Here is an 85113-nt window from a genome sequence, read left to right as displayed (position 1 = left end):
TATTAGCTACCGTTTCCGGTAGTTGTCCCAAGCTTGAGGGCAGGTTGCCTACGTGTTACTCACCCGTCCGCCGCTAACCATCAGAGAAGCAAGCTTCTCATCAAGTCCGCTCGACTTGCATGTATTAGGCATGCCGCCAGCGTTCGTCCTGAGCCAGGATCAAACTCTCCAATAAAGTATTGAAAAGAGCGATTAGCTCATTTTGAATCTGACGAGATTAAAAATCTCAATTGTGCTTCGAAACCATACAGTCAAATGACGTGTACCGATTTCTCAGCGTCGATCTTGCAAGCAAGATCGTTACTCACTCGTTGTTCAGTTTTCAAAGATCAAACTTCGTTTGCATCCGAGTGTTGTTCTCCTCAGCAACTTTTATATCTTATCATATCCGAACCAATTTAGCAAGCACTTTTTTTAAGTTTCTTTCGAAGCTTATTTGGTTTGCTTACCGCACCGTGTTTCTCGTGTTTTCTTGGCCGGAATTAGAATATACCATGTACAGATTTTTTATGCAAGTCTTTTTTCGAAAAAGATTTTAATACTTCAAACTTATAACCGCCTTGCTACATGAATATATGATCCCCCCCTCTAGCTTCCTGCAATATCTCACATGCAGCTCATTAAAAAGAGCCACTCCCATCGGAATGACCCTACCTCTATAATAACTATTTGTTTAGTTAGCCTATAACTTCCTGAATATGAAGCTGCCGCTGCTGCATGAGATTAATTATCGTTCCTTCCACAGAAACCATTGGGCGTGTCGGGTGATCCCGATCAGAGAAAATGATCTCACCTATCTGGTTGTTGCTTAATTTAACCCGAATTCCATTATGAATTTGTGTAGAACGCTGTATAAATACATTTACGATAGCAGGATCCAATTTGCCAAATGCCTCGCTTTTGATCTGTTCGAGAACCAGATATGGAGACTTTGCCTTACGATAGATCTTCTCTAGGGTCATGGCATGAAAGATATCTGCAATTGCAACGATCTTGGCATAGATATGAATCTGGGTCCCGCTCAGCTGCAGTGGGTAACCCGAACCATCCACTTTTTCATGATGCTGCAGAGCTGCAAGTCTTGCTCCTTCATTAATGGCCTTGGCCTGTTTAAGCACCTGATAGCCATACTTGGTATGCTGCCTAATCTCCTCTTGCTCAGACGGAGTCAATGTAGATGGTTTATGGAGAATCTGCGGGTCAACCTTGCTGTTGCCGATATCATGGAATAGTCCTGCAAAAGCCACCTGCATCCAGTCCTTGGAGGGCAAATCCATCCATTGAGCCAACTGATACGAGGTCATCGCACTAAGTACAGCATGGTGATAGACATAATCATGTTCCTGCATCACGCGTGGACTGAAAGTTAGCACATTATATTGTTTAAGATATACAAATAAGGCTTCAAGCTGAGTACGAAGCTCATATACAGGCAGTTCAGCTGCCAGAGAGGACAGAAAGGCACTTTTGGTTAATCCCACCAACTTCTCATACTCTTCATGGAAGGAAGTTACTGCAGGGCCTAAGACGGCATTACTGCCTTTACCCGTTCGATCCCCTTTCTTCTCATCGCTTGATGCAGCTGCAGCCTTTGCGCCTGCCCCATTCGCTCCGACTTTTTCCTGTTCAATATCGACCTGATGAATCATAAAAGCTCGTAGGACTTCCACATCCTTCGGCAAAATGACTTTGCCTTTCTGAAATAAAACATTGCCGCGCAAAGTATGTACGTCATTCCCCAGTTTAAGGCCAGGTTTGACTTCAGACAGGGTAATTAATCCCATGTTTATTCTCCTCACTCTTCGTTCTTCTATAATGGTAAACAAGACCATAGTCCCGGTTTTCACGATATTTCCCATTATATTACTCATAAATCAGGCTGTACATCCTATATTCCTATATTTTTAGATCAGAACGATACAATCAAAAAAAGGAGCTCCCAAATGGGAACCCCTTATTTCTAAATACTCTTATATCAACCACTTCATACAATTGATAAAGCTATAAACCATTTTATGCTTCAGAATCAGAGTCGTCGCCCTCGGTTTCTACATCCGTACCTGTATCTTCACTCAGGCTTACCATTGAGCCTTCTGAACCTTCCGCATCTCCTGCTTCCAGTCCTTCCAGCAATTCTTCATCTGGTTCATCTTCATTTTTGTCAATCCGGCTGACTGTGGCTACGGCATCCTCATCACGAATATGAATCAGTTTCACACCTTGTGTGTATCGACCCATTGTGGATATGCCTTCCATACTCATGCGGATCAATGTACCACTGGACGTGATAATCATCAGATCCTCTTCCGTTTTAACCATTTTGAGACTGACTACTGCACCATTTTTCTCCGTGACGTTAATGGTCTTAATCCCTTTACCACCACGAGTCTGCATGCGGTAATCGCTGACAGGGGTACGTTTACCATAACCTTTGGCCGTAACAATCAGAACATCAAGCTCCTGATCGACAACGTCCATGCCAATGACAACATCCCCTTCATCCAGTGTGATCCCCTTCACCCCGGTTGCGCTCCGTCCCATGGAACGAACGTTGCCTTCCGAGAAGCGGATAGACATTCCGTGCGAAGTACCCATAATGATCTCTTGCTGGCCATCCGTCAGCTTAACCTCTATGAGCGCATCGTCATCACGCAAGGAGATCCCGATCAGACCGCCTTTACGAATATTGGTGTAATCCTCAAGTGGTGTCTTCTTAACAACACCCTGGCGGGTAGCGAAGAACAGATACTTGTCACTTTCGAACTCCTGCACCGGAATTACGGCGTTAACCGACTCTCCCTGCTCAATCTGAATCAGGTTGATAATCGGTGTCCCCCGGGCTGTACGTCCAAGCTCTGGAATTTCGTAAGCTTTCAGACGATACACTTTACCCTTATCGGTAAAGAACATGAGGTAGTTGTGAGAGTTGGTTACGAATAGATGCTCGACAAAGTCGGTATCCTTCGTGTCCATGCCCACAACTCCACGTCCGCCCCGCTTCTGACTGCGGTAGGTTGACACCGGCAGACGCTTCACATAGCCCGTGTGTGTAATGGTGATAATCACCTCTTCACGCGGAATCAGATCCTCATCCAGAATGCTCTCTTCCCCAATGGTGATCTCTGTGCGGCGTTCGTCGCCGAAGCGCTCACGAACTTCTTGCAGTTCTTCACTGATAATATCGAGTACCAGATGCTCGTTGGCCAGAATCTCACGGTATTCCGCAATTTTGACCATAAGTTCGTTATATTCATTCTCAATGCGTTCCCGTTCCAGACCTGTCAGGCGTTGCAAACGCATATCCAAAATCGCTTGAGCTTGATCATGACTAAGTGAGAAACGCTCAATCAAACCTTCTCTAGCTGCGTCAGTATTGCTCGAGGAACGAATCAATGCAATAATCTCATCGATATGATCCAGGGCAATACGCAACCCTTCCAGAATGTGTGCACGGGCTTCCGCTTTTTTCAGCTCGAATTGTGTACGTCTGCGAATAACTTCAATCTGATGCTGCAGGTAGTGATACAACACTTCGCGCAGGTTCAGAATTTTCGGTTCCTTATTCACAATCGCCAGCATATTGATACCAAACGTCGACTGCATTGACGTATGCTTGTACAAATTGTTCAGTACAACACCTGGGTTCACATCTCTGCGAAGCTCAATGACAATACGCATCCCGTTTCGGTCAGATTCATCCCGAAGATCTGTAATACCATCAATTTTCTTGTCGCGAACCAGTTCGGCAATTTTCTCCACCAGTCTTGCCTTGTTGACCTGGTAAGGAATCTCGGTAACAACAATACGTGCCTTGTTGTTATTTTCCTCAATATTGGTTTTGGCCCGCATCGTAACAGAACCGCGACCTGTCTGGTAAGCCTGGCGAATACCGGAGCGTCCAAGAATATAACCAGCCGTAGGGAAGTCTGGCCCATGAATGTAATCCATCAATTCCATGGAGGTAATATCCGGATTTTTGATCATGGCCTGAACGCCGTCAATCACCTCACCCAAATTATGAGGAGGGATATTCGTAGCCATACCTACTGCGATCCCGCCGACACCGTTGACAAGCAAGTTGGGGAAACGAGCTGGCAGAACTACAGGCTCGCTCTCTTCACCGTCATAGTTGGGCTGGAAATCAATCGTATCTTTGTTGATATCTCTAAGCATTTCCATAGCAATCTTGGACAAACGCGCCTCCGTGTAACGCATGGCAGCTGCCATATCGCCATCCACGGATCCAAAGTTACCATGTCCATCAACGTGCATGTAACGCAGGGAGAAATCCTGAGCCATCCGTACCATCGTTTCGTATACGGCAGAGTCACCATGTGGGTGATACTTACCGATAACTTCGCCGACGATTCTGGCTGATTTTTTATGTGGTTTATCGGGTGTCATGCCTAGCTCAGACATTGCGTATAAAATACGCCGGTGAACCGGCTTCAATCCGTCACGCACGTCAGGCAGTGCACGGCTAACAATGATGCTCATCGCATAATCCATAAACGATTCACGCATCTCAACGCCTATATCCCGATCTTTAATCTGCGAGTTCATTTCTTCCGCCATGCTGGACCTCCTTCTTGTCCTTCAACAAACAGTTCCATTCAGTCATTTAAAAATAGTGTATGTGAAAAGCCTAACAAGGCTAAAACCGCGCAAGAACGCTACTCTTTATTATATTACTTTCACAAAAGTTACACAATTAAACGTCCGCTGGGCAATAGCCTTTCTTCCGGGAACTTTAGAGAGTCTGGGGATTAGCCCTGCCTTCCTCTCCGTTTATACATACAATGCTAGAAAAGCGGCACATGTACTGCGTGTATTAAGGCTGATGCCGTTCCCGTTCTACGATCAAACTACCATTTGTGCAGCAAAACGCACAAAACGTCATATTTCTCTATTATACCACTGATATCGTCTCTTGTCCTTTGATTTCTCCGTACTGCTGCTCTCCAGAAAACTCCGAATAAAACATGAAAGGACTGGTGGCTTCTTGAGTATCCAGCGCGTCTCCAGCAAATGGACCAAAACGGTTGTGTTGCAGCGCAGCCGTACTGTGAACGAATATATACCTGTTACGAGGCAATATAATCGCCAAACCCTTGAACGGATGACCGAACTGTTCGAGCTTAATTATATTAAACCAGATCACGGAACCTACGGTAATGGGGTGATGCGAGTAAAAACAATCCACACCTTCAGTCCCCGTCCATCGTCCCATAGTTCCGATACGGAGGAGAAGAGTCCTGAGGATACAGACCATCTGCTCTCAGCTTCTTCCCTCCCCGAATCCAGTAATCAGGATATTGGAACTTCTTCAATCCGAGTTACATCATATCAGCTCCAATATGGCACCAAACAGGAGCTGTATCATTCTCTGGATGAACTGCATAAAGCCCTGGAAGGGCGTATTCAGGGACACACTTACCTTATTCAGCAAGGCATTCCTCTCCTCAAACATGAAGGACTACCGTTCGACTTAAGAGTGCTTACACAAAAGAATCTGAAGAACAATTGGGAAACGACTGGCATTCTGGGCAGAATCGCGGCACCGGGAAAAATTATAACCAATATTCATGGCGGAGGAAGGCTGGCCACATTTGAAGAGCTAGTGATGCCTCACCTCCACACATCCGGATTCCAGAAGCTTCGCAGCGAGCTATACCGGCTCGGTATTCATACCGCCGTTCAGTTGCAGAAGTCCTTTCCAAGGCTTAAAGAGATCGGCATCGATATTGCCCTGGATGAAACAGGCCGACCCTGGATTCTGGAGGTTAACACACTGCCTGGGATCTACGCCTTTGGCTTATTGCCTGACAAAGAGGCTTATCGCAAGATTAAGCGGTATGCCATTGCCTACGGCAGATTACCCTCCAAAAAAAAGAAACCAGCACGCCATGCTGCCAAATCACAAGCCTCCTCTTCCACAGCTAAAAGTAGAGCCCGCTAGAACCTATATAACTTGTCCCGTTCATCTCATGAAAGTAAAAAGGCGCCCAGCAGGCGCCTCTTCCTATATCGTCAAATATCGAGGTTTTTCACATATTTGGCATTTTCCTGAATAAAGTCACGACGAGGTTCAACGTTATCCCCCATCAGGGTATCAAACATGGCATCCGCCAGCATGGCATCACTGATGGATACTTGCAGCATTGTCCGGCTTTCAGGGTCCATTGTGGTTTCCCACAGCTGTCCGGCATTCATCTCGCCAAGACCTTTGTAACGCTGGACATTGAACTTCGCATTTTCGCCGAGACTCGCGATAATTTCATCGCGTTCCTTCTCGGAACCGGCATACCGAATAACTTTATTGCGCTCAATCTTGAACAGTGGCGGTTGGGCAATGTAAACATAGCCTGCCTCAATGATTTTGCGCATATAACGATACAAGAATGTCAACAACAGAGTCCGGATATGGGCTCCATCGACATCGGCATCGGTCATCAAAATAATTTTGTGGTAGCGCGCTTTGGAAATATCAAAGTCATCACCAATCCCTGTACCCATTGCGGTGATGATTGCTCTAATCTCCGCATTGCCCAGTATCCGGTCAAGGCGAGCTTTTTCCACGTTCAGAATTTTACCGCGCAGCGGCAAAATCGCTTGGAAATGACGGTCCCGACCCTGCTTCGCAGAACCACCGGCAGAGTCACCTTCGACGATGTACAGTTCGCTGATTGAGGCGTCCTTGGAGGAGCAGTCAGCCAATTTACCTGGCAGGGAGCTTACTTCAAGCGCACCCTTGCGGCGAGTCAATTCCCGTGCCTTACGCGCTGCTTCACGCGCACGAGCCGCTTGCAGTCCTTTTTCCAGAATGCGACGGGATACCGAAGGGTTTTCCTCCAGGAACTCCTGAAGCTTCTCAGCAAACAGGGATTCGACAATTCCGCGCACTTCGCTGTTACCCAGCTTCGTCTTGGTCTGTCCCTCAAACTGCGGCTCAGGAATCTTGACCGAGATAATGGCCGTCAAACCTTCACGCACATCATCCCCGGACAAGTTACCTGTGCTGTCCTTGATTACACCGGCTTTGCGGGCGTAGTCATTGATAATCCGGGTCAATGCACTCTTGAAGCCGGATTCATGTGTTCCGCCCTCATGCGTATTGATGTTGTTGGCAAAAGAATAAATATTCTCGGTGTAGTTATCGTTGTATTGCAGAGCAACTTCCACCTGGATATTATCTCTGGAGCCTTCAACGTAAATCGGATTTTCATGCAGTACTTCACGCTTCTGATTCAGGAAGGATACATATTCAATGATCCCGCCCTCGTACATGAAGGAGTTGGTTGCACCTGTACGCTCATCAGTCAGGGTCAGACCGATGCCCTTGTTCAGGAATGCCAGCTCGCGCACACGCGTCAGCAGCGTTTCATAATCGTATACCGTTGTCTCCGTGAAAATTTCCGGGTCCGGGTGGAACGTAACCGTTGTTCCGGTTTCATCCGTCGTTCCTAATGTTTTCAGGTCATACTGCGGAGCACCACGGCGGTATTCCTGTTGATAGACGTGTCCCTCACGTTTGACGGTTACAACCACTTTTTCAGAGAGGGCATTCACAACAGAGACACCCACCCCGTGCAAACCACCGGACACCTTGTATCCGCCGCCGCCAAATTTACCTCCTGCATGGAGCACGGTCATTACAACCTCAAGTGCAGGACGTTTCATTTTGGCATGTTCGCCGACAGGAATCCCACGTCCGTTATCGACTACCGTAACGCTGTTATCTTCGTGAATACTGATCTCAATATGGTCACAGTAACCCGCAAGCGCCTCATCGATACTGTTGTCCACTACTTCCCAGACCAGATGATGCAGTCCTTTGGCACTGGTGGAACCGATGTACATCCCCGGACGCTTCCGTACAGCTTCCAGTCCTTCAAGGACCTGAATTTCATTCGCATCATATGACGGTTGATTCATAGACATGCCTTTCACCTACTTCTATAGATTCAATATCGTAAATATGCGTTAACTAAGAATGCATGCTGAAAAAGGCCATCTGCCTTTAATTTCAACAAGCAGTTCAAAATAAAGACAAGCAGCAGAAGGCATACTTATACCCTACTTATGAAGATCTAAAGATCAGGAAAAATGTGAGCCCGCTTCTTGAGCGTGGCTGAGGAAATAGGTGAATAGTACACAATGTTCTTGGTAACGACAATAGACTTGGCTTCCTCTTCACCGATGCGTTCCACTGTTTTTTCCTGCTCGGCATGCGTGACATACTGCTTGGAGATTTTAGAGGATTTTTCAATCGATATATCAAAAATAGCGACCAATTCGGAAGAACGGATAATTTTCTCTCCGCCCAGATGAATGTACATGTCCCCTCACTCCTTAGCGTTCAACCTGTCCGGCATGAACGTGATAAATACTGGCATCTTTGAGCTTGTCAACGTTCAGGCTCTCGATTCCAGTAGCTGTAATAAAGGTTTGCACCTTGCTCTGGAACGTTTCGATCAGCTGCGTCTGACGGAAAGGATCCAGTTCAGACAATACATCGTCAAGCAGCAGGACCGGATATTCACCGATTTCCTCATGGATCAGTTCAATTTCCGCAAGTTTAAGGGACAACGCCGTTGTACGCTGCTGCCCCTGCGAACCATACGTTTGTACTTCCCGGTCGTTAATGAAAAAGGACAGGTCATCCCGGTGCGGCCCACTAAGGGTTGTGCCCCGGCGAATCTCCTGCTCTTTCATTTGTGATAATTTTATCATAAATTGGTCCATTAAAACAGCTTCATCTTCCTCAGCGGCTTCGCTGAAGGACGGAAGGTAGGCCAGACGCAGTACTTCTCCACCTCCGGTAATACCCTGATGAATCGTTTCGGCCCACTTTTGCAGTTTCTTTATGAATTGTTTCCTTTTTTTGACGATTTTAACACCGTGCTCAGCCAGCTGTTCATTCCAGATCTCAAGCATCGTCTGGGCAGATGCGTCCTTGCCCCATAACTGTTTGAGCAGATTGTTTCGCTGAACGAGCACTTTCTGGTATTGCTGAAGATGGTAAAGGTAACCTGGGGCTACCTGCCCGATCTCCATGTCAAGGAACCGGCGGCGAACCCCCGGTGTGCCTTTGACAATCTCCAGATCTTCCGGTGCAAACATGACCACATTGAGTGCACCGACAAAATCGCTTAACTTTCGCTGCTCTAACCCATTGATTTTGGCTTTCTTCCCTTGTTGCGACAAAGATAGCTCCAGATTGACGGTTCCATACTTTTTGTCGACTTCTGCCGCAAGCCTGGCACGTTCCTCACCGAAACGGATCAGCTCCTTGTCGCGGGATGTACGGTGGCTCTTGGTGAGTGCAAGCACAAAGATGGCCTCAGCAAGATTGGTCTTCCCCTGGGCATTCTGCCCGATTAGCAGGTTCACTGGACCGAAAGATTCCAGTTTCAGATGTTCATAATTGCGGAATTGCTGCAGATCAATGCTATTGACAAACACGTGGTAACCTCCCTTTTATCCCGTCCGTCAGGAGGCAGCAGGATCGAACCAGTTTATTCTGCGGCAACTTCGAACGCGCCTTCTCCGTCCACCTCAACGATATCCCCAGGGTATAACTTGCGTCCCCGGCGTTCTTCTGGCTCTTTATTCACACGTACAAGTCCTTCCTGAAGCAGGGCTTTGGCCATGCCTCCGGTTGGAATGCAATCTGCCAATTTCAAAAATTGGTCAAGCTTAATATATTCCGTACGAATCGTTACTCGGTTCACTGGAATCTTCCTTTCGTTAGTTGGTCGTCCGGTAAGGCAAGATGACGTAAAGGCTGTGACTGTCGTCCAGCGGTTTCAAGATAATCGGACTCATGACGCCGGTAAAAGCAATCATCAGCTGTTCACTTTCAACCACTTTCAGCACATCCAGCATATATTTGGAGTTGAACGAGATTTTTAGCGGATCGCCAGTAAACTCGGCAGGTTCAATTTCTTCTCTTACTTTTCCCAGCTCGGAGGAGCTTGATGAAATTTCGATCGTGCCGGAATCCATCGTTTGCATGCGAACAATGTTGGTCTTTTCTTCACGCGACAGCAAATAAGCCCGGTCAATCGACTCACTTAATTTTTTTGTATCCAAAACAAGTTCTGTTTTGTACGAAGTTGGAATAATTCTAGAAGTATCCGGATATGTTCCGTCCAAAATACGGGAATAGAACAGGACACGGTCAATTTTGAACAGGACCTGGTTGTCCGCTACAACGATATCCACAAGTGTATTTTGATCCGGCACAATTTTGCTGAGTTCGTTCAGCGTTTTACCCGAGATAACGACATTGTTGAAACGTACTCCCTCTGCATTATCCAGCATTGCTGAACGAGTAGCAAGACGGTGACGGTCGGTTGCCACAAATTTCAACTCATTATCCCCAAGGCTCCAGAGTACACCCGTCAGGATTGGAGTCGTTTCGTGGGTGGAAATGGAGAATACCGTTTGCTTAACCATGTTCTTAAGCAGATCTCCAGGAATGGAGACCGTTTGGTTTTCTTCGATGCTTGGCAATACCGGGAATTCTTCCGGATCCAGACCAACCAGTTGAATTTCGGTAGCACCTGCCGAGATGAAGGTGTTGAAATTGTCTTTGACCTCCATGTGGATTTCCTGAGACGGCAGTTTTTTGATGATTTCGACAAAGAACTTGGCTGGCAGCACAACGCTGCCGGGTTGCTCTACCTGAACTACGCTTTTATCTCCTTCTTCAAGCGGGATAAAGGATTGAATCGAGATATCCGTGTCGCTTGCTGTCAACGTAACCCCTTGATGATTCACGTCGAATTTGATCCCGCTCAAGATGGGGATGGTTGTGCGACTAGAGATCGCTTTGGATACATGCTGGATGGATTCGTTCAGATAGCTTTTCATTATGCTGATTTTCATGGTTTCACTCCTAGCGGATTTTTTGGGTGTTTGGGTATTGAAAGGTGTTAATCAAAAGGCCGGAGGCCGAGCTTCAAACGGCGTATTTGGAGATGATATCTTTTAGATCTTTTTAGTAATAATAGTAATAGGGGCACTGAATATGTGGATAAGTGGGTATAAACCCATAAAATTAAGCCTATCCACATGTGTACACGTTGTGCATAGGCTTGGGACTTGTTCAGGTTGGATTCTTTATTTTTTCGGTTAAGTTGTTGATAACTTTATAGAGCTCCTGATCGACTTTGATCGATTGGGAGATTTTTTCGTGCGCATGAATGACTGTCGTATGATCTCGTCCTCCGAATGCTTCCCCAATTTTGGGCAGGGAAAAGTCAGTCAGTTCACGTGAAAGATACATGGCAATTTGTCTTGGAAAGGCAACGGCCTTGGTCCGCTTCCGTGCTTTGAAATCTTCAAGCTTGAGGCTATAATACTCGCCGACCTTTTGTTGGATGTCTTGAATAGTGATCATTTTAGGACGGCTGGAAGGAATGATATCCTTCAATGCTTCTGCAGCCAGATGAGTGGTTACATCTTGATTCGTCAGTGAAGAGTAGGCAACTACCCGGATAAGTGCGCCTTCCAGCTCACGGATGTTGGTGTCAATCTGGTTGGCGATATACATCATGGCTTCGTTAGGAATATCCAGATTTTCTGCACGTGCCTTCTTACGCAAAATGGCGATCCGTGTCTCCAGATCCGGAGGTTGGATGTCCGTGATTAATCCCCATTCGAAGCGGGAACGAAGCCGCTCTTCCAGAGTCGGAATTTCCTTCGGTGGTCTGTCGCTGGAGATGATAATTTGTTTCCGTTCCTCATGCAGCGCATTAAACGTATGGAAAAATTCCTCTTGTGTCGATTCTTTTCCCGCCAAGAACTGAATATCATCAATAAGCAGGATATCGACATTCCGATATTTATTGCGGAAACTTTCCCCGCGGTTGTCACGGATCGAGTTAATAAATTCGTTCGTGAATTTCTCAGATGACAAATAAACAACCTTGCTCCCCGGATCATGCTCCAAAACATAATGGCCGATTGCATGCATCAAGTGGGTTTTGCCGAGTCCAACTCCTCCGTACAGAAACAGAGGATTGTATGCTTTGGCGGGCGCTTCAGCGACCGCCAGCGATGCGGCATGGGCAAAACGGTTGCCTGGTCCAATGACAAATGTATCGAACGTATATTTTGGATTCAGCATGCTGAGTACCGCTTCTTCCTGAACTACCGTAGGCGTTGGCGCCGGCAGTTGCGGGTCCGGTTCAGCAGGCTTGTTCTCTTCGATGACAAATTTCACATCGACTTGTTTGCCCAGCAGTTCATATACTGTCGAGCCAACCAATTTGGTGTAGCGGCTCTCCAGCCATTCGACGGCAAACGTAGTCGGCGCGGAAATGACAATTGAACTGTCATTCAGCTTCGTTGCTTTGGTTGCTTTGAACCAGGTATCGAAGCTGGGTTTGCTGAGCTTGTTTTGTATGATTGATAAAATTTGCTGCCATAAATCAGAAGTATGGCTGTCCACAGACTGTCACTCCTTTTACATGTTCCAAGTGTGGCTTAAGCCATGATGCAGTGTCGAAATACGAGATATATTGTTGAATTTATCCCCAAACCCCCGCAGGTCGAAAACAAAAAAAGAATGAACAACGGAAAATTGTTCACAACTTTATCCACAGGCTGTTGATAATATTATGGGTCAGATCACATATTCACATCCAAAAGTAATACAATCATAGCAAAAGAAGCCCCGCATTTCAACGTATCGCGAGATTTTATCCACAAATTCAATAACTTGTGTATAATTTTTAATCACAACACAATATATTGTTTATAAATTGTTTAATTTTCGACAGGATGAACCAAAAAGCCAAAATGTTTTATACACAGGTTATGCGTCAAATATTGCTGAATTGTGTGTAAATTGAATCGAAAATTGTGAATAACATATCTGTGGATAACCACTAATTCCAATTTGAAGCTGAGGAAGGGGATTGATTTGATCTCTTTAACCGCATTCTTGGTTGTGGTGATAAGAGGCTATTCTGGAGGAGTATAGAGATGGGAAGCAGGTAACAGCTGCATGGTCATTTTAAGAGGTAGAATGCGAGGCAATGGATGAACAAACGAAGACAGTGAAAATGGGTGTGAGCGCGGTGAATCAGGACGCTATATTTACGTAAAAAAGAGATTGCCCCCTTAAGACCAGTGTGTGGTCTAAGTGAACAATCTCTTTTTTTGTTTCTATAGAGTGAACCGTTAATCGGTGCTCAACGACAATTTGCGCTGAAATTCCGCAATGTCGGCATACTCCTCTTCGAGTTTGCGCGAGATGCGAATGAAAATGGGAAGCAGTTCCCGATAGATCGCTGCGTTTTCTCTAATAGGGGTATGTCTGTGGGTTGTACCAACCATGGAAGAGACAGCATGAAGTGACTTGATTCGACCTGTGGCGTACAGACCGAGTACAACAGCCCCCAGACAGGAGCTTTCAAAGCTCTCAGGAACAACAACCTCCTGATTGAAAATATCGGACATCATCTGCCGCCAGAGAGGGGAACGTGCGAAACCGCCAGTAGCCTGAATGGAGGTCGGTTGCCCGATCTGTTCTTCCATAGCCAGCAAGACGGTGTACAGGTTAAAAATAACCCCTTCCAGGACAGCTCGGATCATATGCTCTTTCTGATGATGGAGGGTCAACCCAAAGAAGGAACCGCGGGCATCCGGATTCCATAATGGGGCACGCTCTCCTGACAGGTAAGGGTGGAACAGCAGTCCTTCAGAGCCCGCACTAACGCGTTCAGCAATTTTGGTTAGGACATCATACGAATTGATGCCAAGCCGTTTGGCCGTTTCCACTTCAGATGCAGCGAATTCGTCACGCACCCAGCGGAACAGCATACCACCGTTATTCACAGGCCCGCCGATGACCCACAGATTCTCTGTGAGTGCATAACAGAAGGTCCGACCTTTCGGATCGGTAACCGGGCGATCAACGACAGTACGAATGGCACCGCTGGTACCAATGGTGGCTGCAACTACTCCAGGTTCGATGGCGTTTACGCCGAGATTGGATAGAACCCCGTCACTTGCCCCGATAACAAAGGGAGTAGAGGGGGAAAGACCCATTTTTTCTGCACACTCGCTGTCCATTCCTTCTATAGTATGTGTGGTTGGCACGAGCTTCGAGAGATGATCAGGTGTTATCCCTGCAACCTCTAGTGCTTCAGCATCCCAGTCCAATTGTTCCAGATTGAGCAGGCCGGTACAGGAGGCGATGGAATGATCGACTACATATTGTCCGAATAAGCGGAAGAACAAATATTCTTTAATAGAGATAAATTTGGCTGCACGCTGAAAAAGTTCAGGCTCGTCGTGACGCAGCCACATGAGTTTGGTTAGTGGAGACATGGGATGAATGGGGGTACCTGTGCGCAAATAAATGCGATGACCCTGTCCATTTTCCTGCAGTTTGGCTGACCAGGCTGCACTTCGGTTATCGGCCCAAGTGATGCAACGAGTGAGCGGTTTATGGTCTGATCCCATGGCGATTAAACTATGCATGGCGGAACTGCAGGACAAAAACATGATTTGTCCCGCAGTTACACCGCTCTGATCCATGACACCACGTACGGAGTTAATGGCAGCTTGTACAATTTCCTCCGGATCCTGCTCAGCTACATCGGGGGCAGGTGTATATAGAGGATATTCGTGAGTTGAAGTGCTGACAACCTCGCCTTGCTCCGTAAATAATACGGATTTGGTGCTGGTTGTGCCGATATCCATACCAATCATATATTTTTTCATTGGGTGTAGTCCTTCTTTCCATTGAAACGATAAAATTTTCTCTTCTCATTGATTCAATTTGTCTTATATCACAGTGCTCAGCAGCAAAATAAAGATCAATCCGACCACGGATAATAGTGTTTCCATAACGGTCCACGTCTTGAGCGTCTGGGAGACACTCATATTAAAGAATTCTTTGATCATCCAGAAACCTGCGTCATTCACATGGGACAGGACAAGTGAGCCTGCACCTGTAGCAAGCACAACCAGCTCGATATTGGCCCCTGGCGTCAGTGCCAGAACCGGAGCAACAATGCCCGCTGCCGTTGTCATTGCAACAGTTGCCGAGCCGGTGGCTACCCGAATCAGTGCAGCAACCAGCCATGCAAACAGAATGACATTGATATTGGCATGAGTAGCGACCTCTGCGATCGCATTACCGACGCCACTATTGATCAACACCTGCTTAAACGCGCCGCCCCCACCAATAATGAGAATGATGGTCGCCGTAGGCGCCAGACATTCACTGGTAAACCGGGAAATATCGTGTTTCGTGAATCCGCGTGCGAAGCCAAGTGAAAAGAGGGCGAATACCACGGATATCAACAGAGCAATGATCTCGTGCCCAATAAACTCACAGAAGACCGTGAATGCACTTGTGGCATTCGGGTCTACGATGTTGGCAATGGAGCCGATCAGCATGAGAATGACTGGCAGCAAGATCGTAAACAGGGTAATTCCGAACCCTGGAAGATTGGTACTTTTTTTCGTAGCGAATTGCTCTGCCAGCTCAGCTGGCGGTTCGGTGTGTATTCTTTTGCCGATAAACTTACCGAACAGGGGACCAGCAATAATAGCTGTTGGAATACCAACAATCAGAGAGTACAAAATGGTTTTTCCCAAATCTGCATTGAAGGCATCAATGGCGATCATAGGAGCTGGATGGGGAGGAACGAGACCATGTACAGTCGATAGGCCCGCCAAAATCGGAATCCCAATCTGCAGCAGCGACATATTGGTTTTACGTGCAACGGTGAATATGATCGGAATCAGCAGAATGACCCCAACTTCGAAGAAAACAGGAATACCGACAATAAAACCAACGATCATCATCGCCCAGTGCACGCGTTTAACACCGAAGCGATCCACGAGTGTCGTCGCAATGCGCTCGGCACCGCCTGATTCAGCCATCATTTTACCGAGCATCGTACCAAGCCCGATAACGATGGCTATCGTTCCAAGCGTACCGCCAAGTCCGCCTGTAATGGAAGTAATCACATCGGCAGGCTTCATGCCTGCAAGCAGACCAAGCATTAATGCTGATAACAAAAGGGTAATGAAGGGATTCCATTTATATTTGGAAATCAACACGATCAGAAATACGATCGCAATCAATGTCCACACCAATAATGTTGCATTATGGGACAGGCCAAAAAGAGTGCTCATGATGTATGCTCCTTTGTGTTTGAATATAAACGCTTACAAGTGAAATCGTCGTAAGGGAGGGTTACTCCCTTTAATATGCCCAAAAATTGAAACAAAATCTCATTTTGTATACTTGTCGACAAGTTGGATGGCAATCTATCCTTCTGGATATGATTGCGAGCGTTTGGCAGTATTTAAACCAACGCCATCAAAATTAAACTCCGTACATTGTTGGTCAGGAGTCAAAGCTTTCGTGCAATGTTTTACCGGAATCCTGAAAGTACGTACGTACCCCGGCCTGAATCGATGTTTTGTCACCTGACTCAAGTGCTTCGATTAACAGACGATGTTTATGAATTACAGCGCTTACTTTTGGGTCACCCTGAACAAACACCCTGCGGGTTGTAAGCAGCATGACTGTCATGACCACATAACGAATGCTTCTCCATAAATGTGAAATACGGGAGTGCTCCGCCGCTTCGATAATGGTCTCATGGAAGGTGAGATCCTGATAAGCAAATTCGACCGCATCCTGATGCCGCCCTGCCAGTTCCATTTTGTCCAGTATGTTACGAAGCTGGGTAATCAATTGCTCGGGAACAGACCCCGCAAGTCGCTGCTGAACAAAGCTCTCAATCAGAAAGCGGACATCGTACAGCTCTTCAACATCCTTGATCTTTAATCCAAGGACAACCACACCCATCCGTTCAAGCCGAATCAGTCCTTCATTCGACAGTGTTCTCAAGGCTTCACGTACAGGAGAACGACTGCTGTCAAAATCAGCGGCAATTCGATTTTCAGATAAAATCTCTCCAGGACGCAGGGTTCCGCTGATGATGCGCAGCCTTAATTCGCAGGCGATTGCTTCCCCGCGGGAAGCTCCCTGCAGCCAGGAAGAAGGAAACAACATAATGGCTAACGCTCCTATTCAAGTAATCAGTTCATGAAGGTTCATATGAATGCATACCCGATCGATATCACACTTTAATAAACCTGCATACTGATCATAGCATAACTTTTTTACAGTTTGCATTTTGCTTGAAACGGAAGCGGAAGTTTACATATTGAACCTTCCTCCGAATCATTTTTCAAAGAGCCGATCTTCTACTTTTTTGCAAGTAAAAGAGAGTGTAAGTGACTTTAGGATAGAACTGAAATGACCCATAAGTATACTTGTATACAAGATGTGATTTTTATCCTACACCTTTCTTTAATACTTGTAAACCTTCAATTAAAGCGGATACATCAAATTTTAAATTGGATTGAATGATATGAAAAAGTTTCAATACGTAGTGATTTAACGATACAGTGGAAATGGTGAAATGGATTTATTAAGGACAAGCTTATATAAATAAATATTTCGTTATCCACATGTGAATAACTTAAGTAGTGAAAAACATGAGGGAATAGAGTGATTTTTGGGGTGTGGATAACCAAAAAAATAGAGGATGGATCACGCGAAAAGCTTATTTGGGGATAACTTTTGCCGCCACAAATCCTGACTCACATAGAATAGATTCGGTGAAGAGCGAATTGAATTCTGAGGAGAGACTGGAAATGGCTTTAAAAAGAGGGAGAAGCTACGTGGGTTAGAGTTGACTTTTCCAAGTGTACGTGGTTAAATATAAAAAGGTGTTTTCTGTGAAGATGAAAATGATTCATCACATAAGTATTTCCTTGTAAGGAGGTGCAATACATTGAGACCTACATTCAAACCGAACGTAAGCAAACGTAAAAAAGTTCATGGTTTCCGGAAAAGAATGAGCACGAGCAACGGCCGTAAAGTTTTGGCTGCACGTCGCCTGAAAGGCCGTAAAGTCCTGAGTGCTTAATGCATGAGAAGACCACCGAGGTGGTCTTTTTTTTCTTAAATAGGTCATTTCAGACTGGATGCTAATACAGATCAGGTCTGAATTGGCTGCGAAAAAGTGTTCAAGCGTTCACTCATGTCTTAATGAAGCACGATGAATAAGTCACGAAATTTTTTAAAAAGTTTCCTTATATATAATGAAGTTGTCGTCAGAGCGGTTTACCGTTATTCAAGAAAGCCTATACTAAATCAGTAATGAGGCCTCCGTCAATATCGATGGTGGAGAACAGCAAGGAGAAGCGCCGTGTATAAAAGACTGCGTTTGCGAAACCGGGCGGACTTTAGCCGCGTATACCGGTATGGGAAATCTTTTGCCAATCATCAATTCGTGGTGTATGGCTGCCGCCGTAAAGATACGGAGCAATTCCGGGTTGGCGTATCATGCAGCAAGAAAATCGGAAACGCTGTCGTACGCAACCGGATGAGACGCATGATTAAGGAAATTATAAGGCACCGTGAGAAGGAGATTGTCACGCAAATGGACCTGATCTTTATCGTAAGAAAAGGTGCACTGGACATGACCTATCAGGAAATGGAGAAAAGTCTGCTGCACGTCATGCGCAAAGCGGCTCTTCTAAAGCCGAACAAACGGTAAGCTTCGGTTTATTTGTCCTCCTAATTATGGTATGATTTACGGTGGAATGGAATGGTTAAGAGAGGGGTTATGAAGTGTCGCGATTGAAGACATCAAAGGGGAAGTGGATTCTCCTCATTGCAGTCATTGCAATGGTCACCGTACTGGCCGGCTGTACTCCGCAAGGAGCCGGAGTTACGACGGAAGACCTAAGAACCAGTGACTCATTCTGGCAAAGCAATGTTGTTTACTGGTTCTCACTGGCGCTCGATACATTTGCCAACTGGTTTAACGGTGAATATGGACTAGCCGTCCTAGTGATGGTGTTGATTGTGCGGACGTTGATTTTGCCTTTGACAATGAAGCAGGTCCGCAGCTCCAAAGCCATGCAGGCAATTCAGCCGCAGTTGAAGGAGATTCAAGCCAAGTATAAAGATACACCTGAGAAAGTTCAGCAAGAAACGATGAAGTTGTTTCAGGAGAACAAAGTTAATCCGATGGCGGGTTGTCTGCCACTTCTGATTCAGATGCCGATTTACATCGCACTTTATAACTCAATTTACGGTAACTCCAGTCTGAGAACACATGACTTCCTGTGGCTTCAACTCGGAGCGCCGGATCACCTGTTTATTTTGCCTGTGCTGGCGGCCATCACAACATTCGTACAAACATGGATGATGATGCGCATGAATCCTGCACAGCAGGTTGGACCAATGCAGTTCATGCTATGGGTATATCCAATCTTGATCTTCGTCATGTCTTACCAGTTCCCTTCAGCGTTGCCGCTGTACTGGTTCTACAGTAACATTTACACGATCGTGCAAAACTATTTCCTTTACCGGAATAATGATAAAGTCGTGGCTGAGGTCAACGTGAAGCAGAATAGTTCCTCCAAAAACGGAGCTAAACGCAAAAACGGTGGCAAGGCAACTGTCTCTGGAAAAGGGTCGAAAGGGGCCAAAAAATCGAAATGACCAAAGTCATTGCGTCAGGAAAAACCGTTGAAGATGCTGTAAAACAAGGATTGGCTGAGCTTGGCGTAAGCCGGGACAAGGTCGAGATACAAGTGTTAGAGCAGCCGTCAAAAGGATTCCTGGGTTTGATCGGGGTAAAGGCGGCGAAAGTTGAAGTGAAACTACTGCCTGTACCCGAAGCTGTTCCACAGCGGGTCGAGCCAGCCGCACATGTACCTCAGGTTGAAGCTAAACTTGAGGATGTCGCAGCTAAAAATCCCTATGAGGAAGCGGCTGCTTTCCTAAAAGAAGTAGCAGCAGGTATGGGACTGGATGTTGAAGTGGACATCAAAAAACAGCGCGATGGGCATATCTTCAATATTGCCGGGGAAGACCTTGGCATGATTATTGGCAGACGTGGACAGACGCTGGATGCACTGCAATATCTGACGAACATTGTAGCTAATCGTTATTCGGAAAGTTTCGTTCGAATTGTGCTTGATGCGGAGAATTTCCGGCAACGCCGGCGGAAGACACTTGAAGATCTGGCTGAACGACTGGCTGGACAAGCGATCCGTTCCGGCAAGGAAGTTGTCCTGGAGCCGATGCCTCCACTCGAACGCAAAGTCATTCATGCGAAACTGCAAAATCACCCGCAGATTAAGACGTATAGTAAGGGCGAGGAGCCCAATCGGCGTGTGGTCATTATGACGAAATAACACGAAATTGAAGACGCAATGGCTTCCTGCCCGGTGCAGAAGCCATTGCTTTTTTCGTAAATAAGTATTTTGTTGAGATACCTAAATAGTGAAATTCATATGTCGCTCCGGAAGGACGACCATTTTAAAATAGAGCAAGGAGAGATAACGATGATCAGTGATACGATCACAGCGATATCAACGGCTGTTGGAGAAGCAGGGATCGCTGTTATCCGGGTCAGCGGCCCGGATGCAGTATCGGAGACGGAGAAGATTTTCCGCAGCAAAACCCCTATAACTCAGGCAGCGTCTCACACGGTTCACTATGGTCATATTATTGAACCGGGTAGCGGTGAGAAAATTGAGGAAGTTTTGGTTACGGTTATGCGTGCCCCCCGGTCATTTACCACAGAAGATGTGGTTGAGATCAGTGCTCATGGTGGAGTTGTCTCTGTTAAAAGAGTCATGGATCTTCTGCTTCAGCTCGATATTCGTCTAGCGGAGCCGGGCGAGTTTACCAAGCGTGCCTTTCTCAATGGACGTATCGATCTGTCACAGGCGGAAGGGGTTATGGACCTTATTCGATCCAAATCGGATAGAGCTTTCTCCGTTGCACTCAAACAAGTGGAAGGGAAACTGTCGTCCAAATTGCGGGATCTGAGACACACCTTGGTGGAGACTCTCGCACATATCGAAGTGAATATCGACTATCCCGAGCATGATGTGGAGTCATTAACTGCTGATTTTATCAAAGAAAAATCCAGTCTGGTCATGTCTGAAATCGATAAATTGCTGGTAACAGCAGAACAGGGCAAGATACTACGGGAAGGGATTACGACGGCTATTGTTGGACGACCGAACGTAGGCAAATCCTCACTGCTCAATGCACTCGCACAGGATAACCGGGCCATTGTAACGGACATTCCGGGGACGACACGTGATGTCATTGAGGAGTTTGTAACGATTAACAACATTCCGCTTAAGCTGCTGGATACAGCCGGTATTCGGGAAACGATGGACGTCGTGGAGAGAATTGGAGTAGAACGTTCCCGCTCGGCGGTTGCAGAAGCAGATCTATTGTTGATGGTGATTAATGCGGCAGAGCCACTGCACCAGGATGAGATCGAATTATTGGAACAAATCCGCGGTAGACAATCAATTATCATTATGAATAAAATGGACTTAGCTCCGCAGGTAGACCGTGAGATCCTGCTTCGCTATATTCCGGAAGAACGGCTTGTTCCCATGTCAGTGAAGGATGATCTGGGTGTCGATCGGTTGGAAGAAGCCATCTCGACCTTGTTCTTCAGCGGCAAGCTGGAATCGGCAGATTTGACCTATGTCAGCAATGTGCGTCATATTGCGTTGCTCAAAAAGGCAAAACAATCCCTTATTGACGCATATGAAGCAGCAGAACAACTGATTCCGATTGACATGATACAGATTGACGTACGTCTAGCGTGGGAGCACCTTGGCGAGATTGTGGGCGATACGGCACATGATGCGCTGATTGACCAGATTTTCTCCCAGTTCTGTCTAGGAAAGTAAAATGAACAAACATACTTCCTGTGAAAAGTAGTATGATAATGAAGTCTATCCCCAGTTGGATGGTCAACATGGCAATGACGTCTGTAGAAATAGCAGACTTGATGGCTTGATATAGATCGGAAATGACCCCGAGGAATAGAGGGGCGTATCGCTTTTAACAACAGACCGCATGCATAGAATAAAGGTGCAGCGGCATAAGGAGGTAACAGAAATGGCTTTTGATGGCGGCAGTTATGATGTAATCGTCGTTGGTGCTGGGCATGCAGGTGTAGAATCAGCACTGGCCGCAGCCCGTATGGGATCCAAAACACTGATGATTACAATTAATCTGGATATGGTGGCCTTTATGCCTTGTAACCCATCCATTGGTGGACCAGCGAAAGGACATGTCGTACGTGAGATTGATGCGCTTGGCGGAGAAATGGGACGGAACATCGACAAGACGTTTATTCAGATGAGAATGCTCAACACAGGGAAAGGTCCAGCCGTTCATGCGCTGCGTGCTCAGGCGGACAAGTTCTCTTATCAGCATACAATGAAGGAAACGATGGAAAACGAGCGTAATCTCACCATGCGTCAAGGCATGGTAGACCGCCTGATTGTTGAAGACGGACATTGTGTAGGTGTCGTGACCCAGACAGGTACAGAGTATCGTGCCAAAGCGGTTGTTCTGACTACAGGTACTTATCTGCGCGGTAAAGTGATCATGGGTGAGTTGATGTACGAAAGTGGACCAAACAATCAACAGCCTTCGCTTAAATTGTCGGAGCATTTGCGTGAGCTTGGCTTCGATCTGGTACGTTTCAAAACAGGTACACCACCTCGTGTGCATAAGGATACGATTGATTTTAGCAAAACGGAAATTCAACCGGGCGACGACGTGCCGAAATTCTTTTCCTATGAGACAGAATCTTCGGACAACGAACAGCTGCCATGCTGGTTGACATACACTTCAGTCGAGACACATCAGATCATTAATGATAACCTGCACCGCGCGCCGATGTTCTCGGGAGTCATTGAAGGCACCGGTCCACGTTACTGCCCATCCATTGAGGATAAAATCGTTCGTTTCAGCGACAAGCCGAAACATCAGATCTTCCTGGAGCCAGAAGGTAAAAATACATCCGAGTATTATGTACAAGGACTGTCTACCAGCCTGCCTGAGGATGTTCAGCTTGCCGTTCTGCGTTCGATTCCGGGAATGGAAAAAGTAGAAATGATGCGTAATGGTTATGCTATTGAATACGATGCAATGGTACCTACACAACTCTGGCCTTCGCTTGAAACGAAACGTCTGCCAGGTCTGTTCACAGCGGGCCAAATTAATGGTACCTCCGGCTATGAAGAAGCAGCAGGGCAAGGCATTATGGCGGGGATCAACGCAGCGCGCAAAGTACAAGGTAAAGAGCCTGTTATCCTCGATCGTTCCCAAGGTTATATTGGCGTGTTGATTGATGACCTGGTGACTAAAGGAACAAACGAACCTTATCGTCTGCTCACATCCCGTGCTGAATATCGTTTGCTGCTTCGTCATGATAATGCAGATATGCGTTTGACGGAAATTGGTCATGACATTGGCCTGGTATCGGAGGAGCGTTATGCGAAATTCCTCGACAAGAAGGCCAAAGTGGACGTGGAAGTTGAACGTCTGAAAGCTGCTAAGGCACGTCCCGCGGATGTAAATCCGAAGCTTGAAGAGTTTGGCTCCACACCTATTCAGGATGGAAGCACACTTCTTACCCTATTGCGTCGTCCGGAAATTACGTACGATTGGATTGAACAGGTCTCACCATCTGAGGTGGAACTGACGGCAGATATGAAGGAACAAGTGGAAATCCAAATTAAATATGCGGGTTATATTGAGAAGCAATTGATCCACGTGGAACGTTTGCAAAAGATGGAGAAGAAGAAAATTCCGGATACGATTGAATATAATGATGTTCATGGTCTGGCAATGGAAGCGAAGCAAAAGCTGTCTACCATTCGTCCAATTTCAATTGGTCAGGCTTCCCGGATCGCCGGGGTTACACCTGCCGACATTTCCATTCTGCTGGTCTACCTGGAGCATTATAACCGTGTAACCGCAGCAAGGGGACAATAATGGACGATATTCAACAGCAATTGCAGCTTAGGCTGAAAGAGCATGGCTTGGAGCTGGATGAACGCCAACTGGAACAGTTCGAGTTGTATTTTCAGGAATTGGTATCCTGGAATGAAAAGATGAACCTGACAGGGATTACGGAACGGGAGCAGGTATATACCAAGCACTTTTATGATTCGGTATCTCTGGCTTTTTATACGGATATGACGAAAGTGGAGAACCTTGCTGATATTGGCTCTGGAGCAGGCTTCCCCGGCATACCACTGAAAATTTGCTTCCCGCACATCAAGGTGACGATCATTGATTCACTCAATAAGCGTATTGGATTTCTGCAGCATGTTGTGGATACACTCGGTCTTGCGGGAGTAGAGTTGATTCATGGCCGTGCGGAGGAATTGGGACGTAAAGAAGGGTATCGGGACAGCTACGATCTGGTTACTGCGCGTGCAGTAGCGAAGCTGGCGGTACTAAATGAATTTTGTTTGCCGTTTGTTCGCAAAGGTGGGATGTTTGCCGCGATGAAGGGCGGAGACCCGCGTGAAGAAATGAAGGAAGCAGAATTCAGCTTCAATCAGCTGAGAGGACGGGTCAAAGCGGTCCATCCGTTCCAGCTGCCAGTAGAGGAGTCGGCGCGTCATATTATTTTGATTCAAAAGTTTGACAAAACGCCTCATAAATATCCCCGTAAACCGGGGACACCGCTGAAGACTCCGTTGGTTTAGTATTAGAGTGTGTGTTAGAGTCGCGTGAAGACATCATTAAATGGGTAATTCTAGGCAAAAATTATTGCAGTTAACGATGCTTAACGAAGATTTAGCGCAGAAATAGATTGAAAGGGATGTTTCACGTGAAACATCCCTTTTTTTATTTTCAGATACATAACAAAAATCAAGAAACGATTATACAACAAAAACAGAGAAAAGAATGGAGCAAATCAGAAGAAAACCGACAAGATGGGCAGAGAAAAAGCAGGAAAATTAGGAGAGTTTAAAGAATAGGTTAGAATAGGATTATGATAGAAAAGATGATAGAATAGAAGTAGCCGGTCTTGTGTATCAGAGATCATAGATTATATATAAATAGATTTTGTATGCAGCATAGACATTGGATCAGAACGTGGTGTAAAAAGGCAAAACTTATTCGAGAACGACAACATATGAGGGGTCGCATTTAGAATAAGAAGCACCTGCATTGTTGCGGGAGCTATTACGAAACTAGGTGGTAATCTACGGAATGAAAGAACAATTTTCGAAGTTGTTTGGTTTGGCGGAGCGCAATAACGGAGATGAGATAAAACAAATTCCGGTCAATGAAATAGTAAGCAGCCCGTATCAACCCCGTACTATTTTTGATGATGATAAGATTGATGAGTTGTTGCAGACGATCAAAACCCATGGAGTCATTCAGCCTATTGTTGTCCGTGTACGAAATGGATCCTATGAGATTATTGCCGGAGAGCGTCGCTGGCGTGCAGTTCGAAAACTGGGCCTGGATCATATTCCAGCCATTGTGCGTGAATTTAATGATTCACAGGCTGCCTCCATTGCATTGATTGAGAACCTCCAGCGTGAAGGGCTCACATCCATTGAAGAAGCGGTTGCTTATCAAAAATTGATTGATCTTCATCAGCTGACGCAAGAAAGCCTTGCACAGCGTTTGGGCAAAAGCCAGTCAACCATCGCCAACAAAATTCGGTTGTTACAGCTCCCGGAAGGGATTAAGACTGCATTGATGGAACGTAAAGTTTCCGAACGTCATGCTAGAGCTTTGCTATCGCTGGACTCAGAAGAACTGCAAATGAAATTACTTGGCGAAATTATTGAAAAAGAGTTGAATGTAAAACAAACCGAAGCAAGGGTTGCCTTTTACAAAGAAGCTTCCAAAATCAAAAAATCCAAACGCATCTCATTTACCAAAGATGTCAGACTGGCTCTGAACACAATTCGCCAATCGATCGATATGGTATCAGGTTCGGGTATGGATATCAAAACCAAAGAAGCAGATCACGAGGATCATTACGAGATCGTCATTCATATTCCGAAACGCAAATAGTTGAAGCTTAAGGCGGCAATGGGGCCGCTTTTTCTGTCTATAGAGCTGGTTGAAGCTTGAATTGAAGAGAGTGTTTGAAGAACGAAACGGTAGTTGTTGTTTGTGTGGACGATAGCCACCTGCTTTTAGTTAACTGTATCTCACAACCTACAAGAAAAGACTCCTATTTTATTTGAGGTGAAGTAATTGTCTAAGATTATGGCCGTAGCAAATCAAAAGGGCGGTGTGGGGAAAACGACGACATCTGTTAACTTGGGTGCAGGACTGGCTTCACTCGGGAAAAGAGTATTGCTTGTCGATATTGACCCTCAGGGGAACACGACCAGTGGAGTCGGAATCAATAAAGCAGATGTGGCCAATTGTATATATGATGTCATCATTAACGAAGTTCATCCTCAGGAAGCCATTGTGGAAACTCAAATTGAAGGTCTTCATATCATACCTGCAACGATTCAACTTGCCGGAGCCGAGATTGAGTTGGTATCTACCATATCACGGGAAGTTCGTTTGAAAAAGTCACTCGCCATGGTGAAAAAAAACTATGATTACATACTGATCGATTGCCCACCATCCCTTGGCATGTTAACGATCAATTCGTTAACCGCTTCCGATTCGGTGATCATTCCGATCCAGTGTGAGTATTACGCACTTGAAGGGCTAAGCCAGCTGCTCAACACAGTTCGTCTAGTGCAGAAACATTTGAATACCTCTTTGCAAATAGAGGGTGTGCTGCTCACCATGTTTGATGCCCGCACCAACTTGGGGATTCAGGTGATTGAAGAAGTGAAAAAATACTTCCAACAAAAAGTGTATCAAACCATTATTCCGCGTAATGTGCGACTTAGTGAAGCTCCTTCACATGGGCAGTCCATTATTACGTATGATCCCCGTTCACGAGGAGCAGAAGTGTATTTAGAGCTCGCAAAGGAAGTGATATCGTATGAGTAAGCGGCTCGGAAAAGGTCTGGATGCCCTCATTCCATCGCTTTCAATAAATGACGATGACAAGGTCGTAGAAATCCCGATTAGTCAATTGCGGGCAAATCCTTATCAGCCTCGGAAAGTATTTGATGAGGATGCTATACATGAACTGGCGGAATCCATTCGTCAACACGGTGTCATACAACCTATTATTGTACGTACCGTACTGAGAGGTTACGAGATTATTGCCGGGGAACGTCGTTTTAGAGCATCCCAGTACTGTGGTAATGCAACAGTGCCTGCAGTAGTCCGCAATTTCAGTGATCAGCAGGTAATGGAGATAGCCTTAATTGAGAACCTTCAGCGGGAGAATCTGAATGCGATGGAAGTTGCTGTCGCCTATCAGGGCCTGATGGATCAATTCTCTCTGACACAGGAAGAGTTGTCTGTCAAAGTGGGAAAATCACGTTCTCATATTGCTAACTTTCTGCGTCTACTATCGTTGCCGGATGAAGTAAAAGACCATGTTTCACGTGGAACATTATCCATGGGGCATGCGCGCGCCATTGTCGGTGTGAAAGACCAGGACATGGTGAAACAGCTGGCTAAACAAACCATTGATCAACAATGGAGTGTACGTGAACTGGAAGAAGCGGTACAGCAACTGGATCGTTCCAAATCTGGAGAAGCCAAAACCAGATCCAAACTCAAGAAAAAAGATCCGTTTATTGATACGGTGGAAGAATCATTGCGTGAACGTTTCAAAACAACAGTAAAAATCAAGCACAACAAAGATAAAGGCAAAATCGAGCTCAACTACTACAGCAAACAAGATCTGGAGCGATTGTTGGAATTACTGCAATAGACAATCGTTAGGATCAACTTACAACACGCGGGGCTTTTTCATCTGATGACATATCGCCTCTGTACGATGGAGAAACGATATGTCATTGTTTGTTTTTAGGGACAGATAGGTTTCCTCATCAAACAGGACAGAGGTGGTTGAGAGTTGAAAGAAGTGATTTATCTGGATCATGCTGCAACATCATGGCCTAAACCACCTGCTGTTGGTGAAGCAATGATGAACGCCCTCGATGTTGCCGGAGCAAACCCAGGCAGAGGCAGCCATAGAATGGCTGTTCAAGCAAGCCGTGTACTCTTTGACACGAGAAAGGTTCTATCCAGTCTTTTCGGCATAAGTAATGCCAATGATATTGCACTTGGTTCCAACACGACAGAAGCGTTGAATCTTGCAATCCAAGGCTGGCTGCGAGAAGGGGATCATGTCATTGCTACAATGGCTGAACATAACTCGGTCAGGAGGCCTGTGGAATATTTGCGAAGGGTTCGGAAGGTAGAAGTGGATTATGTACCTCTCAATGCATCAGGTTCTATAGATTTGGTTCAAATGGAACGAATGTTCCGTCCAAATACTAGACTGGTAGTCTGCACTCATAGTTCCAATCTGCTGGGCAGCATTTTACCAATTGGCGAAATATCGCTTATATGCCATAAACATCAGGCGACATTGCTTGTAGATGCCGCTCAAAGTGCTGGCATTATGCCAGTGAATGTGCAGCAATTAGGTATTGATATGTTAGCCTTTCCAGGACATAAAGGCTTGCTCGGTCCGCAGGGCACAGGGGGACTTTATATCGCTCCCGAGCTTGATGTCGAGCCGCTTCTTCATGGCGGGACAGGCAGCCAGTCTGAAGCCATTCGGCAGCCGCTTGTTCGTCCGGACCGATATGAGGCGGGGACACCGAATACCGTAGGCATGGCAGGTCTTGCAGCTGGTGTAAGGCATGTGATGGAATTGACCCCGGAATCGATCTATAAGCATGAATGGGAATTGACACAATACATGATGCACGGGTTATCATCCGTACAGGGAATTCGAATGCTGGGCCCAGGACTTGAACAACCACGTACTGGGTTGGTATCCTTTACGATAGAGGGATATGACTCTGCTCAGCTTGCTTTTCAGCTGGATCGTCATTATGGCATTGCTGTTCGCTCCGGTTTTCACTGTACACCTCTTGCTCATGAATCTGCCGGAACAACGTTGAGCGGGGCTGTCAGGGCCAGCGTGGGGTACACAACGACTAGCCAAGATATAGATACACTGATTGCAGCAGTACATGAATTGACGAAATCAAGGTGAATCAATATCATGTCTGAATTAGAGTTTAAAAATTAGAGATACATCACAAAAAAATGGAAAATTAATGATTAGTCATTAGTAATAAAGGGTTTATTTATAAGGGGAAGGTCTGACGAATCTTTAGTGGTTCGTTGGCTAAAATGAACGGATGGTTACTGAACAAACAAACAGAGGGGTAGTTGCACTACATGGCTGAATTAAACGAGCTGATTCTGGAACAGCTGCTATGGATTATTGGCGGAATGGCATTATTATTGGTGATCTTACTGATTGTGAGTATTGCCCAAGGCGCGAAGTTGAGGAAGTTCAAACGGAAATACGAAGCGATGATGGCTGGCAGCGGGGTAGAGGATCTGGAATCATTGTTGATCAATCTGAAAATTCAGATGGACAGCATCGAGGATGAGCATAAACTGCAAACCAGTCAATTACAGACAGTCATGCAAAAACTGACTCGTATCCAGGGGAAAGTTGGCGTGAAACGCTACAATGCCTATGGAGAAAGAGGCAGTGACTTAAGCTTCTCGATGGCCATGATTAATGATAATCAAGATGGTATGATCCTTACAGGGATCTACAATCGTGATGGTTCTTATGTGTATGCCAAACCTCTTAAAGGGGGAGAGTCAACGTATACACTATCCCCTGAAGAGAAAGAGGCAATTACTCTGGCACAGCAAGCAGAGTAGAGCGTGTATGCCATTCGCGAATGGCTGAGTAAAGACTGCTCGCTATAATTTCAGACATGCGCATGACAAGACTAAGCCGTGTGTTTTGCAGAACAAAGTATTCCATAAAGCCGCCGACGTTAACGATACCAGTAAGATGGATATCGCCGACCGGCGGTAATTCTTTATTTACACCCGCTCCAGGTTTGAGAGGCCCATTGACGACCTGGATACAGCCGACACTGGAAGACTGACCGAGACAAGCATCAATCCCAATGACATACGGGTTATGGTGTGTATTCTGTATCGTATTAAGGGTGTCTTGCAGGTTCATCGCATGTACAGGTTCGTCCAATGTGCCATACAGATGAAATAGAGGGCTGTCCCACTTGGCAAGTGAAGAACCGACCAGAGGACCGAGACAGTCTCCGGTGGAGCGATCTGTACCGATGCAGACAATAACAACATTTTGAAGAGAATGAGCCTTATAGAGATGGAACATTAAACGATGTATAATGGCGGAGTGTATGCCTGGATCGGTATGTGGAATTTTCAAACTGGTCATATCTTGGGATGAATAAGAACGCGAAATGGGATTCATAGGATCTATCCTTTCCCCTTGAGAATGGTAGTAACAGTATATGGAAGGATAGAAGGTTTTATACTTCGTAAGGACAAGCTTTTTCTAAAGGGATTGGATGTTGGGATTCAGACCTTGGAGGAGGCATGAAAAGCCGAAAGGAGCCGGTTATGGACGAGTGGATGGATGATTGGATGCTGATTGCCTTTGATTCTACCCAGCAGGCTTTGCGAGCGGAGATGCTGCTTGAGTTTGCCGAGATTGAAATTGATCTGTTTCCTACCCCGAAAGAGATCACGGCTGGCTGTGCTCTTTGTATACAGTTTCCCAAGGAAGATCTGGCAAGAGTGCAGCAGATCATCCGGAACGAGTTTGTGGAGATCCGGGGCCTCTATTTCAAAACGGAAGACAGCTATGATAACATACCCATGTAGAGGAGGTTGGATCGATGTTGCCATTTAGATTTTATGCTGCAGCTCCGGCTGATCCGGCGGGTGAACCTACCCCTTTAGAAGATACGGTAAAAAATGCTATCACCTGGACGGATAAGTTATGGAACTCTGTTACTGACGCGGATATGTGGCTAAACATTCTGTTCAGCTCCATTCGCATTGTTATTATTTTTATTATCACCCGTATTGTGATCAAGATCGTGTACCGCATTATCGATCGTAGCTTGGAACGGAAGCAGGAAGGTAAAGTCCGAGTGAACCCGCGCAGATTTGTGACGGTAGGTGAATTGTTGAAAAATGCGACTTCCATAACGTGTAATTTCATAATGATTCTGTTACTGTTATCTGAGATCAATATACAAGTCGGTCCACTCTTGGCCAGCGCCGGTGTTCTTGGACTTGCAATAGGTTTCGGTGCACAGGGATTGGTCAAGGATGTTATTACCGGTTTCTTCATTATATTGGAGGATCAATTCGCTGTAGGGGACGTCATTCAGACAGGTACCTATAAAGGTACGGTTGAAGTGATTGGGCTGAGAACGACCAAATTGGTGAGTTGGCAAGGTGAAGTCCATATCATCCCGAACGGTACAATAGCGAGTGTAACGAACTTTTCCATGTCTAATTCCCTTGCAGTTGTAGATATCCCGATGAAGGGAGAACAGACATTGGACGAATCTGTTCACTTGGTTAAGCAGGCTTTGGTTGGGATCGAGGAGCGTGACCTTAACATTGTGAAGGTTCCAGACGTGCTCGGCATTCAGTCCATGTCCACTTCGGAATATGTCGTTCGGATTGTCTCTGAGTGCATGCCAAATTCCAGAGCCTCTGTAGAGCGTCAGATCCAAAGTGATGTGAAGAAAACAATGGAGTATCATGAGATGGGAAAGCTCGCTGCATTGGAGCAGGCAGCGGGGCAGGAGAAGGACGAAGGGAATGGTACTGGTGGAGCGTAAAAGTTTCCAGCTTGGAGACGTTGTACAGATGAAAAAGCAGCATCCCTGTGGAAGCAATGAGATGGAGATCATTCGAATGGGCATGGACATCCGGATCAAATGCGTTGGCTGTAAACACAGTGTACTTATTCCAAGAGCTAAATTCGAAAAAAACATGAAAAAGGTACTTCGTTCGGCCGAAGATGCTGCGGAATCCTAAAGAGAAGTTTGCAGCAAACTTCGCCCAAAATAACGTTTTCATCCAAGCAAAGCGAAGGTGTTGCGTTCTGTAATTGATCATGCTATAATCAGTATTGCTGCGGAAAGGTACCCAAGAGGCCCAAGGGGGCTGACTCGAAATCAGCTAGGCGTGTCACAGCGTGCGTGGGTTCGAATCCCACCCTTTCCGCCACTTACAGCTTTGACCATGGATGAGTAATATACTCAGATACGTTGAGTTTGTATAAAGTAAATGAGACCTTCCTATATGGAAGGTTTTTTGTTTTGTTCTATAGGAAATGGTTTGTAAATTGCAAAGACAAAAACAAAGAGCCCCGAAGGGCTCCTTGTCGGCGGTACATCGGTTAGTTAGGAAACAATCGGTCGTAAGATCAGAAACCTGGCGTACTGCGATTGCAATACTCGTGCTCAGACGAAGGGCCTTACACACAACCACTTGCTTCTTAGATTACGTGATGAATCTCCAACATTACACGATCGGCTGCGTTGTCCAACGGAACCACACCTCTCTCGTGTACCGCCTGATTGTATTATGTGCATTATCACGTTTTATATACATGCATAATAAAAAAAGTTTTCTTTTAATGAACGCGAGCCTTTGTAAGTCTCTTCCACTTCCGGTTCTGGTTGCTCGTTTCAGGAAAGGACTCCCCTTTTTTAAGGGTTATTCGTCTAGGATTTTGAATTTCGGTATGGAAGCTTTTTTCTCCGACTTCCGTATACTCTCCATCATTCGGTGCTTTGTCACCTTTTTCAAACTCGGTTTGTTCACCCATGGTAAGACCTCCTTAGATATTTTCTTATTACTGCCTCCATAGTGTGCTCCATAAATGGAACGAACATGTGCCAATAAGAACAGGGAACGTTTGCTTGCATTGGAGCTTTGTTTTTGTTATATTAATATAGTTCGAGTTTGTGCTCGTTCCTTGCTCTCAACCTGGATTGAGGGCCAGAGTCCATAAGGAGGTGAAAATTATGCGCAAATATGAAGTGATGTACATTATTCGTCCTGACGTTGAGCAAGAAGTTGTTCAAGCTACAGTCGATAAATTCCAAGGCATCATCTCCAACGGCGGTGGTGAAGTTACAGCTCACGACGTTATGGGTAAACGCCGTCTTGCGTATGAGATCAAGAAATTCCGTGATGGTGTTTATGTTCTGGTACACTTCACTGCTGAACCAGCAGTAGTTACTGAGCTTGAGCGTCTGATGAAAATTTCTGACGAAGTAATTCGTTATCTCATTACAAACGACGTTAAATCTGCCTAAGACAACCCGTGATCAACGCACCAATACGCTCTGAAGGAGGGGATTACATTGTTGAACCGTGTCATTCTGATCGGCCGGTTAACCCGGGATCCTGAGTTGCGTTATACTCCAGCAGGAGTAGCAGTTACGCAATTTACTTTGGCAGTGGACAGACCGTTTACAAGCCAAGGGGGAGAGCGGGAAGCGGATTTCATTCCGGTCGTAACCTGGAGACAGCTTGCTGAGACTTGTGCAAACTATTTGCGCAAAGGACGCCTAGCTGCAGTCGAAGGACGCATTCAAGTACGGAACTACGAGAATAACGAAGGAAAACGTGTATACGTGACCGAAGTCATTGCCGATAACGTCCGTTTCTTGGAGTCAGCTAACCGTGATAACAACGGTGGCAGCGGTGGGCAACCGATGCGTGAAGAGCCTTCTTACGGAGGCGGCGGGCGCGCGAACAATAACAATAATTCGCGTAGCAACAATCAGGATCCTTTTTCCGATGACGGAAAACCGATTGATATATCGGATGATGATTTGCCATTTTAACGTGAACCAAGGCTCTTAAGAGTGATTGGTTTAACGATAGGAAAGGACTGAAAAGCATGAGCTTCAAGCAAAGAGAAGGCGGAGACAACGATAAAAGACCGGCTCGCCGTGGCGGCCGTAACAAACGTCGTAAAGTGTGCTTCTTCACAGCTAACAAAATTACTCACATCGATTATAAAGATACGGACTTGCTTCGTAAATTTATCAGCGAACGTGGAAAAATTTTGCCACGCCGTGTAACAGGTACTAGCGCTAAATATCAACGCATGCTGACGATTGCGATCAAACGCTCCCGTCAAATCGCATTGCTGCCATACACAACTGAGTAGTCTTACTCAGCTTGCATACGAAGCAGCCGGCTTATCGCCGGCTGCTTTTTTGTTTATAGAAAAATAAAGAATTAGTTACCAGATCGCTTATGTTCGAGGACAAGTTTAAACTGATGGGAGATAAGCAATTGGGGTGCACATGATTTATAATAGATTATATTATAGACATGAGCAAAGTATGATATGAATCATTTTCTATTTATAATAGTCAAACACCAGGAGTGCATATGAACAAAACCAAAAGAAAAGAGCAGCAGAAGCGAAAAAAGAGTTTGCGTTTCTGGCTTATAGCTACTCTGCTGCTTTCGATTTTATATGTGTGGCTACAACAAAAAGAAAGCACGTACGAAATCTGGCCAGATCGTATTCAAGATGTTGCACCAATTACAGGTCTTCACCCGGTAGTAGCAGAGAGCGAGGAGCTATTGGTACGTAAAGCAGCCCGACGTGGTATAGAAGTCGTCATTACCCATGGTTATCGGAGTATAGAAGAGCAGGATGAGTTATTCAACCAAGGTCGTTCTAACGCTGGAAATATAGTTACCAATGCTCGGGGCGGAGAGTCCTATCATAACTATGGATTGGCAATCGATTTTGCACTTCGTACGCCAGATGGCGATGTCGTATGGGATATGGAACGTGATGATAACGGGAATGGTCAAGCAGACTGGATAGAAGTTGTCGATATGGCCAAGGAGCTGGGTTTTACGTGGGGAGGAGACTGGGCTAACTTTCCGGATTATCCTCATTTGCAAATGGATTTTGGTTTAAGCATAAATGAACTGAAGCGTGGAAAACGTCCACCCGAATCCCCATAGTTTCTATAATTAAAATACAATAAAGTGTATAAATATTGGATAAGCCTTGCATTTTGCAGGGCTTTTTTCATTCTTTTGTAAAAAAAAATGATAAAAGATTACAATTAGTCCTTTACAGCAGCAAATAAATAAATCTATACTATAATAACTAGAATTTTAACACGGACTTAATGATTAGCATAAATCTAATCAGATAGACATAAATTTGCTTAAATGACACCTGACATAAGCGAGACAAAGGAAATGTATTATTTATCACAAACTTAACATGGTGTTTTCAAAATAACAATTATCTTACAAATTAATACATAATTGATGTAATGTTAATGTCACATTTATTGATTCCAGTTATCTTCCAATCTAAAACCTCACGTAGAGCAGATCTAAATAAGCTCGAAATCCCCTTGATACGACCTTTTAAATATAACTAATATCCAAAAATGTGTCATGAGAAACATTTATACCAAAAATCTCAAAATAATCATTGACGTCACCTAAATTTACACGTATGATTACATTAATTATTTTGCTGTATAATTCCGCTAGGAATTATCAACATTAATTGACCAATGGTCTAAACAACAATGTCGAGGCTCGTTTCTCCTAATGAATTGGTATTTTGTATACACTTTTGTTCGTTATCTTCAAGAACATGGAAATATACAGTGGATGCATTCTTATAGATATGAATACAGTCTGCGGAAATTATGGGGTTAGGGTGATTGATTTGAACACAGAGCTATTGGAAGTCAGAAATCTAACTACATCATTCAGAATTGAAGATGACTATTATGCAGCGGTAGATCACGTTAACCTGACGGTTAAGAAGAACGAAGTATTAGCAATTGTTGGAGAATCAGGATCAGGTAAAAGTGCGTTTGCATTTTCAATTATGGGTCTGCATAACAAAGCCAAAATTGATGGCCAGATTCTATACAAAGGGCAGGATATCGCGAATATCGCTCCTAACAAAATGAACAAACTCCGCGGAAAAGAGATAGGGATGATTTTTCAGGACCCCCTTTCCGCATTAAATCCTCTGATGATTATTGGTGACCAGATCGATGAGATTCTGTCACTTCATCAACCTAAGCTATCTTCAAAAGAGAAGAAAGATAAGGTCATTCATCTGCTTAACCAAGTGGGCATCCCACGTCCCGAACAACTTTACAAGCAGTATCCTCACGAACTATCTGGTGGTATGAGACAGCGGGTTGTTATAGCGATTGCAATCGCCAATAAACCGGAATTGCTGATCGCCGATGAGCCAACAACAGCACTTGACGTTACGATTCAACTGCAAATTCTTGAACTTATCCGTGAGTTGAAGAACGAAATTCATGCCGGCATCATCCTGATTACGCATGACCTGGGAGTGGTCGCCGAGATGGCGGATCGTGTTGCGGTTATGTACGCAGGTGAGATTGTTGAAATTGCTGATATCTACACGCTAATGACCAACGCGAAGCATCCATACACAAGATCTCTATTAAACTCTATTCCTACCATTACTGAAGAAAAATCGAAGCTGCATGTCATTCAAGGCATTGTACCTTCATTAAAGAATCTTCCTCGCTACGGGTGTCGATTTAAGGCCCGAATTCCATGGATTAGTGATTCGGCCCATGAAGATAACCCACAGATGCATGAAATTGCTCCAGGTCACTTTGTACGTTGTACCTGTTACCAGCACTTTCATTTCCCTGATCAAGCTGAGGAGGAATAACATAATGGCACTACTCGAAGTTGAAGGACTCAAAATACACTTTCCGATTCGCGGTGGATTGATCAAACGTGAAATTGGCAGCATCAAGGCAGTCGACAATGTAAGCTTCTCCATTGAGCAGGGTCAGACTTACGGTCTTGTTGGTGAGTCAGGCTCAGGCAAGACAACGACAGGGAGAGCTGTCATTGGCCTCAATCATGTGACAGCAGGAAGAATTCTTTTCAACGGCAAAGATCTTGCCAAAGAGCGGCGAAAAGACCGACAACTTCAGCGAGACGTGCAAATGATCTTTCAGGATCCGTACTCTTCTCTAAATCCTAAGAAGAGGGTTATCGACATTATCGCTGAACCTCTCCGCAACTATGAGCGGCTGACAGCCACAGAAGAAAAGAGACAAGTCAGGGATTTGCTTGAAAAGGTCGGACTGAGTCCGGAATCCATCTATAAGTATCCTCATGAATTTTCCGGAGGACAACGGCAGCGGATCGGAATTGCCCGGGCAATTGCATTGAAGCCGAAACTGATCATTGCAGATGAGCCGGTATCCGCACTGGATGTATCCGTACAGGCACAGGTACTTAATTTCATGCAGGAGATTCAAAAGGAGTTAAATCTGACCTATCTGTTCATCAGCCATGATCTCGGAATCATCCGTCATATGTGTGATCAGATTGGAATTATGTATAAAGGTCGCTACGTAGAGCAAGGAACGACCGATGATATTTTTGAGAATCCACAGCATATTTATACCAAGCGTCTCATAGCAGCCATTCCGGATATGGATCCAACCAAACGTGACGAGATGAATGCTTTCCGTCAGCAGGTCAAATCCGAGTACGAGAATTCATACCGAGACTTCTTTGATGAGGAAGGGCTTGCTTACTCGCTCAAATCCATTTCCGATACTCACCGAGTAGCTCTACCTCAGAAAGGTTGAAGGCCATATGTGGAATATAATACTACGAAGAATCATGATTATGATCCCTCAGATTTTTTTGCTAAGTCTTTTGGTATTCTTGATGGCCAAGGCGATGCCAGGTGACGCGCTAACCGGCTTGCTTGATCCAAGCATTGATCCTAAAGCTCTGGATGAACAGAGAGAACGACTTGGACTTAACAATCCATGGTATGTACAGTATTGGGACTGGATCAGAAATGCAGCACAAGGCGACTTCGGGCAATCTTTTCGATTCAAAATGCCAGTTATGGACTTGATTGGTCAACGAATCTCAAATACATTCTGGCTGGCTTTTGCAACACTGGTGTTCACATACTTGATCGCGATTCCACTAGGCATTATCAGTGGTCGATACAATGATACATGGTCTGACCGTTTAATTACGGGTTACACCTATCTAGGTTTTGCAGCACCTTTGTTTATTTTTGCACTCGTTATGTTATGGATTTTTGGGTTCCACTTCGGATTATTCCCGACTGGAGGTAGCGTAGCACCAGGACTTACACCGGGAACATTTAGTTACGTTGCAAGTAAGTTCTATCATTTGTTATTGCCCGCCTTATCCATGGCTTTGATTGCTACAGTATCAACTGTTCAATACCTACGTAGCGAAATTATCGATATTAAGCACAAAGAGTTTGTTCTCACTGCGCGAGCCAAGGGTGCCTCGGAATCACGAGTTTACAACAGGCATATTTTAAGAAACTCTCTACTCCCGATCGCCGCATTCTTCGGTTATGAGATTACGGGACTTATCGGAGGTACCATTATCATTGAAAGTATATTCAGTTATCCGGGCATGGGACAGCTGTTTCTTAACTCAATCTCTCTTCGGGATTTCAGTGTTGTGACTGCGCTTGTCCTGATATTTGGTATAGCTACAATTCTGGGATCGCTGTTATCTGACATTATTCTTGGATTGGTAGATCCACGTATACGGATCAAGTAAGAACTTGAAGATTTCGGGGTGAATAAGATGAGCAAGGCCAATGATGTCGTTATAACTTCACAGAAGAAGATTGATAAGAGCCCCTCTAGCTTGAGTATCTTATGGAGGGAGCTAGTCCGAGATAAAGTGGCGCTAATTTCGCTCATATTTTTGGGATTAGTTTTATTACTAGTCTATGGAACAGCTTTGGTCCTGGATCAGGACGAAATTGTTAAAGTGGATCTATTCGCCTTGTATGAGCCGCCTTCCGCACAATATTGGTTAGGAACGGACTACGGGGGGCGGGATGTATTCGGACAACTAATCATAGGTACTCGAAACTCGATATCCATTGCCATTCTTGTTACGGTAATGACAGGTTTCTTGGGAATCCTGATTGGTTTACTGTCCGGTTACTTCGGAGGAGTGATTGACAATATATTCATGCGTATTGTGGATTTCTTCATGGTTCTTCCGTTTATGATGATCGTTATCGCGTTTGTTACAGCAGTACCCAAATATAATATTACTTCGTTCTCGCTAATCATGACTGCTTTCCTATGGATGGGAATTGCCAGGTTGATTAGGTCTAAGGCATTACAGGAGCGCGAACTAGAATATGTAAAGGCGTCAAAAACGTTGGGTTCTTCCCATCTCAAAATCATGCTTTCACAGGTTCTACCTAATCTGAGTTCCATCATCATCGTAACGATGACATTGAACCTCGCTGCCAATATTGGCCTTGAATCCGGGTTGTCTTTCTTGGGATTTGGTTTCCCCGAGAGCACACCGAGTCTTGGAACACTTGTAAGTTATGCACGTAATCCGCAAACCCTGGAATCCAGATGGTGGATATGGCTACCTGCGTCAGTACTTATTCTGGTATTGATGTTGAGTATAAATAATGTCGGTCAAGCCCTGAAGCGTGCGACTGATGCAAGACAAAGAAGAGGTTAGAAAAGGGAGGAAAGGTTCATGAAAAAGAGATTTTTTTCACGGGGACTATTTTTCACGATGATGTTGGTCTTCGTGCTGGCGCTTGCGGCATGCTCGGAGAAAGAGGCAGCAACACCAACGCCTTCTACGAACACAGGGGACACTAAGACAGAGGAAAAACCCGCTAATGAAGAGGGCGTATATTCCATCGATGACTTCAACAATGTCAAAACCAATGAAGGTACTGCCATTGAAGGTGGATCCATTACATTCGGACTTGTATCAGACACTGCTTTTGAAGGCACACTGAATTACAATTTTTACTCGGGCGATCCGGACGTGCAAGTTCTTGGCTGGTTTGACGAAGGTTTGCTGACTTGGGATAAAGACTACGTATATACCAATGATGGTGCAGCAACGTATGAAACATCAGAAGATGGCAAAACGTTCACACTGACCATTCGTGATAATGTAAATTGGCACGATGGTAAGCCAGTAACAGCAGAAGATTTGCAGTTTGCTTATGAAGTAATCGGTAACAAGGACTACGATGGTCCTCGTTACGACTCCAACTTTACAAGTGTAGTAGGTATGGATGAATACCACGCTGGTAAAGCAAAAACAATCTCCGGTATTAAAGTGCTGAGCGACAAAAAAATCAGCATTACGTATAAAGAATCTACACCGTCCCTGCTGACAGGTGGCGTATGGACGTATCCGCTGGCTAAACATATCTTCGGAGATATGGATGTAGCGAAAATGTCCTCTTCCAAAGAAGTACGCGAAACTCCAATCGGTTTTGGTCCATTTAAAGTAGAAACCATCACTCCGGGTGAGTCTGTAACCTACGTGAAGAATGAAGACTACTGGCGTGGGGCTCCAAAACTGGATAAAGTGACTCTGAAAGTTATCAACCCAACAACGGTTGTTCAAGAATTGAAGTCTGGCGGGGTAGACCTCGTGGATGCATTCCCTACAGATCAATATAAAGACAATGCTGATATGTCCAACGTAGAATTCCTGGGTGCAATCGACCGTGCATACACGTACATCGGTTTCAAACTGGGTACATGGGATGAAGCAAACGGAAAAGTTGTAACCAATCCTGATGCAAAAATGGCTGACAAAAACCTGCGTAAAGCCATGTGGATGGCTGTAGACAACGACCAAGTCGGTAAACGTTTCTACAACGGTCTGCGCTGGAACGCAACAACACTGATTCCACCGTCTCACCCTGAATTCCATGATTCCAACAATCCTGGTGTAGCATATGATCCTGAAGCAGCAAAAGCATTGCTTGATGAAGCTGGCTACAAATTGGACGGAGAATTCCGTACCAATCCGGACGGATCACCACTGGAAATCAATTTCGTTTCCATGACAGGCGGCGACACAGCTGAACCACTGGCACGTTATTATGTTCAATCCTGGGCAGCAATCGGTCTGAAGGTTAACCTGGAAATGGTTGAGTTCAACAGCTTCTATGACCGCGTAGGTAACACGGGTAAAGATGATCCTAACATCGATGTGTATCAAGCAGCATGGGGCGTTGGTATTGACGTAGACCCAGCTGGCCTGTATGGTCGCGATGCATTGTATAACTTCTCCAGATTCTCAAGCGAGAAAAATGATGAGTTGCTGGCAAAAGGTGTATCCGCTGAAGCATTTGATGTAGAGAAACGTAAAGAGATCTACAATGAATGGCAGCAGTACATGGTTGATGAAGTTCCTGTATTCCCAACACTGTATCGTGCAGTTGTAGCACCAGTGAACAAACGTGTAATGAACTACGCTATTGGTGATGGAACTGGTATCTACCTGAACGATCTGGCTGTTAACGCAGATAAACCAGTAGTGGCTGAGTAATCATAAAATTCTTATTCTATCTTTAAGTGCCTTGTTCTCAAGAAAAGGATACTTTCAACTCGATTTAGCAATCATAAGGATTGGGGTCCTTTGACGAAGTTGGTTGCTAGATCGGGTGAAGTAATCCTTCTAGGTAATATAAAAATGTCCTTCAAACATGGATTCTAAACGCTCTGGCATGGGGTGATTAGAATCCATGTTTTTTTGATGACAAAAAAATAAAAAAAATTTAACTTTTTTGCAAAAAAGTGCAGACCAAATGCCTCTTTGATTCGTCTATATCTATAAGAGGTGATTTGTTGATGAGAATATGGTGGAAACGGGCAGGAATGCTGCTGGCTCTACTGGTCATTATATATATGGGTGTAAAACCGGACATGCTGATAGGCAAGCCCGGAATCAAGGCAGAATCTGCGGTGCTAATGGATTTTAGTACAGGGAAAATTTTGCTCGATTTTAATGGATCTGAGGAGTTAGCCCCTGCAGGTATCAGTAAATTGATGACAGAGCTGCTTGTTATGGAAGCCGTCATGAATGGCGAGGTTCGCTGGGATGACCCTGTCAATGTCAGTCTGTACGCCAGTTCAGTGGGCGGAACTCAACTTGCGTTGAAAGAAGGCGAAAAGTTCACTGTTCAGGAGCTATTCCAGACGATGGCGGTATACTCCGCAAATGACGCAGCAGTTGCACTTGCAGAGCATATTGGTGGGACGGAACAGTCATTTGTACAGAAGATGAATGAGAAATCATCCGAGATTGGAATGTCACCAGATACGATCTTCACCAATTCTACGGGATTAAGCGAGAATCAGCTCGGTCCCAATCGTCCTGAATTAATTCAGGGACAGACGACTATGACGGCCACCGATGCGTGCAAGCTTGCACAATATCTGATCGAGAACCACCCCGATATACTGAACGTTTCCAGCCAAACACAGGTGTCTATCCATCAAAAAGGGATCTATATGAGTAACACGAACTGGATGCTATCCTCGATTGGTGGACCATACGCGTACGATGGCAATGATGGGTTGAAGACGGGTTATGATCAAAATACAGGATACCACTTCGTAGGAACAGCAGAGCGTGATGGCAAAAGGCTAATTTCGGTCGTATTCGGGACGGAAAGTCGCGAAAGCCGTTTTAATGAAACACGCAAGTTGCTCAATTATGGCTTCTCTGGTTCAAATCAATAATTGCTGCAATATTCCCTTTACTGTTAACTTATGGATTATCATGGTAGAATGATTTACGATAATACCATATTATTCTGTAATTCACTTAAAAGGGGGATTTGATTTTGAACGTAATTAGCAAAAAGGTATACGCTCTAACGCTGACCATGGCGATGTCGATCGCTCTGATTCAGCCTGCAGTCCAGGCAGCAGAAGCAAGCAAGCTTACAGCGGCTGTTGCTGAAGCGATAACTTCGAAGGCAGCGCAGACACTACAGCAACTGGGATACATAGATGGTATAACCGATGGAATGAAGGAATCACAGACACCAATAACGCGTGCTCAGGCTGCCATCATCTTACAACGTGTACTTAAACTTGATGCACCTGCCTCTCTTACCGGCTTTGCCGATGTTCTGGCCCAAGACGAAGCCGCACCAGCAATCTATGCATTAAAGCAGAGTGGCCTCATTCAGGGACAAGCCAAGGGCTACGCTCCCGATGCACCGCTCACACGCGCACAGCTGGCATCATTATTTACCCGGGCATTTGAATTGAAGGATAACGGAATTCAGGTTGTATATAGTGATATGAAACAGATTCCGGCAGTACATGCCGAGGACGCGGTCCGTCTCAAGCAGCATTTTATTATTGAAGGCAGCGCATTTAATGCCAAAGGTACAGTAACTCATGGTGAGTTTGCTGAAGCGTTGTATCTGGCTCTTGGACTCGATGTAGCATCAGAGGGACTCACACCACTGGAGGACTTCTTCAAACAGCCTGCTCAGGCTGGATTCCAGATGTCACCGGACGGTAAACATATGGCCTACCTGGAGCCATGGAACAACCGTATGAACGTTGTGGTCAAGGAAAGTGGTGGTTCGGGCAAGCCTATACGGATCACCAACGAGACGGAACGAAGCATTGCTGCCTTTGTGTGGGCAACTGATGATAAATTGCTCTATGTGAAGGATGAGGCGGGAGACGAAAATTATCATATTTTTGTTACCGATATTGATGGCAAGAACAGTAAAGACCTTACGCCATACCCCAATACAAGAGCAATGATGGTAGATCCCCTGGAGAGTATTCCAGATGAGATTCTCGTCAGTATGAACAAACGTGATCCTCGGATCTTCGATGTATACCGCATCAACATCAAGACAGGTGAAGCTGTGCTTGCAGCAGAAAATCCAGGAAATATTACCGGCTGGCTGACTGATCACGAAGGCAAAATTCGTGTGGCTGTGTCCAGTGATGGTAATGTGTCTTCGTTAATATACCGTGATTCGGAGGATAAACCGTTCGAGCCGCTGCTGACGACAGAGCTTGGAGATACGTTTACTCCACTGATGTTCACCTATGACAACAAAAATATCTATGCGGCATCCAATTTGGATCGGGATAAAACAGCTATCGTGGAATTCAGCCCTAGTACGAAGAAAGTAATCAAAACCATTTACGAGAATAAAGATGTGGACGTAAGCAGCTTTGTACCTTCCAAAGAGAAGGGGACGATTCTTGCTGCTGTTTATGAGACAGATAAAGTAAACTACGAATTCTTTGACGATGAGTTCAAAACGTTAATGCAGGATCTTCAAGCCAAAGTTCCCGGCAAGGAAGTTAGCATTTCCAACATGAGTGAAGAAGGCCAGGTACTGTTTGTTGCCTATAGTGACAAATCGATGGGCACCTATTATTTCTATGATTCGAAAACAGGTAAACTCGATAAACTGGCTGATGCTGCACCATGGATTGATGAGAGTAAGATGTCTGACATGAAACCTGTGACCTATACGTCACGTGACGGTTTAACGCTTCATGGTTACCTGACACTGCCTAACGGGGCGAAGGCTTCCGGGTTACCACTCGTTGTTGTTCCACATGGCGGCCCATGGGCTCGAGATTCATGGGGGTTTAGTCCGGAAATCCAATTTCTTGCCAGCCGTGGCTATGCTGTACTGCAGGTGAATTTCCGCGGCTCCACGGGGTATGGCAAAGAGTTTCTGAATGCAGGCAATAAAGAGTGGGGTAAAGCGATGCAGGATGATCTCACTGACGGAGTAAACTGGCTGGTTAAAGAAGGAACAGTCGATCCTGAACGTGTAGCCATTTATGGTGGATCTTATGGTGGTTATGCCGCATTGGCGGGACTGGCGTTCACACCAGATGTATATGCTGCAGGAATCAGCTATGTGGGGCCTTCCAATTTGTTCACCTTGCTGGATTCACTTCCGCCATACTGGGAATCCGAGCGCAATATGTTCTATGAGCGCATGGGTGATCCGGTGAAAGACAAGGAGCTGCTGACTGCTGCCTCACCACTATTCCACATCGATCAGATGAAAGCCCCGTTGTTCGTCGTACAGGGTGCGAATGACCCACGGGTAAAACAGGCAGAGTCCGATCAGATCGTGGAAGCACTGCGCGAACGTGGTGTGGATGTGCCTTATATGTTAAAAGCGAACGAAGGCCATGGCTTTGCAAATGTCGAGAATCAGCTTGACTTGTATCGGGCGATTGAGAAATTCCTGAATCGTCATTTGATGCAGTAGGACTAGACAAGGCCAATCGGTTATCTAAGCAGTATATAGGTTTGTAATGCTCGGCTGTCCTCCGGTTAGACCAGACTGGGGGGCAGCTTTTATCAATTGTTTAGGCTAAAAGGGAAGGCTAGATCATATTAATGAATTGACATATGGAATGCATTTGCTTTAAAATGACCAGTGAGTCATTACAGTCCGAAGTTGTTTATATACATGTATTATCCCAACTCTACGCTGGGCAATTGTGAACGGATCGGGGAGGTAACAGAGATGCAGAAACAAATGAAATGGCCGCTCATTTTATTTGCAATTGGGGTATTTATGGCTGCGCTCGATAATGGCATTATCACGTCGTCACTGACGACCCTGAATGCTTCATTTGGGGTGTCACCGACGTGGGGAGCATGGACAATCACCCTCTATACGTTGGGCCTTGCGGTGAGTGTACCGATTGCAGGCAAGCTGTCCGACCGTTATGGACGCAAGAAGCTGTTTTTAATTGAAGTAGCATTGTTCGGAATAGGCTCCTTGCTTGTCGCACTGAGCCCATCGTTTAGCTTTTTCCTGATTGCGCGTGTCATTCAGGCGCTCGGCGGTGGCGGGATCTTTATCATTGCCAGTTCGTATGTGCTAAGCAAGTTTCCCGCCGAACGTCAGGGCACAGCCTTGGGTCTGCTCGGAGGCATGAATGGGGTTGCTGCCATTCTGGGTCCGAACATTGGTGCATTTATTTTAGATCTTACGGGAAACTGGCACTGGCTATTCCTCATTAATGTGCCGATCGCCATCCTATTATTTATTGCGGGCATTCGATTCATCCATGAAGAACAGGAGTTGAACCGTGCAGCTGTGGACTGGAGCGGTATTACCGTTCTCACCCTGGGTGTACTCAGTCTGATGTACAGCTTCAGTAATCTGGATGGTGTAGATATGCTGCAAAGTCTCGCTTCACCCATGTTTTATGGTTTCTTTCTGGCAGGTGTGATCATCCTGGTCATCTTTTACTTTTTGGAAAAAAGATTGGAAGGGTCACAGCGTGAACCTGTGGTTTCCACTCAACTTCTTGGCATTGCATCCTTTCGATGGACGCTGCTGATTGCCTTTTTCTCCGGAGCCATTCTGGCCTCGGTGATCTTCATTCCAGGATTCGTGGAGCAATACCTCGGTGTATCAAGTACAGCCTCAGGCTATTGGTTCACACCGCTTGCTCTGGCTTCAGGAATTGGTGCAGGTGGTGGTGGTTACCTGGTTGACCGCAAAGGACCCATCTGGACGTTATCCGTCGCTGGTATTCTTTCTGCTATCGGGTTCCTGCTGTTCCCGCTATGGGTAGAGCATATCTGGCAGTTTGTCATTGCGAGTATACTCGTGGGAATCGGCTTTGGCATGATGCTGGGGGCACCGGTTAACGTGCTTGTCACGGAACAGGCGGGCGAGAACAACAAAGGAATAGCGATAGCCACCAGTTCCCTATTCCGCCAAATGGCTATGGCGATTGCGCCTACCATCTTCGCAGGATTTCTCGCCCGCTCGTTCTCCAACTTGGGTTCCAATATTCAGACAGGGCTTGCCGATCAGGGGATTCAGGTACCGCCAGAAGCGCTTCAGCAGTATGCATCTGGAGCAGGCGGAGCTTCGGGAAGTGATGTCACGAGTCTGACGGAAGGAATGTCTCAAATTCCCGACCCGGGTATCCGGGATGTGCTTCTCGAGGCCGTTCATCAAACGACGGGGCAAGGCTACAACGGGCTGTTCTGGTCTGCCGTTATTTTCAGCGTGCTGACGCTGGCAGCAGCCTTGATCACTGGGCGTTTGCGTAGAAGAGAGAGAAACAAAGATTTAAATACAGTATCCACCAATTGACCCGATAAAATAGATATACGTATAATCTGAAGAGAACAGCCTGCCTTTGATCGAGCCAAAAGGAAGTGCTGTTCTTTTCAATTTAACCGTATTGTAACTTTTCGTCCTGTAGCAATGTTTAAAATAGAACGAGCATGAGCGTTGCTCCTGTCCGAGATAGAGAAAAGTTCAGAGAGCACCGTGTCATAAGCAGTTCCAGACGTTTAATGGTATGTAGTATCGAATTTCATTTTGACAGTGAAGAAGGAATCGATGAATGAAAAGCAGAACTAAAGAAAAGAAGAAGAAAAGAAGAAAAGGCATATATATAACTCTCGTGTCGCTCGTTGTTTTGTTGATTGGCGGGTATTTGTTTCGCCAGCAGCTGGCTGTAGCTGCATTTGATCTGTTCCTGGCAGGCTCCGTAGAGGGCCAGTTATCGAAGTCGTATGTTCCACAAGAGGGTAATAAAACGCCTGATCCGACCGTTTATCGCAAAGAGCCATTTTCTGTTCTGCTGCTCGGTTCAGACAAACGTGCTTACGAGAAAACACGTGGCCGCTCGGATACGGTGATTTATGCCGTCGTCAGGCCAAAGGAATCGCGCGTATTGCTCGTATCCATCCCTCGTGACACTTATGTACAGATTGTTGGACGTGATGCCGACAAGGATGGCGTAGATGATTATGACAAGCTCGCGCATGCCTACGCTTTCGGAGGGGAGAATATGTCCATCAACACGGTGGAGAAGTTCCTTGATGCGGATGTAGGCTATTATGCAACGATTAATTTTGACGGAATCAAAAAGGTCGTTGATGCACTTGGTGGTATTAAGCTGCCGATTGAAGAGGACATCGTAAACAAGGATCCCAATCATGTGCAGTTCACGATTGAAGGCGGAAAGCCGATCTATGACGGCCAGGAAGCCCTGTATTATGTAAGATACCGCGAAGACAGCGATTTTAATCGTACTAAACGGCAGCAGATTTTCCTGAACGCCATGGCGAATGAAATGCTTAGTTTGAATCAGATCACCAAGATCCCGGAATTGATTCAGATCATGGGAGAGAATTTCCAGACGGATATGCAGCCATCTTTTATTACGGATTTGGCCAAACAGGTCATGACTCAGGATAAGCCACAAATATCGAGCTTCACCATTCTCGGAGAGGGAATGCGGAAAGACGGCATCTATTACGGTCAAGCGGATGAGAAGGATGTCCAATATGCCAAAGAGCTGATTAACAACTGGATGGATCAATCGACCCCAGCCGGTGAAGTCATGATTCCCGACCGGCAAGCGATCGAATAATCAATTCCATACAGGCGCTGTATGCATGACAACAATCAGCAGTACGTTTATGAGCGGGCTGCTGTTTTTTTCATTGGAAAGGCGATTTCAACCTTTTGGAACATCTTGCGTTTTGATCCGTATAATATAAGTTGAGGCATGATTTGAACGAGAAATACACAAGGAGGATACGTAAGGGTATGAACATCGCATTTTTTTTGCTGCCTAAGCAAGAGGTTACTTGTGTAACGTCGGATTCTACTCTGCGGCAAACGTTGGAACGGATGGAATATCACCGGTTTACGGCGGTACCCATTTTGAATAAGGAAGGCAAGTATATAGGAACGGTGACCGAAGGTGATCTGCTGTGGTATATGAAGAATGCTGAGGGAAAGATCACATTTGAAAACGCTTCAAAATTTTTGCTCAAAGATGTGCCTCTTCGTCTCGACATTAAGCCTGTATCTATTGACGCCAACATGGAAGACTTAATCAATCTGGCCAAGGTCCAGAACTTTGTACCTGTAGTTGATGATATGGATCGATTTATCGGAATTGTGCGGCGCAGTCAGATCATTGAGTATTGTGAAGGTATTGTGTCCAAAGAATCCATGAAGGCCAAATAAGCCCTTTTGAAATGAAATTAAGGTTGAGTGAACGCGGATAATCAGAGCCTCTCAGTATCATGTTAAGCAAGAGGAATGCATAAGAAGAGCGGGCAGGTTCCTGCCATGGGGGATGATTTTGTGGACCCCCTTTTTATGCTATAATGGAGAATAAAGCTTTTTCGGGGAGAGTGACTTTCGCCAATATGCCTAAAGAACTGGATGTAGCCAAACGCGCTAAAGTGATTGAATGGCTGAAAACCGAAGTACTTGACCAGGTATCCCGATTGTTCAAAGCATTGTGGGAAGGCAGTACCTCCCGAATCGGGGACAGTCTCGCCAGTCTGATGATGAGTAGTTACATATTGGGCCGCAGGCTCGGTATTCCTTTCAAGGATCTGGATGCATTGTTAATTGAGAAGTTGAAAAAGCACAAATCGGAAGGTCACCAGCTTGAAGACTGGTACCAGGATATATCCGCGCTAGAAGATCATATGCGTAAGAGGTGAATTTGTTGAAATTTAGCTTTAAGTCAGCCGTCTGGAGTGCGGTTTATCTGCTCTTGCTGCTTTCGCTGTTAACTCCTTTATCGGTTCTCGCCATATTTTTCATGATGGTACCCGGCGTTATTTTGTATGCTTCCTTATCTGTAAAATCGTTTATATGGCACCTTGTTCCGGTAGCGGTCATATTAGTTGTGTTTCATCCGATTTATCTATTGCTGTTACTGCTGTTTACCCTGCCTGCAATCATTATGGGTAATGCGTATAAGAAAAGGAAATCAGCCTTGTTCGCATTATTGTCGGGTACCGGGGCCATGCTGGCAGAGTACCTGCTGCTCTTACTGATCGGAAGTGTCATCTTCCAATTCGATCTGTCGAGTTACATTGATGATGTGGTTAGACTTACGATTGAACCACTCTCGAATACATCCAACCAAATGGTCAATGGGTTTGTGTGGACGCCTGAAATGACCCAGGATGTGGCTAGGCAGACACAGCTCATGATTCCGTTTGCTTTGGTCGTGACATCGATGGTGATGTCGCTTATCACGCATGTTATTGCTCGTCCTATTTTGAATGTGATGGGTGTAACCGTATCGAAGCTGCCGCCTGCACGCGAATGGCGTATGCCCCGTGCCCTGATCTGGTATTATTTCCTGGCACTGCTCTTCGAGGTCATCTCCAGACAGAGTGACGGAACGTACTGGACCATGATTGCGATGAATTTGTCGCCCCTGATCAATCTGGGCTTCATGATTCAAGCCATCGGATTCTTCTTCTTTTTGGCACATGCGAAGAAGTGGAATCCGGTTATACCGTATTTGCTGGCGGTTGCGGTCTTCTTCATTGGGCCGCTTCGGATTATCGGGATTATCGATCTGGCGTTCCCGCTTCGCGAGGCAATATCGAGACCAAAACGATAGGGTGATCAGTCATGCCTAAATTTCTGAAGAAACGCTGGCACGGCTACTATACCGTATGGGCGTTCATACTGCTGCTTCTGCTTGTTATGTTCGTAACCATCTATAACTGGGCGCTTGGTTTGATTAGTCTGATACTGGCTTCGGCGCTGGGAATCGTCATGATAAAGGCGGAGCTGGCGTTCCGCCGTGAGCTTAACGACTACATTAACGGCCTATCCATTCGGATTAAACGAATGGAGGGGGAAGCGATCAGCATGCTCCCGTTCGGTATTGTGCTGTACAGCGAGGATCGTACGGTAGAGTGGCACAACCGCTTCGTCGGGGAGATGTTTCAGGAAAAAACAATGGTAGGCAATCCGCTGCAGAATCTTTTCCCAAAACTTCCTCAGCCCAAAGAAAAAAAGGATGGAACCAAGGAACCGGCCAAGGAACTTCATGACGAGTTCCAGTTGGATGACCGGTTTTATGGCGTTATCCATAATCCGCAGGAGCGGTATGTATATGTTTACGAGATCACGGAGCTCGCAATTCTGCGCGACAAATATGAAAATGAACGCATTGCACTGGGGATTCTGGTGCTGGATAACCTGGACGAGGCAGCACAAGGGATGGATGATCAGCAGCGGACTGCGCTTATCGCGCGTGTAACGAGCGAGATTACGTCCTGGGCGAAAAGATATGAAGTGTATTTACGCCGTCTTTCTTCGGACCGCTATCTAATGATGCTGAATCATAAGTCGCTGCAGGAGCTGGAACAGAGCCGTTTTGTCATTCTGGATGAAGTGCGGGAAATGACGGCAGATCTCAAAGTTCCGATGACGCTAAGTATTGGACTCGCATTTGGTTCGGATACCATCAGTGAGATGGGAGAGCTGGCACAGTCGAGTTTGGATATGGCGCTTGGACGTGGTGGCGATCAGGCTGCTGTGAAGTCGGGGCAGCGCCTGTCCTTCTATGGCGGGAAATCCAATGCCGTGGAGAAACGCACACGGGTTAGAGCCCGGGTTATCGCCCACGCTTTGCGTGATTTGATGCAGGAGAGCGATCGAGTGCTCATCATGGGACACAAAATGCCTGACATGGACGCAATCGGTGCCTCCATCGGGGTATGGAAGGCTGCCAGCTTATACAATGTAGAGGCACGCATTGTGCTTGATGGACCCAACCCGTCCATTGAACGAATGATGGAACAGGTGAACAAGGATGAGAAATTGTCCAAAGCCTTTGTATCACCGGAGCAGGCAACCCAGATGATGACCGAGCATACGTTGCTTGTTGTTGTGGATACCCACAAGGCTTCGATGACCATGGAGCCAAAGCTTGTGCAATCGGCGACTCGCGTTGTGGTGGTGGATCACCATCGCCGCGGGGAAGAATTTATTAACGATGCAGTATTAATTTACTTGGAGCCGTACGCTTCTTCTGCGGCAGAGCTTGTGACTGAGCTCCTGCAATATATTCATGACAAGGTACAATTTACTCCGCTTGAAGCAACGGCTTTGCTTGCCGGGATTACCGTGGATACGAAGCATTTTGCACTGCATACCGGATCCAGGACATTTGAGGCTGCAGGATTCCTGCGTCGCAGTGGTGCAGACACCATAATGATCCAGCGTCTCATGAAAGAGGATTTGTCAGAATATATTGCTAAGGCAGAAATCATAAAGCATGCTAAAATGGTATACGGGAACATTGCGCTGGCGGTCACGGACCCTGGCAGCAAGATTTCACAGATGATGATCGCCCAAGTGGCGGACACATTGCTGAACATGACTGATGTTGTCGCTTCGTTTGTTATTAGCGAGCGACCGGATGGACTGATTGGCATCAGCGCGAGATCGCTGGGGCGCATGAATGTTCAGGTCGTCATGGAACGACTGGGCGGCGGCGGACATTTAACCAATGCTGCCGTGCAGTTGGAAGGAACGCTTGGAGAGGCAGAAAAACGGCTGATGGACGTACTGGCTGAAATCGAAAAGGAAGAGGGGCTGTTCGAATGAAAGTCATTTTTATAAAAGATGTAAAAGGTCAGGGAAAAAAAGGACAAGTGAAGGAAGTATCCGAGGGATACGCACAGAATTTCCTTCTGCCACGGGGAATGGCACGTCCGGCTACGGATGGCAACATGAAGACACTGGACAACCAGAATGCAGCTGAAGAAAGACGCAAGCAGGAAGAGAAAGCAGAAGCGGAAGCACTCGGCAAAAAGCTGGAAGCAGAAGTGACTGAACTGAAAGCAAAATCCGGCGAAGGCGGCCGACTGTTCGGTGCAATCACAAGCAAACAAATCGCAGAGGCTCTGGCAGCAAAAGGGCTGAAAGTCGACAAGCGCAAAATTGAGCTGGACGAGCCTATTCGTACACTCGGTGTAACGCAAGTAACCGTCAAGGTTCACCCTGAAGTGAAGGCTACCTTGAAGGTACAGGTAACGGAGGAGTAAGATGGGCGGCGAAATGTTATTCGACCGGATTCCCCCGCAGAACCTGGAAGCCGAACAGGCGGTGCTGGGTGCAATCCTGTTGCAGGGCGAGGCCCTGATTACAGCGATGGAACGGGTGCAAACCGAGGATTTCTATGATAAGCCCCATCAATTGATCTTTGAGGCGATGATTCAGCTTGGCGAGGAAAATCAGCCGATTGACCTTGTGACATTGACTTCGCGTCTGAAGGATAAAGGCGAGCTGGAGGATATCGGCGGCGTCAGTTATTTGGCGAAGCTGGCTCATGGTGTACCGACAGCTGCCAACGTGGATTATTACGCACAGATTATTGAAGAAAAATCAATGCTGCGGCGTTTGATCCGTACAGCTACACAAATCGTCAGCGAAGGATATACCGGCGGCGAAGATGTTGCAGCGATGCTTGGTGAAGCGGAACGCCGCATTCTGGAGATTTCCAACCGACGGTCCAGTAGTGGCTTTATAGCCATTCAGGATGTATTGATGGAAGTATTCGATCGTGTAGAGACACTGCATCAGAATCGGGGCACCACAACCGGTATTCCGTCCGGGTTTATCGATCTGGACAAAATGACCGCGGGATTCCAACGGAGCGACTTGATTATTGTAGCTGCACGTCCTTCCGTAGGGAAGACGGCCTTCGCCTTGAACATCGCGCAGAACGTAGCCATTCGGGCGCAGGAGACGGTTGCGATATTCAGTCTCGAGATGTCAGCCGCACAGCTCGTTCAGCGTATGATCTGTGCCGAGGCAAACCTGGATGCGGGTGTCATGCGGATGGGTGATTTCAAAGGTGATGAAGATTGGCAGAAGCTGACGATGGGCATTGCGGCCCTGAACGAAGCGAACATTTTCATCGATGATACGCCAGGGATTACAGTAGCGGATATCCGTGCCAAATGCCGTCGTCTCAAGAAAGAAAAAGGCCTTGGCATGATACTGATTGATTACCTCCAACTGATCAGTGGTCGTGGCAAAGCAGGCGAGAACCGTCAGCAGGAAGTATCGGAAATCTCGCGTACCCTGAAACAGATTGGCCGGGAACTGGAAGTTCCGGTTATTGCCCTGTCCCAGCTGAGCCGGGGTGTAGAGCAGCGTCAGGATAAACGTCCGATGATGAGTGACTTGCGGGAATCGGGTTCGATCGAGCAAGATGCCGATATCGTAGCGTTTCTGTACCGGGATGACTACTATAACCAGGAAACCGAGAAGAAAAATATTATCGAGATTATTATCGCCAAACAGCGTAATGGTCCGGTAGGCACGGTTGAGCTGGTGTTCCTCAAAAACTTCAATAAGTTCGTTAACTATGAGAGGGCGCATAATGATGCCTTTGCTATGTAAAAGATAGATTCAATATCTTTTGTTAGATCGTAGAGAAGAATTTGCTATCATCAATAACTAGTTGATATAAACTTATAAATAGGTTGGAAATACGATATATGGAGCCTGAGCTCCAATCGTGCAATCAAACCGGGGTTAGCCGTCAAGCAAGATTTGATGGCTGCGCCGGTTTTTTGCGTCGAAATATAGGGTCAATTCCGAACATTAGAGTATGGCTATTACCAATTGTTCGCCATTTCATTTGACTTTGAAAAAGGGGACTGGTACACTAGAACTGCTGCGTTAAAGCAGCGAAAACCTTCCTTTCAATGTAACACGGGGGGAGATTTTCACTGTCCGTTAGCACGCTTCTCCGCCGGTATTTTCACTTCAAATTCCTGCCGAGATAGAGGACGGACAGACCAATACAAAGGTGCGCAAGGCACCCACGGAGGTATGTACGATGTCAACGGTAGTTGTAGTGGGAACGCAATGGGGAGACGAAGGTAAAGGTAAGATTACGGATTATTTGGCTGAAAGCGCAGACGTGGTCGCTCGTTACCAAGGTGGTAATAACGCAGGACACACGATTCTGATCGACAACAAAAAATATAAACTGACGATGATTCCATCGGGTATCTTCTACACGGATAAAGCTTGTGTAATCGGTAACGGTATGGTTATCAACCCGAAGGCACTTATTGAAGAAATTAACTATATTCATGATAATGATTTTACAACGAAAAACCTGTCCATCAGTGAACGTGCACATATCATCCTGCCATACCACATGGTTTTGGATGCACTGGAAGAAGAGAGCAAAGGTCCAAACAAAATCGGTACAACCGGCAAAGGGATTGGCCCGGCTTACATGGACAAATCGGCTCGGACAGGCATTCGGATGGTTGACCTGCTTGATGCGGAAGAGTTCGAACTGAAACTGCGCCATCTGGTAAAAGAAAAGAACCGCATTATCGAGCAAGTCTATGGCGGTGAGCCTGTAGATGTAGAGGAAATTCTGAAAGATTACCTGGGATATGCGGAAATTCTGCGTCCTTACGTGCGTGATACTTCGGTTGTGCTCAACGACTACATTGATGAGGACAAAAAAGTATTGTTTGAGGGTGCACAAGGTGTGATGTTGGACCTTGACCAAGGAACGTATCCATATGTTACTTCATCCAACCCATCTGCAGGTGGTGTATGTATCGGTTCCGGCGTAGGCCCTGCTCGTATTCAGCAAGTTATTGGGGTAGCGAAAGCTTACACAACACGTGTAGGAGACGGCCCATTCCCAACCGAGCTGCATGATGCAGTAGGTGACCAAATCCGTGAGACAGGACATGAGTACGGTACGGTAACCGGACGTCCGCGTCGTGTCGGTTGGTTCGACAGTGTTGTTGTTCGTCATGCTCGTCGTGTCAGCGGAATTACGGGATTGTCCCTGAACTCGCTGGACGTTATGACGGGTCTTGAAACGGTAAAAATCTGCACAGGATACAAATACCGCGGAGAGATTATCACACACTACCCAGCTAGTCTGAAAATGTTGGCTGAATGTGAAGCGGTATACGAAGAGATGCCTGGCTGGAGTGAAGATATCACTGGAGCGAAGAAACTCGAAGATCTGCCTGTGAACACACAGAACTATGTGAAACGTGTTTCCGAGCTGACAGGCATTCCAATTGCCATCTTCTCCGTAGGTCGTAACCGTGAACAAACGAACCAAGTTCTTCCAATCTACGTGTAACGTAGAGTTGATTCATAGAACCCCAGTTGTCGCCTGAATAGCGATGACTGGGGTTTTTCGCATATCTCCTGATATAATCCCGAGATTTCCGTCAATACTGATTAACAGTATAGTCACGACCTGGCGTGCTCACTGCAGGCAGGTTGGAAAATCGGAGGAGGAGAACAGGGATGAAGTTGTTTCAATGGTTTGTCAAAATCGTACTTACCGTCATGCTGGTTAGTTCATTGACCTTGCTGACGACCGGATTAATTGTACAGTCATATGTTAAATCGCTGCTGGCGAGTTTCAATATTGAGTGGGAAGGTCAGCCGCTGGGGTTAACAGCCATGTTCCAGGGTGCCTTGGGTGGCAAAGCGAGCGAGGAGAACAAACCCGGATCAGGAACAACCGATCAGCCGGCCGGAGCCGAAGAAGAAGAGGTTCCAGAGGACGCCATTTCGGTGATGGGGAATGGAACAGACAGTAATGGTACAGGCATCGGAAATGGTGCATCTAATACAGATAACGCTTCAAATGAAGCAGAGGGATCTGTCTCTGCGGGTGGAAACGAGAGCAATAGCACGGGCACAAACAGCGTAGACGCAAACACCAATAAGCCTTCAGAAGGTGTTACCGAGAGTGGGAGTAGTACAGCTGCTGGCAATGGTACAAGCGAAAGCTCCAGCGATTCTGCTTCTTCAGGCAATGATGCGATTGTGGTATCACCAGATGATATTACGGGAACAAAAGACAAGCTGCCACTGGAGGAAAAGGAGAAGATCTTCAGTCTGCTTATGGCCAAGCTGCCCCAAAATGAAATGCAGCAAATCTCGGGTGCCATGGAAGATGGCCTGACCGAGCAGGAATTACGTGACATTGAACAGGTGATTTCCAAGTATCTGACCAGTGAGGAATACGATAACCTGATGGAAGTACTCCAAGCCGAATAAGAGATAGTCACGAATACTCATTAAAGTGAGTTAATATTGCTCCAGCAATCTCATGCTAAGAGACTAAGAGAGCAATCGAGTTCATCTACCTATTTCATGTTTACAAAATCCCTTACTGGAGAACATCTGGTGAGGGATTTTTGATTGTGTTTTTATGAAAATAATTTCACCTTATTGTGGGTCTTAGAACCTAGTCTTAAAACTAGATCGAAACTACATAGTATACCTGAATCGGAGGCATAATGGGTAAGAATATTTCACTGCCATGTTATGGATAATACAGGAAAACCAAGCGGGGCGTGGCTTTAAGCTATGACGCCTAGAGTTGAAAAGAGTGTAAAACCTGTGTTAAAGTATACGGGTGTGATAAAAGGTTAAAATTTTGACACTTTTATGAGCGCAGCTAAAGTCCTGATTTGCGGACACCCAGATACAAAATATCGACAAACATGAGACAGACACGGATGGGTGTGTCTTGACAGAAATGCGAACTGAGAAGTGCTGAAAAGGAGAGAATCATGAAAGGTTTCAGAGGCATACGCCAACCGGGCAAAAACCGGGTACACGAACAATCCGGAGAACACCGGACGGCCGAAGACAAAAACAACATGAGCATGTCCAACTTCAGTGTGAATAAAAAGCGCGTTCTGGCCTCGCGTAAATGGATCATAACAGCGGCATGCGGTGTGTTCATCGCTGCATCGATCGGATTCGCAGGCAAGCAATACGTTGCTGCAAACACGGTTCCCTATTACAAGGTAATGGTCAAAGGGAACGAGATTGGAAGCATTACGGATGAAGCGCAGCTCCAGAAACTATTTGCAGACAAAACCGAGGAATACCAAAATAAATATCCTGAAGCGGAAATGGTGCTGAACACAGATGGCATTACGACCGAAACGGTAAAAGCGTACAAGCCTGAAGTGAACAGCGAAGAGACGTTGGGCAAACTGGATGACATGCTGACTGCATATGCAAAAGGTGTGGAACTCAAGGTCGATGGCGAAGTTATTGGCATTGTGAAAGACCAGGCAACAGCAGATGCCATTCTGGAACAGGTGCAAAACAAATACATATCGGCATCGGCTGTGCGCAGTTCGCTCAAGACGAAGTCGGTATCGGCTAACTCATCCAGCAAAGCGGAAGGGCCAAGCACAACGCTGAAGTCGGTGGACATCAAGGAAGATGTGGCGACAGAGGCAGTCAAAGCGGATCCAAACAAAATATGGGATGTATCCGAGGCGGTTAAAGCTTTAACCGTTGGTAAAGATGCGCCCGTAACTTATGTGGTGCGTGAAGGAGATACGATCTCTTCCATCGCGGCAAAGTATGAGATTACACAAAGCGAGATCCGCGCAAACAATCCGGGCATCAAGGAAACGTCGCTGCAAATCGGGGACGAACTTACGCTGACCGTGCCAAAACCGGCAGTTACGGTGAAGTCGGTTGAGCAGGTCGTGGAACAAATCGAGATTAAACCACAGGTGGAAGTACGGAAGAGTGCTGAGTTAAAAGCGGGCACAACGAAAGTGGTACGTCCTGGACAAAGCGGATTAAAGAGTATGCAATATCGTGTAACCAAGGAAAATGGTGAAGTCATCAAGGAAGAATGGCTGGGCCAGGAAGTGATCAAGGCAGCTGTTACGGAAGTGGTGCTGAGCGGAACCAAAGTAGTCGGTGAGGGTACAGGCGAATTTGCCTGGCCGGTATCGAACGCAACCATGAGCAGCAGCTTCGGACAACGCTGGGGTCGTCAGCACAAAGGTGTCGACCTGGTAGGTAACCGGGATGTAAAATCTGCCGATGAAGGCGTGGTTACTTTTGCAGGACAGAAGAGCGGGTATGGCAATGTCATTATCATTAACCATCGTAACGGATATGAAACACTGTATGGCCACCTCGATAGCATTGGCGTGAAGGTTGGACAAGTGGTTGAAAAAGGTGAGAGCATCGGCGTTATGGGCAACACGGGTCGTTCGACCGGAACGCATCTGCATTTCGAGATTATCAAGAACGGAACGCCAGAGAATCCAATGACTTACCTCAATTAAATACAAGTAATCAGGAGCAAGGTTGGCTGAGATGCCGGCCTTGTTTTTTCATTCTGTAAAATATTTTCAATTTGTAGCATTTGGATCGATGGATCGGGATGTGACTGTCCTTCAGGTATGTTAAACTATAAAGTAAAGGTACCATTACAGATCAAATAGTTAGAGTTATATTTCTATATAAGATCGTTCAAAAAGAGATAAAGACCGCTAGAGCGGATCAAGCAGGATATAGGGGTGAATACAGCCGATGCAGGGGAAGATTTTGGTGGTGGACGATGAACAGCCCATTGCGGACATTCTGAAATTTAATTTGGAAAAAGAGGGGTACGAGGTCATCTGCGCTTTTGATGGCATTCGTGCAGTTGAACTGGCATTATCCGAGAAACCGGATCTGATGCTGCTGGACTTGATGCTGCCGGGTAAAGACGGCATGGATGTGTGCCGCGAGGTACGGGCTCATCTGGAGATGCCGATCATTATGCTGACGGCAAAGGACGGAGAGATCGACAAAGTGCTCGGGCTGGAACTGGGTGCGGACGATTATGTGACGAAGCCTTTCAGTACACGCGAGCTGCTCGCACGGGTAAAGGCTCAGATGCGCAGACGGCAAAAGCCTGCGATGATCGCCGAAGCACCGGAGGACGATGAGAAACAGGTCATGCGGCTGTTCGATCTGGCATTTGATATGGACATGTATACAGCTTACAAAGGCGGTGAACCGCTCGATCTGACTCACCGCGAGTACGAGCTCCTCTATTATATGGCGAAGAACTCGGGCAAAGTCATGACACGGGAACATCTGCTGCAGGCAGTATGGGGGTATGAATATTTCGGGGATGTACGTACCGTGGATGTCACGATCCGTCGTCTGCGCGAGAAGATTGAGGAGAATCCGAGCAAACCGGAAACGATTCTGACTCGCCGCGGGCTGGGTTATCTCGTGCGCAGTCCCAAAAGCGTGGGGATATAATGGGGCGTTTCTCGCGATTTTCGTTCTTCCGAACGATTCAGGCGAAACTGATTATTATCTATGTACTGCTGATTCTGATTGCGATGCAACTGATCGGCGTTTATTTTGTAAGTGCGATGAAGAATTCCTTAACGAGCAACTTCACTGAGGATTTACAGGCAAGAGCGGAGATGCTGTCTGTTCTCGTGGGTGAGACCATGACCGGCGGAGAAGCGGAGGCTGGTGAGGACAAAACGGAAAATCTGCGCGTACTGGTGAACAACCTGTTCAACATTAACGGTGCCGAGATTCAGGTACTTGATGCCAGTGGCAAAGTGCTAACCACTTCCTTAAGTTCACATTCCGATTATGTGGGTCGCAAAAATACCCAGACCGTTGTCAGCCGTGCGCTGCAAGGCATCCGGGATAACGAGGAATACATTGTAGACGAGGACAATGTCCGCAAAAAGGTCGTTGCCAAGCCGGTCATGTCCGGCGGCAAGATCATCGGCGCGGTCTACATTGCCGCCTCCATGAATGAACTGTATTCCACCATGGAGGGAATCAATAAAATCTTTATCTCCGGCATTCTGATCGCCTTGGTGTTAACCGCGGTGCTCGGCGTCATTCTGTCGCATACGATCACGCAGCCCATCAAGGAAGTCACCCGCAGGGCAACAGCGGTTGCGGAAGGCAACTTCGATCAGCAGACCCCTGTATTCGGTACGGATGAGATTGGACAGCTGAGTCGGGCGTTCAACTACATGACCAGTCGCTTGCGGGACGCTCTTTCTCAGAACGAAGAGGAGAAAGAGAAGCTGACGTCCATTTTGACGAACATGAGTGATGGTGTGGTTGCGACCGACGAGTATGGCAAAGTCATTCTGGTCAACCGCCGCGCCAGCAGCATTCTGGGTATGCGCCCTGTGGATATTGAAGGAAGGCATTTTGCCGTCCTGCTCGGTATTGATCCGGAGGATGCGGAAGCTCTTGCGAGTGGTTTTACGGGTTCAACGCTGCTGCAGATCGCACCAGCCGGACAGGAGGACCCTGTAGTCATTCGCATGACATTTACGCCGGTTCATCGTCGTGAGCTGGGTATTACCGGAACGATTGCCGTGCTTCAGGATGTCACCGAGCAGGAAGAGCTGGAGGCATCCCGGCGCGAGTTTGTTGCGAATGTATCGCATGAACTGCGTACCCCGCTGACGACGATCAAGAGTTATGCGGAAGCACTGGATGATGGAGCACTTGAAGATCCGCAGCTGGCGGGGAGATTCGTTGGCGTGATTCAGAATGAGACGGAGCGCATGATACGACTGGTTACCGATCTGCTGCATCTGTCCCGGCTCGACTCCAAGGAAGCCCTGCTGCGCAAACAGCCAACCGACATTATGGACATGCTGGAGGAGGTAACAGACCGATTCTCGTTCCAGATGCATCAGAAGGATATTCAACCCGTGTTATCGGTGGAGAATGGCATTCCTGAAGTGCCGCTCGATCGGGACCAGATTGATCAGGTTCTGGATAATGTCGTGTCCAATGCGCTGAAGTATACGCTGGAGGGCGGCACGATCACGATTGCTGCCAGACGCAGTGATGCACATACACTTGCGATCTCGGTATCGGATACGGGAATGGGAATCCCACAGCGGGATTTGGATCGTATTTTTGAACGGTTCTATCGGGTGGACAAGGCTCGCTCCCGCAGTATGGGTGGTACAGGATTAGGGCTATCCATTGCCCGGGAAATTGTCAGGGCCCATGATGGGACCATTTCTCTGGAGTCAGAGGTAGATGTGGGCACCACGGTAACATTCACACTGCCAATGCGTGAAGAAGGAGGTGAGCACCTTGAAGGAACGGATTAAATCCCTGGTGCTCGCTTCTCTCGTCGCCGCCAGTCTGGTGCAGAGTTACTTCCTGATCTATCGTTTGCCTGGTGGCGGGGATTCAATTGTGACGTCAGAGACGAACTATGTGAAGACCGAAAACATGGGTCAGGAGCGCGATATTGAAGAGCTGATCTTCCCCGATCAGATGATGATTCATCTCGGAGAGGACAAACATACCGTGTTTTACCCAGGGAATACCTTCTATCAGCTAATCTATTCACGTCTGCAAGGTCGGACATTCGATGATTTTCAGCGGCGTACCGTACAGTCCGTAAACTGGGATCAGCTCCGCAAGGGCAACCCCGGCATTGAGCTGTCGTTCAAGGAAGGCATTCCGGTTGCCCTGTTGCAGCGCGTGATGCGGCTCGGTACGGACTCCCTGTTCCAAGGGGAAACGATTAATCGGATCGCGATCTATACCGCGAAAAATGAAACGAAAGCCCATGCGCTGTTCTTCAGCGCCAAGGGTGATGTAGTCTACGAAGCAACCCAGGCCGACCTGACGGTACAGGATGTGCAGCAGCATGTCGACTTCGGTACGAACTGGACGCCATATACGTTGATGGACGGTGGATATTATATTCCGGCGGAAGCGCTGGATGCGGTTGAGGCAGATGTGCCGACAGGCCAGTTCACCGTGGAGCAGATGCAGCGCAGCCTGTTCTTCGATCCCAGCATGACCCGGAATATTCGGGAAAAGGATGGATCGGAGATTTATACGGACAGTAAACGAAGTCTGCAAGTGAAGCAGGATCAGCGCTGGATCAGCTATACTGATCCGGCGGCTCCGCCTGCAGGACAGATTGATGCGGCGAAGGACGCACTGTCTGCCGTGGATTTTGTGAATCAGCATGGCGGCTGGAAAGGCCGTTCGCGCATGATGCTGGACACTGCGGACAACAAGACGCAGCTTCAGTTCCAGCAATATTACGGCAGCTTCCCGATCATGGATTCGGTGCAGTTCCGCTTCGGCACGATCAGTATGGAGATGCAGCAAGAAACGGTGTCCAGCTATGAACGCTCGCTGGAATACCTGAATGAAGGTGCCGAGACGAAGAAGTCCGTGAAGCTGCCTGGTGGAGACAAGCTGAAGGCACTGATCCAGAAGGTAGCTGGTGAGAGCCGCCGGGTGGTGGATGTGTACCCGGCGTATCGCCCATCTACCATTGAGGGAGGCCTGAAGCTGATCCCGGTATGGGTCATCCGCTTCAGCAATGGAGAGGAGACCACCGTATCTTGATAGGTTTTTGTTAGATACCGGAGTCATTCGATATCCGAGCGAGGTGTAAGATCACACCATAACGGAGAGGGCAGAAATAACCTGGAGAAGCGAAGCGTTCGCTAAAAGCTTTCTGAAAGAAAGCTACTTCGGAAGCATACGCTACCACCGGATTTCCCCTTATAAAGGGGAGTTCGAGAAATCTGGGGGTAACAGCGATCGGAAGGTTGTTCTGACCGCGTAGTGGTCCAGTGTGAGATTAGTCGTTTTATATCAAATAACGGAGGTGAAAGTTTTGGATTGGGGACGGGCGAAAAATGTGTTGATCTATGCCTTCCTGCTGCTTAATCTGGTGCTGGGTTACCAGATCTGGATGGATGCGCGGGAGACGGCCGGAGCCAATCTGGACTTCACCTCCTTGGCAGATAATACGCAGCAGGCGATGGAAGAGAAGGGCATTCAGGTGCTGGCGCCCATTCCGAACGAAACACCGAAGCTGCCGAAGCTGTCTTATGAGTTTGTAGAAGAGGACAAGACAGGGATTCAGGTCGAGCTTGAGCGGCCGGTGGACAGTAAGCTGATCTTCTCGCAGAGGGAGCTGGAGGACGTGCTGGCGAACGAAATTCCGCAGATCGGCACATATCGGCTGGATCAGCTGATGACAGAGGATGGGGCCTTTGTGCTTCATCCGCTTGTAGATGGGAAATGGCCGCTTTTCAATGTCAGTCTGGAGCTGTTCTACAGCGATCAGAAAATTACGGGTTACCGTCAGACTCCGGTGCGGGTTACAACCGCGGAGGAGAGCGATCAGCAGGTGCTTCCGGCGCCGAAAGCGCTGGGAACGCTGATCGAGAACTTTTTGCCGAACGATGCGATTGTCAAAGACATTCAGCTGGGCTATTACGGCCAGTTGTTTAATTCAGATATGCAGGTAGCGATGCCGGCATGGCGGTTCGTGCTGGAAAGTGGCGAAGTGTTGTACGTGCAGGGCATCAGTGGGGATGTATTCAGTCCCAAGACAGACAAATCAGGGGAGTAATGCGTTATGGGGATATATTTTACCGTGTTATCCAGCGGTTCGACAGGGAACGCCACGGTCATACAGCATGGGGGCACATCACTCATGATTGACGCGGGCCTTAGTGCGAAGCGGCTAGAGGCATTGTTTCTGGAACGGGAGATTTCAGGAACGGAGTTGGACGGGATTCTGGTTACACATGAACATTCCGATCACATTAAAGGACTAGGCGCGATGTCTCGGAAATATAATTTACCAATCTATGCGAATACGAATACGTGGGCGGCGCTGGAGAAGTCGGTTGGGGCGATTCCAGAGGAAAACCGGAGGGTGTTTGAGACGGGGGAGCAGCATGATTTTGGCTCTCTGCGCGTGGAGTCTTTCGGCATCTCCCATGATGCAGCGGAACCGGTGGGGTACACGTTCGATGATGGGAGTGAAAAGCTGTCCGTTGCAACAGACCTCGGATATATGAGCGACAAGGTTCGCGATGCGATCGCAGATTCCGATGTGCTGGTGCTGGAGGCGAATCATGATGTCGAATTGCTGCGCATGGGGCGGTATCCATGGAACACCAAGCGCCGCATTCTGAGCGACATCGGGCATTTGTCGAACGAAGCGGCAGGGGCAGCGCTCAGTGAACTGATGAACGGACGCATCAAGCGCACGTATCTGGCACATCTCAGCCGGGATCACAATATGATGGATTTGGCGAAAATGACCGTGCGTGAAGCCATGGAGAGCCGGGGTTGTTTTTATAAGGATCATGAATTCAAACTCTGTGATACTTATTATGACCGTCCTACGCCATGGGATAGGGTGGGTGAGCCATAAAGCTGTCGAGCTCGGCGGCTTTGCGTTCCACTTCCTCGCGGGTCAGAATGCCTTTGTCAATCAACAGCTCGATGATGGTGCTTAGCGCTAGAGTGTTACGGTAATGTTCTTCTTTGAGATCGGCCAGCTTGGCCGCCATATGAACCTCATCCATTGCTGTGAGGGTACGTGTGCGTTCCATAAGTAAATCCTCCTTCTATGAACCTTCGAATTGGTCTTTTACTATTATTGTAGTCAGGCTGGATGGAAAACATTCCTCTTTTTGCCGCTATAATTTGAGTTGTGAGGCGTGTATGCTGAAATCTGTGGCTTCATGAACTGAAAAAGTTCTTAGGAAATTGGTAAAAGTGCGCTTAGCGAACCGGATTTTGTGGTGATAGTTACTATGGACGTTTTATTGTAGGTCCGTTATTGGTAAGTCCGTTTTAGCAGAAATTTGCGTCAATCTTCGTAAATATGCAACTTTTTTGAATTTGGCGTGTTTAGTATATATGGAGCCTTGGAAATAGGCTTGTTTGTTCGGGAAGTTGGCATGTCGTAGAATACGAGAACGTTGCTGATAGAGTCACGGACAGGATGGGAGTGCCCGTTCTGTTGTACATAGACGCTTCATTTCGGGATAGCGGGGATGCAGCGATATGCAAAACAACCTTGAAAAATGCTAGAAAGCATGGAAAACCGTTGGGGTCTTCACGTAACGGAGGCGACAGAAGGAACCTGAAGAAACGAAGTGTTCGCCTGAAAGTTTTCTGAAAGAAAGCTGGTTCGGGAGTATACGGCTGTGAACAAATTTTCACCTTGGAAGAGGAATAAGAAAATTTGAGTAACAGCGCTCGGAAGGTTCATCTGTCGGCGGAGTGGGCTATGTGAGAACACCATCGTTGGCCATGCCACAATGTTCAGGCGGCAGTCAGGATCTGGATGCGTGACAACGAAGGGGAGAGGATCACGATGGGATTGTTCGGAGACGATTTTTATTCAACCAAAGTATCAAGACGCGCCGAGCCTGTACAGAAAGGCAAACTTCAGATTATCCGTCCCGGTGGGCGGGACCGCTGGCAAAATCCGCGCAGATCACGCTCAGGCTTCAGCTCCACCGTGAAGGTAGCAGTGATTAGTTCAGTAATCAGTTCCATCGTGACCGTTACGCTGTTTAGCTTCATTATGCAGCCCGCATCTGTGCCTCTCGCCAACGCTACAGGCAATGGCGGGAACGGAGGAAACGTGCAGGCGGCTCAGACCGCTGACCCATACGACCGGATTATTCAGGCGGCAGCTGAGGTACGTCCTTCGGTGGTGAGCATTGTGAACCATAAGACAGGTGGCAGCCTGTCCATGGAAGACTCGGCGCTCGGGTCAGGTGTCATTTTCAAGAAGGAAGATGGCAAGGCCTATATCATGACCAACCACCACGTAGTCGAAGGTGCAAGTGATTTGGAGATCGTGACCGTCGAAGGCGAAACGCACAAGGCAAAATTGGTCGGCAAAGACCGCGTAAGTGACATTGCAGTGATGTCGGTAGAAGACGCCAAAGGCATTGGTCCAGTAGCGGAGATCGGGGATTCCAGCAAGCTGCAGCGTGGTCAGACAGTACTCGCGATCGGGAATCCGCTTGGTCTGGGCGGCACGCTGACATCCGGTATTGTCAGTTATACAGACCGCATTCTGCCGGTATCCATTAATCAGGATGGTGTATACGACTGGGAGCAGAATGTGATCCAGACCGATGCAGCGATCAACGAAGGAAACAGCGGAGGTGCGCTGGTCGATCTGAACGGGAAAGTGGTCGGCATCAACACGATGAAAATCTCGGATACAGGCGTTGAGGGCCTGGGCTTCGCGATTCCGATGAACGAAGTGATGAAAACCGTGGATTCGCTGCTGCTAAACGGCAAAGTATCCCGTCCATACCTGGGCGTGTACACCGTGGATCTCAGCAATCCATATGCTCCACTGGATGACGAGCAGCGCAAGGATCTGAAGCTGCCATCTCACGTCGATAGTGGCGTAGTGGTGCTTGAAGCATCTGGTCCGGCATCCGAAGCGGGTTTGAAGCTCAATGACGTCATTACTGAATTTGACGGGCAAAAAATTACCTCTACGCTCGATTTACGGAAATATCTGTACGATGAGAAGAAGATCGGCGATACCATTGAAGTGACCTTTTACCGGGACGGCAATGCCGAGAAGGTATCGGTGAAGCTGACGGATAAACCGGAGTAAAAGAAATAGGGAATACTTTTGATATGAAGTCCCCTGCTTGTGGAAGAAGCGACACACCATTCACTGGAATGGTGGAACCTTCTGACATGAATCGGGGATTTTTTTTATTTTCCTTTCTATATGTGGAATGAACCAGAGCCAAAGTCTCAGATACAGAAGGTGAAGGCTATGATAGACTATTTCAAAACGTGCCAAGTTGCACGATTATGCGAGTAACATGCATTTGTCGTGGCTGGATTGGAATGACCAGTTTGGAAGAGGGGGAGCTTATTTCGATGAAACATTTGGTGAAAAAATCGCTCGGAGGAGCGGCATTACTGCTGTCATTGTCCGTACTTTCTGCATGTGGATCTGAGGTGTCTTCATCCGGATCTGCGGATAACAGTGGTTTGGAGGGACGAGTTGCAGGTCTGGAGAAGCAGGTTGCCTCACAAGGTGAGAAGAGCGTAGAACAGGATGAGAAGATTGCAGAGCTGGAGAAGAAGCTGGACGAGCTGAACAGCACGGTAACAGCGGTAAATGAAGCGGGTGGGAATGGTTCTGCTGCTTCAGGAAGTAACGGATCTGCCGGCAAGGGAGATGGTGTACTCATCACGTTTGCCCAATACGAGAAGCTTGAAGTGGGCATGACGTATGATGAAGTGAAAGAGATCGTTGGCGGTGAAGGTGAGGCCCTGAGTGAGGCGGAAAATTCAGTGGTTTATAATTATAAGGGTTCTGGTGATTTGGGCGCCAACGCAGTTCTGGCGTTCCATAGCGGCAAGCTGCTGACCAAGGCACAATCGGGATTGAAGTAAGAAAGACAGAAAGACAGACTGGAAAATAAATGTTTCGAAACACTATTAGCTTCGTAGTATGGAATCATTGGAGCGTTTCTTAGGGACATGGAATAGTGTCGAAAAAGAACGCTTTGTTGGTTTGTTTTTTGTCGGTTGGGGAAGATTATTGGGAGTTAAACACGATAAATAAGGGATAGGGGTTTCTTTTCCACCGCAGGTGTGATAGAACAGAGAAGTGGCTATCCTGTATGGATAAGCGGTTGTGAATCGGGAGCATAGCTGGTTACAGAAAGGATGCTTGAACGGATGTACGTAGTATGCAAAGAACACGTGGACATTGCCATTGACATGTTTGTCGATGAGTATGAGGACGCTCCGGATATTGTTGATCTGAAGGAGACGGAATTTGCCGATTGGGACCCGCCTGCGAAGTGCGCCGAGTGCGAACAAAAGGCCGAGTTTCTGGTCGTCTAGCGTACTGTGTAGGCATCCGCAGCAGAGGCGTCCCTTATGGGCACACTCGCTCGCCTGCCATCCGGTATGAACATCACAGGCAAGAAGCAAGGAGAGCGTGTCGGAGCGCTCTTTTTGTGTTTTTGGGGGAATGGGTTGATGGTATTGTATGCTGATGCAGGTTTAATAAGTGAGATCATAGGTGTGTCGAAGCATCGTTCATAAATAGATACATACGGGACTGGATCATGAGGAGGAAATGGATTAATGTTCATTCAGATTATTGGCGTAGGCAAATTGAAGGAAAAATATCTGACGCTTGGCATACAGGAATATGCCAAGCGTCTCGCCCCGTACATCAAGTTTCAGATGATCGAGGTCGCAGATGAGAAAGCGCCCGACACCCTGAGCGAAGCTGAGGTGCGGGCGGTAAAAGAGCGCGAGGGGGAACGGATCCTCGCGCATGTGAAGAGCGAGGCGCATGTCGTTGCGCTCGCATTGGACGGCCAGCTCTGGAGTTCCGAGGAGCTGGCAGAGGAGATCGACAAGCTCGGCACGTATGGGACGAGCCATGTCGTGTTTGTCATCGGAGGAAGCCATGGGCTCTCCGATGAGGTACTGCGCCGCGCGAAGCAGCGACTGAGCTTCGGGCGCATGACCCTGCCGCACCAGTTGATGCGGCTGGTGCTGGTGGAGCAGATTTATCGCGCAGTGAAGATAAACCGGAATGAACCGTATCATAAGTAGGGAAAAGCTATGAGATCAGCTCATTTACAATTAATATCATCATAAAAGAGCTGTTTGTCGTTAGTGGTGGTTAGTTATGGCGTAAGCTTGGGAGCCTGACGATGGTGTGTGTTTTGCTCGTAGGAATAAGCAAGCTTAATCAAAGTTGGCTCGCTGAATGGACGTCCGAAGAAGTCCATGCCGACCGGCATATTGTCGCTCGTGAAACCTGCCGGAACCGTTACGGTAGGATAGCCGGTGAAGGAACTGAGCTTAAATCCATTGCCGATCGTCTGGTTTCCGCCAATCTCCACGATTTGTTCAGCCGAAGTTGGGAAAATAAGCGCATCGAGATCGTAGTCAGCCATCATTTTCAGAACGGCCTGTTGAGCCAGCTTTGTACGGAACAGGATGATGTCTTTGTATGCTTCGTCATCCATGGTTTCCTTAGCATTGCGGTCTTTGAGTTGCTTAGCGATGGATGTATCGAACATGCCCGTTGAGATAATATCTGATAAAGTATCATAAGGGCGGTTGGCTCCAAGTGTCTCCAGGTAATCGTTGAACTGGAACTTGAATTCCCAGTTGCTTAAGCTTTCGAAGTTGTTGATTTCTGCAAAGTTTGGAATAGCAACGTTATCAATTAGTGTCGCCCCGCTTTGCTTCAATTCGTCAATCGCATTGTCCATTACGGCATTAATTTCTTGATCGGTACCGAATACTTCCCTTACGATGCCAATCCTTGCTCCATGCAGGCCGTCCACATCCAAATAATCTGAATAGGTGTCGGGAAAATGGCCGATACCGCTTGCGGTAGTTTCGTCGTTTCGATCGTAACCAACGGTAGCATCAAGAACTGCAACTGCGTCTGCTACGGTTCTAGCAATCGGGCCACCAGTATCTTGAGTTAGAGCAAGCGGCATAATGCCGTCCCTGCTTGATAGTCCAATGGTAGGGCGAATGCCGACCAGGCTGTTGAATGAGGAAGGCACTCGGATCGAGCCGCCAGTATCGCTCCCCATCCCTACAGTTGCGAAGTTAGCAGCAATGGCAGCACCTGTCCCGCCGCTAGAGCCACCCGGTACTTTTTCCAGATTGTAAGGGTTAAGCGTTTGTCCGCCAAGCGAGCTGGACGTCGTATAGCCAAAAGCAAATTCATGCAAATTAGCCTTAGCCAAAATAATCGCGCCAGCTTCTTTGAGTTTTTTCACTTGGTAAGCGTCATCGGATGGAATGCTGTCCTTCAGTGCCAGAGAGCCACCGGTTGTTGGCATATCCATTGTATCGAAGTTGTCCTTCAGGATGACGGGGATACCGTGTAGTGGTCCGCGCGCTCCTTGTTCCTTTCGTTCTTCGTCAAGCTTTCTTGCAAGCTCGATGGCATCCTCATTAATTGTGATAATCGAATTAAGCTTCGGACCATTGTCGTCGTATTTCCCAATTCTGTCCAAATAAAGGTCTACAAGCTCTTCTGAGGTCAATCTACCAGACTTAAGCGCGTCCTGGATTGAGGTGATTGAAGCCTCTATTGGACTAAACGGCTGTAAATATTGATAGAGTCGATAGGCAACGATAGCCGCTTCCGAGTATGTGAGCGTTTGGCCGAAGCCATATCTGCTCGAGGATATTCCTTTCATAATTCCTGATGTTGCAATGACTTCAATGGAGGGTTGGTAGGTGCTTTCTTTCACATCAAGAAAAGAGATATCTTCCGAAAAAGGTACATCTATAATTTGGTCTAGTAAAATGGCTGCATTCTCTCGTTTGATTTCGGTGGAGCCTAATGTATTTGTGATGTCTTGATCATAACCCGCCGCATCTGCTGCTTCGTTTAACAATTGTACGAGTTCATTTGCTTGTACTGCACTTTTTCCGTTAGAGGACGTGAGGAAGTCGCTCGGTGCCCACTTAGCTGAAACAAATTCATTCAGCTCTGTACTGGTGCTCGCGGCGGTTGCTGCATATCCTGATGTTGGCAGCTGTGAAAGAAGAAGTATCCCTGTAAATGCTACGCTAATCATTCGTAGTTTATTGTTGCTAATCATACTGTTTACACTTCCCCCTTCTACTTTGATAGATTTATTAACATTATAGTGGAGATTTAAGTGAAAGCAATGGGTTTTATGTAATTTTTATTTACATTGATCAGGTCTAATTACTTATTTTTTAAAAAAATTTGAAATATAAAGTGGTTAATAGATTTTAAATGTTATATTATCGAACATTTACAATAAATTTTATTCTCGATTGGAGTGAATGAAATGAGTAAATGGAGAGAAGATGTAATCCAAGCGTACGCTGTTACGATCAATCTGCCCGTTAGAGGCTATAAGCCGAGAAAATCGAAGCCCTCTTTTTCTGTCCACTTCCTCAAAAAAAACGTCTTTTGGATGTGGGACAATCCCCCTTTAGAATAGATCGAAGCCCCAAGCACAAACTTTGGTGTAGAGCCAGATACAGATATATCCCATCTCTATCAATCTTGAAATCTTTTACATCCATTTGATAAAATTCGCGATTTTTATGAATTGATTTATGTTAAAATATCTCAGGATCAGAAATTGGAGAGGGGTTTTTTAACTCATGTCATGGAAAAAAGTTCTGGGTAAAAGCACCATTCGTGTGGCTACTACTGCATTATTGCTTTCTCAACTATTCGGCGCGGTAGGTCCAGTCTCTGCTGCAGGTACAGATGTAGAAGTACATTTGATCGGGATCAATGACCTGCACGGTCAATTGGATACCACATCATTGGTTGGTGATAAAAAGGTAGGAACGGCTCCAATTCTAGCTACATATCTAAAAGAGGCTCAAGCCAAATATGAACACTCCCTACTCTTCCATAATGGAGACTCTGTCGGTGCATCTGCTCCAGTTTCGTCTCTCGATCGGGATGAGCCTACGATGGAATGGATGAATATGATGGGCTTTGACGTAGGTTCTTTGGGCAATCATGAATTTGACCAAGGGATTGCTGCCTTAAAAGCACAAATCTTTGGCGGCCTTGATCCAAAAGAAGGCAAGGTCACTCATGCGGGTGCAAAATTTGATTATGTGAATGCAAACGTTGTGGAGACTTCCACTGGCAAAACATTAATTAAGCCATATGTGATCAAAGAAGTGGGCGGCGTCAAAATCGGATTTATCGGATTGGTGACAAAAGCTACACCTGCTAAAGTATCCCCATCGGGTACAGCAGGCGTGCGTTTCTTAAGCGCAGAAGAAGAAGTTGAAGCCGTTAATAAATATTCAAAAGAATTGCAAGATCAAGGTGTAGAGACGATCATCGTCCTGGCGCATGATCCAGCAACGACCAAAGAAGGCGTAACCACTGGAGAAGCAGCTGATTTAGCAAAGGCTTTGGCAGCAGATTCCCCTGTTGACGTTATCGTTGCAGGTGACAATCATGCATTGGCTAATGGTGAAGTGAATGGAAAATTGGTCGTTCAGGCTTATTCTTATGGTACGGCATTCGAAGATATCAAGCTGATGATTGACCCTACGACTGGGGATGTAACCGAAAAATCAGCTACAGTTACAACGACTTTCCAAGAGGGTGTAAAAGAAGACCCTGAATCTTTGGCTATTATTAAAAAATCATTGGACAAGCATCCTGAGCTAACCAAGCCAGTAGGTACAACAGATGGTTCTGTCACTCGCACAGATGCTTACAATAACGAAGCACCTCTGGGAAACCTCATTGCAGATGCTATGCGTCAAGCAGACTTTGGTGATAACGCAAGCGAAGCTGACTTTGCATTTATGAATCCAGGTGGTATTCGTGCGGATCTGCCCGAAGGCGATGTGACCTTTGCTGATCTTGCCAAAATCCAACCTTTTGGCAATACGTTAGTGAAACTTGAGCTGACTGGTGAACAAATTCAAACCTTGTTGGAGCAGCAATGGGGAACCAATGCAGACGGTACACCAAACACCAAAACACTACAAATCTCTGGCCTGAAATATACGGCAGATTTCAATAAGCCAGTTGCAGAACGTGTGACGAGTCTTAGTCTTGAAGATGGCACACCTATTGATTCTGCAAAAACATATACGGCTGTAGTTAACAACTTTATGGCCGCAGGTGGAGATAACTATAAAGTGCTGGTGGATGCCAAATCATCCTTGGCAGGTCCTATCGATCTGGATGTATTCTATCAGTACATTGTAGATACGTATAAAGGCGGTGCGATTCAAGCTGAAACAGAAGCGCGTATTACGAACGTAGCTGCACCTACAGAACAACCAGAGACACCTGTAACAACTGAATTCATCTCCCGTGCTGACTTTGTAAGTGCTCTGGTAGACATGTTGAAACTAAACGAAGTCGCTACAGCACCTACATTCAAGGATGTTGCTGCTGATGCTGCATATGCGGATGCGATCGCTGAAGCGACTCACGCTGGATTCATTCAAGGCTTTGGTGGCAACTTCAATCCTGATCGTGATATCACTCGAGAAGAAGCGGCTACCATCCTTGCTAAATTGTTGAAAAATCCAGCTTCGGATAAAGATGCTGCTGCAATCATTGCTGGTTTTGGAGATGGCAAAACCGTGTCTGCCTATGCGGTTAAATCGTTGGCTAACCTGATTGACAAAGGAATTCTTGGAGCAGCAGAGGGCAATTTGCTCGAGCCTAAACAAGGCCTCTCCACTAACGATGCAAAAGCTCTGATTCAAAAAGCTGTTGCAGCGAAAGCTTCATAGTATAGAACTTATTCAAACCTTATATTAAAACAGGAAAGCACATCCTTTTGGAAAATAGCTTTCTTCTATTGATAAACCTCCAATTTATGAAGGGGTTTATCTAGGAGAGTGCTATATCCCAAACCAGGATGTGTTTTTTATGCTTTTGTATGATTAAAACTTAAATACTCTCCTTCAATTGATAATCTCCCCCAATAAAGCAAAGCAAGTAAGAAACCCTTTCCTATCAAAACAGATCCTCAAATAGTTCAATGCCATGATTTAAGTCCAGTTTGTTGAGATTTTGTAGAGACTCGTTTTTTAAACTAAACAAGAAAGAGTGGAAACTCGGACCGAAGTGTATTTTTTACGAGCCAACGATCTATGGAGGAGGTGAACAGGAGGGAACTCTGCAAGATTTCGATAAGGCAAAGGGCTACTGGGATCAAGGAAATAGAAGAAATTCATTCGGTTTAGTGTGATCGGGACGATCAGGCTGCTGGTAATGAATTTTGGTAGTTTTGGAAATGGAGGAGAAAGGTATTTTGAAACAAAAACGCAACATGGGTAAGGCAATACTCTCTTGCTTCCTGGCAATGATGCTCGTTTTACAGACGGTGGCATTTTCTGTCACTGCATATGCGGATAGCGAGCCAAGCGATGCTGGGGCAGCGGTCATTAGCGAAACTGATTTGCGGGGCACAGATGAACCGGTACCAGTGACTGACGCAGTGTACGATGTGCCGAACGATTCCATAGTGATGGCGGCAGTTCCGACGGAAAAAACGGCAGTGTTCATGGATGCTAATTCAACCTTTCCGCTGAAGGTGACGCAGGGAACTGACATTGCTCCAGGCGGTACAATCCAAGGCAGACAGGCATTTACCCTCAAATCAGAGGGCCTCAAGGTGCCGGTAAAAGGGGATTATGCAAACACGCCGGATGAGAATGACACGACCAAGTACATTCAGAAGGGCGACTCAATCGAGTTAAGAAGGGATACCTACTTCAATGAAGTGGTGCTGCCGACAGCTACCAAGCCGTTAATGGCAACAACCGATATGGGTGTGAAGCAGCTCGGTACTGCCTCCTTCACCCCGAATAGCATCAAAATTGTGTTTGATGGTGATGATTGGTTTTTTAATGGTGTCGGACGAGGGGTTACCTTTGGCTTCGAAACCACTGCCAATTCGGATGTAACAGGCATGAATTACGGTGATACAAAGCCTATTTCGATTTTCGGGGGAGCATATGAGCTAAAGAACCCGGATGTTACAGCAGCATACAGCATAACGTTAAGCTCACCTGGAATGATTAGATGGGATCAGTATAGTTACAGGGGGATTCAACCAGCCCAGTTGGTAGAGGGTGCAATTACCTGGGAGTCAACGGTGTCTGCATTCGATCAGTTTGATAAAACGGTTCAATTACCATTGGACGGAAAGATATTCTATACGAATCCCACAACCTATAATACCAACCCCGGAAATGTCCGCGGCATCTATATGGAGGGTTCATTCAAAGTAAATGGCCAAAATGTAACTCCAGTCATTGGGGCAGACGGATCGCTGACTTACCTATTTCCGGAGGGAACAGGTCTGGATCCAAAGGTTGAATATAAAACATGGATTCCCAAGGAAGCTTATTATTACGAGTATCGGAATCCGCCAAGCAATCTTGGTCGCAGCCACCGGGATATGAATGGCAAAGTGGAACTGAGACAGGACAATCTTATGTTGGTGCAGGCAAGTCAGGAGATTTCTTTTGCTCCCGACTGGATTCAAGCCAGTGCCTCATATGACCATCCGAATGAAACCATTACATGGAGGGTCACAGTTAACCAATATAACAAAAAAGGGTTAAAGGACTTTACTATTACAAATGTATTACCTGCTGGGCTGGACTTTATATCAGCTGAATGGCAGACTTGGGTGGATAACACTGCATCTGAGGTACAGCCTATTACACCAGATGCAAACAGCATGTATTCCTTTGGGAATATCAACGGTAAAGTAGAATTAGTGATTAAGAGCAAGGTAACAAGCGGTTCAAGCTTCAGAATAGATCCTCGTGCCAACTGGAGTCTGGATACACCTAATGGCATAAAAAACAACGATGTCGTGACCGGTACAAGGCCTAATGCAGTGACTGATGAGGCCATTGTCAGCATCGGCGCGCACACTTTTACCAAAACAGGCGCCGTTTCAACCGAGGATTATAGCTTGGGTGGCGTTACCTGGACCGTGAATCTGACGCCACAGTATAACCTGCCTGATGCAGCGGTATACGATGTGCTGGTACATGGTGGAGACTTAAACGTCTTGGACAACGCGGTGGATGCAACCGGCGAAGTGAGCAAGGAAACCATTGCAAAAATTAAGGCCAATGTTAACTCGTATCAGCTGTGGAAGCAGTATCATGAGGGGACTTTGAAGACCACAGCAACCGGACTTACGACAAAAGCTATTCCTTTAACCGTAGACGGTAAAGTGGTGGCAGATTTAATCAAGGTGACTGGGTATACGGATATGGCCGCATCTTTCAGCTTCCGTACACTGGAGACCAACCCGGATATCCTCTTCAGGCAGAATATCGATTCCGGAAAAACGATTCGGAATCGGGCTCTTCTGTTAGATGGTGATACCGTAAAAATGACGGAAAACGCTGTTAATCTTCATCTGCGCATGCTGAACAAGGATATGCTCTTTGCCTCGAAGCCATTGAAGGCAGATGGTACACTTGAAAATGTAAGCCCGAATAACGTTAGCAACTATATTAGAAACGATAACAATGAAGCATGGACCATTTCTGCTTATGACAGAACAACCAAGACGGTCACATTCCGTTTAGGGGTAAACATGCCCGGATATAACACGGAAGAAATGGCCAAGGATGGCGGTAATCGAGTCATTAGCAATATCAAGCTGGTGGACACACTGCCCGAAGGCTGGGAATTCGTTCCGTTTTCTGAAGGTGAGGACTTTGAGCTTTGGAAAGGACTTTCGGACAATGGATCAGGTACAGAGTATGGTGTCCGGAATGATGCCAGAACACGTATTGAACCAGGTACCAGTGCGCATGTAGTCAGTTTTTCACATCAAGGAAACGAGGGGACGTTCACTTTCTCGAAGTTGGAGAGTCCATACATCATTCTGGTGAAGGCTAGACCTTCCAACGCTGCCCTGCAGAAGTATTTGGATGAATACACCACAAGCGGCATAGACAAGCAGGTACTGTATAACAAAGCCGATCTCCATATGACATGGGGTGGTGTGGAGAAGGTTCTCACTGAACAGCGCAAAGTTATTGTACCAGTTCAAACCCTTGGCAAGTCAGTAACGAAGCCAGTTCCAGGAGTACTCGAATGGACAGTAAACTATACCCCTCCATTTAACATGACACAGGGTGTATATTTGCAGGATACCATAGGTGCAGGTATGGATCTGCGCTATGAAGAAAATGGACAGCTTGTGCTAACAGCACCTAGTATGGCCGTCTATCGGGCTAAGCTGTCTGCCAGCGGAGCACTGGAACGAGAGGGAGAAGCACTGGATCTCAGCGACCCGAATAGTGAAGTTCAGGTAGAAGCTGTCCCAGGCGCGGACGGCACGACGGTGCTAACATTTAAAATGGATGACCCTAATCAGTTTTACCAGTTTGTCTACCAAACGGAGGTTGACCCTTCCAAAGCAAAAGCTGGCGACAAAATGGGTAACGAAGTAAAGCTGATGGGCGATGACAAGCTGAAAACAGTCAGTGCCAGAAGTGAAAGCACGCTGGACAATTCAGACGTTGCCGGAAGTTCAAGCTCCAATGCCCTTCTGCCTCTGAGGAAGGTGGATCCCGACAACAATCCGCTAAAAGGTGTGGAGTTTACACTCTATAAAAAAGACGGCGGGACTCAAGTTGCGAAAGGAACAACCGACAGCGGAGGGAAACTCAATCTGCTATTCCCCGATCCAGGGTATTATGAGTTGAAGGAAACGTATATCGACACAACGACATGGTTGCCGACTACAAGAATTTATCAGGTTTATGTAGGCAATACGCCTGGAAAGCCCATCTGGGTAGATGGCGTGAAAGTAACCTCTGATAATCCGCTGGTTGTGCCTACACCGGCACAAGGAAAGCTGACCATCACCAATAAGGTGGAGGGGAACGGTAGCGATTCTTCCAAGGATTTTGAATATACCGTGACTTTCGAGGGCGAAGGTAAGGACGGAGAATACACCTATAAGAAGTCGGATGATACGTTTGGTACAATCAAAAGCGGTGGCAAGATTACCCTCAAACACGGGGAGTCTGTGACGCTCCAGGCATTACCTGCGGGTCTGGTCTATACCGTGACTGAGGCCGATTACACGACCGTTGACGGTTACACGACCACGCCGGAGACGAGAGAGCTGACCGACACAATCGTGAATAAAGGCGATCACAAGGCGGACTTCATCAATGAACGGATCGTCAGCAAGCTGACCATCAGCAATACGGTCATGGGCAATGGCGGCGATAAAACGAAGGAGTTCGAATACACGGTCATCTTTGAGGATGCAGGCAAGAACGGAAGCTATTCTTACGAGAAATCGGACGGCAGCACGGGGACGATCAAGTCTGGTGAATCCTTCACACTCAAGGATGGAGAGACTCTGAATATTTTGGATCTGCCTAAGGATCTGAAGTACACGGTTACCCAGAAGGAATACACAGCCGATGACTACATGACCAATCCTGAGGAACGGTATCATACCGGAATCATGGAGGGCAAGGATGTAATTGCCCCTTTCACGAACATTCGGGTTTTGAAGGGCGGCCTGTTCATCAGCAATACAGTTAAAGGCAAAGACGACGATAAAAAGAAATCGTTCAAGTACACCCTCAACTTCACAGGAGAGGGCGCAAGCGAATCTTACGTCTATGAGAAGTCAGACGGAAGCAACGGCACAATCCAAAACGGAGAGACCTTTGAGCTTACAGACGGCCAGACGCTGGTTGTGCAAGGACTGCCGGCGTCTCTCCAATATACAGTGACCCAGGATGATTATGCGAAAGACGGCTATGTGACAGATCCTGAAAGTCTCGTTCGCACAGGCATCATTCCAGAGAAAAATGTGGCTGAAGCAAACTTTGTTAATACCCGCCCGTATCTGGAAGGCGTACTGCGTGACAACAACACAGGAGAAGTCATTCCGAATGCACCCATTACGATAACCGACCTGAAGACCGGCAAGGAGCTTCAAACGGAAACAAATGAGAAGGGTGAATATGCGATCCCAGCCACAGCGGATACGGACTACACAATCACATATACAAAGTGGTATCAGGTAGGCGGGAAAGATGTGCCTGTCGAGTTCACGCAAAAAGCAAATGTAGACGGCAGCGTGACAGACGAGACGATTCCGGCGGACATTACAGCGGTAGGGATCGTTCTGTTCAAGCAGCTGGATGGAACAACAGAGCTGTTCAACGAGTCATTCACCAGCCAGATGCACATCTACTTGAAGGATAAGGACGGCAAGTATGTTGAGGAGAACGGCCATCCCAAGGCGTTCCCGATGGCTTCGAACGGCACTTTCTCCGTGGAGGGGCTAAGCGAGCAGAAGTACACAATGGAAGTTCGCTATAAAGCTGAGACCGGTGAGGAACTGCTCTTCAAAGTAACAGAACTGAACGTGAAAGCTGACGGGGAGCTGAATATCTCCGAGGCATTGGTTGACCCTTACGGTACGGTTTATGATGAAACGACAGGAGATGCCAGCACTGGGAAGAAAATTGATGGAGCCAGAGTTACACTGTATTATGCGGATACGCAGCGGAACAGAGATAACGGCCGCATTCCGGATACGAAAGTAACGCTTCCTTCAGTTCCGAATTTCCCACCGCATGACAACGAGAGCCCGGAGCAGGATAGCGATGCAAATGGTCTCTATGCGTACATGGTATTTCCTGAAGCGGATTACTACTTAATCGTAACGAAGGATGGATACGAAACGCACAGGAGCGATACGATTTCTGTTGATTTTGACATTGTAAAATACGATGTGCCAATGAAGCCGATAAACACCGGTGGCGTACCGGGTCCTGTCAACCCTGCACCAGAGCCGGTGAATCCAGGTCCTGTTAACCCTGCACCAGAGCCGGTGAATCCAGGTCCTGTCAACCCTGCACCGGAGCCGGTGAATCCAGGTCCTGTCAGCCCTGCACCAGAGCCGGTGAATCCAGGTCCTGTCAGCCCTGCACCGGAGCCGGTGAATCCAGGTCCTGTCAGCCCTGCACCGGAGCCGGTGAATCCGGGTCCTGTCAGCCCTGCACCGGAGCCGGTGAATCCAAGTCCTGTCAGCCCTGCACCGGAGCCGGTAAATCCAGGCCCTGTCAGCCCTGTACCTGACCAACCTGACAATTCCAAGCCTGGCAACGTCAACAATGAGACTAACAACATTGACAACGGAGTTGATAATGTCAGCGACTTAGCCGATAAGGGTGCGGGTAATGGAGATAATGAGCTCGACGATGTTCCGCAAACCGGAGACAACAGCGTATCGCCAATCTTCTATATGGTTTTGGCACTGATGTCCTTGGTGACAATCGGATTCTGTCTACTCGGTAATAAGAAGAAAAAGCACATCCAGTGATCGGAAAGGCGGTAAGGAATTGAGCAAAACTAGAAAAATTCTTATCGCCGTTTCCTCCCTTGTGTTGGTATTTTCTCTCTTCAGTGTTGGGAGAACTCTCCTGCGGGATTATACTGAGCAGCAGAAAATCGAAGAACTGACAAAAGTTTGGGAGGAAGGGTCAGACAAAGGAGGAGGGGATACATTCCCCTCCTTTTTGTCCAATAAGGCGAATGAGCAGGTCATGCTACCCGAATTCCGGGATCTTTACGAGAGGAATTCGGACATCGTCGGCTGGCTGAAGGTTGACGGCACCCGCATTGAGTACCCGGTCATGCAGAATCTACAGGATACGGAGTACTATCTCAATCATGACTTTGATAAAAAGGAAAATAAAGGCGGCCTCCCCTTTTTGGACGAGCATAGCCGGGCCAACAGTTCGGACATTTTGCTGATTCATGGACATCACATGAAAAGCGGCTGGATGTTTAAAGATTTAATGAAGTACAAAAACGAAAGCTTTTATAAAGAGCATTCTACGTTCCAATTCAGCACGCTTTACGAAAAGGAAGAGTATGAGATTGTTGCTGTTATTCAATCACAAGTTTATCGCAAATCGGACGACGTTTTTAAATATTATCAAATTGGGAATGTAAGTACACCCGACGAGTTCGATTCGTATGTTCAGAACATCAAAAAACTCGCTCTTTATGACACGGGTGTAACAGCCCAGTATGGCGACAAGCTTATTGTACTGTCCACGTGCGAGTACTCGACCGAAAACGGCAGGCTTGCGGTGGTCGCCCGAAAGCGTTAATGACGATGCTGAAACACAAAATCAGTCAGCTTCATATCGCGTTCTCCTATTGGAGGACGCGATTTTTTTGCCTCCGGGGAGATATTGATGCAAAAAATAGGGATACGATTTCCCTCAAAAAGGATATTGGTATTCAATCAAGAATTTAATTTATGTAAGATAATGGATTGCCGTTCTGTTCTGATGTTCACATAGAGGGGAGGTACATACATGAGTCCTATTCAAAATATCATAAAAAAACTAAAGCTTAATGTTTTGACTGTAGACGATGTTCCAGAGTCTTATAGTTCTGAAGTGTACAAGCTTACTCTTGCTAGCAGAGAAACCGTGTATCTCAAAATTCCATATAATAAGGATAAACTGTTTCGTGAATATCAGATGCTCGAAAGGTTAAAAGACACGCTACCTGTTCCCAGAGTATTAGACTTTTGGGACGGGGATGAATGTACTACTGGAGCCTTGCTTCTATCGGAGATTCAAGGATTACCATGCACAGAAGATGTGAATGAGGAACTTTCTTATCAGATCGGCATGTATCATGCGATGCTCCATGAGGTCCCGATGCCAGGATACGGTTACCATGTGACGGATGGATTTACGTTTCTCGACCAAAATAACTGGAGACTACATATTAAAAATAATTTTGAAAAGTGGAAAGAGCCATGTAGAGAGATCCTTGATCCGGAGTTGTACGATAGATGTGTCCTTCACTTTGAAGAGGTATTCTTTGCTTTGCCTGATCCTGATGGGCCATGCACTGTTCATATGGATTTCAGACCCGCTAATATATTGGTGAATGGTAACAAGGTTTCTGGAATCATTGATTTTGAGAGTGCCCGTGGTGGATCCTCGGAGATAGATTTTACTAAAATGAACCGATATATATGGAGAGCCAATCCGAAAACAAGGCTGCCTTTTATAGAGGGTTATCAATCCATTCGCCCCCTATTGGGTCTGGAAAGAGTGCTGCCATTTTATGATTTTTACGATAGTTTCAGTGCAGTGGTTTGGTGTAAAAACAGAGGAATCGAGAGAAATCAAACGTTCTTACACGAAAGCATTTCTTCTTTACGCAATTCAGTGAGTTGTTGAGTCGGGTATTTAGAGGTTCGAAGTGGACATAAAAATGTTTAATTCATAAGGATGATATCATAGCGAATTCACTATCTTATGAAAATGAAATTGGCAGTAATGTTGTTTTTCAAATATTGAAATCGGTTACCATCTTGCGTCTTGGGCGATAAAATTATACAAGGGGTTGGGACACGTGGATCAAAAAGCAGCGGATCGAGCAGCTAATGAAATGCCGGAAGGAACCCAGATCATATATGGAGAGTTTGCAGAGGGTGGATCCTATTATTCTTGTACTTACCATCCTGATGTCGTTTACGCAACATATGGTGATGTGGAGAGAAGATTGCAGATTATCACGCCGCACCGTGAGGGCTATAGGTTCCCTCTTGTCGTCTTCATACAGGGTTCTGCCTGGAGAAAACAGAATGTATACACCGGAATTCCGAATCTTTCGCATATTGCAGCCAAGGGTTATGTGATTGCAAGCGTTGAGATCAGGGATACAGATATCGCCAGGTTTCCGGCAGCTGTTGAGGATGTGAAATGTGCAATCCGTTTCATGCGCAAGAAAGCAGAGGAATATGGAGTGGATCCTAATCGCGTAGCGGTATGGGGAGATTCGTCAGGCGGCCATCTGTCCCTGATGACTGGACTGACCATGGGTGAATATAATAACGGCTTGTATGGGGAACAGTCCGATGAAGTCAGCGCAGTCATCGATTATTACGGCGTTTCGGACCTACTTACGCTGGGCAAATACAATGATATTCTTGACCATGATGCTGCAGACTCGCCGGAAGGCTTATTCATTGGGGGAAAAATGAATGATCACGTAGAATTGGCTAAGAAGGCCAGCCCACTGCATCAGGATCTGAATCAAAACCTTCCGCCGTTTCTTATCATCCATGGAGACAGTGATCACGTGGTCCATATCAACCAAAGTATAGAGATGTACAAGGCTCTACAAGAGCATGGACAGAAGGTAATGTTTTATAAGGTTGTAGGGGCGGATCACGGAATAGGGATATGGAATCCTCAGGTTCTCGACATCACGGCAAAGTTTTTATCGGCTCATCTGTATCGGCCATTCTTGGATAAACCTCCATTGCAACATGACAATGTATAGTAATTGAGCAGACAAATTCATATCTTTGGAATGTGGGGTGGGATTCTTATGGAGTGGGAAGAAGTGCTCACAGTACATGTGATGATCAGGGAGACTCTTAATCTGCAAAATGACGATGGCGATTCGGTAGTCATGATTTCTTTTACAGGCCATGTGACAGGAAAGTACTTTGAAGGAATCATCCTTGACGGAGGGGTGGATACCCAAATCATTGGAAAGGTTGGCGACAGGCATAACTTATCGGCAAGATATATGCTTCGTGGAACGGATTATACGGGGCAGGCCTGTGAAATATACATCGAAAATAATGGAACGTTCAACAAGAAGCTGAAGGACGTTTTGTTTCGCACCTCTCCCAAAATCATCACAAACAGCAAAGCCTTGTCTTTTTTGAATGGTGATATACTCGTGGGGGAAGGGCTGCAAGTAGAGTCGGGAATAGATATCAAAGTTTATAGACCTGTATAAGTTGGGTCCAATTCGTTTGAACGGAAACGAGCTGCGTTTTGACAGCCGAATGCTCGAACACAGTTTAAGACATGGTACGTTATAGCCAATAGCTATAACCGGCTATAACTCATTCATAGAACGGTATAGCCGCTGGGTTGTGCTATAGTAATCCTACAATTCATTTACGGCGAGGAGATTGACCTATGAGCACTCAGACTGAACCCAGACAACGTACGGTTACCCCATTTCGATATGATATCGTTGGCAGCTTCCTGCGTCCAAGCGCATTGAAAGAAGCCAGATTGAAGTTCCATAACGGCGACATTACCGCAGAGCAGTTGAAGGAAGTCGAGAATGCGGAAATTGTGAAACTTGTGCAGAAACAAAAAGAGGTTGGTCTCCAAGCGGTAACCGACGGAGAATTCCGTCGTTCCTGGTGGCACCTGGACTTCTTCTGGGGACTTGATGGAGTGGAACGGACTATAATTGATCAAGGCTACCAATTCAACGGTGCTGAGTCCAGACCGGAGACAGCCCGTTTGAGCGGGAAGATCGGTTACAGCCATCATCCCTTTGTATCACATTATGCCTTTCTGAAAGGTATTGCAGGCGAGGATGTTGTTGCACGTCAATCGATTCCTGCGGCAGCACAGTTCCTGTTCGAATTGGACCGTGCAGACAACAAGGAAAGCACACAGTCCATTTATCCAGATCGTGAAGAACTTCTCTCGGACATTGCCCAAGCGTACAAAGCAGCCATTTTGGCCTTTTATGAAGCTGGTTGCCGCAGTATCCAAATTGACGATTGCACGTGGGGAGCGCTTTGCGATAAACAATTCATGGCGCTCATGGAGCAGATCGGCGTAAATGTAGCCGAGTATGCAAGCGAGCTCGCAAAGTTGAACGAAGCGGTGGTATCCGGCCTGCCGGAAGACCTCGTGGTGACGACCCATGTATGCCGCGGCAATTACGTTTCGACGTTTGCTGGAGTAGGCGGGGGCTACGAGCCAATTGCGCAAACACTGCTGAGCATCGACAACTACTCCGGATTCTATCTGGAGTTTGATACGGAACGGGCAGGCGATTTCAAACCGCTGCGTTTCCTGAAGGACAACCAGCAGGTTGTACTGGGCCTGTTCTCTTCCAAATTCGGTGAGCTGGAGAGCAAGGAGGACATTCTGAAGCGTATTGAGGAAGCGAAACAATATGTCGATCTGAACCGTATTTGCCTGAGTCCCCAATGCGGATTTGCTTCCACGGAGGAAGGCAACCACCTGACAGAGGAACAGCAATGGCGCAAGCTTGCGTTCATTAAGGAAATTGCCGAAGAGATCTGGAACTAATTTAGATAGGTAAGTAGAATAAATCATGTTATAGCCGTACGGGATAGTAGATCCGTACGGCTATATTACATTTTGGATACGTTATACGATCTCCAAATACCTGAAACAAGTAAAGTTTTGGTTATACCGAAATGCTGTATGGAAATGAGACAGGGATTTCTTCAATTATGCACAGCAATTTATTCAATGTATTACATTCCAGATCATGGTATATTTTTATTATTAAATCATGTAAGGAGATAGCCAT

70 protein-coding genes, 1 tRNA gene and 1 rRNA gene are annotated in these 85113 nt (G+C 46.5%); 56 read left to right on the top strand and 16 right to left on the bottom strand.

The genetic code is table 11. From position 1 onward, the window contains the following. The 3 genes from AB3N00_RS22590 to gyrA all read right to left on the bottom strand — a co-directional run. Window positions 1–175, bottom strand: a 16S ribosomal RNA gene (locus tag AB3N00_RS22590); the annotation flags it as partial. A 502-nt stretch (window positions 176–677) separates the two neighbouring features. Next, window positions 678–1784 (bottom strand): HD-GYP domain-containing protein, encoded by a 1107-nt coding sequence (locus AB3N00_RS22585; RefSeq protein WP_413036587.1) that lies wholly within the window; start codon window positions 1782–1784, stop codon window positions 678–680. A 229-nt stretch (window positions 1785–2013) separates the two neighbouring features. Further along, entirely contained in the window at window positions 2014–4575 is a 2562-nt protein-coding gene (gyrA, locus tag AB3N00_RS22580) for a DNA gyrase subunit A (RefSeq protein WP_413036586.1), read from the bottom strand. Window positions 4576–5002: 427 nt separating this feature from the next. On the opposite strand from gyrA, the gene AB3N00_RS22575 reads away from it, so the two are divergent. After that, window positions 5003–5959 (top strand): YheC/YheD family protein, encoded by a 957-nt coding sequence (locus AB3N00_RS22575; protein ID WP_413036585.1) that lies wholly within the window; start codon window positions 5003–5005, stop codon window positions 5957–5959. Between the two features lie 71 nt (window positions 5960–6030). On the opposite strand, the gene gyrB is transcribed toward AB3N00_RS22575, so the two are convergent. The 9 genes from gyrB to AB3N00_RS22530 form a co-directional block, all read right to left on the bottom strand. After that, window positions 6031–7941 carry a DNA topoisomerase (ATP-hydrolyzing) subunit B gene (gene gyrB / locus AB3N00_RS22570; protein WP_413036584.1) on the bottom strand — a complete coding sequence of 637 codons (1911 nt, stop codon included), beginning with the start codon at window positions 7939–7941 and terminating at the stop codon, window positions 6031–6033. A 149-nt stretch (window positions 7942–8090) separates the two neighbouring features. Continuing rightward, entirely contained in the window at window positions 8091–8339 is a 249-nt protein-coding gene (remB, locus tag AB3N00_RS22565) for an extracellular matrix regulator RemB (protein WP_095293520.1), read from the bottom strand. Between the two features lie 13 nt (window positions 8340–8352). Then, window positions 8353–9465 carry a DNA replication/repair protein RecF gene (recF, locus tag AB3N00_RS22560; RefSeq protein ID WP_095293519.1) on the bottom strand — a complete coding sequence of 371 codons (1113 nt, stop codon included), beginning with the start codon at window positions 9463–9465 and terminating at the stop codon, window positions 8353–8355. Window positions 9466–9518: 53 nt separating this feature from the next. Beyond that, entirely contained in the window at window positions 9519–9734 is a 216-nt protein-coding gene (yaaA, locus tag AB3N00_RS22555) for a S4 domain-containing protein YaaA (protein ID WP_056697580.1), read from the bottom strand. 16 nt (window positions 9735–9750) lie between these two features. Beyond that, window positions 9751–10893, bottom strand: a complete 1143-nt coding sequence (gene dnaN, locus AB3N00_RS22550) for a DNA polymerase III subunit beta (RefSeq protein ID WP_413036583.1) — start codon at window positions 10891–10893, stop codon at window positions 9751–9753. A 220-nt stretch (window positions 10894–11113) separates the two neighbouring features. Beyond that, window positions 11114–12460: a chromosomal replication initiator protein DnaA gene (dnaA, locus tag AB3N00_RS22545; protein WP_175394212.1), complete on the bottom strand. Its 1347-nt coding sequence runs from the start codon at window positions 12458–12460 to the stop codon at window positions 11114–11116. A 734-nt stretch (window positions 12461–13194) separates the two neighbouring features. Next, window positions 13195–14742 carry a gluconokinase gene (gene gntK, locus AB3N00_RS22540; protein ID WP_413036582.1) on the bottom strand — a complete coding sequence of 516 codons (1548 nt, stop codon included), beginning with the start codon at window positions 14740–14742 and terminating at the stop codon, window positions 13195–13197. Window positions 14743–14805: 63 nt separating this feature from the next. Beyond that, entirely contained in the window at window positions 14806–16167 is a 1362-nt protein-coding gene (locus tag AB3N00_RS22535) for a GntP family permease (RefSeq protein ID WP_413036581.1), read from the bottom strand. 214 nt (window positions 16168–16381) lie between these two features. Continuing rightward, a complete protein-coding gene (locus AB3N00_RS22530; protein WP_413036580.1) occupies window positions 16382–17056 on the bottom strand; it encodes a GntR family transcriptional regulator in 675 nt (224 codons plus the stop codon). A 787-nt stretch (window positions 17057–17843) separates the two neighbouring features. On the opposite strand from AB3N00_RS22530, the gene rpmH reads away from it, so the two are divergent. The 12 genes from rpmH to AB3N00_RS22470 all read left to right on the top strand — a co-directional run bounded on the left by rpmH (window position 17844) and on the right by AB3N00_RS22470 (window position 29716). Then, entirely contained in the window at window positions 17844–17978 is a 135-nt protein-coding gene (rpmH, locus tag AB3N00_RS22525) for a 50S ribosomal protein L34 (RefSeq protein WP_024629517.1), read from the top strand. Between the two features lie 282 nt (window positions 17979–18260). Further along, on the top strand, window positions 18261–18611 hold the full coding sequence (gene rnpA / locus AB3N00_RS22520) for a ribonuclease P protein component (RefSeq protein ID WP_175394208.1): 351 nt from the start codon (window positions 18261–18263) through the stop codon (window positions 18609–18611). A gap of 74 nt (window positions 18612–18685) precedes the next feature. Further along, entirely contained in the window at window positions 18686–19564 is an 879-nt protein-coding gene (locus AB3N00_RS22515) for a YidC/Oxa1 family membrane protein insertase (protein WP_413036579.1), read from the top strand. Next, a complete protein-coding gene (gene jag, locus AB3N00_RS22510; RefSeq protein ID WP_413036578.1) occupies window positions 19561–20262 on the top strand; it encodes an RNA-binding cell elongation regulator Jag/EloR in 702 nt (233 codons plus the stop codon). The genes AB3N00_RS22515 and jag overlap by 4 nt, the downstream gene beginning before the upstream one ends. 150 nt (window positions 20263–20412) lie before the next feature. Beyond that, the gene (gene mnmE, locus AB3N00_RS22505) at window positions 20413–21789 is read left to right on the top strand and encodes a tRNA uridine-5-carboxymethylaminomethyl(34) synthesis GTPase MnmE (protein ID WP_413036577.1); all 1377 of its coding nucleotides are present in this window, start codon (window positions 20413–20415) and stop codon (window positions 21787–21789) included. Window positions 21790–22000: 211 nt separating this feature from the next. Continuing rightward, a complete protein-coding gene (mnmG, locus tag AB3N00_RS22500) occupies window positions 22001–23890 on the top strand; it encodes a tRNA uridine-5-carboxymethylaminomethyl(34) synthesis enzyme MnmG (RefSeq protein ID WP_175394204.1) in 1890 nt (629 codons plus the stop codon). Next, window positions 23890–24612: a 16S rRNA (guanine(527)-N(7))-methyltransferase RsmG gene (rsmG, locus tag AB3N00_RS22495; protein WP_413036576.1), complete on the top strand. Its 723-nt coding sequence runs from the start codon at window positions 23890–23892 to the stop codon at window positions 24610–24612. The genes mnmG and rsmG overlap by 1 nt, the downstream gene beginning before the upstream one ends. Before the next feature lie 511 nt (window positions 24613–25123). Beyond that, complete coding sequence (gene noc / locus AB3N00_RS22490) at window positions 25124–25942, top strand: nucleoid occlusion protein (RefSeq protein ID WP_413036575.1); 819 nt, start codon at window positions 25124–25126, stop codon at window positions 25940–25942. Between the two features lie 186 nt (window positions 25943–26128). Next, the gene (locus AB3N00_RS22485) at window positions 26129–26890 is read left to right on the top strand and encodes a ParA family protein (RefSeq protein WP_095293506.1); all 762 of its coding nucleotides are present in this window, start codon (window positions 26129–26131) and stop codon (window positions 26888–26890) included. Further along, window positions 26883–27728 carry a ParB/RepB/Spo0J family partition protein gene (locus tag AB3N00_RS22480; protein ID WP_413036574.1) on the top strand — a complete coding sequence of 282 codons (846 nt, stop codon included), beginning with the start codon at window positions 26883–26885 and terminating at the stop codon, window positions 27726–27728. The genes AB3N00_RS22485 and AB3N00_RS22480 overlap by 8 nt, the downstream gene beginning before the upstream one ends. Before the next feature lie 144 nt (window positions 27729–27872). Continuing rightward, window positions 27873–29027, top strand: a complete 1155-nt coding sequence (locus tag AB3N00_RS22475; RefSeq protein WP_413036573.1) for an aminotransferase class V-fold PLP-dependent enzyme — start codon at window positions 27873–27875, stop codon at window positions 29025–29027. Between the two features lie 188 nt (window positions 29028–29215). After that, on the top strand, window positions 29216–29716 hold the full coding sequence (locus tag AB3N00_RS22470) for a DUF4446 family protein (RefSeq protein WP_413036572.1): 501 nt from the start codon (window positions 29216–29218) through the stop codon (window positions 29714–29716). Here the strand turns inward: AB3N00_RS22470 and yyaC are convergent. Continuing rightward, a complete protein-coding gene (gene yyaC / locus AB3N00_RS22465) occupies window positions 29691–30296 on the bottom strand; it encodes a spore protease YyaC (RefSeq protein WP_175394198.1) in 606 nt (201 codons plus the stop codon). The genes AB3N00_RS22470 and yyaC overlap by 26 nt on opposite strands. A 161-nt stretch (window positions 30297–30457) precedes the next feature. Between yyaC and AB3N00_RS22460 the strand changes: the two genes are divergently transcribed. From AB3N00_RS22460 to AB3N00_RS22445, 4 genes are all read left to right on the top strand, one after another. Further along, window positions 30458–30709 (top strand): DUF3343 domain-containing protein, encoded by a 252-nt coding sequence (locus AB3N00_RS22460; RefSeq protein WP_095293526.1) that lies wholly within the window; start codon window positions 30458–30460, stop codon window positions 30707–30709. Between the two features lie 14 nt (window positions 30710–30723). Beyond that, a complete protein-coding gene (locus tag AB3N00_RS22455; protein WP_413036571.1) occupies window positions 30724–31683 on the top strand; it encodes a mechanosensitive ion channel family protein in 960 nt (319 codons plus the stop codon). Beyond that, window positions 31673–31882 carry a DUF951 domain-containing protein gene (locus AB3N00_RS22450; protein WP_175394218.1) on the top strand — a complete coding sequence of 70 codons (210 nt, stop codon included), beginning with the start codon at window positions 31673–31675 and terminating at the stop codon, window positions 31880–31882. The genes AB3N00_RS22455 and AB3N00_RS22450 overlap by 11 nt, the downstream gene beginning before the upstream one ends. Window positions 31883–31983: 101 nt before the next feature. Beyond that, window positions 31984–32074, top strand: a tRNA-Ser gene (locus AB3N00_RS22445). A 409-nt stretch (window positions 32075–32483) separates the two neighbouring features. Here the strand turns inward: AB3N00_RS22445 and AB3N00_RS22440 are convergent. Further along, the gene (locus AB3N00_RS22440) at window positions 32484–32678 is read right to left on the bottom strand and encodes a YjzC family protein (RefSeq protein ID WP_095293500.1); all 195 of its coding nucleotides are present in this window, start codon (window positions 32676–32678) and stop codon (window positions 32484–32486) included. 199 nt (window positions 32679–32877) lie between these two features. Here AB3N00_RS22440 and rpsF point away from each other — a divergent pair, with 199 nt between their 5' ends. The 27 genes from rpsF to AB3N00_RS22305 all read left to right on the top strand — a co-directional run bounded on the left by rpsF (window position 32878) and on the right by AB3N00_RS22305 (window position 64581). After that, complete coding sequence (rpsF, locus tag AB3N00_RS22435) at window positions 32878–33171, top strand: 30S ribosomal protein S6 (RefSeq protein ID WP_024629534.1); 294 nt, start codon at window positions 32878–32880, stop codon at window positions 33169–33171. Between the two features lie 48 nt (window positions 33172–33219). Beyond that, window positions 33220–33705 carry a single-stranded DNA-binding protein gene (gene ssb, locus AB3N00_RS22430; protein ID WP_413036570.1) on the top strand — a complete coding sequence of 162 codons (486 nt, stop codon included), beginning with the start codon at window positions 33220–33222 and terminating at the stop codon, window positions 33703–33705. Window positions 33706–33761: 56 nt separating this feature from the next. Further along, window positions 33762–34034: a 30S ribosomal protein S18 gene (gene rpsR / locus AB3N00_RS22425; protein WP_062327715.1), complete on the top strand. Its 273-nt coding sequence runs from the start codon at window positions 33762–33764 to the stop codon at window positions 34032–34034. A 227-nt stretch (window positions 34035–34261) separates the two neighbouring features. Then, complete coding sequence (locus AB3N00_RS22420; protein WP_413036569.1) at window positions 34262–34852, top strand: M15 family metallopeptidase; 591 nt, start codon at window positions 34262–34264, stop codon at window positions 34850–34852. A gap of 727 nt (window positions 34853–35579) precedes the next feature. Continuing rightward, window positions 35580–36578 (top strand): ABC transporter ATP-binding protein, encoded by a 999-nt coding sequence (locus tag AB3N00_RS22415; RefSeq protein ID WP_413036615.1) that lies wholly within the window; start codon window positions 35580–35582, stop codon window positions 36576–36578. Between the two features lie 4 nt (window positions 36579–36582). Beyond that, complete coding sequence (locus tag AB3N00_RS22410) at window positions 36583–37515, top strand: ABC transporter ATP-binding protein (RefSeq protein WP_413036568.1); 933 nt, start codon at window positions 36583–36585, stop codon at window positions 37513–37515. Window positions 37516–37522: 7 nt separating this feature from the next. After that, window positions 37523–38485 (top strand): oligopeptide ABC transporter permease, encoded by a 963-nt coding sequence (gene opp4B / locus AB3N00_RS22405; RefSeq protein ID WP_095293495.1) that lies wholly within the window; start codon window positions 37523–37525, stop codon window positions 38483–38485. Between the two features lie 27 nt (window positions 38486–38512). Continuing rightward, window positions 38513–39421: an ABC transporter permease gene (locus AB3N00_RS22400; protein WP_413036567.1), complete on the top strand. Its 909-nt coding sequence runs from the start codon at window positions 38513–38515 to the stop codon at window positions 39419–39421. Between the two features lie 18 nt (window positions 39422–39439). Next, window positions 39440–41266 carry an oligopeptide ABC transporter substrate-binding protein gene (locus AB3N00_RS22395; protein ID WP_413036566.1) on the top strand — a complete coding sequence of 609 codons (1827 nt, stop codon included), beginning with the start codon at window positions 39440–39442 and terminating at the stop codon, window positions 41264–41266. A 302-nt stretch (window positions 41267–41568) separates the two neighbouring features. Further along, on the top strand, window positions 41569–42462 hold the full coding sequence (locus AB3N00_RS22390) for a D-alanyl-D-alanine carboxypeptidase family protein (protein WP_413036565.1): 894 nt from the start codon (window positions 41569–41571) through the stop codon (window positions 42460–42462). 104 nt (window positions 42463–42566) lie between these two features. After that, on the top strand, window positions 42567–44996 hold the full coding sequence (locus AB3N00_RS22385) for an alpha/beta fold hydrolase (protein WP_413036564.1): 2430 nt from the start codon (window positions 42567–42569) through the stop codon (window positions 44994–44996). Between the two features lie 261 nt (window positions 44997–45257). Beyond that, the gene (locus AB3N00_RS22380; RefSeq protein ID WP_413036563.1) at window positions 45258–46850 is read left to right on the top strand and encodes an MFS transporter; all 1593 of its coding nucleotides are present in this window, start codon (window positions 45258–45260) and stop codon (window positions 46848–46850) included. 256 nt (window positions 46851–47106) lie between these two features. Further along, entirely contained in the window at window positions 47107–48141 is a 1035-nt protein-coding gene (locus AB3N00_RS22375) for an LCP family protein (protein WP_413036562.1), read from the top strand. Between the two features lie 179 nt (window positions 48142–48320). Then, window positions 48321–48746, top strand: a complete 426-nt coding sequence (locus AB3N00_RS22370) for a CBS domain-containing protein (protein WP_183523079.1) — start codon at window positions 48321–48323, stop codon at window positions 48744–48746. 185 nt (window positions 48747–48931) lie between these two features. Continuing rightward, entirely contained in the window at window positions 48932–49234 is a 303-nt protein-coding gene (locus tag AB3N00_RS22365; RefSeq protein ID WP_175397097.1) for a MazG-like family protein, read from the top strand. A 5-nt stretch (window positions 49235–49239) separates the two neighbouring features. Further along, window positions 49240–50151, top strand: coding sequence for a DUF2232 domain-containing protein (locus AB3N00_RS22360; protein ID WP_175397046.1), 912 nt, complete (start codon window positions 49240–49242; stop codon window positions 50149–50151). Window positions 50152–50162: 11 nt separating this feature from the next. Then, window positions 50163–52151 carry a DHH family phosphoesterase gene (locus AB3N00_RS22355; protein ID WP_413036561.1) on the top strand — a complete coding sequence of 663 codons (1989 nt, stop codon included), beginning with the start codon at window positions 50163–50165 and terminating at the stop codon, window positions 52149–52151. Next, window positions 52148–52591 carry a 50S ribosomal protein L9 gene (gene rplI, locus AB3N00_RS22350; protein WP_175397044.1) on the top strand — a complete coding sequence of 148 codons (444 nt, stop codon included), beginning with the start codon at window positions 52148–52150 and terminating at the stop codon, window positions 52589–52591. Before AB3N00_RS22355 ends, rplI begins: the two co-directional genes overlap by 4 nt. 1 nt (window position 52592) lies before the next feature. Further along, complete coding sequence (dnaB, locus tag AB3N00_RS22345; protein WP_175397043.1) at window positions 52593–53954, top strand: replicative DNA helicase; 1362 nt, start codon at window positions 52593–52595, stop codon at window positions 53952–53954. A gap of 442 nt (window positions 53955–54396) precedes the next feature. Further along, window positions 54397–55683, top strand: coding sequence for an adenylosuccinate synthase (locus AB3N00_RS22340; protein WP_413036560.1), 1287 nt, complete (start codon window positions 54397–54399; stop codon window positions 55681–55683). Between the two features lie 170 nt (window positions 55684–55853). After that, on the top strand, window positions 55854–56615 hold the full coding sequence (locus tag AB3N00_RS22335; protein ID WP_413036559.1) for a hypothetical protein: 762 nt from the start codon (window positions 55854–55856) through the stop codon (window positions 56613–56615). Window positions 56616–57133: 518 nt separating this feature from the next. After that, window positions 57134–58666, top strand: a complete 1533-nt coding sequence (locus tag AB3N00_RS22330) for a peptidoglycan DD-metalloendopeptidase family protein (protein WP_413036558.1) — start codon at window positions 57134–57136, stop codon at window positions 58664–58666. A gap of 247 nt (window positions 58667–58913) precedes the next feature. After that, entirely contained in the window at window positions 58914–59636 is a 723-nt protein-coding gene (gene yycF, locus AB3N00_RS22325; protein WP_413036557.1) for a response regulator YycF, read from the top strand. Beyond that, a complete protein-coding gene (walK, locus tag AB3N00_RS22320) occupies window positions 59636–61486 on the top strand; it encodes a cell wall metabolism sensor histidine kinase WalK (protein WP_413036556.1) in 1851 nt (616 codons plus the stop codon). Before yycF ends, walK begins: the two co-directional genes overlap by 1 nt. Continuing rightward, window positions 61470–62750, top strand: a complete 1281-nt coding sequence (locus AB3N00_RS22315; RefSeq protein ID WP_413036555.1) for a YycH family regulatory protein — start codon at window positions 61470–61472, stop codon at window positions 62748–62750. The genes walK and AB3N00_RS22315 overlap by 17 nt, the downstream gene beginning before the upstream one ends. A gap of 274 nt (window positions 62751–63024) precedes the next feature. Beyond that, window positions 63025–63768, top strand: a complete 744-nt coding sequence (yycI, locus tag AB3N00_RS22310) for a two-component system regulatory protein YycI (RefSeq protein ID WP_413036554.1) — start codon at window positions 63025–63027, stop codon at window positions 63766–63768. Window positions 63769–63774: 6 nt separating this feature from the next. After that, window positions 63775–64581 carry an MBL fold metallo-hydrolase gene (locus tag AB3N00_RS22305; protein ID WP_175397035.1) on the top strand — a complete coding sequence of 269 codons (807 nt, stop codon included), beginning with the start codon at window positions 63775–63777 and terminating at the stop codon, window positions 64579–64581. Here the strand turns inward: AB3N00_RS22305 and AB3N00_RS22300 are convergent. Continuing rightward, window positions 64550–64762 (bottom strand): hypothetical protein, encoded by a 213-nt coding sequence (locus AB3N00_RS22300; RefSeq protein WP_095290595.1) that lies wholly within the window; start codon window positions 64760–64762, stop codon window positions 64550–64552. The genes AB3N00_RS22305 and AB3N00_RS22300 overlap by 32 nt on opposite strands. Window positions 64763–65532: 770 nt before the next feature. Here AB3N00_RS22300 and AB3N00_RS22295 point away from each other — a divergent pair. The 5 genes from AB3N00_RS22295 (at window position 65533) to rlmH (ending at window position 68783) form a co-directional block, all read left to right on the top strand. Next, window positions 65533–66804 carry a S1C family serine protease gene (locus AB3N00_RS22295; protein WP_413036553.1) on the top strand — a complete coding sequence of 424 codons (1272 nt, stop codon included), beginning with the start codon at window positions 65533–65535 and terminating at the stop codon, window positions 66802–66804. A gap of 275 nt (window positions 66805–67079) precedes the next feature. Beyond that, a complete protein-coding gene (locus tag AB3N00_RS22290; protein ID WP_413036552.1) occupies window positions 67080–67601 on the top strand; it encodes a hypothetical protein in 522 nt (173 codons plus the stop codon). Between the two features lie 288 nt (window positions 67602–67889). Then, entirely contained in the window at window positions 67890–68057 is a 168-nt protein-coding gene (locus AB3N00_RS22285; protein WP_068964251.1) for a CxxH/CxxC protein, read from the top strand. Window positions 68058–68093: 36 nt separating this feature from the next. Continuing rightward, the gene (locus tag AB3N00_RS22280) at window positions 68094–68261 is read left to right on the top strand and encodes a hypothetical protein (RefSeq protein ID WP_413036551.1); all 168 of its coding nucleotides are present in this window, start codon (window positions 68094–68096) and stop codon (window positions 68259–68261) included. A 42-nt stretch (window positions 68262–68303) separates the two neighbouring features. After that, window positions 68304–68783 (top strand): 23S rRNA (pseudouridine(1915)-N(3))-methyltransferase RlmH, encoded by a 480-nt coding sequence (gene rlmH, locus AB3N00_RS22275; RefSeq protein WP_413036550.1) that lies wholly within the window; start codon window positions 68304–68306, stop codon window positions 68781–68783. 74 nt (window positions 68784–68857) lie between these two features. Here rlmH and AB3N00_RS22270 read toward each other — a convergent pair whose 3' ends face one another. Further along, entirely contained in the window at window positions 68858–70807 is a 1950-nt protein-coding gene (locus AB3N00_RS22270; RefSeq protein WP_413036549.1) for an amidase family protein, read from the bottom strand. 538 nt (window positions 70808–71345) lie between these two features. On the opposite strand from AB3N00_RS22270, the gene AB3N00_RS22265 reads away from it, so the two are divergent. The 7 genes from AB3N00_RS22265 (at window position 71346) to AB3N00_RS22235 (ending at window position 84866) form a co-directional block, all read left to right on the top strand. Beyond that, window positions 71346–73469, top strand: a complete 2124-nt coding sequence (locus tag AB3N00_RS22265; protein ID WP_413036548.1) for a bifunctional metallophosphatase/5'-nucleotidase — start codon at window positions 71346–71348, stop codon at window positions 73467–73469. Window positions 73470–73993: 524 nt separating this feature from the next. After that, a complete protein-coding gene (locus tag AB3N00_RS22260; RefSeq protein WP_413036547.1) occupies window positions 73994–80077 on the top strand; it encodes a carboxypeptidase regulatory-like domain-containing protein in 6084 nt (2027 codons plus the stop codon). A gap of 19 nt (window positions 80078–80096) precedes the next feature. Next, window positions 80097–80873, top strand: coding sequence for a class B sortase (gene srtB, locus AB3N00_RS22255; RefSeq protein WP_413036546.1), 777 nt, complete (start codon window positions 80097–80099; stop codon window positions 80871–80873). Between the two features lie 210 nt (window positions 80874–81083). After that, a complete protein-coding gene (locus tag AB3N00_RS22250) occupies window positions 81084–81965 on the top strand; it encodes a phosphotransferase enzyme family protein (protein ID WP_413036545.1) in 882 nt (293 codons plus the stop codon). 175 nt (window positions 81966–82140) lie between these two features. After that, complete coding sequence (locus AB3N00_RS22245) at window positions 82141–83073, top strand: alpha/beta hydrolase fold domain-containing protein (protein ID WP_413036544.1); 933 nt, start codon at window positions 82141–82143, stop codon at window positions 83071–83073. Between the two features lie 48 nt (window positions 83074–83121). Next, window positions 83122–83541 carry a DUF3237 family protein gene (locus tag AB3N00_RS22240; protein ID WP_413036543.1) on the top strand — a complete coding sequence of 140 codons (420 nt, stop codon included), beginning with the start codon at window positions 83122–83124 and terminating at the stop codon, window positions 83539–83541. Between the two features lie 185 nt (window positions 83542–83726). After that, entirely contained in the window at window positions 83727–84866 is a 1140-nt protein-coding gene (locus AB3N00_RS22235) for a 5-methyltetrahydropteroyltriglutamate--homocysteine S-methyltransferase (protein ID WP_413036542.1), read from the top strand. Window positions 84867–85113 lie beyond the last annotated feature (247 nt).

The organism is Paenibacillus xylanilyticus, assembly GCF_047246825.1.
Classification (GTDB): domain Bacteria; phylum Bacillota; class Bacilli; order Paenibacillales; family Paenibacillaceae; genus Paenibacillus; species Paenibacillus xylanilyticus_B.
Note: the sequence above shows the minus strand (reverse complement) of the source record. Positions and strands in the feature narration are given on the sequence as shown.

Bases quoted from the DNA above. Each gene is read 5' to 3' on its own strand.
- AB3N00_RS22585 (WP_413036587.1), bottom strand. From the start codon at position 1,784: ATGGGATTAATTACCCTGTCTGAAGTCAAACCTGGCCTTAAACTGGGG.
- gyrA (WP_413036586.1), bottom strand. From the start codon at position 4,575: ATGGCGGAAGAAATGAACTCGCAGATTAAAGATCGGGATATAGGCGTT.
- gyrB (WP_413036584.1), bottom strand. From the start codon at position 7,941: ATGTCTATGAATCAACCGTCATATGATGCGAATGAAATTCAGGTCCTT.
- remB (WP_095293520.1), bottom strand. From the start codon at position 8,339: ATGTACATTCATCTGGGCGGAGAGAAAATTATCCGTTCTTCCGAATTG.
- dnaN (WP_413036583.1), bottom strand. From the start codon at position 10,893: ATGAAAATCAGCATAATGAAAAGCTATCTGAACGAATCCATCCAGCAT.
- gntK (WP_413036582.1), bottom strand. From the start codon at position 14,742: ATGAAAAAATATATGATTGGTATGGATATCGGCACAACCAGCACCAAA.
- AB3N00_RS22535 (WP_413036581.1), bottom strand. From the start codon at position 16,167: ATGAGCACTCTTTTTGGCCTGTCCCATAATGCAACATTATTGGTGTGG.
- AB3N00_RS22530 (WP_413036580.1), bottom strand. From the start codon at position 17,056: ATGTTGTTTCCTTCTTCCTGGCTGCAGGGAGCTTCCCGCGGGGAAGCA.
- jag (WP_413036578.1), top strand. From the start codon at position 19,561: ATGACCAAAGTCATTGCGTCAGGAAAAACCGTTGAAGATGCTGTAAAA.
- mnmE (WP_413036577.1), top strand. From the start codon at position 20,413: ATGATCAGTGATACGATCACAGCGATATCAACGGCTGTTGGAGAAGCA.
- mnmG (WP_175394204.1), top strand. From the start codon at position 22,001: ATGGCTTTTGATGGCGGCAGTTATGATGTAATCGTCGTTGGTGCTGGG.
- rsmG (WP_413036576.1), top strand. From the start codon at position 23,890: ATGGACGATATTCAACAGCAATTGCAGCTTAGGCTGAAAGAGCATGGC.
- noc (WP_413036575.1), top strand. From the start codon at position 25,124: ATGAAAGAACAATTTTCGAAGTTGTTTGGTTTGGCGGAGCGCAATAAC.
- AB3N00_RS22480 (WP_413036574.1), top strand. From the start codon at position 26,883: ATGAGTAAGCGGCTCGGAAAAGGTCTGGATGCCCTCATTCCATCGCTT.
- AB3N00_RS22470 (WP_413036572.1), top strand. From the start codon at position 29,216: ATGGCTGAATTAAACGAGCTGATTCTGGAACAGCTGCTATGGATTATT.
- yyaC (WP_175394198.1), bottom strand. From the start codon at position 30,296: ATGAATCCCATTTCGCGTTCTTATTCATCCCAAGATATGACCAGTTTG.
- AB3N00_RS22460 (WP_095293526.1), top strand. From the start codon at position 30,458: ATGGATGATTGGATGCTGATTGCCTTTGATTCTACCCAGCAGGCTTTG.
- AB3N00_RS22455 (WP_413036571.1), top strand. From the start codon at position 30,724: ATGTTGCCATTTAGATTTTATGCTGCAGCTCCGGCTGATCCGGCGGGT.
- AB3N00_RS22440 (WP_095293500.1), bottom strand. From the start codon at position 32,678: ATGGGTGAACAAACCGAGTTTGAAAAAGGTGACAAAGCACCGAATGAT.
- rpsF (WP_024629534.1), top strand. From the start codon at position 32,878: ATGCGCAAATATGAAGTGATGTACATTATTCGTCCTGACGTTGAGCAA.
- rpsR (WP_062327715.1), top strand. From the start codon at position 33,762: ATGAGCTTCAAGCAAAGAGAAGGCGGAGACAACGATAAAAGACCGGCT.
- AB3N00_RS22420 (WP_413036569.1), top strand. From the start codon at position 34,262: ATGAACAAAACCAAAAGAAAAGAGCAGCAGAAGCGAAAAAAGAGTTTG.
- AB3N00_RS22410 (WP_413036568.1), top strand. From the start codon at position 36,583: ATGGCACTACTCGAAGTTGAAGGACTCAAAATACACTTTCCGATTCGC.
- opp4B (WP_095293495.1), top strand. From the start codon at position 37,523: ATGTGGAATATAATACTACGAAGAATCATGATTATGATCCCTCAGATT.
- AB3N00_RS22400 (WP_413036567.1), top strand. From the start codon at position 38,513: ATGAGCAAGGCCAATGATGTCGTTATAACTTCACAGAAGAAGATTGAT.
- AB3N00_RS22395 (WP_413036566.1), top strand. From the start codon at position 39,440: ATGAAAAAGAGATTTTTTTCACGGGGACTATTTTTCACGATGATGTTG.
- AB3N00_RS22390 (WP_413036565.1), top strand. From the start codon at position 41,569: ATGAGAATATGGTGGAAACGGGCAGGAATGCTGCTGGCTCTACTGGTC.
- AB3N00_RS22380 (WP_413036563.1), top strand. From the start codon at position 45,258: ATGCAGAAACAAATGAAATGGCCGCTCATTTTATTTGCAATTGGGGTA.
- AB3N00_RS22375 (WP_413036562.1), top strand. From the start codon at position 47,107: ATGAAAAGCAGAACTAAAGAAAAGAAGAAGAAAAGAAGAAAAGGCATA.
- AB3N00_RS22370 (WP_183523079.1), top strand. From the start codon at position 48,321: ATGAACATCGCATTTTTTTTGCTGCCTAAGCAAGAGGTTACTTGTGTA.
- AB3N00_RS22365 (WP_175397097.1), top strand. From the start codon at position 48,932: ATGCCTAAAGAACTGGATGTAGCCAAACGCGCTAAAGTGATTGAATGG.
- AB3N00_RS22355 (WP_413036561.1), top strand. From the start codon at position 50,163: ATGCCTAAATTTCTGAAGAAACGCTGGCACGGCTACTATACCGTATGG.
- rplI (WP_175397044.1), top strand. From the start codon at position 52,148: ATGAAAGTCATTTTTATAAAAGATGTAAAAGGTCAGGGAAAAAAAGGA.
- dnaB (WP_175397043.1), top strand. From the start codon at position 52,593: ATGGGCGGCGAAATGTTATTCGACCGGATTCCCCCGCAGAACCTGGAA.
- AB3N00_RS22340 (WP_413036560.1), top strand. From the start codon at position 54,397: ATGTCAACGGTAGTTGTAGTGGGAACGCAATGGGGAGACGAAGGTAAA.
- AB3N00_RS22335 (WP_413036559.1), top strand. From the start codon at position 55,854: ATGAAGTTGTTTCAATGGTTTGTCAAAATCGTACTTACCGTCATGCTG.
- AB3N00_RS22330 (WP_413036558.1), top strand. From the start codon at position 57,134: ATGAAAGGTTTCAGAGGCATACGCCAACCGGGCAAAAACCGGGTACAC.
- yycF (WP_413036557.1), top strand. From the start codon at position 58,914: ATGCAGGGGAAGATTTTGGTGGTGGACGATGAACAGCCCATTGCGGAC.
- walK (WP_413036556.1), top strand. From the start codon at position 59,636: ATGGGGCGTTTCTCGCGATTTTCGTTCTTCCGAACGATTCAGGCGAAA.
- AB3N00_RS22305 (WP_175397035.1), top strand. From the start codon at position 63,775: ATGGGGATATATTTTACCGTGTTATCCAGCGGTTCGACAGGGAACGCC.
- AB3N00_RS22300 (WP_095290595.1), bottom strand. From the start codon at position 64,762: ATGGAACGCACACGTACCCTCACAGCAATGGATGAGGTTCATATGGCG.
- AB3N00_RS22295 (WP_413036553.1), top strand. From the start codon at position 65,533: ATGGGATTGTTCGGAGACGATTTTTATTCAACCAAAGTATCAAGACGC.
- AB3N00_RS22290 (WP_413036552.1), top strand. From the start codon at position 67,080: ATGAAACATTTGGTGAAAAAATCGCTCGGAGGAGCGGCATTACTGCTG.
- AB3N00_RS22285 (WP_068964251.1), top strand. From the start codon at position 67,890: ATGTACGTAGTATGCAAAGAACACGTGGACATTGCCATTGACATGTTT.
- AB3N00_RS22280 (WP_413036551.1), top strand. From the start codon at position 68,094: ATGGGCACACTCGCTCGCCTGCCATCCGGTATGAACATCACAGGCAAG.
- rlmH (WP_413036550.1), top strand. From the start codon at position 68,304: ATGTTCATTCAGATTATTGGCGTAGGCAAATTGAAGGAAAAATATCTG.
- AB3N00_RS22270 (WP_413036549.1), bottom strand. From the start codon at position 70,807: ATGATTAGCAACAATAAACTACGAATGATTAGCGTAGCATTTACAGGG.
- AB3N00_RS22265 (WP_413036548.1), top strand. From the start codon at position 71,346: ATGTCATGGAAAAAAGTTCTGGGTAAAAGCACCATTCGTGTGGCTACT.
- AB3N00_RS22250 (WP_413036545.1), top strand. From the start codon at position 81,084: ATGAGTCCTATTCAAAATATCATAAAAAAACTAAAGCTTAATGTTTTG.
- AB3N00_RS22240 (WP_413036543.1), top strand. From the start codon at position 83,122: ATGGAGTGGGAAGAAGTGCTCACAGTACATGTGATGATCAGGGAGACT.
- AB3N00_RS22235 (WP_413036542.1), top strand. From the start codon at position 83,727: ATGAGCACTCAGACTGAACCCAGACAACGTACGGTTACCCCATTTCGA.